This window comes from Pseudobutyrivibrio ruminis (assembly GCF_015057245.1).
GTDB classification, from domain to species: domain Bacteria; phylum Bacillota; class Clostridia; order Lachnospirales; family Lachnospiraceae; genus Pseudobutyrivibrio; species Pseudobutyrivibrio ruminis_E.
Window position 1 is genome coordinate 288357 of sequence record NZ_SVET01000001.1, and the last position, 115343, is coordinate 403699.

The 115343-nt window shown below is 39.6% G+C and carries 100 protein-coding genes, 3 tRNA genes, 1 pseudogene and 2 riboswitches (2 of these 106 cut by a window edge); of the genes and pseudogenes, 15 read left to right on the forward strand and 89 right to left on the reverse strand.

The window, feature by feature from the left end:
* The 6 genes from E7274_RS01440 to E7274_RS01465 form a co-directional block, all read right to left on the reverse strand.
* A protein-coding gene (locus tag E7274_RS01440; protein WP_304173108.1) for a GGDEF domain-containing protein crosses the window boundary here: on the reverse strand, positions 1-283 show its 5' portion. The gene continues 1397 nt to the left of window position 1, outside the view; the window shows 283 of its 1680 coding nt (coding positions 1-283); the start codon lies at positions 281-283; the stop codon falls past the left edge of the window.
* The gene (locus tag E7274_RS01445; protein ID WP_304173110.1) at positions 276-1991 is read right to left on the reverse strand and encodes a GGDEF domain-containing protein; all 1716 of its coding nucleotides are present in this window, start codon (positions 1989-1991) and stop codon (positions 276-278) included. The genes E7274_RS01440 and E7274_RS01445 overlap by 8 nt, the downstream gene beginning before the upstream one ends.
* A gap of 52 nt (positions 1992-2043) precedes the next feature.
* Positions 2044-4047 (reverse strand): NAD-dependent DNA ligase LigA, encoded by a 2004-nt coding sequence (gene ligA / locus E7274_RS01450; RefSeq protein WP_304173112.1) that lies wholly within the window; start codon positions 4045-4047, stop codon positions 2044-2046.
* Between the two features lie 18 nt (positions 4048-4065).
* Positions 4066-4800: a pseudouridine synthase gene (locus tag E7274_RS01455; protein WP_304173302.1), complete on the reverse strand. Its 735-nt coding sequence runs from the start codon at positions 4798-4800 to the stop codon at positions 4066-4068.
* A gap of 62 nt (positions 4801-4862) precedes the next feature.
* On the reverse strand, positions 4863-6128 hold the full coding sequence (locus E7274_RS01460) for an SH3 domain-containing protein (RefSeq protein ID WP_304173114.1): 1266 nt from the start codon (positions 6126-6128) through the stop codon (positions 4863-4865).
* A gap of 35 nt (positions 6129-6163) precedes the next feature.
* Positions 6164-6237 (reverse strand) — tRNA-Arg (locus E7274_RS01465).
* A gap of 128 nt (positions 6238-6365) precedes the next feature.
* Between E7274_RS01465 and E7274_RS01470 the strand changes: the two genes are divergently transcribed.
* Both E7274_RS01470 and E7274_RS01475 read left to right on the forward strand, forming a co-directional pair.
* Positions 6366-7220, forward strand: a complete 855-nt coding sequence (locus E7274_RS01470) for a shikimate dehydrogenase (RefSeq protein ID WP_304173116.1) — start codon at positions 6366-6368, stop codon at positions 7218-7220.
* Between the two features lie 24 nt (positions 7221-7244).
* Positions 7245-8276, forward strand: a complete 1032-nt coding sequence (locus E7274_RS01475) for a 3-deoxy-7-phosphoheptulonate synthase (RefSeq protein WP_044937738.1) — start codon at positions 7245-7247, stop codon at positions 8274-8276.
* A 41-nt stretch (positions 8277-8317) separates the two neighbouring features.
* Here the strand turns inward: E7274_RS01475 and E7274_RS01480 are convergent, their stop codons facing one another.
* The 17 genes from E7274_RS01480 to E7274_RS01560 form a co-directional block, all read right to left on the reverse strand.
* Complete coding sequence (locus E7274_RS01480; RefSeq protein ID WP_304173118.1) at positions 8318-10447, reverse strand: DUF2339 domain-containing protein; 2130 nt, start codon at positions 10445-10447, stop codon at positions 8318-8320.
* A gap of 232 nt (positions 10448-10679) precedes the next feature.
* The gene (locus tag E7274_RS01485) at positions 10680-11735 is read right to left on the reverse strand and encodes a cell envelope integrity protein TolA (protein ID WP_304173120.1); all 1056 of its coding nucleotides are present in this window, start codon (positions 11733-11735) and stop codon (positions 10680-10682) included.
* A 56-nt stretch (positions 11736-11791) separates the two neighbouring features.
* Complete coding sequence (locus tag E7274_RS01490; RefSeq protein ID WP_090393752.1) at positions 11792-12331, reverse strand: NUDIX hydrolase; 540 nt, start codon at positions 12329-12331, stop codon at positions 11792-11794.
* Positions 12332-12479: 148 nt separating this feature from the next.
* Entirely contained in the window at positions 12480-14018 is a 1539-nt protein-coding gene (rny, locus tag E7274_RS01495) for a ribonuclease Y (protein WP_044937730.1), read from the reverse strand.
* A 160-nt stretch (positions 14019-14178) separates the two neighbouring features.
* Positions 14179-14772 carry a regulatory protein RecX gene (locus E7274_RS01500; protein ID WP_304173122.1) on the reverse strand — a complete coding sequence of 198 codons (594 nt, stop codon included), beginning with the start codon at positions 14770-14772 and terminating at the stop codon, positions 14179-14181.
* A 2-nt stretch (positions 14773-14774) separates the two neighbouring features.
* Positions 14775-15833, reverse strand: coding sequence for a recombinase RecA (gene recA / locus E7274_RS01505; RefSeq protein ID WP_044937726.1), 1059 nt, complete (start codon positions 15831-15833; stop codon positions 14775-14777).
* A gap of 167 nt (positions 15834-16000) precedes the next feature.
* On the reverse strand, positions 16001-17059 hold the full coding sequence (locus tag E7274_RS01510) for an acyltransferase family protein (RefSeq protein ID WP_304173124.1): 1059 nt from the start codon (positions 17057-17059) through the stop codon (positions 16001-16003).
* Complete coding sequence (locus tag E7274_RS01515) at positions 17059-18648, reverse strand: peptide chain release factor 3 (protein ID WP_304173126.1); 1590 nt, start codon at positions 18646-18648, stop codon at positions 17059-17061. Before E7274_RS01515 ends, E7274_RS01510 begins: the two co-directional genes overlap by 1 nt.
* Before the next feature lie 100 nt (positions 18649-18748).
* Positions 18749-18922, reverse strand: a complete 174-nt coding sequence (rpsU, locus tag E7274_RS01520; RefSeq protein WP_028236498.1) for a 30S ribosomal protein S21 — start codon at positions 18920-18922, stop codon at positions 18749-18751.
* 80 nt (positions 18923-19002) lie between these two features.
* Positions 19003-21087, reverse strand: a complete 2085-nt coding sequence (locus E7274_RS01525) for a methyl-accepting chemotaxis protein (protein ID WP_304173128.1) — start codon at positions 21085-21087, stop codon at positions 19003-19005.
* Positions 21088-21235: 148 nt separating this feature from the next.
* Complete coding sequence (gene alaS / locus E7274_RS01530; RefSeq protein WP_330598798.1) at positions 21236-23890, reverse strand: alanine--tRNA ligase; 2655 nt, start codon at positions 23888-23890, stop codon at positions 21236-21238.
* A gap of 19 nt (positions 23891-23909) precedes the next feature.
* Positions 23910-24071 (reverse strand): hypothetical protein, encoded by a 162-nt coding sequence (locus E7274_RS01535; protein ID WP_177175544.1) that lies wholly within the window; start codon positions 24069-24071, stop codon positions 23910-23912.
* 98 nt (positions 24072-24169) lie between these two features.
* Positions 24170-25099, reverse strand: coding sequence for a cobalamin biosynthesis protein CobD/CbiB (locus tag E7274_RS01540; RefSeq protein WP_304173129.1), 930 nt, complete (start codon positions 25097-25099; stop codon positions 24170-24172).
* A gap of 3 nt (positions 25100-25102) precedes the next feature.
* Positions 25103-25939 (reverse strand): DNA-3-methyladenine glycosylase 2, encoded by an 837-nt coding sequence (locus E7274_RS01545; RefSeq protein ID WP_304173131.1) that lies wholly within the window; start codon positions 25937-25939, stop codon positions 25103-25105.
* A gap of 1 nt (position 25940) precedes the next feature.
* Positions 25941-26702: an MBL fold metallo-hydrolase gene (locus E7274_RS01550; protein WP_074789227.1), complete on the reverse strand. Its 762-nt coding sequence runs from the start codon at positions 26700-26702 to the stop codon at positions 25941-25943.
* Positions 26703-26852: 150 nt separating this feature from the next.
* Positions 26853-27965, reverse strand: a complete 1113-nt coding sequence (locus E7274_RS01555) for a DUF5692 family protein (RefSeq protein ID WP_304173133.1) — start codon at positions 27963-27965, stop codon at positions 26853-26855.
* Between the two features lie 140 nt (positions 27966-28105).
* Complete coding sequence (locus E7274_RS01560) at positions 28106-29047, reverse strand: diacylglycerol/lipid kinase family protein (protein WP_304173135.1); 942 nt, start codon at positions 29045-29047, stop codon at positions 28106-28108.
* A 104-nt stretch (positions 29048-29151) separates the two neighbouring features.
* Between E7274_RS01560 and E7274_RS01565 the strand changes: the two genes are divergently transcribed.
* Both E7274_RS01565 and E7274_RS01570 read left to right on the forward strand, forming a co-directional pair.
* On the forward strand, positions 29152-30429 hold the full coding sequence (locus tag E7274_RS01565) for a chloride channel protein (RefSeq protein ID WP_304173137.1): 1278 nt from the start codon (positions 29152-29154) through the stop codon (positions 30427-30429).
* A gap of 138 nt (positions 30430-30567) precedes the next feature.
* A riboswitch (cyclic di-GMP riboswitch) is annotated at positions 30568-30643 on the forward strand.
* Positions 30644-30744: 101 nt separating this feature from the next.
* On the forward strand, positions 30745-32484 hold the full coding sequence (locus tag E7274_RS01570; protein WP_304173139.1) for a methyl-accepting chemotaxis protein: 1740 nt from the start codon (positions 30745-30747) through the stop codon (positions 32482-32484).
* 46 nt (positions 32485-32530) lie between these two features.
* Here E7274_RS01570 and E7274_RS01575 read toward each other — a convergent pair whose 3' ends face one another.
* The 6 genes and pseudogenes from E7274_RS01575 to E7274_RS01595 form a co-directional block, all read right to left on the reverse strand.
* Positions 32531-34870 (reverse strand): alpha-galactosidase, encoded by a 2340-nt coding sequence (locus tag E7274_RS01575; protein WP_304173142.1) that lies wholly within the window; start codon positions 34868-34870, stop codon positions 32531-32533.
* A 53-nt stretch (positions 34871-34923) separates the two neighbouring features.
* Positions 34924-36264, reverse strand: a complete 1341-nt coding sequence (locus E7274_RS01580) for an MFS transporter (protein ID WP_442960409.1) — start codon at positions 36262-36264, stop codon at positions 34924-34926.
* Positions 36244-36771, reverse strand: a pseudogene (locus E7274_RS14400) (MFS transporter); the annotation flags it as partial. The pseudogene E7274_RS14400 and the gene E7274_RS01580, both read right to left, overlap by 21 nt.
* A 16-nt stretch (positions 36772-36787) precedes the next feature.
* Entirely contained in the window at positions 36788-38254 is a 1467-nt protein-coding gene (locus E7274_RS01585) for a DUF6937 domain-containing protein (RefSeq protein ID WP_304173146.1), read from the reverse strand.
* Positions 38255-38265: 11 nt separating this feature from the next.
* Positions 38266-40725: a glycoside hydrolase family 2 protein gene (locus E7274_RS01590; protein WP_304173148.1), complete on the reverse strand. Its 2460-nt coding sequence runs from the start codon at positions 40723-40725 to the stop codon at positions 38266-38268.
* Positions 40726-40728: 3 nt separating this feature from the next.
* Positions 40729-41289 carry a TetR/AcrR family transcriptional regulator gene (locus tag E7274_RS01595; protein ID WP_304173150.1) on the reverse strand — a complete coding sequence of 187 codons (561 nt, stop codon included), beginning with the start codon at positions 41287-41289 and terminating at the stop codon, positions 40729-40731.
* Between the two features lie 199 nt (positions 41290-41488).
* On the opposite strand from E7274_RS01595, the gene E7274_RS01600 reads away from it, so the two are divergent.
* A complete protein-coding gene (locus tag E7274_RS01600) occupies positions 41489-41617 on the forward strand; it encodes a hypothetical protein (RefSeq protein WP_256377539.1) in 129 nt (42 codons plus the stop codon).
* A gap of 758 nt (positions 41618-42375) precedes the next feature.
* Here E7274_RS01600 and gltA read toward each other — a convergent pair.
* The 6 genes from gltA to E7274_RS01630 form a co-directional block, all read right to left on the reverse strand.
* Positions 42376-43761 (reverse strand): NADPH-dependent glutamate synthase, encoded by a 1386-nt coding sequence (gene gltA / locus E7274_RS01605; protein ID WP_304173152.1) that lies wholly within the window; start codon positions 43759-43761, stop codon positions 42376-42378.
* On the reverse strand, positions 43761-44651 hold the full coding sequence (locus E7274_RS01610) for a sulfide/dihydroorotate dehydrogenase-like FAD/NAD-binding protein (RefSeq protein WP_304173154.1): 891 nt from the start codon (positions 44649-44651) through the stop codon (positions 43761-43763). The genes gltA and E7274_RS01610 overlap by 1 nt, the downstream gene beginning before the upstream one ends.
* Positions 44652-44848: 197 nt before the next feature.
* Positions 44849-45805 carry a TIGR03943 family putative permease subunit gene (locus E7274_RS01615; RefSeq protein ID WP_304173156.1) on the reverse strand — a complete coding sequence of 319 codons (957 nt, stop codon included), beginning with the start codon at positions 45803-45805 and terminating at the stop codon, positions 44849-44851.
* 36 nt (positions 45806-45841) lie between these two features.
* Positions 45842-46969 (reverse strand): CobW family GTP-binding protein, encoded by a 1128-nt coding sequence (locus E7274_RS01620; RefSeq protein WP_304173158.1) that lies wholly within the window; start codon positions 46967-46969, stop codon positions 45842-45844.
* 175 nt (positions 46970-47144) lie between these two features.
* Positions 47145-47978, reverse strand: coding sequence for a PRD domain-containing protein (locus E7274_RS01625; protein WP_304173160.1), 834 nt, complete (start codon positions 47976-47978; stop codon positions 47145-47147).
* Positions 47979-47996: 18 nt separating this feature from the next.
* Positions 47997-50117 carry a PTS transporter subunit IIABC gene (locus E7274_RS01630; RefSeq protein ID WP_304173162.1) on the reverse strand — a complete coding sequence of 707 codons (2121 nt, stop codon included), beginning with the start codon at positions 50115-50117 and terminating at the stop codon, positions 47997-47999.
* Between the two features lie 316 nt (positions 50118-50433).
* Here E7274_RS01630 and E7274_RS01635 point away from each other — a divergent pair, with 316 nt between their 5' ends.
* On the forward strand, positions 50434-51342 hold the full coding sequence (locus E7274_RS01635; RefSeq protein ID WP_304173164.1) for a TIGR01212 family radical SAM protein: 909 nt from the start codon (positions 50434-50436) through the stop codon (positions 51340-51342).
* Here the strand turns inward: E7274_RS01635 and E7274_RS01640 are convergent.
* From E7274_RS01640 to argS, 24 genes are all read right to left on the reverse strand, one after another.
* A complete protein-coding gene (locus E7274_RS01640; protein ID WP_304173166.1) occupies positions 51339-52379 on the reverse strand; it encodes a pyridoxal phosphate-dependent aminotransferase in 1041 nt (346 codons plus the stop codon). The two genes, E7274_RS01635 and E7274_RS01640, sit on opposite strands and share 4 nt — an antisense overlap.
* Before the next feature lie 12 nt (positions 52380-52391).
* Entirely contained in the window at positions 52392-53354 is a 963-nt protein-coding gene (cbiB, locus tag E7274_RS01645; protein ID WP_304173168.1) for an adenosylcobinamide-phosphate synthase CbiB, read from the reverse strand.
* Positions 53296-53871 carry a histidine phosphatase family protein gene (locus tag E7274_RS01650; protein WP_304173170.1) on the reverse strand — a complete coding sequence of 192 codons (576 nt, stop codon included), beginning with the start codon at positions 53869-53871 and terminating at the stop codon, positions 53296-53298. The genes cbiB and E7274_RS01650 overlap by 59 nt, the downstream gene beginning before the upstream one ends.
* A complete protein-coding gene (locus tag E7274_RS01655) occupies positions 53871-54203 on the reverse strand; it encodes a bifunctional adenosylcobinamide kinase/adenosylcobinamide-phosphate guanylyltransferase (RefSeq protein ID WP_304173173.1) in 333 nt (110 codons plus the stop codon). Before E7274_RS01655 ends, E7274_RS01650 begins: the two co-directional genes overlap by 1 nt.
* Before the next feature lie 4 nt (positions 54204-54207).
* Positions 54208-54969 (reverse strand): adenosylcobinamide-GDP ribazoletransferase, encoded by a 762-nt coding sequence (locus E7274_RS01660; RefSeq protein WP_304173175.1) that lies wholly within the window; start codon positions 54967-54969, stop codon positions 54208-54210.
* The gene (locus tag E7274_RS01665; protein WP_304173177.1) at positions 54966-55526 is read right to left on the reverse strand and encodes a bifunctional adenosylcobinamide kinase/adenosylcobinamide-phosphate guanylyltransferase; all 561 of its coding nucleotides are present in this window, start codon (positions 55524-55526) and stop codon (positions 54966-54968) included. Before E7274_RS01665 ends, E7274_RS01660 begins: the two co-directional genes overlap by 4 nt.
* A complete protein-coding gene (locus E7274_RS01670; protein ID WP_304173178.1) occupies positions 55523-56608 on the reverse strand; it encodes a nicotinate-nucleotide--dimethylbenzimidazole phosphoribosyltransferase in 1086 nt (361 codons plus the stop codon). The genes E7274_RS01665 and E7274_RS01670 overlap by 4 nt, the downstream gene beginning before the upstream one ends.
* Positions 56595-57944: a cobyrinate a,c-diamide synthase gene (locus E7274_RS01675; RefSeq protein ID WP_304173180.1), complete on the reverse strand. Its 1350-nt coding sequence runs from the start codon at positions 57942-57944 to the stop codon at positions 56595-56597. Before E7274_RS01675 ends, E7274_RS01670 begins: the two co-directional genes overlap by 14 nt.
* A 14-nt stretch (positions 57945-57958) precedes the next feature.
* Complete coding sequence (cobK, locus tag E7274_RS01680) at positions 57959-60001, reverse strand: precorrin-6A reductase (RefSeq protein WP_304173182.1); 2043 nt, start codon at positions 59999-60001, stop codon at positions 57959-57961.
* Positions 60001-60750 carry a precorrin-3B C(17)-methyltransferase gene (cobJ, locus tag E7274_RS01685; RefSeq protein WP_304173184.1) on the reverse strand — a complete coding sequence of 250 codons (750 nt, stop codon included), beginning with the start codon at positions 60748-60750 and terminating at the stop codon, positions 60001-60003. The genes cobK and cobJ overlap by 1 nt, the downstream gene beginning before the upstream one ends.
* A 12-nt stretch (positions 60751-60762) precedes the next feature.
* Positions 60763-61767 carry a cobalt-precorrin 5A hydrolase gene (locus E7274_RS01690; RefSeq protein ID WP_304173186.1) on the reverse strand — a complete coding sequence of 335 codons (1005 nt, stop codon included), beginning with the start codon at positions 61765-61767 and terminating at the stop codon, positions 60763-60765.
* A 1-nt stretch (position 61768) separates the two neighbouring features.
* Positions 61769-62527, reverse strand: a complete 759-nt coding sequence (gene cobM / locus E7274_RS01695) for a precorrin-4 C(11)-methyltransferase (protein ID WP_074789285.1) — start codon at positions 62525-62527, stop codon at positions 61769-61771.
* Positions 62524-63642 (reverse strand): cobalt-precorrin-5B (C(1))-methyltransferase CbiD, encoded by a 1119-nt coding sequence (gene cbiD / locus E7274_RS01700; RefSeq protein WP_304173188.1) that lies wholly within the window; start codon positions 63640-63642, stop codon positions 62524-62526. The genes cobM and cbiD overlap by 4 nt, the downstream gene beginning before the upstream one ends.
* A 16-nt stretch (positions 63643-63658) precedes the next feature.
* Entirely contained in the window at positions 63659-64291 is a 633-nt protein-coding gene (locus E7274_RS01705; protein WP_304173190.1) for a precorrin-8X methylmutase, read from the reverse strand.
* 13 nt (positions 64292-64304) lie between these two features.
* Positions 64305-65846 (reverse strand): cobyric acid synthase, encoded by a 1542-nt coding sequence (locus tag E7274_RS01710; RefSeq protein ID WP_304173192.1) that lies wholly within the window; start codon positions 65844-65846, stop codon positions 64305-64307.
* Complete coding sequence (locus E7274_RS01715; RefSeq protein ID WP_304173194.1) at positions 65834-66637, reverse strand: ABC transporter ATP-binding protein; 804 nt, start codon at positions 66635-66637, stop codon at positions 65834-65836. Before E7274_RS01715 ends, E7274_RS01710 begins: the two co-directional genes overlap by 13 nt.
* Complete coding sequence (locus E7274_RS01720; protein WP_304173196.1) at positions 66630-67646, reverse strand: FecCD family ABC transporter permease; 1017 nt, start codon at positions 67644-67646, stop codon at positions 66630-66632. The genes E7274_RS01715 and E7274_RS01720 overlap by 8 nt, the downstream gene beginning before the upstream one ends.
* Before the next feature lie 2 nt (positions 67647-67648).
* Positions 67649-69181 carry an ABC transporter substrate-binding protein gene (locus E7274_RS01725; protein WP_304173198.1) on the reverse strand — a complete coding sequence of 511 codons (1533 nt, stop codon included), beginning with the start codon at positions 69179-69181 and terminating at the stop codon, positions 67649-67651.
* A 6-nt stretch (positions 69182-69187) separates the two neighbouring features.
* Positions 69188-70783 carry a sirohydrochlorin cobaltochelatase gene (locus E7274_RS01730; RefSeq protein WP_330598800.1) on the reverse strand — a complete coding sequence of 532 codons (1596 nt, stop codon included), beginning with the start codon at positions 70781-70783 and terminating at the stop codon, positions 69188-69190.
* 156 nt (positions 70784-70939) lie between these two features.
* Positions 70940-71125: riboswitch (cobalamin riboswitch) on the reverse strand.
* A gap of 50 nt (positions 71126-71175) precedes the next feature.
* On the reverse strand, positions 71176-73335 hold the full coding sequence (locus E7274_RS01735; RefSeq protein WP_304173200.1) for an EAL domain-containing protein: 2160 nt from the start codon (positions 73333-73335) through the stop codon (positions 71176-71178).
* A 111-nt stretch (positions 73336-73446) separates the two neighbouring features.
* Entirely contained in the window at positions 73447-76011 is a 2565-nt protein-coding gene (locus E7274_RS01740) for a translation factor GTPase family protein (protein WP_304173202.1), read from the reverse strand.
* Positions 76011-76877, reverse strand: a complete 867-nt coding sequence (locus tag E7274_RS01745) for a YitT family protein (protein ID WP_074789312.1) — start codon at positions 76875-76877, stop codon at positions 76011-76013. Before E7274_RS01745 ends, E7274_RS01740 begins: the two co-directional genes overlap by 1 nt.
* Positions 76867-78201: an RsmB/NOP family class I SAM-dependent RNA methyltransferase gene (locus E7274_RS01750; RefSeq protein ID WP_304173204.1), complete on the reverse strand. Its 1335-nt coding sequence runs from the start codon at positions 78199-78201 to the stop codon at positions 76867-76869. The genes E7274_RS01745 and E7274_RS01750 overlap by 11 nt, the downstream gene beginning before the upstream one ends.
* The gene (argS, locus tag E7274_RS01755) at positions 78201-79961 is read right to left on the reverse strand and encodes an arginine--tRNA ligase (protein WP_304173206.1); all 1761 of its coding nucleotides are present in this window, start codon (positions 79959-79961) and stop codon (positions 78201-78203) included. The genes E7274_RS01750 and argS overlap by 1 nt, the downstream gene beginning before the upstream one ends.
* A gap of 207 nt (positions 79962-80168) precedes the next feature.
* Between argS and E7274_RS01760 the strand changes: the two genes are divergently transcribed.
* The 5 genes from E7274_RS01760 to E7274_RS01780 all read left to right on the forward strand — a co-directional run bounded on the left by E7274_RS01760 (position 80169) and on the right by E7274_RS01780 (position 85154).
* Positions 80169-81227, forward strand: a complete 1059-nt coding sequence (locus E7274_RS01760; protein WP_304173208.1) for an iron-siderophore ABC transporter substrate-binding protein — start codon at positions 80169-80171, stop codon at positions 81225-81227.
* Positions 81220-82218, forward strand: a complete 999-nt coding sequence (locus tag E7274_RS01765) for a FecCD family ABC transporter permease (protein ID WP_304173210.1) — start codon at positions 81220-81222, stop codon at positions 82216-82218. The genes E7274_RS01760 and E7274_RS01765 overlap by 8 nt, the downstream gene beginning before the upstream one ends.
* Positions 82215-83207: a FecCD family ABC transporter permease gene (locus E7274_RS01770; protein ID WP_304173212.1), complete on the forward strand. Its 993-nt coding sequence runs from the start codon at positions 82215-82217 to the stop codon at positions 83205-83207. The genes E7274_RS01765 and E7274_RS01770 overlap by 4 nt, the downstream gene beginning before the upstream one ends.
* Positions 83207-84013, forward strand: coding sequence for an ABC transporter ATP-binding protein (locus tag E7274_RS01775; RefSeq protein WP_304173215.1), 807 nt, complete (start codon positions 83207-83209; stop codon positions 84011-84013). Before E7274_RS01770 ends, E7274_RS01775 begins: the two co-directional genes overlap by 1 nt.
* A gap of 763 nt (positions 84014-84776) precedes the next feature.
* Positions 84777-85154, forward strand: a complete 378-nt coding sequence (locus tag E7274_RS01780; RefSeq protein WP_033154376.1) for a thioesterase family protein — start codon at positions 84777-84779, stop codon at positions 85152-85154.
* A 34-nt stretch (positions 85155-85188) separates the two neighbouring features.
* Here E7274_RS01780 and E7274_RS01785 read toward each other — a convergent pair whose 3' ends face one another.
* The 13 genes from E7274_RS01785 to E7274_RS01845 all read right to left on the reverse strand — a co-directional run bounded on the left by E7274_RS01785 (position 85189) and on the right by E7274_RS01845 (position 95866).
* Complete coding sequence (locus E7274_RS01785; protein ID WP_167541227.1) at positions 85189-85356, reverse strand: hypothetical protein; 168 nt, start codon at positions 85354-85356, stop codon at positions 85189-85191.
* A 53-nt stretch (positions 85357-85409) separates the two neighbouring features.
* Positions 85410-86165 carry an exodeoxyribonuclease III gene (locus E7274_RS01790; protein WP_304173217.1) on the reverse strand — a complete coding sequence of 252 codons (756 nt, stop codon included), beginning with the start codon at positions 86163-86165 and terminating at the stop codon, positions 85410-85412.
* A gap of 17 nt (positions 86166-86182) precedes the next feature.
* Positions 86183-87436: an ABC transporter permease gene (locus E7274_RS01795; protein ID WP_304173219.1), complete on the reverse strand. Its 1254-nt coding sequence runs from the start codon at positions 87434-87436 to the stop codon at positions 86183-86185.
* Between the two features lie 10 nt (positions 87437-87446).
* Positions 87447-88958: an HlyD family efflux transporter periplasmic adaptor subunit gene (locus tag E7274_RS01800; RefSeq protein WP_304173221.1), complete on the reverse strand. Its 1512-nt coding sequence runs from the start codon at positions 88956-88958 to the stop codon at positions 87447-87449.
* Complete coding sequence (locus E7274_RS01805) at positions 88955-89647, reverse strand: ABC transporter ATP-binding protein (RefSeq protein ID WP_304173223.1); 693 nt, start codon at positions 89645-89647, stop codon at positions 88955-88957. Before E7274_RS01805 ends, E7274_RS01800 begins: the two co-directional genes overlap by 4 nt.
* A 2-nt stretch (positions 89648-89649) precedes the next feature.
* Positions 89650-90846: an efflux RND transporter periplasmic adaptor subunit gene (locus tag E7274_RS01810; protein ID WP_304173225.1), complete on the reverse strand. Its 1197-nt coding sequence runs from the start codon at positions 90844-90846 to the stop codon at positions 89650-89652.
* Positions 90847-90967: 121 nt separating this feature from the next.
* Positions 90968-91426 (reverse strand): HD family phosphohydrolase, encoded by a 459-nt coding sequence (locus E7274_RS01815; protein ID WP_304173227.1) that lies wholly within the window; start codon positions 91424-91426, stop codon positions 90968-90970.
* Between the two features lie 99 nt (positions 91427-91525).
* On the reverse strand, positions 91526-92440 hold the full coding sequence (locus E7274_RS01820; protein ID WP_304173229.1) for a hypothetical protein: 915 nt from the start codon (positions 92438-92440) through the stop codon (positions 91526-91528).
* Positions 92441-92457: 17 nt separating this feature from the next.
* Positions 92458-93111 (reverse strand): PilZ domain-containing protein, encoded by a 654-nt coding sequence (locus E7274_RS01825; RefSeq protein WP_304173231.1) that lies wholly within the window; start codon positions 93109-93111, stop codon positions 92458-92460.
* A gap of 84 nt (positions 93112-93195) precedes the next feature.
* The gene (locus tag E7274_RS01830) at positions 93196-94050 is read right to left on the reverse strand and encodes a bifunctional 5,10-methylenetetrahydrofolate dehydrogenase/5,10-methenyltetrahydrofolate cyclohydrolase (RefSeq protein ID WP_304173233.1); all 855 of its coding nucleotides are present in this window, start codon (positions 94048-94050) and stop codon (positions 93196-93198) included.
* A gap of 12 nt (positions 94051-94062) precedes the next feature.
* Positions 94063-94677: a cyclodeaminase/cyclohydrolase family protein gene (locus E7274_RS01835; RefSeq protein ID WP_304173235.1), complete on the reverse strand. Its 615-nt coding sequence runs from the start codon at positions 94675-94677 to the stop codon at positions 94063-94065.
* A gap of 49 nt (positions 94678-94726) precedes the next feature.
* On the reverse strand, positions 94727-94900 hold the full coding sequence (locus E7274_RS01840; RefSeq protein ID WP_155952487.1) for a hypothetical protein: 174 nt from the start codon (positions 94898-94900) through the stop codon (positions 94727-94729).
* Positions 94901-94945: 45 nt separating this feature from the next.
* The gene (locus E7274_RS01845; RefSeq protein WP_304173236.1) at positions 94946-95866 is read right to left on the reverse strand and encodes a carbohydrate kinase family protein; all 921 of its coding nucleotides are present in this window, start codon (positions 95864-95866) and stop codon (positions 94946-94948) included.
* Positions 95867-96000: 134 nt separating this feature from the next.
* Here E7274_RS01845 and E7274_RS01850 point away from each other — a divergent pair, with 134 nt between their 5' ends.
* A complete protein-coding gene (locus E7274_RS01850; protein ID WP_304173239.1) occupies positions 96001-96939 on the forward strand; it encodes a CobW family GTP-binding protein in 939 nt (312 codons plus the stop codon).
* On the opposite strand, the gene E7274_RS01855 is transcribed toward E7274_RS01850, so the two are convergent.
* From E7274_RS01855 to E7274_RS01870, 4 genes are all read right to left on the reverse strand, one after another.
* Positions 96936-98177: a 3-isopropylmalate dehydratase large subunit gene (locus E7274_RS01855; RefSeq protein WP_304173306.1), complete on the reverse strand. Its 1242-nt coding sequence runs from the start codon at positions 98175-98177 to the stop codon at positions 96936-96938. The two genes, E7274_RS01850 and E7274_RS01855, sit on opposite strands and share 4 nt — an antisense overlap.
* Before the next feature lie 10 nt (positions 98178-98187).
* Entirely contained in the window at positions 98188-98682 is a 495-nt protein-coding gene (locus E7274_RS01860; protein ID WP_090395500.1) for a LeuD/DmdB family oxidoreductase small subunit, read from the reverse strand.
* Positions 98683-98796: 114 nt separating this feature from the next.
* Positions 98797-100044 (reverse strand): 3-isopropylmalate dehydratase large subunit, encoded by a 1248-nt coding sequence (locus E7274_RS01865; RefSeq protein ID WP_090395499.1) that lies wholly within the window; start codon positions 100042-100044, stop codon positions 98797-98799.
* Positions 100045-100046: 2 nt separating this feature from the next.
* Positions 100047-100520, reverse strand: coding sequence for a LeuD/DmdB family oxidoreductase small subunit (locus tag E7274_RS01870; RefSeq protein WP_044937629.1), 474 nt, complete (start codon positions 100518-100520; stop codon positions 100047-100049).
* 142 nt (positions 100521-100662) lie between these two features.
* Between E7274_RS01870 and E7274_RS01875 the strand changes: the two genes are divergently transcribed.
* A complete protein-coding gene (locus E7274_RS01875; protein ID WP_304173241.1) occupies positions 100663-101175 on the forward strand; it encodes a YgjV family protein in 513 nt (170 codons plus the stop codon).
* A 12-nt stretch (positions 101176-101187) separates the two neighbouring features.
* Here the strand turns inward: E7274_RS01875 and E7274_RS01880 are convergent, their stop codons facing one another.
* The 7 genes from E7274_RS01880 to E7274_RS01910 form a co-directional block, all read right to left on the reverse strand.
* Entirely contained in the window at positions 101188-102378 is a 1191-nt protein-coding gene (locus E7274_RS01880; protein WP_304173243.1) for an EAL domain-containing protein, read from the reverse strand.
* Between the two features lie 14 nt (positions 102379-102392).
* Complete coding sequence (gene alr, locus E7274_RS01885) at positions 102393-103562, reverse strand: alanine racemase (protein ID WP_044937626.1); 1170 nt, start codon at positions 103560-103562, stop codon at positions 102393-102395.
* A gap of 60 nt (positions 103563-103622) precedes the next feature.
* The gene (locus E7274_RS01890; protein ID WP_304173245.1) at positions 103623-104357 is read right to left on the reverse strand and encodes an amino acid ABC transporter ATP-binding protein; all 735 of its coding nucleotides are present in this window, start codon (positions 104355-104357) and stop codon (positions 103623-103625) included.
* 11 nt (positions 104358-104368) lie between these two features.
* Entirely contained in the window at positions 104369-105874 is a 1506-nt protein-coding gene (locus E7274_RS01895; protein ID WP_304173247.1) for an ABC transporter substrate-binding protein/permease, read from the reverse strand.
* A 162-nt stretch (positions 105875-106036) separates the two neighbouring features.
* Positions 106037-107293 carry an ABC transporter permease gene (locus tag E7274_RS01900; protein ID WP_304173249.1) on the reverse strand — a complete coding sequence of 419 codons (1257 nt, stop codon included), beginning with the start codon at positions 107291-107293 and terminating at the stop codon, positions 106037-106039.
* A 20-nt stretch (positions 107294-107313) separates the two neighbouring features.
* Positions 107314-108027 (reverse strand): ABC transporter ATP-binding protein, encoded by a 714-nt coding sequence (locus E7274_RS01905; protein ID WP_044937620.1) that lies wholly within the window; start codon positions 108025-108027, stop codon positions 107314-107316.
* Positions 108005-109669, reverse strand: coding sequence for an efflux RND transporter periplasmic adaptor subunit (locus E7274_RS01910; protein WP_304173251.1), 1665 nt, complete (start codon positions 109667-109669; stop codon positions 108005-108007). Before E7274_RS01910 ends, E7274_RS01905 begins: the two co-directional genes overlap by 23 nt.
* A 170-nt stretch (positions 109670-109839) precedes the next feature.
* Between E7274_RS01910 and E7274_RS01915 the strand changes: the two genes are divergently transcribed.
* Together E7274_RS01915 and E7274_RS01920 are read left to right on the forward strand one after the other, a co-directional pair.
* Complete coding sequence (locus E7274_RS01915) at positions 109840-110550, forward strand: response regulator transcription factor (RefSeq protein ID WP_304173255.1); 711 nt, start codon at positions 109840-109842, stop codon at positions 110548-110550.
* On the forward strand, positions 110547-111908 hold the full coding sequence (locus tag E7274_RS01920; protein WP_304173257.1) for a HAMP domain-containing sensor histidine kinase: 1362 nt from the start codon (positions 110547-110549) through the stop codon (positions 111906-111908). Before E7274_RS01915 ends, E7274_RS01920 begins: the two co-directional genes overlap by 4 nt.
* Here E7274_RS01920 and E7274_RS01925 read toward each other — a convergent pair.
* The 6 genes from E7274_RS01925 to E7274_RS01950 form a co-directional block, all read right to left on the reverse strand.
* On the reverse strand, positions 111889-112542 hold the full coding sequence (locus E7274_RS01925; protein WP_304173259.1) for a sce7726 family protein: 654 nt from the start codon (positions 112540-112542) through the stop codon (positions 111889-111891). The two genes, E7274_RS01920 and E7274_RS01925, sit on opposite strands and share 20 nt — an antisense overlap.
* Positions 112542-113366: a hypothetical protein gene (locus tag E7274_RS01930; protein WP_304173261.1), complete on the reverse strand. Its 825-nt coding sequence runs from the start codon at positions 113364-113366 to the stop codon at positions 112542-112544. The genes E7274_RS01925 and E7274_RS01930 overlap by 1 nt, the downstream gene beginning before the upstream one ends.
* Positions 113367-113628: 262 nt before the next feature.
* Positions 113629-113702: transfer RNA gene (locus E7274_RS01935), tRNA-Met, on the reverse strand.
* Positions 113703-113719: 17 nt separating this feature from the next.
* Positions 113720-113792: transfer RNA gene (locus E7274_RS01940), tRNA-Val, on the reverse strand.
* A gap of 168 nt (positions 113793-113960) precedes the next feature.
* A complete protein-coding gene (locus E7274_RS01945) occupies positions 113961-114395 on the reverse strand; it encodes a hypothetical protein (protein ID WP_090395489.1) in 435 nt (144 codons plus the stop codon).
* A 68-nt stretch (positions 114396-114463) separates the two neighbouring features.
* Positions 114464-115343: the 3' portion of a homocysteine S-methyltransferase family protein gene (locus E7274_RS01950; RefSeq protein WP_304173263.1), read on the reverse strand. Its footprint extends 1553 nt past the window's final position; only the last 880 of its 2433 coding nucleotides appear in the window; the start codon falls outside the window, past its right edge; the stop codon is at positions 114464-114466.

Here is a 115343-nt window from a genome sequence, read left to right on the forward strand (position 1 = left end):
ATCGGGATTCAAACATAATGGTAGGTGTCTCAAAGTCATTCGCCTCCACGCTAGGATGCACCATATGTATCACATCCCCTTTGTGAGCCCCGTCACCAATTATTTTTCTTAAATCTGACAATGCCACATTTTCATATACGGTGTCATTGTAGTAAACTCTCCACCCCTCATCCAGCACAACGACGCTGTCGTAATTATGAGGCTTCAAGAAGAAATGGCCCACCGTCATCAACATCAAAAATGTTGCCATGGCTATGCTTAGACATAAAATCTTTTTACCCATGGTGAGCCTCCTTCATCTTATACATGCGCTGGTCTGCAAGATAAAATACATCCTGATATCTGCCACTCTTCACCTCGTGATTAAATGCAAATCCTGCTGATGCCGAAAGTGTGAATTCATCATTTGCACTATTAAACTCAGCCATCTCCCGATTCATTTCATCTATGCACTTTTTGCATAACAGCTCATTAGAGCTTTGGAATACAACGAGGAATTCATCACCGCCAGTTCTGGCTATTATGCCTGCAGGCTTGAAGGATTTTTTCAGGATATTGGCAAATGTTTTAAGCATCCTATCACCAGCCACATGGCCCATATTGTCATTAACGTACTTTAGTCGATCCAAATCGATACTTACTATTCCATAGTTTCCTCGCAGAGTGCTATAAAACTCACTTAGGGCCGCTCTATTCATCAGTCCTGTAAGAGCATCTGTATAGGCCAAGCCTTCCAATTGTCTCTTGATGCGATTTGCACTGATGTGATTAACGCTGTTCATGAAGTAGTAGATAAAATGACACATGATGAAAAACAGCATGCCCAGCTCAAGGAAATTAATAGTAGTAAATAGTCCTGTATGGGAAATATACACACTTTCATTGACCTTAACGCTAGGCTTAGTTCCGATTTCAATAAGTGACATTACCATCATTATTATGAAACCGATAAACAGATATATTTCAGCGTCCATTCCTACGCTTATATCACTATCCGCGTGTTTTCTTCTGTAAACTACCAGGTTTTTAATAAGAGATGGCAGAATTATAAACATTTCGATAATATCAAGTACACCCACAAAATTTAAAAAATGGTTAACATGTACAATGTTAGTGATATGCAAAATCCATATAACAATAGGGAAAATTATATTAACAGCAGCAATTACACGTATCTTATTTTGAATATTATGACTATGAATAGAATAAATCAGCATACTGAATCCCAAAGGAATCAAGTAAAAGGAAGTATACTCTACCATAGAGAAAAACATCGCTCGATTGCCTATAAAACAAAAGATGTCATTTCTGGCAAATATATATACCCCTAGCAAATTTGCAAAAATTGCTCCTACCAGAATTTCGATATCATTCTTTCTTGTGAGCAGCAAATAAACCCACAATGCAAAAATAATGCAGGAATACATCACAAGAAAGGCCCCAATGAAAATAGATATTCTGTGGTGACTGTAAAATGTTTTTATTAAATCGCTCTTTTGACCGTAAAAAACAGGCATAAGCCTTCTGATAGAATTATTCTCGGTGAAGGTATACACCATAATAAGCTTATGAACTCCTGGTCTTGTATTAAGAGTCACAATATTATACTTCTTTGGCACAAAGCTTCCTGTTTTCAAATACTCTCTGCCGTATGTATAAATCAGTTCGTCATCTAAATACACATCCACTGTGTTTAGCTTGCTGAGAAACATAAGGGTTGTCCCTGTGTTTTCAACTGTAATTTCGTTTGAAGTAATTATTGTTTCACCTTGTTTACTATCGCCTATGAAGTAATCGCCTAAGTTTATATCACGCTGAACTTCAACCCCACGAAAAACAGACCAGCCTTCATCGATAGGACTGATCTTAGATTCTGAATTCACTGTGAATCTAGAGCTTCCAAATACTAAAAGCACTACTGTTACGAATGCTATTAGAAGTGGAAGCACCAGGTATTTTTTCAAATCATTAATACGGGATAAATCAAACATACACACATTATAATATCCACATGTGTCTAATTTATAGAAAAATGGTTACCATTTAACTATTTAACATGGAAAGTAATTCTTCCTCACTTATAACATTTACCCCCAAAGCATTGGCTTTATCAAGCTTGCTGCCTGCGGCCTCGCCTGCCAATACATAATTAGTCTTTTTAGAAACAGAGCCAGAGCACTTTCCTCCGTTGAGTTCGATAAGCTCCTGAGCTTCTTTTCTGCCCATAGTAGGCAAAGTACCAGTGATAACAAATGTAAGCCCTGCAAACTTATCACTTGCACCTTCCTTTTCCTCTTCTACCATGTTTACACCGGCTGCCTTCAAGCGATTAATAATATCGATATTCACATCATCGTGAAGATAATCATAGATAGAATTAGCGCTAATTTCACCGATATCGTTAACCTGAATAAGCTCCTCTACTGTAAGGCTCATAATCTTTTCAATGTCCTTAAACTGGGAAAGAAGGGCCTTTGCGGCTGCCTTTCCAACATTAGGAATTCCAAAGCCTGTAAACAGTCTGTATGCATCATTGCTCTTTGCAGCCTCGATTGCACCAAGAAGCTTATCTGTGTTCTTTTCCTTGCCGATGATTCCCTTTTCAATAAGCTCTTCTCTCTTCTCCTTTAGAGAGAATACATCTGCAATATCCTTTATATATTCCTGGCTGACAAGGTCCTCAATATAAATCTCGCCAAATCCCTTGATATCCATAGCATCTCTTGATACGAAATTGATGATGTGGCGAACCAACTGAGCTGGGCAGCTTGGGTTCAAACACTTCATATCAGCTGTATCCGCATCCCTTGAAACAGGACCACCGCATACAGGGCACACATTAGGAATCTTGTAAGTAACTGTGCCTTCTGGACGCTTAGAATGAACCACTTCCTTTATCTTTGGAATGATTTCACCGGATTTGTAAACTACTATCGTATCTCCGATACCGATATCCAAATCATCGATGAAGTCCTGATTGTGAAGAGTGGCACGGCTAACTGTTGTACCGCATAAACGAATAGGTTCAAAAATAGCTGTAGGGTTAACACGGCCTGTTCTACCAACTGAAAGCTCTACATCTAGAAGCTTTGTCTCCTTTTCCTCTGGTGGGTACTTGTAGGCGATATGGCCGTTAGTGTATTTAGCACTAGTAGAGAAATCATTACGGTAAGAAACCTGATCAATCTTTACAACTGCACCATCAATATCGAATGGAAACTGTCCTCTCAGCTCACCAATTTCATCAATTACAGCAAGAACTTCCTCTGCTGTTTCGCACTTCTTATGGAAGACAGTGGCAACACCTGCCTTTTCAAGTATATCCATGCCTTCACAATGGCTCTTTGTAAGCTCCTCTGGGCCCTGCTGTACGTTGAATACAAACATCTTTAATCCACGTTCCTTGGTGATGTTTGCATCAAGCTGACGAAGTGTACCAGCAGCCAAATTACGTGGGTTAGCTGCAAGTTTTCCACCATTAAGCTCCTGAGTGGCATTGAATCTGTCAAAATCCTCATGAGACATATAAACCTCGCCGCGAAGCTGAAGGCTATCATATGGCAAATCAAGATACTGATTAACATCCGGGATAACTAACGCATTTGCGGTAACATCCTCACCGATAAGTCCATCACCACGAGTTTCACCCATCTTGAGCTTTAGCTTGCCCTTTGAATCCTTTTCATAGCGAAGTGTCATGCTAAGGCCGTCGATTTTAGCCTCAACACTAAACTTAGCATCAGGATGAACAGCCTTTACCTTTGCAATCCAGGCAGTAACATCAGCCTTGTCAAAAACATCCTCAATAGAAAGCATTGGCACATCGTGAGTAACCTTTACGCCTGCTTCACGCATGGCAACGCCACCAATCTTCTGAGAAGGTGAATCAGGTGTCACCCACTCAGGATGCTCTGCCTCTGCCGCCTTTAGCTTTTGCATCAGCTGATCATAATCATAATCGCTGATTTCTGGCTCGTTCTGATTGTAGTATCTATCCATGTGATAATCGATTTCGTCGATTAGTTTCTTGTATTCATTTAATTCCATTATTCTACCCCTTTTACCTTAGTTTCTAGAGCCCTCAAGCATTTTATAGAGAACCTTTAGCTCTGCCTCTGTCACATCCCTGTAGGTGTCCTCCTGCAGATTCTTTAGCTCGATATTCATAATGCGGACTCTTTTCAGGCTTCGTACTCTAAAGCCAAGCATCTGACACATACGGCGAATCTGACGATTCAATCCCTGAGTCAAAACAATTTTAAATGTCCTTTTGGAAAGCTTTTCAACATGGCACTTTCTGGTGGTCACCTCAAGCTCATCCAAATATACGCCAGCAGACATTTTATTAATAAAATCACTGTCTATGTCTTTATCAACAGTGACAATATATTCCTTTTCATGAGCATTAGCCGCTCGCATAATTTTGTTAACCAAATCACCCTGATTAGTAAGCAGAATCAGGCCATTGCTATCCTTGTCCAATCGACCAATAGGATAAATGCGCTCTGGATAGTTGATATGGTCGATGATGTTGTTCTTCTCTCGCTTTTCCGCTGTACATACAATCCCTACAGGCTTGTTGTAAGCGATAAGAACCGGCCTTTTATCAGCATTTGAAACCGGCTTGCCATCGAACAGCACTTCATCGCTCTGGCTCACTCGCATGCCCATTTCAGCAGGCTTGCCATTTACCAAAACACGGCCTTCCTCTATGGCCTTGTCTGCGGCTCTTCTACTACAAACTCCGGCATCGCTTAAATATTTATTTAATCTAATACTCTCTTCCAAGTATGCCTCCATAATACAATGGAGACCAAAAAACTTGGTCTCCATTAAAATTAATCATTAAACATTAATCTGAATTACTCTTGTAAAAGGTCTGTTCTGATGTAGCCTTCCTTGTTGCCGTACTTAACCTTTGTCCAGCCCTCGGCATAACTCATAACAACCTCAACTTCTTCTCCTGAATAAGCAACTGCAACCTTTGATGCAGATGAATCCATTGCTGAACGGATATTTACTGTAGAAGTAAGAGTGATTGTATCACCAGCTGTAAGTGCTGCAGCGGTTGTTGTCTCTTCCTCTTCTGTGTCTTCTGTAGATTCTTCCTCTGTAGAATCACCAACATTAACTGCATCCTTTGTGATGTATGCCTTTGTTCCGTTGTAATCAAACTGGTAGAAGTCTCCCTCTTCACCGTAGATAGTGATTTCAGTACCACTTTCAAGAGAACCAAGCTTGTCGCTGCTAGCATCTGCTGCTGAGCGAACGTTTGCCTTTGCATTTGTAGTGCCTGTGTAAGAGTTTGCTTCCTCCTCAGCTTCTGCTGCTGCCTGTTCCTCAGCCTCTGCAGCTGCTGCCGCTTCTTCCTCTGCCTTTGTAGCTTCCTCAGCTGCTGCCGCTACCTCAGCATTGTAATCTGTGTTCCACTGGATGATAGCTGCTGGCAATGTATCTGACATAAGTGCTGAAAGATTTTCATCACTTTCAAGTGCTGACTCGTATGCCTCATCAACCTCTGCCTTTAAATCAAGCAAATCCTGCTGACGAATGTAAACTGCAATAAGATCAGAGATTTCTGTATCCATCTCGTAAATGTTGTTGTTCTGGTTGAATGAGCCGTAAATGTTGTTGATGTAAAGCTTTCCATCTTCGTTTGTTTCAACATAGAAGAAATCAAGGCCAGGAGCTGCTGTATCGATGTCGTTGTACTTGAGCTCAACCTCTGTAGTTACGAGATAAGAATTATCTGTGAGGCCTGGCTTTGTGTAAATCTGAATATCGTTGAAGCTCTCGATGTACTGGCTATAGAAAGCAATGTAGCTGATTTCCTGATCACTAACAGGTGTTGCAAGAGTGGTAAGTGTGTCTGTATCGCCCTCTGCGTATGCTGTGTAGTAATTATTAATAAGAGTAGTCAGCTCTGAATTGTTATTCTTTTTGAAGCTCTTATAAACTCCCGATGTGGATTTGCTATCACCACCGCTGCTGCTAGTTCCAAGGAAAAGAACAAGCGCCATGACGATGAAAATTCCACCTGCTAAAAAGTATCTTTTATAATTAATGATAAAATCCTTTGAAATCTCAATTATATTTTTAAGTTTTGTTTTTAAATCTTGTAAGTTCATGTGCCCTCCATGCTGCAAATAGTTTGCCGAACAACTGTAGACGGCCGGATTCGAACCGGCGGTCTTCGGAGTCGGAGTCCGATGCGTTATCCAGCTACGCTACGCCTACGTATTTACTTGCCGATTTATTTTAACACAACTTACAAACTAAATACACCTTTCGACAAAAATTTATGTACTTTAGTTAATAAAAGTGATAAAGTATATGAAAAATCTTACACAAGGAGGTAACTGTATATGAATCCTACAGGTTCAACTAATTTAATTTGTTTACTCGGCAGTCCAGTTTCACACAGCATCTCACCGGCGATGCATAATACAGCCTTTGATGCTTTAGGGCTTGATTTTTCATATATGGCCTTTGATGTAAGTAAGGAAGATTTACCTACAGCTGTTGAAGGTTTGAAAAAAATCAACTGCTGTAATTTCAATCTGACAATGCCTTTAAAAACTGCTATCATCCCACTTTTGGATGAAATCGATGAGGCAGCTGAACTTGCTCAATCAGTAAACACCTGCGTTTGTCAGGATGGCAAATTAGTAGGCTACACCACAGATGGCATTGGCTTTCTTCAATCTATGAAGGATTGTGGAATCAAATACAGCGGTACTACTATCACGATTCTTGGTGCCGGGGGCGCTGCCACTTCTATCATCACACAGGCAGCCATGGAAGGTGTGGAAAAGATTAATATCTTCAAAAGAAAAAACGCATCTTTCCAGAAGGTTGTAGATTTTGCTGATAGACTTACAAAATCTACTAACTGCGATCTTTTTGTTTACGACATGGAAGACATGGATATTCTCAACTTTTCTCTTCAAGAAAGTGATATCCTTATAAATAGTACAAATGTTGGTATGGGCGACGACGACCGTTCCCTTGTTCCAAAGGAGTTTTTACATCCTAGCCTTACAGTTTGCGATGTAATTTATCATCCAGCTGAAACCAGACTTTTAAAGGATGCAAAAGCCTGCGGCTGCAAGACAATGAACGGCAAATACATGCTTCTATATCAAGGGGCTGCTGCCTTTAAGCTTTGGACTGGCAAGGATATGCCAATCGACTTAATTAAAGAGACATGTTTTGACTAAAATCTATAGAAGTGAGGGAAAATAATGAGTTTCAATTATCTTAAGAAAATGCCTACTCCAGAGGAAATCAAGGAGATGCTTCCTGTTCCACCAAAGGTTCAGGAAATCAAGAAGCAGCGTGACAAAGAAGTGGCCGACATCATCACTGGAAAAGACGACCGTTTTCTCTGCATAATTGGTCCATGCTCTGCTGACAATGAGGATGCAGTTTGTGAATACATCGAAAAGCTTGCACGAGTTGCTGAGGATATTAAAGATAGGGTTTTGGTAGTTCCTAGAATCTACACCAACAAGCCACGTACCACAGGCAGCGGCTACAAGGGAATCGCTTCTCAGCCTGACCCAAATGAAGCTCCTGATATGGTGGCCGGCCTTATCGCCATGAGAAAGATGCATATCCGTGCCATGACAGAATCAGAGCTCACTCCTGCTGATGAGATGCTCTACCCTGAAAACTGGGGCTATGTAGATGACCTTCTATCCTACGTAGCAATCGGCGCCCGCTCAGTTGAGGATCAGCATCATCGTCTTACTGTTTCAGGCTTCGACGTAGCATCAGGTATGAAAAATCCTACATCTGGTGATTTCTCTGTAATGCTTAATTCCGTATATGCGGCCCAGCATCCACATCACTTCACATTCTCAGGATACGAAGTAACCACCACAGGAAATCCACTGGCCCACACCATCCTTCGCGGTGCCGTATCAAAGCACGGCAATAGCGTGCAGAACTATCACTACGAAGACCTAATCAGACTTCACAACATGTACGAAAAGATGGATCTTGTTAATCCTGCATGTATCATCGATGCCAACCACTCAAATTCAAACAAGCAGTACAAAGAGCAGATTCGTATCGTGAAGGAAGTAATGCACAATCGAAATCATTCGGAAGATATCAAGAATCTTGTTAAGGGTGTCATGATAGAAAGCTACCTCATCGAAGGTTGCCAGCCTATCTCCGACCACCAGACATACGGCCAGTCAATCACAGACCCTTGCCTTGGTTGGGAAGACACACGTCATCTTCTTTATACAATTGCAGAACGTAACTAAAACAAAAAACTCAAGTCAGATTAATCCGACTTGAGTTTTCTTTATTGAATCTCTTGCTTATCTAGTCTGTTGTAAATATAACTGATTCCAAAGCAAAGGAATCCGCAAATCAAAAATCCTACTGCTCTAAGCAACAAATCCTCATAGTTCACATCAATCAACACAAGCTTCACAATACTTGCAATTGAAAGCACCAGGCCGTACAGTCTCATGGACTTGTACTTCATCCTAAATCCCAGGATAATCGATGCCAGCGCTATCACAAGGAATGCCACGCTTAGCATGATGCCATATGATTCATATGCAATCAAAAACATCAGGCATACATAGGTATACTTGAAAGCAACATATGCTCCTGCCCATGTGTAATTTTCCAGCAGGCTCTTTACATTGATTGATACCAATGCAGTAATCAATAAACCGTAGAGAATTGCAAATGGCGATTTTGTAAATATCATCATTTCGGTTGTGTAGAATACAACCAGGAAGACATTAACAATATAGAACATGATATTGCAAGTCTTTTCATATGACACTTTAATAGCTGCAAATTTCTTTTTGTAGGCAAATATCTGCAGCGCTGTCATGATAATGCAGAACAATTCAAATGATCCAGAGATTTTATGAATATCATTGATTAAATGGATTGTATATGCAAGCATTCCTATAATCCACAGGTAAAGCACATTATCATAAACCACATTAACATGCTCTTCTTTCTCGGTAATTCTCTCTGCTACTGCAAATGCAAGCATTGTAACAACCAATATCAGTCCAAATATCGAATTATCAAAATCAGCCGCAATAATCAATATAATCATTGTTAGGCTGTAGAATCTGGCAACCAAATTGCGCTTGAATCTAGAGTAAACACATGCTCCTATCTCTATCAATACTGCAAGAATTCCGCCTATTACAGATATGGATTCATGATCACAAACCACCATGTTGAAGTTTGCAATAAAAATAAATAATGCAAAAATAATTTCCGCTGTGTATGTAGCAATCTTTGCAGCTTCAAGCTTAACGAATCTATCAACAACAAAAAAATCGATAAGCGCAATTGTAAGTATTAATAAATCTCCAATCCTTTCAGATTCAAGATTGCCAATGTATCCATTTAATGAATAGATCAACAAAAATTCCATTGGGAATAGTGTAAGGATTGTCTGAACTACAAAGGTAATGGTATGCTTTTCGTTTTCCAAAAATAAAATCTGCACCAGTGATGAATACATAATTACCACAAGTGTGAATACTAGTATTATTATGTCCACTGTGTTTACTTCATTGCCACCAAATCCATAGACACCTGCCAGATATTTGATTGTAACTAACGTAAAAGCGATAATCGTTCCGCACCATGTGGAGAATGAACTCCAGTAGTTCTTAACCAATAGGTCATTTATAAAAAATGACACTTCCGCAAGAACAAGCATCACTAGCACTACCAGGCATTCATCCAAGGTGTGCATCTGAATTGCGCTAAATACTGCAGCTACAAATATTCCTGTCTGGCCGATTATGGTAAATACGAATGACTTCTTTCTACCAAGGAAACACAACGCTGCCGCCCATAATACAAGCAGCACATATAGTGCAACGATGTTAATTGCTTCAAAGTAACCATAGGTCACAAACAGTGAAACAAAAACAGCACCTGTTCCACATCCTGTCAGAGACGTATTCCACTTGTTTACGCCCTTCTTTTTAGCATTCAGCTCTCCCGCTACTATAAAGGCTCCGCTGAAAATAAACATTGCCGCGATCTTCACAGCATCTCCCAACACTGGAATAATCCAAACAGCAAACATAACTATGGCTATGAATATAAGCAGCGATGCGCCAATAGCCATACCATATTTTCCAATAAATGACTCCATGCTCTGCTTGCTGACCTGTGACCTTGCCTGTGTCCTTGCCTGCTGTGGCTGATAGTACTGCTGTGCTGGCTGTGGGGCCGGCTGTGAGTATTGCTGCTGCGCATACTGTGGGGCCGACTGTACTGGCGGAATGTACTGATTGTAGTACTGGCCTGGGTGGCTGTCCCGCATGATTGGCTGAGGTTGTGGCTGTGGCTTTACTGCTACAGTACTCTTCAGCTCCTTCACTTCAGCTTCAAGCCTCTGGACTCTGTCTTCCAGCTCCTGAATTCTTTGTAAATCTTCCATTTTGCTCCCTCTTAAAATTATATTTTTATTCTTGCATTTAATTATCTGATATAGTAATATTTTTTCAGACAATGGTGTCAAAATAGAGTCCCTAAGCGGGGATTCTATTTTGGCACCATTTTTTCATATTCTGATTTGCTTGCCCACTTCAGAAATGAAAATGGCGTATACCTATTTGCTTGCCCACTTAGGTATGCGCCAGTTTTTTTATATAAACATCTCCCCTAAGAAGCTATCCTACTGCTTTCACATATGCTTTATAATAAAGCTTTCTTACACTTACAGGCATGGCTTTGCTGTTAATTGGCAGCAATTCTACCAAGCTATCAAACTCATAGCCACCCATCATGCCCATCACCTTGTCATTAATATCTTCTGAATCGATAACTTGTCTAAACTTATTGCTGTATTCACCTATAGCTGCATATATTGCAATAGAGTTTATGAGCTTGCCAAACACAGAATGCGCAAGCACGCCTTCAATCGACGCTGCCTCTTCTATTCGAACCCACTTTAGTCTAAAGACATAAAGCTTATCCTGGTAGCTTACAATATAACTAGTCTTTAGACGAGCCAGAGTTCCTATTGCTCCAAAGAACATAAGAAGCCCTGTCCAAAAGAAAACAACCATCAAAAACAGCATAAAATAGAACATACCACTGTATGTTGAGCCAGCATAGCTGGTGTATTCAACACCAAACACCACTGTTCCAACCATAAGCGCAAATCCAAAGATAATCCTAAGATAATACCAAAGATACATTTTTCTTGTAGAGAATAGTTCCAACTTATCGCTATAGTGCTTTGCCACATAATTTGTAAACTCAGGCTTCTTGCCACGCTGGGCATTCTTCTTTTCGATTTCTGCTTCCTTGTGAAGTTTTTCCTGATACTTAGTAGCACGTTCTTCTGCAAGAATAGCTCGTTTCTCACGATTCCTAGCATCAATTTCATGCTGCTTTTCTAAGGCTTTTTTCTCCCTGGCTTCTCTAATGTCAGCAATCTTTTCTGATTTTTCCAGATTTCTTTCAATATCAATTTCATTAGGAAGTAGCTTAATACGCAGCTTGAATGCACACCAGATTGTAATCAATCCTATGACTGATATTACGCTATAAATACCTATCGTAAATGCGAAGTAATTGTTATTCCAAAGTCCCCATTTTACATATAAATAAGTCAGCACAGTATTGTAAACTCCGAATAAAACAATTCCCACTCCAAGCAATCCTACTAAAAATATAACAACTCGGTGAACTCCAGCTTTATTCTCATCTCTTTCATCCATATAGTTTCTCCCATGTAAAACTTAAGAAAGCAAATGTGCTTCCTTAAATATAATATCTAGTTCATTTTCGCTGCGTAGGCCATGATAGCTGCAACAGTCTTTGCATCCTGGAGCTTGCCTGAATAGCACATAACAAGAAGGTCTTCCAAATCATAAAGCTCTATTTCAATATCTTCTGCTTCATCCAAATGCTGCTCTCCAATTTCTTTCAAATCTGTAGCCAAATAAACATCAATAAATTCATCGCAGAATGCTACTGTAGATTTAAGTGATAAGAGCTTTTCAAGCTTTCCTGCTCTGAATCCTGTCTCCTCCTCAAGCTCTCTGGCTGCGCAAATGCTGGTATCTTCATCTACTGAATCACGCTTTCCAGCTGGCACCTCAAGTGTGAATCTATCAAGTGCGTTTCTGTACTGGCGCACCATGATGATTTTGCCGCTAGGATGAACAGCCAATACGCAAGCTGCTCCCATTCTGTGGCTGACAAAATCCCATTTTTCTTCCTTTCCATTAGGAAGCCTAACAGTATCCTCGTAAATATCCAGGATTGCCCCCTTATGTACTAGCTCTCTCTTTACTCTTTCAATTTTCTCCATAATCATTCTCCTTGTATTCTATTCTCCCTTTCGCATTTCAGCATAGTAGTATTTTAATACTTTATATAGATTAAATCAACCCCCTAATTTAATGATTTTTCTAAAAATGGGTTCAAAAAAAGCGGGTGGATATCCACCCGCTAAGTTTTTACTTTGCGTAGTCTGTAACTCGTGATTCACGAATTACGTTAACCTTAATCTGTCCAGGATATTCGAGCTGTGATTCAATCTGCTTTGAAATATCCCTCGCCATGATGACCATATCGGCATCTGTAACCTGTTCAGGAACCACCATGATACGAATCTCTCTACCTGCTTGAATAGCAAAAGACTTTTCAACACCCTTAAAGCTGTTAGAAATTTCTTCAAGTTCTTTTAATCTGTTTGTGTATGTCTCCATAGCCTCGCGTCTTGCACCTGGACGAGCTGCACTAATTGTATCAGCTGCCTGTACAATACAAGCTATAAGAGTTTCTGGCTCTACATCGCCATGATGTGCCTCAACAGCATTGATAACTGTCTGAGACTCTTTGTACTTGCGGCAAAGATCTGCACCGAGCTGTACGTGAGTACCCTCCTGCTCTCTATCTACTGCCTTTCCAATATCATGCAACAAACCTGCACGCTTTGCCACTCTAACATCAAGACCAAGCTCTGCAGCAAGTAATCCTGATAACTGAGCAACCTCAATTGAATGCTTTAATACATTCTGACCGTAGCTGGTTCTAAATTTCATCTTTCCAAGAAGTCTAAGAAGCTCTGGGTGAATACCCTGAACACCAACCTCAAGTGCAGCTGCATCGCCTTCCTCGCGGATTTGCTGTTCTACTTCTTTCTTAGCCTTTTCTACTGTCTCCTCAATTCTAGCTGGATGAATACGTCCGTCTACAATGAGCTTCTCCAAAGCAATACGTGCAATCTCACGTCTTACTGGATCAAATGCAGATAAGATAACTGCTTCTGGTGTATCATCAATAATTAACTCTACGCCAGTCATAGTTTCAAGAGTACGAATGTTTCGACCCTCTCTACCAATGATTCTTCCCTTCATCTCATCATTAGGAAGCTGTACTACTGAAATAGTAGTCTCTGCAACATGATCTGCTGAGCACTTCTGAATAGCACTAACTACTATCTCACGTGCCTTTTTATCAGCCTCATCCTTTGCCTGAGCTAAGCTTTCCTTAATAAGTTTTGCTGCGTCTAATTTGACATCTTCTTCTACAGATTTTAAAAGTTGTTCTTTTGCTTGTTCGGAGGTAAGTCCTGAGATTCTCTCTAGTTCCTGCACACGCTGCTGATTAAGCTTTGCAACTTCCTCACGCTGCTTGTTAAGCTGTTGTTCCTGACGAGCAAATTCAGCTTCACGTTTTTCAACTGCATCGAGCTTTTTATCAAGGTTATCTTCTTTCTGAGATAATCTGTGCTCACTTCTCTGAATTTCTGCTCGGCGCTCACGGATTTCTTTATCGAGATCGTTCTTCTGTCTCATGGCATCTTCCTTTGCCTCGAGCATAGCCTCTCTCTTTTTAGCCTCCGCATTCTTAACTGCCTCATCAATGATTTCACGAGCCTTCTCCTCTGCAGAACCAATCTTGTTTCTGCCCTGTGTCTCATGAATCTTGTTTGAAACAGCAAGAGTGATAACAACTGCAACAACGGCAACGACAAGTGCAACAATAATCATCGTTACTGCGTTCACAGGAGCACCTCCTTATTTAATTTTCTAATTGGAATATAAAATAAAAGCTATAATGCCCTCATTTATAAACATCAACACATTTAGTTTAACTGTATAAATGGTCTATGTCAAGCATGTGTATACCATATATAGTGGAGCCTAGGGACTATTTTAGTACCCTGTTGATAGCATCTGACGAGAAACCTCTGCCCATTAAAAAGCGATAGATTTTGGCTCTGTCTTCGTACGTGGCATTTTTCTTATCGTAATGCTTTTTCTCAAGGAGACGCTCTATAAGAGCTGACTCATCCCCGGTGTATTCCTCTTCCAAGACTCTGTCGATAACATCGCTGGCGATTCCTTTGCCAATTAAGTCCTGCTTGAGCCTTTGCTTGCTGCGGGAATCCTGATAGAAACGGATGTGGCTGGCAGCCATTCTGGCGTCGTCCAGATAGCCGTATTCGTTGATGTAGTCGATAGCGATGTCAATTACATCCGAAGAGTATCCACCTTCACGAAGCTTATCCCTGAGATTTTTCTCGGAACGGTCCTGCTTTTCCAGTAGGTGAAGGGCACGCTTCTTGCAACGAGGAATAATGATTTCAGTAATGATTTCCTGGTATTTATCCTCCGATAAATCCGCCCCTTCTTCGATACCGTAGCTTTCGTATTCTTTTTTATATAGAACAAAATCTGCCCCGCCAGCGAGACAGATTTTTGCTCTTCCCTTTGTTAATTTAACAAGAGATAATACTTCCATGATTATTCAATAACCTCTGTAGGAATATCAGATTCTTTTTCACCACCAACAAGACCAACTTCGCTCTCGTCAGTTTCTGCATAGTGCTCGCGAATTGCCTCTGCAATCTCCTCGCGAACCTCTGGATTCTGCTTTAAGTACATCTTGGCATTCTCACGGCCCTGACCAATCTTCTCGCCAAGGTATGCATACCAAGCACCAGACTTCTGAATGATGTCGAGGTTTGTACCAACATCAAGGATATCACCCTCACGAGAGATTCCCTCGCCAAACATGATATCGAACTCTGCCTCACGGAATGGAGGTGCTACCTTGTTCTTAACGATTTTGGCACGTGTTCTGTTTCCGATTACCTCGCCGTTCTGCTTTAATGCTTCGATACGACGTACATCGATACGAACTGATGCATAGAACTTAAGAGCACGACCACCAGTAGTAGTCTCTGGGTTACCGAACATAACACCAACCTTTTCACGAAGCTGGTTGATAAAGATAACTACGCAGTTTGTCTTTGCAACAATACCTGTGAGCTTTCTCATAGCCTGTGACATAAGACGTGCGTGAAGACCTACGTGAGAATCACCCATATCTCCGTCGATTTCTGCCTTTGGTACAAGGGCTGCAACTGAATCCACAACGATAATGTCCATAGCTCCTGAACGAACCATAGTCTCTGTGATTTCAAGTGCCTGCTCACCGTTATCAGGCTGTGAAATATATAAATCATCGATGTTTACACCGATTGCTTTTGCGTATTTAGGATCGAGAGCATGCTCTGCATCGATGAAGCCTGCGATACCACCCTGCTTCTGAACCTCAGCAACTGCGTGAAGTGCAAGTGTAGTCTTACCAGATGATTCTGGACCGTAGATTTCGATGATACGTCCCTTAGGAAAACCACCCTGTCCAAGTGCAATATCAAGGCTGACTGAGCCAGTAGGAACTGTTTCTACCTGGATGTTAGCTCCCTCTCCCAGCTTCATAACTGAGCCCTTTCCGTATTGCTTTTCTATCTGCGAAATCGCAGCATCTAATGCTTTAAGCTTATCTTCGTTTGCCATTTTATAAAACCTCCGTTCGGAACAACTGTTCGTTTCTTTAATATAATAATAGTGAACCTGTTTATAAATGTCAACAAAAAATGGGATAAAAAAATTCGAAAAAATAAAAGACAGTGACATAAGTCACTGCCCAATAATATACACGGTATGAAAAACATCGTCAAGCTTTATTTTAGCCTCAAACAAGGCTTTTCGATGCAATGCCAGCTTATCCAAGCCAGCGGTATAACGATTAGTAATGTGTACAACATATTTAAATAAGGATCCATAGACATGGTGTTATATATCTCGGTAGGTGTGCCGATGCACTCCACTAATGTCTGCTGAATTGGGAACGCCATGATATATATTCCGTAGGACAAATCTCCTACTTTATCGTACCAGGTGGCAACAAAACGCTTTTGGAATGCAAGATAAAAAATAATGTAAGATCCAAAAATGCAAAATGTGATAATAAAATCTGCAAAGATAATTCCAAGCACAAGCCCTGCAATAGCAACCAGTGCTATCTTCCAGGAAATCTTGATATTATCACCGAACAGATAATAGCACATTCCCATTGCAAAGAACATACCAAGCTTAGAAAAATTCAGCATGAAGCTTGCTGTAAGTGGACCGATGTCCCCAGGGCTGTTGTATGTGTAAAGAATATAGATGCCACCTAAAGCCACAACCATAAGTATTCCAGATGCCTTGAATCGCTTCCATAGGGGCGAAATGACGGCCACAATGACATACCACATAACTTCGTACATCAAAGTCCATAAAGAGCCGTTTAAGCTGTGATTATAGTGGTAATTGTACACACCTGGCAAAGTGGTAGTGTCGTGAATAAAGAAAATGTTCTTTAGGAAGCCAAGAATATCACCCTGCATATACTGCTCAAAGCTATATTCCGATAGAATTGGCCCAAGCACAAAAGCCATAATCATCACGACCACAAAAAGCAGTGGCCAAATACGAAGAAAACGAGCCTTGAAATACTTCACTACGCTCTTCGTTCTGTCGAAACTTCTGCAAATTAAAAAGCCACTAATGATGAAAAAAATGTACACCGCAATTCCACCAGCCAAAGCCTTGTGGTTGGTAAGTGTGTAAAACACATCCTTTGACTGATCTGCAATGCAAATCGCAAAGGCATGCATATACACAACCATAAGACTGGCAATAAGTCGAATTATGTTAAGGTTATTTTTTCTATCAATAGCAGCTTCGTTTATAGTCATTAATTTGTACCGAATTCAGATAAAACTAATCCTTCATTTCTATCCTGAACCATTCCAACAGACCAAGAATTTACAAATAAAAGAAGTGGTCTGTCCTTTAAGTCCTTGATTTTCTTCATATCAGATGTACCAGAAATCTTATCTAAATCGTAGTCTCCTTCAATCCATCTTATATGCTCATAAGGTAAGTTTTCAAGAGCAATCTCAACGTTGTATTCGTTGTTCAATCTATATTTTAATACATCAAACTGAAGAACACCAACTACACCTACGATGATTTCCTCCATACCTGTATTAAACTCCTGGAAAATCTGGATTGCACCTTCCTGGGCAATCTGTGTGATTCCCTTCATGAACTGCTTACGCTTCATTGTATCAATCTGACGTACGCGGGCAAAATGCTCTGGAGCGAATGTTGGGATACCCTCGAACTTAAATGGCTTTTTAGCAGATGTGAATGTATCACCAATGCTGTAAAGACCTGGATCGAACACACCAATAATATCGCCAGCATAAGCCTTATCAACGATTTTACGCTCATCAGCCATCATCTGCTGAGGTGCTGAAAGCTTAGCCTTTCTGCCACCCTGAACGTGTAAATATTCCTTTGTAGCATCGAATGTACCTGAGCAAACACGAAGGAATGCTACTCTATCACGATGAGCCTTGTTCATATTAGCCTGAATCTTAAATACGAAAGCTGAGAAATCCTCAGAGAATGGGCTAATCTCACCAGCATCACTCTTTCTAGGAAGTGGGCTGTATGTCATCTTAAGGAAGTGCTCAAGGAATGTCTCAACACCAAAGTTTGTAAGAGCAGATCCAAAGAATACAGGTGAAAGCTCACCCTTTGTAACAAGCTCCTGGTCAAACTCAGCACCAGCTCCATCGATAAGCTCAAGCTCTTCCATAAGCTGATCGTACTTTTCCTGTCCGATTTCATCCTTAAGAGCAGGATCATCTATAGAAAGAATACGCTCCTCACCCTGCTTTGTACCCTTTTGTGTGTCAGAGAACATACGCACAGTGCGCTCATTTCTATCGTAAACACCCTTGAATCCCTTACCTGAGCCGATTGGCCAGTTTATAGGAACTGTAGCGATTCCAAGCTCGTTTTCAATATCGTCAAGAAGCTCGAAAGTGTCGTTTGCATCACGGTCCATCTTATTAATAAATGTAAAAATAGGGATGTGTCTCATAACACAAACCTTAAAAAGCTTTCTAGTCTGTGCCTCAACCCCCTTTGATGCATCAATAACCATGACTGCAGAATCGGCAGCCATAAGTGTTCTATATGTATCCTCGGAGAAATCCTGGTGTCCAGGTGTATCAAGGATATTAATGCAATAACCATCGTACTCAAACTGCAAAACAGAAGAAGTAACAGAAATACCTCTCTCCTTCTCGATTTCCATCCAGTCCGATACTGCATGTCTTGCTGTAGCTTTTCCCTTTACTGAACCAGCTAAATTTATCTGTCCTCCGTATAGAAGGAATTTTTCTGTAAGGGTAGTCTTACCTGCATCGGGATGGGAAATAATTGCAAAAGTACGACGTCTCTTAATCTCTTCTTCAACTGAACGTGCCATATAACCTCCAAAATAATATATTGTACGTAAACCGAAAAATAGCCTGTACCCAAAACTGGTACAGGCCATGATTTCATAAATTCTTAAACATAAATTTTAATTAAAATTTACGCTTTCTAGCAGCCTCAGACTTCTTCTTACGCTTTACTGAAGGCTTCTCATAGTGCTCACGCTTACGAATCTCCTGCTGGATACCAGCCTTAGCACAGTTTCTCTTAAATCTGCGAAGAGCGCTGTCTAATGATTCGTTTTCTTTAACTGTAACATATGACATAGTCTATTCCTAACCTCCCTCCATCTGGGGACTTGTACTTAATACTCTAAAGCACTAACAAGCATTGTAACATAAAACAATTATTTGTCAATAGATTTTTCTTTTAAACGTTGAGCTGTATCAATTGTAAAATGAACCAGGTTATTATTAATAGTATCCACAGCATCAGAAACACTATTTGCTGCCTGTGCAACCTTTTCACTTGAATCGGCAACTCCCTTTGATGCCTCAGTAACTTTTTCTACATTAGCTGCAATTTCTTGAGTTGCAGCGGACTGTTCTTCTGATACAGATGCCATGTTAGTTGCTACATCATTAACCTTTCTCATCTGCTCTGCCATGTCATTGAGAGTTTCTGTTGCAGAATTTAACTCATTTGTAATTTCAAGGAATGTTACGGCTGCTGTGTTAATTGATTCTGCACTGTTATTAATAAGCTCAGAATTTGCCTTGGACTTTTCTGAAAGATCCTTTACTCTATCAGACATTTCCCTAATAATATCCACTATTTGATTTGTAGCTTCTGCTGAATTATTTGCAAGTGCTCCAATTTCTGTAGCAACAACTGCAAAGCCCTTGCCTGCCTCGCCAGCCCTTGCAGCCTCAATGGATGCATTTAATGATAGTAAATTTGTCTGAGATGATATTGAATTAATCATATCAACTATCTTGGTAATCTGCTGAGCCGCATCATCCACACTATTTACTGCCTCAGACATTTCGTTCATGGATTCAACTATATGATCCATTCCCTCTGCTACAGCCTTCATATCCTTTTGACCATCATCTGCTTTTTCAACCAGAGCATTCATAGTGCTTTCAATCTGTTCTTCCTCGGTTGTAACATCAGATATTGTCTGGGCAAGTGTTGTGGCATTTTCAGCAACCTCTGTAACAGCATCTGCCATATCATCAATATTGCTTCTAATCTGATCCATTGATACAGATTGTTCATTTGCTGCAACCTCAAGATTCTCCGCCGTATCCTTTGAAACCTGAGCGTCGCCAATCAGCCTGTGGCTCACAGTTTTAATCTCGCTTAAGCTGTCACGCATGCCACTGATGAATTTTCCCATTGCTGAGTTCATGAAAGCAATCTCATCATTGCCCTTTGATGAAATTTCCACAGTAAAATCTCCATTGGCAATTTTTTCAATGTTATCAGTAAGTGCTGTAACTGGTTTCTTAATCATTCGTGAAAGCACTCTAATCATCGTAAATACAATCAATAGAACTGCTAAGATAGTAACAATAGCAAGTACTATAATAATGCTATATAAGGTAGCTAGTACTTCCTTTTGCTTTGCATAAATTATTACTTTCCAATCTGTACCATCAACAGCTGCAGACACCATATAGTAGCGTGTACCTCCTGCCTTTACAGAGGTAACAACATTATTCTCTGAAGCCAAAAATGAACTTACGGCATTCAAAAACTTATCTGAGCTGTTATCATTTATGTTAGTTCCGCAGATAGATGTATCCTTGTATGACAAAATCTGTCCAGCGCCAGTTACCATTATACATCCACCAGTTTTATACAATGATATTTCATTTAACTGCTGTTGCAATGAGGTAAGGGTTAAATCTGATGCAAAAACCCCCTCTCTACCATCCTGTAAATGAATATGACGAACTACTGTCGCGCACAAATCTCCTGTTGCTGCATCAAAATATGGCTCGCCAGCATAATAAAACCAGCTGTTGTCATTTTTCATTCCTTCGATATACCATTCTTTTTCAGCCACAACATAATCACCATCTGGCACCCATCCAGAGGCATCCAAAAACTGTCCATCAGTAGTACCAATATATGTTCCAAGTGGTATCAGATCATAACGAGCCACTGTCTGAGACATGAAATCAATTAATGCCGCATCATCCTCAAAGTGTTGCTTTTCAACAGAATCTGCCATACCATTTAAATAATAGAAAATAGCATTCAATTCTCTATTTACATTACCTGCTTCTGCTGTCACCTGATTGTTCAATGAAGAATCTATCAAATCCTTCACCATACCATAGCCAAGTCCAACAATTATTCCTTCTGCCAACAAGGTATTTGCCACTAAAAGTAGAGCAAAAAAAAGTGTCAGCTTTTTACTTATTGCTTTAGGTGCTGTTCCTTTTTTAATTCTGTTTTTTGTGTTCTGCTCCTTATTCATACTACACCTCCATCTAAACCCAAATTATACATCTAGATTATGGTAAAAATGTGATTCAAAGCCTTATATTATGTTCTTCTTTTTAATTTAACATTTTTTTTCATCAAAAAACTCCGTGGCACAAAGTCACGGAGCTTTCTTTGATTTATTAATTAAGCATACCTTCAAGTACTGCCTTTGCCTCTGCAAGGGCATCTGCAATGCCTGCTGGATTCTTTCCACCAGCCTGAGCCATGTTTGGACGACCACCGCCGCCACCGCCAACCTTAGGTGCAATGGCCTTTACAAGGTTACCAGCGTGTGCGCCCTTAGCCTGAGCCTCATCTGTTGCCATAACAACAAGGTTTACCTTGCCATCGCAATCAGATGCAAGAACGATAACGCCCTCGCCAAGCTTTGTCTTAAGGTCGTCGCCAAGATCACGAAGTCCGTTCATATCAACTCCAGCAACTGAAGTAGCAAGAAGCTTAACTCCATTAACCTCTTCAACCGAATCCATAACATCACCAACAGCAGCCTGTGCAGCCTTTGCCTTCATAGACTCAAGCTCTGAGTTTGCCTCCTTGAGCTGCTTCTGAAGATGTGCAATCTTTTCCTCAACATCTGCAGGCTGGCACTTGAGAGCAGCAGCTGCAGCATTAAGCTTAGCTTCGATGTCTGCATAGTATTCGAATACAGCAGCACCTGTGATAGCCTCGATACGACGTGTACCTGCAGCAACACCTGACTCTGAAAGAATCTTGAATGCTGAGATTTCTGATGTGTTTGCAACGTGTGTACCACCGCAAAGCTCAGTAGAGAAATCTCCCATCTTTACTACGCGAACTTCGTCGCCATATTTCTCACCAAAGAGAGCCATAGCACCGCTCTTCTTTGCTTCGTCAATTGACATGATAGCTGTTGTAACCTCAAGGCCTTCAGCAATCTTGTCATTTACCATCTTTTCAACCTTTGCGATTTCCTCATCTGTCATTGCTGAGAAGTGAGAAAAATCGAAACGTGTTCTGTCAGCATCCTGGTAAGAACCCTTTTGTTCTACGTGTGTACCAAGTACCTCACGAAGTGCCTTCTGAAGAAGGTGAGTAGCTGAGTGGTTCTTGCAAATACGTGCACGACGTGCAGCATCTACCTTAAGTGTAACCTTATCGCCAACTTTAATGATGCCTGACTTCATCTCTCCAACGTGACCAATTTTGCCACCCTTGAGCTTGATTGTGTCCTTAACTTCAAACTCACCGTTTGGTGTAGAGATGATACCTGTGTCACCAACCTGACCACCCATTGTAGCGTAGAATGGTGTTTCAGGAACGATGATTGTACCAACTGTACCTTCTGCGATTGTATCTACGATTTCTGTCTCTGTTGTAAGAACTGTAACTGTAGATTCTGATGTAGTCTTGTCATAGCCTACAAACTCAGAAGTAACATTTAAGTCGATATCATCATAAACAGATGCGTCAGCACCCATGTAGTTTGTCTCTTTACGAGCAGCACGAGCTTTCTGTCTCTGCTCTTCCATGCAAGCTTCGAATCCAGCAGCATCGTAGCTGAATCCCTTTTCCTCAAGGATTTCTGCTGTAAGATCTACAGGGAATCCGTAAGTATCGTAAAGCTTGAATGTATCCTCGCCTGAAAGTTCCTTTGAACCAGAAGCAACAAGCTTCTCTTCCATACCAGCAAGAATCTCAAGACCCTTGTCGATAGTTTTATTGAACTGGTCTTCCTCAGCTGTAAGAGTCTTGAAGATGTACTCTCTCTTCTCCCAAAGCTCTGGATAACCATCCTTACATTCATTGATAACTGTCTCTGCAAGCTTAGCCATGAATGTGCCCTGGATTCCAAGTGCGCGACCATGCTTTGCTGCACGACGGATAAGACGACGAAGTACGTATCCTCTACCCTCGTTTGAAGGTGTAACACCATCAGATACAAGGAATGTAGATGAACGGATATGATCTGTGATAAGACGAATTGAAACATCGTCAAGAGCATCTACCTGATACTTCTTTCCTGACATCTCGCAGATCTTGTCACGGATTGCCTTCATGGTATCGATATCGAAAACAGAATCAACATCCTGCATAACTACAGCAAGTCTCTCAAGACCCATACCTGTATCGATGTTCTTCTGCTCCAATTCTTCGTAGCCGCCATGGCCATCGCCATTAAACTGAGTAAATACGTTGTTCCATACCTCCATGTAGCGGTCGCAATCGCAACCAACCTTACAATCTGGCTTGCCGCATCCGTATTTTTCTCCACGATCATAGTAAATCTCTGAGCAAGGACCGCAAGGGCCAGCACCATGCTCCCAGAAATTGTCGCATTCGCCTGTCTCTGGATCACGATAGAAACGAGTGATGCGCTCTGGAGCTACACCGATTTCCTTTGTCCAGATTTCGAAGGCTTCCTCATCCTCTCCGTAGATAGAAGGATAAAGTCTGTCTTTGTCTAGTTTGAGAACCTCTGTAAGGAATTCCCATGACCAGGCAATTGCCTCATGCTTGAAATAATCACCAAATGAGAAATTACCAAGCATCTCAAAAAAAGTAAGATGGCGAGCCGTCTTACCTACATTGTCAATGTCTCCTGTTCTAACACATTTCTGACATGTTGTAACGCGTCTACGAGGTGGAATCTCCTGTCCAGTAAAGTATGGCTTAAGTGGTGCCATACCAGCATTGATAAGCAATAAGCTGTTATCATTATGTGGTACAAGAGAAAAACTATTGAGGCAAAGGTGACCCTTGCTCTCAAAAAACTCCAAGTAGGCGCGTCGTAAATCATTAACACCGGTATTCAAAACAATAGTCCTCCAAATATTATTCTTCGGAAGAAGCCTCTGTTACTTGCTCAGAAACACCCTTCTTCCTGTCGCTAGACTGGCGGAGCTTAATTCCAATAAAACCGCCACAAACACCTATAGCAACTAGTATGATCATTTTAATCAGATAACTTGCAAAACTAGATAAAAATGCAGACATAGCAATTCCTCCTAATCACAATATTTATAGCCAATTAAACCTATATTACATACTTGGTTAAATTATAATCCAAAGTATTTTTAAATTCCACCCGTAATTCAGAAAAATAACAATAAAATCACGAAAAATGCCTGGCATACCATAAAACTATTTTTCAGTAGATTTACTGCTTTATTTATATCTGATACCTGGATTGGCTTATCAAAATCTCCTATCTTGCCATCATCCAACCCGATTTCCAAAGCTCCTGCAAATGCAGAAATAGCTTTTTTTCTATCTCGCAGATGAATGAATCTGGCGTTTTTGCCGTTGAATCCGCCGAAAGTATGTCTTGCGCAAAACACTACAAGCGCCCCGCTAAATCTTGATGGCAAATAATCAATTATTGAATTAAGCTTTACAATAGGCTGACCAAAATAATCGTATCTAGCGTTGTATGTGCCTGTTTCGAAGGTGCCAATCTGGCCTTCTATAATATCAAGGGCTCTGTAGATAAATCCGCCAACAGGGCCAAACAAAAACATTACAAACAACGGTGACAGCACGCTATCCGACGCTTCGTTTGCAATGTAGGTAATAGTATCGGATGTTATGCCTTCTTCTGTGTCAACTTCCACCTGACGTCCAATCAAAATGCTGGCAGCGTGCTTCATTGCTGATACACCGTTTCCATAATAATCCGCAGCAACTCCAAATCCACCATAGTATAATCTGTTGAAATTCAAACAAAAGTAGCTGGCCAAGGCCTCAAAAAGCACACCAAACCATGGGTGAATTTCATATGTAAGCATTGTAAAAAAGGTAATGCCGGCAAATACTGGAAATACAACGAGAATAATCAACCAAGCCCCAAGGCTGCGCTGCTTTGACTTCTCCAGAAGGATAATCTCATCTCCCAGCAAGGCTCTGTCCAAAAACTTTACCCAATCTTTAATTGTGTCGAAAGGATTCCACATGCAATATATATTTCCAAATACATAATCCAATATGGTTCCTAATAAAAGTGCAAAAATATGATATTTAAACATTACTCAGCCTTTTCTCTTATGATAAAACTGTAATTGTTGAACATACCCCTGAAAACCTGGATACTCACTGTTGATGTAATCCAAATAAGCATCCTTCGTATAGTCCTTATAGTCTTCTGATATAATCTTCTTCATCCAAGTGTCAATTGGATAGCTTTCCATAAAATGGAATCCGTAAAGCATAATGCAATTTGCCACCTTAGGCCCTACGCCCTTGATTTTAAGTAGGGCATCCATAGCCTCCTGGTAAGGCAGCTTGCTAATAGCTTCAATATCAAGCATTCCCGCTGCTACTCTTTCCGATATTCCTTTTATGTAATCTGCGCGATATCCCAGGGCAGTGCCATCCATCAGCTCTGCTTCTGGAATAAACGCCAGCACATCAGCCTTTGGAAAATGAATTCCATCTGAATATCTATCACACAGAATCTGGATAGATTTCTTTATCTTAGGAATGTTGTTATTCTGGGAAATCACATAGGATATGAAAACCTCCCACAAATCCTGCCTAAGGATACGCATACCAAAAGCATCCTTCAAAGAATCCTTTAAGAACTTATCATTACTCTTTCGTATAATGTTGTTGTAGGAAGTATAATCTGTGTCGAAATCAAAATATCTGCACCAGAATTCCCACTGGCTTTCTTCACAGGCAAAATCCCAGGTATCTTTTTCTTTATTCAAATAGAAATAAACATCATTATCTCCTGAACAGGCGCTATATGTATCAGGCATACCGTCTGCACCGGCAGTCTCCTTCTTCATTCTAAAAACCTGTCCAGAATTCATGATAATCTCTGGATTAAATTCTTCCGCTGTAAGACTCTTGCTAAAAACCATTCTAGTCCTCTATCTCAAAAATCATATTTTCCCTGTCTATATCCACAACTCTCTCCCTAAGATTTGCAATATCCGGACGACTTTTGAATCTTTCAATCCATTTGTAATCTCCCCACATATGCATCGGGAAGATATTGTCGCAGTCGATGTTTTTGATGAAGTAATCCAAGCCAAGGAAATATCCATCCTCCCCCATTCGAGAATCCAATGGGACAAATCCTATATCAAAATGCTTGTTTAAAATAGATTTCAAAGCTCGCTTGTACTCGCGACCATATACTTCGCCGTATAGCTCCCCTCGACCTTCAGCATTCCACCAGTTTAAATCCCCAGCATGATAAATGTTCATGCCCTTTACGCTGATCACGAATGCCACTCCCGCATCTGTAGAACGAAGGGTTTCTATGGTCATATCATCCACCTGATACTTCTTCATGGATGTTACAAACTGAATCTTGTCTTTTATGGATAAATCAAAGCCATTTCTAATAAGATAGTTGCGGCCTAATCTAATGTCCTTCGACAAAATAAACTTGATATTGTCTCTTGAATCAGCAAGACGAAGATTTTCAAGCCACCAATGATCCTTATGGCTATGACTTGCAAAAACATAAAGATATTTATCAGGATCAAGCTCTGGCAGGCAACCATGAAACTGAACAGTATCTGCCACCACCGACTTATCAAAATAATCGAATAACAAATATCTATCATCAAGCTCCACCAGGAAGCTACTATGCATTATATAGTATACTTTATACATTATTCTCTCCCAACAGGCTGCTCACTCGCAGTCTTTCATATTCTTGTGAATATTATACCTATATTTAGATGAATTTAAAATACCATTCACTAAATATTGATGAACACAAAAAAGGCACCCGCCTAAGCGGATGCCTTAAAGTCTCATGAATTATTTTGCTGCACGAGCCATAGCCTCGTCGAAGTCCTTTGTTCCTTCGAATACGCAGTTTGAATATGGGTTTCCACCGATTCTGATTGCGTTTCTGATGATAACAGAGATACATACAACGTTAACTGCAAGTGCCATCATAGCTACGAATCCCTGCATTGAAGGATCAGCTGTGATACCCATTGCTGCGATAGCATCGTTAGCTGCTGCTGTCTTGCCCTGGCCTGCCTGGTAAAGAGCGATAGCCTTCTCATAAAGATCCATTGTTGTAACACCAGCTTCTGTAGCGCCACCGTATACACGTGGAAGTACAGCTGCGAATGTACCCTTTAACTGGAAGAGAGGTACTACCTGAGCCCACATACACCAGATTGCAAGTGTGTTAGCACGGTTCTGGATCCATGCACCCTTGTTCCAAAGTGCGTTAGCAAATGTAGGAGCAAGAAGAAGTGCAACACCACAGTACCATGTATGTGTAGGAAGGTTAAGATATGTGTACTCAAAGTTCCATACATCATATGCGATGATGAACCAGATTGTCATATCTGGCCAGATCATATCTGCCTGATTCTTGTCGTTTGATGTGTAAAGCTTTACACAACCTGTCATACAGAAGATGTTGATCATACCTGCGAGAGCGTTAACAACGTTCCACCATCCACCGTAGATGAATACACCTTCGTTAGAGCACCACCAAGCACCTGAAAGGTCGCCTGTGATTGAGTATGCTGCAAGAGCAGACTCCATATCTGAAACATTAGCAATCATGATGTTTGCTGCTACGATGAACCATGGCCACCAAGCAAACCATTTTTCTTTACCAATGCCCCACTTATACTTAATCATCATGAAGCCGACGCATCCGATATCTGCTGCGTAGAGCTTGAAGTAGTGGAACCAACCATCCATATAAGCAACAGTTGGGTTTGCTGCACCGCCGAATAAACCAACGTGTGCAAGAATGAAATATACTGTAAGAATACATGGGATGATTACAAAGATAATCATTCCGCCGACCTTTGTACGACGGCCGAGTTCGTTCATGAGAATTAATCCTGCAAATACAAGGCACCAGCCAAGGATCTGCCAAAGATTAGTGATTTGGAAAAACATATCCATCCTCCTTAATAATTATTAGAAATTAAAAGAGAAACTTCTTCTCTTTCCCTCGGTTTCTATTATACTTGGTCGTCAAGAAAATAACAATGATTTACTTAATAAAAATTTAATACATTTTTAAGAATTTGTATTCCTTAAAAACCCCTAATTTTCAACTTTGAGGGCAAACATTCAAAGGTAATTTTTTTATAAAATCCAACATGTTCTCCATCTGCGTGTACACACATTTGGTCATTCATAGATATCTCCAATTTATTAAATTTTAATAAATCAAATCCCTTCTTCCCCTCATGCTTACCTGCAACCAAAAATGGTAGCAAACCGAAGCATTTTATTCTGCTTATGTCATGAGCAATAAAAGCTGTAAGATATCCGGAGTCAACTGTGGCCTTTGGAGCCATAGGAATGCCACCGCCCTCCGCCGGGCAATTCATAGCTGCCGCAAAGATGGTGCTTTTAATATTTCGCTCCTCTTTTTCTCCATCAAAATAGGTAGTAACAACTGCATCTGAAAATGGCATTGTAAAAATGTCACCAACAGTAAGAAGGCCGTATGTAGCTGAGCCAAGGCCAAATTTATTCAAGAAAGTCTTAAGCTTACTAGTGAGCGCCTGCAAACAAACATAGGCATCCACCCCTATACCAGAGCTAACACCAAAGAGTCTGCTTTGCTCTTCTCCATCTTTATTATAAGTAACCTTTCCTATATCAATGCTTTTGAAACCATCATCCTTAAGGGCTCGTTTTAAAATATCAAGGGTGCTTCCTTCCAATCCGATGCCCTTAACAAAATCATTGGCAGAGCCTGATGGCAGCGGTGTATATAAGGTATGTTCAAAATCTGCTATTCCGTTAAGTGCTTCATTTAAAGTGCCATCTCCACCCATGACAAATAAATGAACATCCTCTCCTGAGGATGTGGCATTCTTTGCAAATTCAGTTGCATCATAAGCCTTGGCTGTAAAGTGAACCTCGTAATCTACGCCTTCACTTTTAAGATATTCTTCTATCTTATCCCAAACACCTTCAGCTTTTCCTGTTCTACTTGCCTTGTTTACAATAAATACGTTTTCCATATTTTCTCCCAAATAATATTTCTACAATAATTTTGTATATTTTATCAGCCAAAGTCAATGTATTTGTGTTAGCATACAATATATATAATTAAAAGAGGGAAAATATGGATAATAGAGAATTTAAAGAAACGTTATTTCACAAAATCGATCACAATGGTCATCGAGCAATGTCTGTTTTCAGCTGGACAATCGCATCCATCGTAATAGGTGTTCTAGTAGGATTATTTGCTACCGCCTTTGGACTTAGCATGCGAAAAGTCATATCTGTCCGCGAATCCAATCCATGGCTTATATATTTTTTGCCAGTTGGCGCAGTTATAATCACATTTATATATAAGAAGATTCTTAAGGTAAAAGACAGCGGAACAAACACTGTTATTGCTGCTATTCAGTCAGATGAGCGTCTTCCATTTAGACTTGCTCCACTTATTTTTATAGCTACATTAATTACTCACTTGGTAGGTGGTTCTGCAGGTCGTGAGGGAGCCGCTTTACAGATGGGCGGTGCCATCGGAAATGGTATTGGACGTGTCCTTCACCTTAGTGATACCAACAAAAAGACAATGATTATGTGCGGTATGAGCGCAGCATTTTCTGCTTTATTCGGCACACCAATGGCAGCTGCTATTTTCTCCATGGAGGTTATTTCAGTTGGAATCATGCACTACGCTGCACTTGTTCCATGCGTTATTTCTTCCCTTGTAGCAAGATACATCGCTGCATACTTTGGACTTGGCGCTGAGATTTACCCAATTGAAGTTATTCCAAAGTTTACAATCAAGACAGCCATTATCATTTGCATTTTTGCAATAATATGCGGATTAGCTTCTATATTATTCTGCACTATGCTTCACAAATACGAAGAATTCCTTAGCGGCAAAATCATTAATCCATATATTAAAGCAATAATCGGTGGTACTTCAGTTTTGGTTCTTACATTATTGGTTGGAAATCAAACATACAACAGCACAGGCTCTTCTATAATAATGTCCTGCTTCACAGGTGCATCCATTGGGTTAGGAGCATTCCTTTTAAAAATGATATTTACCACCCTTACATTGTCCTGCGGATACAAAGGTGGTGAAATTGTTCCTACTCTTTTCATCGGTGCCACACTTGGCGCAGCAATCGGAGGATTAATAGGATTTCCTCCAGCTCTAATGGCAGCTGTAGGAATGGGCGCTCTGTTTTGTGGTGTTACCAACTGCCCTATCTCCAGCCTTTTGATTTGCTTCGAGCTCTTTGGTTACGAGCCAATGCCTTACTTCTTATTGGCCGTAGCATTCAGCTATTGGGTATCAGGCTACACTGGCTTATACAAATCTCAAAAGATTGTATATAGCAAGTACAGAAGCAATTATATTGATAAGCATGTACAATAAAATTATTCTATAAACCAATTCAATTATGCAAAACTGTCAAAAATGATAAACAATTAACAAAAGTAGTTGCCAATCTAAAAATCAGCATATATAATTGTGACTGTTTTCAAGCAAATTGTGAAATATTTGTGAACAAACACTTTATATGGGCAAAACAAGCGAAAGCTTGCGACGCAAAACTATAGGGACTTTAAAATGTCAGCCAGTTGCAACTACTTAAAATATACACTCGAATTCTAAGCATGGTGTCATATTATATGTCCCATGCTTATTTTATTGTCGAGTTTGATTGTATTGCAATCAGAAAGGTTTATCATGAAAAAAAATAAGAAATTAGTGCGCCAGGTATTATTATTAGCATCTGCATTAGCATTGCTTATGGCCACAACAATAGCTATTATCGGAATCTCTTTCGTTAAGAAAGCATATTATGACTCTTTCGAGGAAGAGCTTCATGCATCTGCAGTATTCCTTATTGATGCAATGGACCACGAATGGAATGGTGATTGGTCAGTTGCTTCAAACGGAACTATTCTAAAGGCAAATTTTGCTGTTCACGATGATTTTCAGGAGCAGCTTGATAGCTTGCACGAGAAGACCGGAATGGATTTTACAGTCTTCTACGGAGATACCCGTTATATCACTTCTCTTGTTGATTCTGAGACTGGTGAGCGTATGGAAGGCACAAAGGCTTCAGCTACTGTTATAGAAAAGGTTCTTACTAACGGCGAAGAATATCTTGCAACAAACTTTACTATAGATGGCATCGAAGGAAAATGGTACGCATACTACATACCTCTTACTAATTCTGACGGTTCAATTGTAGGTATGGTATTTGCTGGTAGAGATACAACTTCAGTAGAAGCTGCTTTGTGGCATGCTCGCTTAATCATCATGGGAGTTTATGTCTTCTTCTTCTTCCTTAACCTTTCTATCGGTCACTGGATGGTAAACAAGTCTACAAAGGCTATTCAGGACATTGTTGATGGTTTAAAGAAATTAGAAGACGGTGAGCTTTCATTCTACATAAACAACCAGACATTTGACAGAACTGATGAAATCGGTGTTATCGCTGAAAGCTCAGCTGAGCTCCGCGATAAGCTTACAGATGTTATCCAGACAACTCTTGATCTTTCAGAAGAAGTTACAAAGTCTGGTGAAAACCTTGCAACATCAGCTGATACCGCTCTTCATGTAGCAGATCAGGTTGCTAACGCTGTAGAAGATATTAGCAAGGGCGCCGTTGCTCAGGCTGAAAACGTTGAAAACTCATTATCAAACACTACAGAAATGGGCGAAAGCATTGATGATATCACTTCAAGTGTTAAGGAGCTTTCAAAGGCTGCAACAGAAATGCTTGAAGATGCAAACCACACTGTTGATGCAATCAACGAGCTTATGCTTCAGAACGAACAGGTTATGGTAGCCATGACAGAGATTCACAGCCAGATTCAGGCTACAAACGATGCTGTTAAAAATATCGCTGATGCTTCAAGTGCTATCACATCTATTTCAGAGCAGACTAATCTTCTCTCTCTTAACGCTTCTATCGAGGCTGCTAGAGCTGGAGAATACGGTAGAGGATTTGCCGTTGTTGCTTCTGAAATTGGTTCCCTGGCTATCCAGTCAAAGGATGCAGCTGTTTCAATTAATGGAATTGTAGATAAGCTTGTAGAAGAATCACAGATGAGTGTTGATACAATTGAAAAGCTTAACGTAGCATTCAACAAGCAAAACGCTCAGCTTAACAGCACAAAGACAGATATGGACGGTGTTGTTAGCAACGTAAACAGCGTTGATATTAGTACAAAGACAATTGCTGATAAGGTTGAACTTCTTAACAACCTTAAGGCAAGCTTCAATGATATTATTTCAGAGCTCTCTGCTATTTCTCAGCAGAATGCAGCATCTTCACAGGAGACAACTGCTTCTATGGAAGAGCTCAACACAACATTCGCTATGATAAATGAGGCCGCAGCCGAGCTCAAGGACCTTGCCGTAAGCCTAAACGATAAGATGAACTACTTCAGTATCGAAAGTACTGTAACAGAGTAAAATTAAAAAGAACCAGTAACTAACTGGTTCTTTTTTTGTATTTATGCTATTCAGCTTTCTCTACGAAATACAGGCGTGCTCCGAAGTCTGGGAAGTAGCGAACTTCTTCATTGAAGCCGGTACCTACGAAGCTTTGTACAAGCTTAACTCCGTTAGAATTAAGTGTGTTTCCATAAGCCACGTAATCTTCTATTTCACCAGGCATCTTTACAAACTTTGCAACAAGATTATGTACAAGTGAATCCTGCTTAATATGAATTGGAGAAACTGTATTTACCAAATCTCCAAATCCCTTTACGTTATATTCAAGCTTGCGTCCAAAGAAGTGGTACTTTGTCTGTGAATCAAGGCCAGCCATCTCAAGCTTCAAGTACTGGTCTCCTGCTACGATTTCTCGCTGCATAAGCATTGAAACAGATGTAGATTTATCCTTATCAACGATGCTCCACTGATAAATGTTGTCCGCTCTGTGGCGATAGAAATCGCCAAACTGCAATGTCTTACGATACTGCTTGTAAAGCTCGATTTGTGCCTTAACAGCTGCAATATCTTCTGACTTCATATCGTTAAGATTGAGCTCATATCCAAGTACCCCAAAGCTTGCTACGGCAAAGCGTGATTCAAGTGGTGTAACACGAAGTGTCTGATGGTTTGGACATGCAGAAACATGTGCTGTGTATGTAGACTGTGGATATCCATATGAGTATCCATCCTGAATTGCAAGTCTGCTGACAGCATCTGTATTGTCACTTGCCCAAATCTGTGGATAGTAGCAAAGCACACCAAGGTCAAATCTGTTTCCACCTGAAGCGCAGCCTTCCATCAGAATCTCTGGGAAGCGCTCAGCCAATGTCTTTAACAATCTGTAGAAGCCAAGAACATATCTATGGCTAACCTCAAGCTGCTTATCAGCTGGGAGATACTTTGAATAGTAATCTGAGAAGTTTCTATTCATATCCCACTTGATGTATGAAATACCAGGTGTAGAGAATACCTCGCTCATTCTGTCAATCATGTAATCTACAACCTCTGGGTTGCAAAGGTCAAGCAATCGCTGGAAACGTCCCTCTGAATGATCCATGTTTGGAATATCGATAGCCCAATCTGGATGCTTTCTGTAAAGCTCACTATCAACGTTAATCATCTCTGGCTCAACCCAAAGACCAAACATAAGACCAAGGTCGTTTACCTTCTTTGAAAGACCTTCCAAGCCACCTGGAAGCTTCTTTTTATTAACAATATCCCAATCGCCAAGGGCTCTGTGGTCATCATTTCTATCGCCGAACCAACCATCATCCATAACGAACAATTCTGCGCCGGCATTCTTAGCTGTCTTTGCAAGCTTTAAAAGTGAACCCTCTGTAAAATCGAAATAAGAAGCCTCCCAGCTATTGATAAGAACTGGGCGTTCCTTCTTTTTCCATGGGCCACGTGTAATATGCTCACGAACGAAATCATGCATATTAAGGCTCATCTGTCTAAAGCCAGCTGCTGAATATGTAAGAACTGCTTCCGGTGCCTCAAATTCCTCTCCTGCTGCTAAATCCCATGCAAAGTTCTGAGGATTGATTCCATATACAACTCTTGTCTTCTTAAATGAAGAAACCTCTGTAGCTGAGTAATGGTTGCCAGAGTAAAGTAAGTTGAATCCCCAAACATCTCCAGACTCTTCACATGAATCTGGCTCAGAAATCATAAATAAAGGATTGCATCTGTTTGAGCTAGTGCCTGTAAATGATGCATTAACAAACTTACCTGCTGGAAGAACAATATCACTCTTATTCATCTCACGTGTCCAGCCACCGTGGAATGATGTAATTTTCATGCCTGGATGATCGTAATCCATAAGCATAGAAAGCATACGTGTAAGGCGAACGCTTTCATCTGAAGTATTTATAAACTTGGCAGAGCGAGTAATTACATCGCACTCTTCAAACACTGAATATGAAAGAATCAAAGTGAATCCGTGATTCTTATCCTTCATGGTTACGTTGAGAGTTTCTACCTTGCCTGATTCGTCGTATGAGCTTGGCAAAGTCTTGAACTCAGGCTTTCCTGAAATAACTTCATATGAATCATAAACGAAGTCCAATGATGTGCTTCCATCAGCACAAACTACTTCTAGCATAGGCTCTCTTAAATCGCCCTTACCAATTGCAGAAAGCTCAAGTCTAACATCCTCTAATGTTAAATCCTGGTGTGCATCATCATATGTAATAGTATTGCCTGGAGCAAATGCACGCTTTTCTTTAAGCACAGATGGCTCATCACAATTGATGAGCCTTCCGTAATACATATGTTCCAGCTGACCTGTTTCCATTACGCGAAATGCGTATGTTGTTGACTTGGTATTTAAGAAAAATACCTTTCCATCAGCTTTAATCATCTAAAAACCTCCAACTCCTGTAAAGTAATACAAGATTCATATTAACATATTATTTATTTACGAGCATTTAATTCTTCTGAGATTTCAGCAAGTTTTTCATCAGTCAAAATGTATTTTGCTCTAAAGAATAAGAATGCAATAACAAGAACGATTGTTGGTCCAACTGTCATAATCATTCTAAGTCCGATTACTGAATTTGCATCAATAGACTCAAGAAGTCCACTGTTTGCAACCTTTGCCTGAAGACCAGCCACATCAAGTGTTGCTGCACTATCCTTCTGGATATTGAAAATAGCAAGGCAAACTGATGCAACAAGAGCTGCAATACCAGATGCAAGCTTAACTACGAATGTCTGCATAGAGAAAATAACTGATTCGTCTCTACGATAGTTCTTGAGCTCACCGTAATCTACTGTGTTTGCCAGGAATACTGTGACTACAACGTTAAGGATTCCTGCACCAGACATAATAAGGAAGCCTGGTAAGAAGAAAATAAATACACTTGTAACTCCGCTAAGTGCCATTACAAGAAGTACGATGTATCCTACTATTTCTGCTGCTACGCAAATATAGAAAATACGAAGTGTTGTAAAGGCTTTTCTAAGAAGAGGGAATAAAATCATCATTGCAAGAATCTGCATACCACCTGCAAATGTGTTGAACAATGTGTAATTCCCCTGCCAATTGCTTCCTGCTAAATCATATTTGAAGAAGTAAATCAAAAGGTTTGATGTAATATAAAGTGCAGTGTTTACAAGAACGATTGTTATAACAATTGTCATAGCCTGATCATTCTGGATAAGAGCCTTAAACATCTGACCAATTGATGCTGTCTGCATATCTACTGTAGACTTTTCCTTTATGCATGCACATGTGATCCCAATAAAGAGAATAAATAACGCACCGATGATGATTGAGAAGTACTTGAAACCAAGACGCTCAACTTCCATTGTAGAAGTCATATCAATTGTCATTTTGCTAAGATCAACTTCACCATTCATAAGCTGGTTGAATGCATCGCTAGGAACATAAATTGCAATAGCAACAACTCCTGAATCAACACTATCCATAGCAACGTTAATGTCGCAATCATCTCCCTCTACATAAGTAGTATCACCATATGTAAAGCTGTAGTTTGTGTTGTCACCATTTAAAGATACAACGCCGTTGTAGCCGTTTTCTTCATCTACAACACCGTCAAATACCTTCTGGATACCTGTTACATTAAGAACAATATCATTTCCAATAACTGTGCTTGTGTTTGATGTAGGATTTCCGTCTGCATCACGCTCAACAACATAAACACTGAAGTTAGTGTTGCTAGAATCAAATGTCTTTAAAATATTGTCTGTGCTGTTTGCTGCTGCTTTTGAACCAAGAGCTGCAACAGCCATAACTGTAACGATAGTAACAAGTGCGGAACCAACACCAGCGCATGAACGAGCAAGTGCTGATAAACCTTCACGCTCCTTACCGCTATCTGTAAAAGCTGGAACCATTGACCAGTAAGGGATATCCATCATAGTGTATGTAACGCCCCACATAATGTAAGTAACAGCTGCGTAAGCAACAAGTCCCTTAGCTGTAGCTGCTGGTGGTGCAGAAAACATTAAAATCAAAAGAACTGTGTTTGTAATAGTTCCAATTAAAAGCCAAGGACGGAACTTTCCCCAACGAGTCTTTGTCTTTGCAACAATTACACCCATGATTGGATCATTGAATGCATCAAATACACGGGCAACCAAAAGGATAATACCCATCGCAATTGCATTGACTCCCATGATGTCCTGGAAATAGTAAAGTACGTATGAAGCTGAAAGCATGTAAACCATGTCCTTTCCAACAGCTCCTATACCATAGGCAAATTTTTCAACTCCCGATAAACTTCTTTTTTCTGCCATTATACTCTCCTCCTAATTAGTTCTTATTCTTAAGCCCCATGGCAAGCTCAACGACCTTATAAGCACCATCATAAACCCCAATAGTCTTGTTAACCTTGATGCTTTCACACATATCTGTAAGAAGTCTGTCGTCCTGCATAAATAAATCTATCATCTGAAGTGTATGAGGAATGTCTCTACACTCAAGTGTTCCGTCACCCATTTCTGCTGAGTGAATAGCGCCCCACATCTCGTGCTTTCCTACTCGCTTAATGAAAAGCTTAGGTACTGGATAGAAGGCAAGCTCTGATGGCTTTGTAACAAGCACATCGCAGCTACGCATAAGTAAGTTTGTGCAGTAAACTGCTTCAAAAATGTTTTCATGATAGAATCCGTGGATGCCCTCAACATCACCTGTCAAAGCTTCCTCTGCGAACTTTGTTGTAGCATCAAACTCATTGAAGTGCTCTGTAACTACATCCTTCATCTGTGGGATTTCTGCCATCAAATCATCCCAAACATTCTTGTAATCGCCAACATTTACATATAAAGCTGCACGATGTGATTTAATCTCTGGCAATAAATACTTGATGATTGCTGCAAAGATTTCTTTCTGTGCTCCTGCGCCACCGATTGTAAGAAGGAAACGCATTGGCTTGCCATTCTTCTTTCTATCAAGACGAGCCTGGCAATCTGTTTCAATGTTTGAAACAAGCTCGTGGTCAATATAGTGACCTGTGTATACTAAAGAATCATTTGGCATTGGCTTGCAAACTACATCTCCTGCCATACCATTGCAGATTCTGTATCCCATATATGCATTCTTACACTGAATAGCATGAACTGCGCCCTCGGCAAAATGAAGGGCCATTGGCCAGTTATCTGGAATAGCATTTACAACATACTTCATTCCTGCATGTACAGCAGCCTGAGCTGGCCATGCATGTGTTCCGATAACAGGAATCTCCTTTGGAACATTCTTGTAAACTGTAGCCATAAGCTCAGCATTCTTTTGGTCTGAAGAGTTGTAAGAAAGCTTTCTAAACCACTCGTAGTTTGCTGGCTCCCAAATAAACTTGTTAAAAAGCTTGTTCTTTGAAAGTCTTGAACCAAGTGAATACAAATCATTCTGAGCGCTGATAACCTTTGTGCAGGTAGTCTGTGGATAGCCATTTAAATCCATCCAATATGGTGTGTAGCCCATAGACTTTGCAGCTGATGCCATAGCCATGGAAATACGATAATGACCAAATCCCATACGAATATTACCAACGATAACACCCTTCTCAGTATCAAATGCTTCCTTAGATTCGCCGTCCTTTAAGAGAACGTCATATACACCAAGAGAATCTCCAATGTGATCATTCTTCGCAATTACGATATTGTAATCCACGTTTGAATCATCACCATATTTCTTGATGTTCTTTTCTTTTGTTTTGCACGCTTTTTTGTAATCCTTATCTGAGATTACGTTTCCAAAAATTACTTTACTTTTGTCTTGCATCTTTTTACCCCTTAATTAATTAAACATTCTGCAGATATACCGATTTCAACTGGCTCCAATCCATCACATGAAATTGTAAGCTTTCCGTCTCCATCTTCACCTATAGATTTGATATATACTCCTGTGGAACCACCCATTGGTGATACCACCTTTGGTCCGATAATCTCAAAAGGCCCCTCAACCTCAAAAGAAACCGGCTGACCAAAGAAATATAGCTGATTGTCATTTTGATCAGCTATAGTGATGCGAACCTGAGCCACATCATATGTGTGAAGCTCTGTTAAAAGTGTATGGCTTATTTTGGCATTGATATGAGCCTTTGTAACAGCAGCCTTTTTAACAGTCTTAACTACCTGACCATCCTTTATAGCTTCGAATTTGTATTCTCTAGATTCTCCGCCCCAGTCACCAATAAACTTGTTGTAAAGTGGAACCGCTTTGCTTGGGCTTACATGATGGAAAACAACTAATCTAAATGCTGTCCAAGCAAGTGATGGTGTAATCTTGAATCCCCCAAGTGTAACATCATTTAAAGCCTTTTTAATAAGCTTTGCCTGACCCTTTGTGAATTCTCCATCCTGCTCTACTGCATCACCAACAAAGTCATCAATGAGGATTGGACCATGCTTGAGATTTTCGTATTTGCTATCTGATGGGAAGTACTCCTTAATAAGTACATCATTCTTGTACATCTTTACAGAATCTGCATTTGTAATGATGTATGACTTTCCTCTGTTGCAAGCTGGATGCTCACCAATATCAAAGCTTGTAGTGACATCCAATACTGTCTCCATATCAGAAAAAGCTGAGTACACTGAAGCTGCAAGCTTTGGATTTCTGAACATATCCATTACGCCGTGATAACAGATTCTATCTCCAGAGCCAAAGTCCTTATGTGTGTTGTAATCGAACATGCACCATCCGAATGAACCTGCAATATCAGGCTCTCCTGCAATTGCATCAAGAACATTTGCATGTCTCATTGCATGCTCCTGTCTGTGCTCCTCAGCATCGAAAGTCTTTGTTGGGTACATATGACCATTGTACTCACTAACCAAATAAGGCTTTTCATCATTTGATGTGATATCTGATTTCTTCGAGCAGCCCTTGTTAGCGCCTGAATGAACGAAATCATTGTATGTGTAGACATCTTCTAGCAATGAGCTCTTTGCATGGGCTCTAACGCCGCCTGTAGGGCGTGTAGGGTCATATTTGTGAGCCACCTCGTTTGTTCTAGTGTAAAATTCATCGTCATCCTGAGATTCGTTTATACGTACACCCCAAAGGATGATTGAAGGATGATGGCGATATTGGATAACCATATCCTTTGTATTTTCTACAGCGATGTTTTTCCAATCAGAATCACCAATGTGCTGCCATCCTGGAATCTCTGTAAATACAAGCAATCCTAATTTGTCACATTCATCAATGAAATAATGCGACTGAGGATAATGTGAAGTACGAACAGCATTAAGTGCCAATTCTTCTTTTAGAATCTTTGCATCCAAACGCTGCATAGACTCTGGCATTGCATATCCAACATAAGGATATGACTGATGTCTGTTTAATCCTCTAAGCTTTAGCTTTCTACCGTTTAAGTAATAGCCATTCTTTCTGAATTCTGAGCTTCTGAAACCGATAGTTTCAACATGCTCATCTACAACATTGTCATCAATAACAAGCTGTGTCTTAATCTGATATAGATGTGGGCTTTCAACATCCCAAAGCTTAACAGTGGTTGGGGCTGTTGTAAGATTTAAAAGATATCCATCCTCCACCTTTTCAAGGCCACCAACAGGCTGAGATATCAACAAATCCTCATCCAAATACTGCTTAATAAAAACATGCTCATCAACAGCAAGCTCATAAATGTTTTCAGAAAGGATACATTCAGTTTTAAGAATACCCTGGACCTTCATCATTTTGATTTGCTTCGGAGTTCTCTTGCTTGTAGAAACTCGCTCAAGCAGTGAAGGCTGAACAAACAGGCTCTTAAAATGGGTTTGTTCTTTAACTTCGAAATAAACATCTCTATAGATGCCGCCATAAGTCATATAGTCAACTACATAGCCAAATGGAGGCTGGTTAAGACTTTCTCTGGAATCAACCTTTACAGTGATAAGGTTCTCTTCACCAAAATTAAGAACATCTGATACATCGATTGAAAATGCTGTGTAGCCGCACTCATGATGCTTCATGTGACGACCATTGATATAGACATCACAGCAATGTCCAACTGCTTCAAATGTAAGAATAAGAAGTTTGTCAGCCCACTGAGCAGGAGCAAAAATGCTCTTTTGGTAAGCTGAAACCATTTGATAAATACCTTCATCAAAATATGAAAAAGGTGTCTCTTTTACAGTATGAGGAATATTGATAAGCGTGCTTTCCTTCATAGGCTGGCTTATCATTTCCTCATCAAATTTTTCATTAAATCTCCACTTTCTGTCTAAATAAACTCTTTGTGCCATTTATTATTTTCCCTTTACAATTATACCGTCTACCATTACATCCACAACTTCCGCTAAAGCTGTAGGATAATCTTTAGCACTTTCCTGAAGGAAGTCTCCCATTAAAAGTTGCTCTACACATGCTTCATACATAAGCTTGAAGATATTAAGGTCAATCTCTCTGATTTCGCCTTCAGCAATGCCGCCCTTTAAAAGGTCGATTGTCTTGTCCCAGCCGCTATCCAATCTCTCCTGCATAATCTCGTATGCCTTAGGATACTTTGTAGCCAACTGGTGCATCGCTGTATATTCAAAGCCATAGTAAGACTCAGGTAAAACAGACAAAATACTACGAATCTTCTCTATTCTAGTAAGACTATTATCGTAATAAATCTTATCCTCTGATTCCTTAATAAGGTCAAAAGCAAAATTCATCATCTCACACATAAGCTCATTCTTATCTGTGAAAATCGTATAAATGGTTTTCTTGCTCATTTTCATTTCTGAAGCAATATCATCCATTGTAAATTTCGGACCTTTTTCTCTGAAAACCTTTAAGGCTCCCTCTAATATTCGTTCGTTCATCATAAACTCCCAAAAACTATAATTTATATATTCAGTTTCCTATAGCTAAATTATACTAAAGTCTGGAAACTATCTCAATACAATTCCGTTTATACAATTTTCACAATATCTTCAAATTGTTTTTGTTGACAAATGACAAATATGGGTTTAATATATCTGCTGTAACAAAGATAAAGAGAGATTTTAGGAGGAAATTAGAATGTTCGAAGAAGTATCATTCCAAATGTACAGCGTGTATGCTGATTACGAAAAATACTGCGCAAGAAAGAAGCAGGAAGGCGTTGAACCAGTTTCATTTTTCAAGTACGCCTTTGGACAGTTCGACTAAGAACTGTTTTCACTACAAAAACAACAGGGACTCCCAATCGGGAGTCCCTTTCTTATTGTCCCCACAATTCCCATGCCCCTCTCTCATCTTCAGGGCATTTTGCACCCCGCCACCACAAAACTACGCCAGCCCCAGCCCTAAGAAGGTACCTGCCACCGAAATCCCTGCACGATTTTGCGAAGATTATTGATTTTCTTAGTGGGCAAAGGGAGCTTTTAGCAGGTGTCCTTTCACTGGTTTTGCAATGCGAAGCTAATGTATGTAGAGGGCAGACATGTTTAAACACATTATTATCTCCACACAAATTTAGGATAATTGAGCTCATACTCCGTTTGCCAAGAAAATTTAGAAAGGGGATTTTGGATGTTTATGCGCCGCCCTTTAACTCAGTCCGTTTCGTTGTCGGGCTCTCGGCGCCGTCCATGGCGCCTCACGCATAATCATCTCAAAATACCCCTTTCTAATTTTCTAGTCTCACTCCAAATGTCGCTGCAATTATTCCTAAATTTGCTGTGGAGATATAACTTGAGAAGATAGTATGTCTGCCCTCAGCATACATCGGCGTTAGCAGTGCAAAGAATTGAAAGAACACCTGCATATAAAAAAAGCGACACTGCCCACTTAGAAAATCATAATCTGAATGCAATGTGCAGGGATTTGGTGGTAGGGACCGCCTTAGGGGCCGGGGCTGGCGATAAATATACTATGGCGGGGTGCAAAAATGCCCCTGGGGTTACCAGGGGCATGGGAATTTGAGTTTATTTTGACTGGAAGTACTTGTCGATGGCAGCTGCGGCTGTTTTGCCGGCTCCCATGGCGAGGATTACTGTTGCAGCACCAGTTACGGCATCACCACCAGCGTAAACGCCAGTCTTTGTGGTTGCACCATCTTCTGTTGCAATTAAGCATCCTTTCTTGTTTGTCTCAAGTCCAGCTGTTGTGCTAGAGATAAGTGGGTTTGGTGAAGTACCAAGAGACATGATAACTGTGTCACATTCGATTTCGTACTCACTGCCAGGGATTTCTACTGGTCTACGACGACCTGAAGCGTCTGGCTCACCAAGTTCCATCTTGATAATCTTGCATCCGCGAACTGCACCTTCCTCGTTGACAAGGATTTCTACAGGATTCTGAAGAAGATCAAAGATTACGCCTTCTTCCTTTGCGTGATGTACTTCTTCTGCTCTTGCTGGAAGCTCTGCTTCGCTACGACGGTATACAACGTGTACCTCAGCTCCAAGACGAAGTGCTGTACGAGCTGCATCCATAGCTACGTTACCGCCACCAACAACAACTACTTTCTTACCGCGAGCGATTGGAGTGTCATAGCCTTCCTTGAATGCCTTCATAAGATTGTTTCTTGTAAGGAATTCGTTTGCAGAGAATACTCCGTTTGCCTGCTCGCCAGGAATATGCATAAACATTGGAAGACCTGCTCCTGAGCCGATAAATACAGCTTCAAAGCCTTCCTGTTCAATAAGCTCATCAATTGTAATAGAACGACCAATGATTACGTTCTTTTCGAATTTAACGCCAAGAGCCTTTACGTTCTCAACTTCAGCCTTAACAACCTTGTCCTTTGGAAGACGGAACTCAGGAATACCGTATACTAATACACCACCCATTTCGTGAAGTGCTTCAAATACAGTAACATCGTATCCAGCCTTTGCAAGATCTCCAGCAGCTGTAAGACCTGAAGGGCCTGAACCGATAACTGCAACCTTGTGACCGTTTGGAGTAGATGTGTTCTTTGGCTTGATTCCGTTTTCTCTAGCCCAGTCAGCAACGAAACGCTCAAGCTTACCGATTGCAACGGCTTCGCCCTTGATTCCACGAACACACTGACCTTCGCACTGTGATTCCTGAGGACATACACGACCGCAAACTGCAGGAAGTGCTGAAGACTCAGAAATGATTTCGTAAGCTCTCTCGAAGTTACGATTCTTAACCTGCTCGATAAATGCAGGAATATTGATAGATACAGGACATCCGCCTACGCATTTAGGATTCTTGCAGTTTAAGCAACGGCTTGCTTCTGCAACTGCCTCTTCCTCTGTATATCCAAGACATACTTCATCGAAGTTTGTAGCACGAACCTTTGGATCCTGCTCAGAAATAGGTACTCTAACCATCATATCTGCCATTATTTGTCACCTCCACAATTTCCACATCCACCGTGATGAGTGTCACCTTCCTGAAGCTTAAGAAGTGCTCTTCCTTCTTCAGTCTTGTACTGCTTAGCACGAGCCATAGCCTGATCAAAGTCAACTAAGTGACCATCAAACTCAGGCCCGTCTACACATGCGAATTTAACTTCATCACCAACTACAAGTCGACAAGCACCACACATACCTGTACCATCAACCATGATTGGGTTCATAGATACAACTGTAGGGATGCCAAGCTCCTTTGTAAGGAGGCAAACAAATTTCATCATAATCATAGGACCGATTGCAACACAGTGGTCGAAGCTCTTTCCTGCATCAATAAGAGCCTGAAGCTGCTGGCAACCATTTCCATGGAATCCATAGCTTCCATCATCTGTAGCAAGATAAAGCTCTGTAGCTACTGCTCTCATTTCATCCTCATAGAAAAGGATATCCTTTGTACGAGCACCGATAATAACTGTTGAATCAACACCGTGCTCCTTGAGCCATTTAACCTGTGGATAAACTGGTGCAGTTCCAACACCACCTGCGATGAATACGATTTTCTTTTTCTTTGTCTCTTCAAGGTTCTCCTCGATGCAAAGCTCTGAAGGCTGACCTAAAGGACCAACGAAATCATCAAATGCATCTCCTTCGTTAAGTAAAGCCATGCGCTCAGTTGAAGCACCAACTGTCTGGAATACAATAGTAACTGTGCCTTCGTTTCTATCGTAGTCACATATAGTAAGAGGAATTCTTTCTCCTTCTTCATCAATTTTAACAATGATAAACTGACCTGGTAGACATCCTGAAGCAACTCTAGGGGCTTTTACTACCATAAGGTAAATCTTATCTGAAAGCATTTCCTTCTTTAAGATTTGATACATAAAATAGACTCCTTCCCTTTTCACATTTCTATATAATGTATATCATTTCTTTAGCTTTGTAAAGTACTAAAGCGATTTTATGTCCATAAAAGTTTAAATATTTAAAATTATAATTATGCAAAAGATTACCCCACACACCATAGATAATTGTCCACTATTATGAATGTTGTGTGGGGTTACATTTGATGTAACTTTATTTAACTAAAATAAACCAATTCATCTTCTGGCTTTTCTGTAGGCTCTACCGATACTGGATAGAGAACAGGGCCTTTTCCTTTGTATTCTTTTGCGAATTCTACTTTAATAGTAGCTGTAATATCAATCCAGCTTCTGTGGCCTAAAGTAGATGCCTTATCCCACTTGCATTTCATGCCGAGGAACTGAATATCCTCAACACAACATGTCATTGCAAATCTACCTGGAATAAATACATCTCTTCTAAGCTTTCCATCATTTGGATTGTAAACTAAACCAGTGAAGTGGATTGTTTTGCCATCGTATTTCTTTGGCGAATCCATACAATCCATAAACCATAAAGCATAATCAGCATCAGAAATCTCGATGATATCTGCATTTATATCAAATGGAAGCTCCTCTGGTGAATCATCAATTGATCCATCTGCACGCTCATAAACGATCTGTGCTGGTCTATTCATTGATTTGATTTGTCCACGGAACTTTGACTTTGGAGTGGCATCAGTACATCTGTTGAAGATAACTACTTCTGCCTTAAAGAGCTGCTCCATCATCATGGTACGCATGTTGTTAAGGTAGTTTTCAAATGTAGTAGCATCAACAGTAGCCAGTGACTGTGCTGGTACCCATCCTTCTGGAAGTGGCTCGTCATAAATATGATCCACACCCCATGTACCGTTATACTCAAGGAAAACTACATCTGGATTATATTCATTTGAAATCTTTGTAAGATTTTCAAGATTGAACTCATCCTCTGATTCGATTGTAGCAACCTTTGCATTGATTGTCTTAAGCTTTTCGATGTCGTATTCAACATCGCCATCCTCACAAGACAAAATGAGGATTCTATCGTCTCCACCCTGAGTGAAGTCATTTTCGAACAATGTCTCCTGGATAAGGGTAGTTTTTCCACTATCCATAAATCCAGTGAAGACATAAACTGGTATATCTTTTGCCATATTAACCTCTATTAACTAAATCTAACGAACTACGGATTAAAGACCGAAAAGCTCCTCGAGCTTGTGCTCATCAACATCTGCACCGATTACAACAAGACGTCCTGTGTAGTCTGGCTCGCCAGTTCTAAGCTCGTATTCACCGTCAACGAAGTCGAAGTAAATCCAACCGCCGTTAACATCCTCAACCATACCCTTTGAACGGATGATGGTGCCGTAATCTGTTGTGTCAGCAAATGCCTTCAAAGCCTTTTCGATTGTAGACTTTTCGAACTTGTGAGGAGTCTCAATTCCCCATGTATCGAATACTTCATCAGCATGGTGATGATGGTGATCATGGCAACCACATGTGCAGTTCTCATCATGCTCATGATGGTGATGCTCATGTTCCTCGTGATCATGGTCGTGATCGTGATGATGCTCATGCTCCTCGTGATCGTGGTCATGGTCATGATGATGCTCGTGCTCCTCATGATCGTGGTCGTGATCGTGATGATGCTCATGCTCATGTTCTTCCTCTTCATGCTCGTGAGCTTCTTCTGCAAGATGCTTCATATCTGAAGCAAGGTTGTCCTGTCCTTCCATAACTGAAAGAAGCTTTTCTCCTGAGATTTCATCCCATGGAGTTGTAATGATAGCAGCCTTTGGATTAAGCTTCTGAATCTGCTTTACACAGAACTCAAGCTGATCCTCTGTAGCTGTCTGTGAACGTGAAAGTACAACTGTTGTAGCGAACTCGATCTGGTTGTTGAAGAACTCACCAAAGGCCTTCATCTGCTTTGAAGCCTTAAGTGCATTAACAACTGTAACAAGACCAGTAAGCTTAACATCTGCTGTCTCCTCAAGCTTGATAACAGATGTCATAACATCTGAAAGCTTACCAACGCCTGATGGCTCGATAAGGATTCTGTCTGGAGAGAATTTTTCAAGAACTTCGTGTAAGTTCTTATCGAAGTCTCCAACAAGTGAACAGCAAATACATCCTGAGTTCATTTCTGAAATAGTGATACCAGCGTCCTTAAGGAAGCCACCATCGATACCTACTTCACCAAACTCATTTTCAATAAGAACTACTTTCTCACCCTTGTATGCTTCTTCAAGCATTTTCTTGATGTAAGTAGTCTTTCCTGCACCTAAAAATCCTGAAATTATATCAATCTTTGTCATATTAAAAACCTCTCTTTTCCAAAGAATATATTATAAACCCACTAACGAAATATAATAGCACAGAATTGTGAAAAGTTCTATAGTTATCATTGTATTAATTGTGTGCAATTTATTTATATTTTTTGGAAAAGGGATACAAAAAAAGGTTGCCTATTTCTAGGCAACCTAAAAGTATCTAGTTCATTTCATCAAGAGCGACTCTTTCGATATGCATTGCTAAGTACCCGATTTCAGCCTGGTGAATTTCTTTTCCCAAGCTCACTCCTAGCTCTTTACATATCTTCTGAGACATCTTAAATGAATTAGCAGCAGAGGCGTTGATATAATCGTTCATATCAAGTTTAATCACCTCGCCGTTCAAAGTTCGGGCAATCATGTATCTTATATGATTCAACAACCTATTATAGGACAATGAAGTTGTGTCTATCTTTTTTCCCGTTTCTTTCTCTACCATGGTGACACATTCTCGGACAGCCTCAGCCATTTGCATAGCAGACGAAACTGCCTGATCCATAATAGATGAATGTATATGCAAAGCTATATATCCGATTTCGTCGTCGGTAAGCTCTACGTCAAGACGTTCCTTCAAAAGACCTTTAGCGTTTTCTGCCACTTTAAATTCAGCGTGGAACAAAACTCTAATGTCGTCCGTTAAGGGGTTTCTAAGTTGCTCATTGTTTTTGCTACGTTTAACGGCAAATTCAATGTGGTCAGCCAAAGGCAACATAACGTCTCTGTCGATTGTTTTGAATGCTGCCTCTGCTCTGTCCAGAATCTCATTCGCGATTTCAAGATATACAGGGTCAATTGTTGTAGCTAATTCCTTTTTTCCACCTCGCTCGGTAGATTCTTTTAAGGAATAAACCTTATGTTCTTCTGATACTTCTATCGTTTCACTAACATGCTTGCCGAAGCCAATTCCCTTGCCCATAATAAGGTACTCTTGGGTTGTATTATCCAAGATGCCAATCAGCGCATTGTGATTTAGAACTTTTTCAACTCTATACATCTGATCTCCTAAATACATTTACTCATAAAAGTCTACTGCGAGTAAATCCTCTCCTGCTTTAATTGAACCATCGCCGATACGACGAAGCTTCTGATTACTCTTAAGCTCTGTGCAAAGAACTGGAGTAGCGATTGAAGGTGCGTTCTTAGAGATGAAATCTAAATCAGCTTCCATCAATACATCACCCTTCTTAACCTGCTGTCCAGCCTTAACAAGTACGTTAAAGCCTTCGCCCTTAAGCTTAACTGTATCAATACCAAAGTGAAGTAGCATAGCTACATCATCATCTGTCTTGAATCCGATTGCGTGATTTGTATCGAATACGAATACAACTGTACCATCAGCTGGAGCGTAAACCTTTCCATCTGCTGGTGTAATAACAGCGCCATCACCCATCATCTTCTGTGCAAAAACCTCATCTGGAGTCTCTGATAAATCAGCTGCTATACCAGTAAGTGGGCTGCCAAGAACTACTGTCTTAACAAGCTTTCCTGTTGGCTCAGCTGTCTCTTCTGCCTTAGCCTCTTCAGCTACTGCCTCGTTAGCCCCATTATATTCTTCATTTGGAGCAGTCTCAAGATAATCTTCAAGATTTGACTTGATAACTGTAACGTGTGGTCCATAAATAATCTGAACGCCGTTACCCTTGTGAACTACACCTGAAGCACCTGTGCTCTTAAGTAAAGCATCGTTTACAAGCTCTGGCTTGAAAACTGTACAACGAAGTCTTGTAGCGCAGCAGTCAACATCAGAGATGTTCTTCTTGCCGCCGAGACCGTTTGTGATCTTTGCAGAAGTCTCATCAGAAACTGACTCTTTCTTTGCATTGTAATCACTACGTCTGTAAAGCTTAACTTCCTCTTCTGCGTCTCTACCTGGTGTCTTAAGATCAAACTTCTTAATAAGGAAGCTAAATAAGAAATAATATACTACAAAATAACCTACTCCGACAATAGGTACCCAAATCCAGCTTGTTCTAGCATTGCCTGGAAGAATACCGAAAAGTGTTAAGTCGATAAGACCACCTGAGAATGTCATACCAACACCAACACCGCACATATGCATAAGCATGTATGCTGCACCTGCAAATACACAGTGGATACCGTAAAGAGCTGGAGCTACGAATAAGAATGTAAACTCGATTGGCTCAGTGATACCTGTAAGCATAGATGTAAGTGCTGCTGAAAGAAGAAGTCCACCAACTTCCTTTCTCTTCTCTGGAAGAGCTGTACGATACATAGCAAGAGCTGCTCCAGGAAGACCAAAAATCATAAGTGGGAACTTTCCTGACATAAATCTTGTTGCAGATACTGCGAAGTGCTCAACTGTAGGATCAGCAAGCTGCGCAAAGAAGATGTTCTGTGCACCTTCGATTACCTGTCCACCAACTTCTAATGTTCCACCAACAGCTGTCTGCCAGAATGGAAGGTAGAATACGTGGTGAAGACCAAATGGGATGAGAAGTCTCTCCATGAGACCGTATACCCATGTTCCAGCATAACCTGAATCAAGAACAACAGCGCCTACTGCGTAGATACCCTGCTGTACGAATGGCCATACGAAGAACATTACGATACCAACTAATGTGTATACCAAACCTGAAACGATAGGTACGAATCTTGTACCACCGAAGAATGATAATACCTGTGGAAGCTGAATCTTATAGTACTTGTTGTGAAGTGAAGCAACACCAAGTCCTACGATCATACCACCGAAAACACCCATCTGTAATGATGTGATACCACAAACTGAAGCTGTTGCACCCTCAAGAAGTGCCTCTGGGCCGCCGTGAATTGTGATCATAGCGCCGATTGAAGCATGCATGATAAGGAATGCAATTGCTGCTGCTAAAGCTGCTACTTCCTTCTCCTTCTTTGCCATACCGATAGCAACACCGATAGCAAAGATGATTGGTAAGTTAGCAAATACGATATTACCTGCATCAGACATAACTGTAAGAATAGCGTTTCCAACTGTTCCTGGGCCTAATGCCTTTGTAAGGTGGTAAGTCTCAAGCATTGTCTCGTTTGTGAATGAACCACCGATTCCAAGTAACAAACCTGCTACTGGAAGGATTGCGATTGGCAACATGAATGATCTACCAACACGCTGCAATACTGCAAAAATTTTGTCTTTCATTTAAAGTACTCCTTTTCACTATACATTTTCCCGTATCTATGTGAATGAGCCTTTTAATGAATCTCATATTGCCTTTTGGCAACATTTGAGGATTTATGGGCATAGAAAAAGGCACGAACCCACATAAATACAATAAGTTTATGCATAGTTCGTGCCTTGATTGGTTACAAGTTACACACTACAAGACAGTAAGATAGCATGCAATTGTTTCGCTGTCAATAGTTTCGTAAAATTTTCGTAAACGTTTAAGTTATTATTTTTTCGCTCTTCTTTACTTTTTGTTGAAAGATTATACTTAACTTTATAAAATCAGTGTATGGAATATATAAGTTTATCTGATTATCTAAAGGAAAAATACAATACAAAGGTATATAAGCTATCACTTTCATCTGGCTGCTCCTGCCCTAACAGGGACGGTAAAATAAGCACAGGCGGATGTATCTTCTGTTCTGAAGGAGGCTCCGGTGATTTTGCCAGCGCTTTTAATACAGACATAACACAACAGATTGTCCAGGCTAAATCCCGTGTAGATCAAAAGATTTCAAATAAAATCCCAGAATCAGAGCGAAAATATATAGGGTATTTTCAGTCCTTCACCAATACCTATGGTGATGAGGAACGCTTAATGAAGCTTTTTCAGGAGACAATCAGCTTTCCTAATATCGTAGGCATATCTATTGGAACTAGACCTGACTGCCTTTCTGATGAAATGATTGCCTTTTTAAGTAAACTGAATCAAGAAAAAGAAGTTTGGGTAGAACTTGGACTGCAAACAATCCATGAAGAAACAGCCCGCTTCATTAACAGAGGCTATGAATTGAGTGTGTTTGAAGATGCCTACAAGCATCTTACAGATGCTGGACTTAAAGTGGTAGTTCATGTGATTTTAGGCCTTCCAGGTGAATCTACAGATGACATGATTGAATCCGTAAAATACTTGGGCCAACTCTCTCCTACTTTATTTGGAATAAAGCTACAGCTTCTTCATATTTTGACTGGAACCAAGCTTGCTGAAATCTATAATGAAAATCCATTTCATGTTTTTACCCTGGAGGAATATTGCCAGGTTGTAGGTGAATGTTTAAAGGCTCTTCCAAAGGAAACTGTTATTCATAGACTCACCGGAGACGGACCAAAAAAGCTCCTTATCGCACCCCTTTGGAGTGGCAATAAGAAGCTTGTCATGAACACTATGAGAAAAAACATTAAGGAACTGGATAGTTAACCCTTAACGATACTTTCTATTGCTGAAAGCAGCCCTTCGTTTTCGTTGTGCTGCTTTATGGCAACTCTGTAAAATCCCCTAGTAAGTCCTTTAAAATCAGAGCAATCTCTAATTAAAATGTTGTATTCCAAGAGTTTTTCTTTTAAATCTGTTAAATCACACTTAAAAAGAATGAAATTGGAATCTGATGGATAAACTTTGAATCCTAACTCTCTTAATCCTGCTGATAAGTAGGTTCTTCCATCATTTATTATTCTAACTGATTCTAAAATGTAATCCTGATGTTTTAAACACTCAGCCCCTGCCATTTGAGCGAATATAGATAAATTCCACTCAGGCAAATGCGTCTTAATAGCATCAGCTAATGATTGTCTGCAAATTGCATATCCTATTCTTACACCTGGGATTGCAAATGTTTTTGTGAAAGCCCTTAGTACAATAACGTTTTTATAGTTTCGGATATTGTACGCCAATGACAATTCCTTTTCTCTTCCTGTAAGTGTTAGGAAGCATTCATCCACTACCACTACTGTCCCCTGCTTTTCACATAGAGAAATGATTTCATCCAGCAATGTCTTTTCTATAAGCAAGCCATTAGGATTATTCGGTGTGGTCAGAAATAGGATGTTCGGCTTTTCATCCCTTATTTTATCTAGTAAATCTTCCTTTACTGCAAAATCATCCTCTTCTCTGAGGTAATGATAAATAATATTACAATCCGGTGCTGCTCCTGTAATACAATGCTCGTAGCCTGAAAAGCTAGGAGCTAAAAGCATAGCCTTTTTAGGTGTAAATGTATGGCATATAGCCATTATCAATTCGGATGCACCATTTCCAAAAACAACTTCGTTTTCTAATAAATCAAATATAGCAGCTGTATCTTTTGTCAATTGCTCATGTAAAATATCAGGATATTTATTAGCATGTAATGCCGCCTCAGTTAATACCCATTGTACTTCTGAAGGAACTCCAAGAGGGTTTATATTAACTGAAAAGTCGAAGTGTATGTTGTTTCTGTAGATGTCTCCTCCATGCATGTCAAAATCTCCTTACAACAATAAAACTAAAATAACAACACATAATAATTCGCAAACCACCGATGTAGCAAGCATCAGCTTATTCGCTCTTTTAATATCTTCAAGCTCTACAGCTCTAAGTCCATCTCCAATAAATGGCTTCTCTACAATTTTTCCAAAATAGCTTGCTGGGCCAGCCAGCTTAATTCCAAGAGCTCCTGCACAAGCACTTTCTGTTTGTGCTGAATTTGGACTGGTGTGATTGTATCTATCCCTTTTGAAAATCCTAAATGCATTTGACATGCTATAGCCTGGCCCCAAAAACAGGCAGGATAAAATCATCAAAAGTGCACTGATTCTAGCAGGAATATAATTTACAATGTCATCCAGCTTTGCAGCGTATTTTCCAAAGTCGTAGAATCTGTCATTTTTGTAGCCTATCATGGAATCCATGGTGTTGATGGACTTGTAAGCCATGCCAAGAATCGGTCCGCCAATAGCTAAATAAATCATAGGTGCAATCACACCGTCAGATGTGTTTTCTGCCACAGTTTCCACTGCCGCCTTTGTGACACCCGTTTCATCCAAAGAAGCTGTGTCTCGACCAACTATCATAGACACTGCTTCTCGTCCTGCTTCAAGTCCTCTTTCCTTTAAAGCATGATATACTTTCATACTTTCAGTATAGAGGCTCTTGGAAGCAAGACACTGATAGCTCATTACAGATTCTATTATAATTCCAAAATATGAATTAATCGTGTAAGAAACCGCTAAAATAGCCCCTGAAATCAATACCGTAGCAAGAATTACAAGAATAACCAGAATCAAACCATTTCTATTTTTCTTTTTAGATGTGTACTCCTGTTTTAGGAGTTTGTTTGTCAGGTAATCAATCAGCTTTCCAATCCATCTTACAGGATGTGGCAAGCAATAAGGATCACCTATTAAAAGATCTAGTACAAAGCCCACTATAAAGGCCGTCATATGATAAATCAAATGTGTATCCCTCGCCGTTTTCTACGTGATATGAATAATAATCTCCCCCAAATATATTGCTTAAAATGGCCATGATTGTGCCACCGTGAGCAACAACCGAAATGTTTTCATAATCCTGGCTTTGTGCTAAAAGCTTTTCAAAACCCTTCAAAGCTCTTGATGAAGCCTGGCTTCTGCTTTCTCCACCAGGAAAAGGAGCTTCTCCATTAGATTCAATCCAGGATTGATATTCCTTATCTCCTGAAAGCTCCTGATAATTCTTTCCCTCAAATCTGCCAAAATCCGTCTCTCTAAGCTCATGGATCACTATTGGCTCCTGGTCAGGATAAATGATTTTTGCTGTTTGAATGCATCGAATCATAGGACTAGAAAAGACAATATCTGCCTTAGGATAAGCCCTTGCTTTTATATCAAGTTCGCTTTCTAAATCCAGGGTCTCGTCAATAATCCCAACATATCTCTTCTCACGATTTCCTGGTGTACAGCCATGTCTTATAAGAGTAATTGTTCTATCCATCATTTAATCCTTTGACCAATACCAAGCACTACCCTGTGGACCTCTTCGGCTTCCTTTGCAAGCTCGATTAGAATGCGTCCGGAAACCTCTCGCCATTCATTATCCTTTTCATCCATTGGAACAACGCCGTTTCCCAGTTCATCTGCTATAAGAACCCAGTCGCCTTCTGAAATAGCTTCATGGATTTCCTTCAAAATATCTTCCTGTCCTAAGCCTTCATCCATTCTTTTTTTTATAAAAAGATGAAGCTGATTAAAGAATCTACAATCAGGAAAATTGCTTGTGGCATATTCTGTTTTCCCCTGATAGCTACCGCCTACTATTAAAACCATATAATCACCAATTAATACTTGTTAATCCAAGAACAACAGCTATTAACAATTCTGCATTTACAACAAACCAGCCCATAACATCCCCAGTTATTCCGCCGAGAAGTCTTGTTGCTTTTCTCATATCAAGGATTGTTGTAGCAATTCCCATTATTGCCATAAAAATACCGTAGATAGGATTTAAATATATGCTAAACAAAATAACTAATATAAGCTGGATAAGTAATGCTACAAAAACAACCTTATCACTTGCAGTTTTAGCTTCTGTGTGTAGCAATCCATCTTCTTTTGCCTTTTTGCAACGAACAACACAGATGCCACTTAACGCTCTTGAAACAAAAAAACTAAAACACCAAATTGTAAATGCTTGTTTTGACATCAATAGAACCATTGCAAAAAAAAGTATTCCTACCGTAATTACGTTAATTACTGAGAAGGCTCCGATATGAGGATCCTTAAGAATCTCCAAACGTTTTTCTCTTGTTTGCCATGAGCTCATAGCATCTTCCATATCCATAAAGCCGTCTAAATGGAAGCCACCTGTCACCATCAAAGGAATAGCAATCGCAAGTAATGCCATCACAAGGCTTGGAATCTGATATGTCTCATAGCAAATATAAAGTAAATACTCAAGTCCACCTATTACAGCACCTACCCAAGGGAAAAATATCAGATGATATTTCATATCCTCCGAGTCCCAGTTAAACCTGGGCATAGGTATTCTTGAATACATGGAAAACGCCACGATAATCGATTTTACAATTTTCATAATTTTATTCCTATTCCTACAACAACTTCGTATGCTTCATCTGCCACTGCAGCAAGCTTTCGATTAATAGCTCCCAATGCTCTTAGATACTCTTTTGTACCAACATCATAGGATACGCCATCTTCAAATACATTGTTTGTAACAATCACAAGGGAAGAAACGTTTTCTTCAAGCTCCTTCACATCAGAAAGTATCTTTGCTACACAATCATCTGCCGAATTAATCTCGCCATCTCTAAACATTTCATTAGCCACCAGATTAGACATACATTCCAGTAGAACTATTTCTCCATCTAAGTCAGCCTTGTTTGTAGAGAAATCTCCCGAGTCAATATTGTCGATTTCAGATATGGCATTTACGATATCCACATCATGCTCTAGCGTTACAAAGCCTTTGCCTTGCCTGAGATTTCTGTGACGCATGATTCTATCCTTAGCATCATCACTGTGCTTCATAGTCGCAAGGTAATATTTATTTTTATATCCTGTGGAGCAAACAAGGTTTTCTGCATATTCAGATTTACCACTACTGCTTCCACCATAAACTAATGTAATCATTTTGCCTCTGAAAAGTTTTCGTATTGTTCAACTCCGGAATCACCGAATTTAAGTGCATCGTGAAAAGCTACATCTGCAAGACGAAGACTTGGCACTACCATCACTGCACCTGCCCCTTCGCCAACTGCCATCTTTGCATCGATGACTGGCTCCAAAGAAAGCTTAGATGCAAGCTTCATTGCAACTGGCTCTTTGCTGATATGAGAAGGAATCATGTAATCCTTTGTGTTATCAAGAAGTCTGTCTGCCACTAAAGCAGAAACCATGCTCAGCATTCCATCCAATATAACCGGGATTTTATAGAGGGCGCCGCCTAAAATCATACCTGTCATTGCAGCCAGCTCCAATCCGCCGAAGTTACTACAGATTTCTACTGGTGATAATCCACTGTACATTGAAAGCGCCATAGAAACTACTGCACGCTTCTTGCTGAAGGCTTCATCATCAAGACCTGCCCCGCGACCGGTGACAGCCTCTGCATTTAAATCAAGCAAATACCCTGCCATTACAGCAGCCGATGTGGTATTGCCAATTCCCATTTCTCCCACAAGAAGACATGTAAATCCTTGTTCCTTGCTTTCCTTGGCAAGGTCCATACCAACCTGAACAGCTCTGCAAAATTCTTCCACTGACATTGCCGGATGCTTTAGGAAATTACATGTTCCATATTTAACTCGTCTATTTAATGTGTAGGGAACTTCCTTTGGACTATTTATTCCCACATCAACAGATACAACATCTATACCAAGAGATTTTGCCATTGTGCCAGCAGTTGTAAGACCTTTGCCTATATTAGTTGCACAGATACGTGTAACATCTTGGCTTGTCTGGCTAACGCCTTCCTCAACAACACCATGATCTCCGCAGAACACAACAAGACGCATATGGTATAAATCTGGACTTTCAAAGCCTTGAATTGCAGCAATTTTTGAATGGATATTTTCAAAAGCTCCAAAGCTATCAATTGGCTTTGAAACTCTGTCCCATTCCTTTTTCATTTTTGCAAAAGCATCTTTGTTGACTGGTTCTAGCTTAATTTTGTTTTCAAGAATGTCGTCAATTAAAAATCTAGTTTCTCCCATAATTTTTCATAGCCTCCACAAAATTTGATACGAACTTAGGATTTGATGGATAGTACAAATGAGCAAAGCCCATGTAACTTCCATTTTTGTGATGAATGCATGCCCAAGACCTGCTTCCGGTAGGCTTTGTAGCAACGCAATCCTCACCATTATTATCTGTATCATAATAGTGAAATTCATGCCCCTTTATTTCCATACCACTATTATCATCGATTGTAACATAGCCAAATCGAACCAGCTTGCCAGTCCAATAAGCCTTCCCCTTTAATGCGCCAACCATTTGAAAGCTTGCGCCTTCCTTATCCTGTATTTCATCTAACAAATACATGAATCCGCCACACTCTGCCAGCGTTGGTATTCCAGAATCTATGTCAGCCTTTATAGCCGACTTCATTTTAGAATTTGCCGAAAGCTCATTAAGATAGTTTTCCGGATATCCGCCTCCCAGCAATAGTCCAGAAATATTTTCTGGAAGAGCTTTATCTTTAAGAGGTGAAAACTCTACCAATTCAACGCCATTTTTTTGAAGCATCCTGAGGTTTTCTCTGTAGTAAAAACAAAAAGCTTCATCTCTTGCCACAGCCAGTCTAATAGGATTCGTATTTACGTTATATTCTATTTCACCATGGCTATCCTTTTCAACCAATTCATTAGCATCACCAGCTATTTTCAAAAGCTCATCCATAGAAATGTTTTCCGCCAAAAGCTCAGCCACTTTGTTTTGCTGTTCTTTTAAGTCGGATATTTCTTCTGGAAGAACTAATCCTAAATGCCTGCTTGAAACAAGAATCTGACTGTCATTAGGCATCACTCCAAGACATGTTATTCCAAGCTCCTCCTCTATGAGAGGCTTTAGAATATTTCCAAAACCTTGCGATGTTTTATTCAGGATTACTGCCTTTATCAGATTGTATTTATCATAATCTAAAAAGCCCTTTATCTGAGCCAGCACTGATCTGCCTGCTCCTCGGGCATCAACCACAAGAACAATTGGACATTCTAGGGCATTAGCAACATCGTAGCTGGAGCCCATTTCCTGTATGCCACCAACTCCATCGAATAACCCCATTACTCCTTCAATAACAGCGATGTCGCCTTCGGCCTCCTCAGAAAAAATAGAAACCGTCTTATGCTTATCCGTAAAGAAGGTGTCTAAATTGCCAGCCGAAATGCCAAGGACCTGCCTGTGATACATAGGATCAATGTAGTCAGGACCGCACTTAAATGAGCAGGGATTCTTCCCTGCATTTTTCAGAGCTTGTAGCAATCCACATGTAATTGTAGTTTTGCCGGAGCCGCTATTTGGCGCAGCAATCATTATTCTTGGAATTGTCATTTTGTCTCCAATATCTATAGTGTAAATGTAGCAATGTAAACAGGATTCTGACCCTGTAATATGTTGTAGTCTCCTGCTTTTTTAGCTTTACTTACTGCAATCTGTACTACATCAACATCATTAAAATTATACTTCTTAATCACAGAATTAATCTCTGCAATAGTCTCGATTGTAACGGAATTAATGACTACCTTAATTGGCTTTTCATACTTCATCAATACCTGCAAAATATCCTCAAGTCTGCCTCCGCTTCCGCCAATAAAAACATGGGTTGGTGCTGGCAAATCATGAAGTGAATCTGGTGCGATACCAGAAATCAAATGAACATTTTTCAAACCGAACTTATCAATATTCTTTTGAATAAGCTGACATGCTTCTGGCTTGAATTCTACTGCGTAAACCTGAATCGATGAATCTAATAATCCCATTTCAACAGCAACAGAACCGCTTCCACTTCCAATGTCGTAGCAAACAGCATTTTTTGTAATCTGCAATTTGCAAATTGAAAGAGCTCTAATCTCTTCCTTGGACATAGGAACTTTATCTCTATCAAAAACTACATCCAAAAGTCCTGGAGTAAGAACCTTTGCTTCCGGTTTGTTATTTTTAATAAATACAGTGGAAAGTCCATCTTCATTGAAGTTGCCACACTTATCTATTGAAAGTCTTTGAACCTTTTCATCAGCATAAAGATTTGTTCCAACAAGTATTGAAAATCTTGGAGTTCCAGCTGTATCAAGATTCTTTAGGATTTCACCTATTGCCCTAACATCCTTACTGCCTGATGTTATGACAAACACTTTTTCATTGTGTTTTATTTGCTCAGTAAGTAGAGGCATCCACAATTGTTCTTCAACACCATGGGTGCTTAGAAGCTTTGCATCCTGCCACGACTCACCAATTCTGGCAGCCAAGGCACTAATTGATGATATTCCAGGTAGAATGTTTGCTTTGAGAAGTGGCTCTTTATCAAGTGCCTCCTTTAGCTTTTTAGCTCCGCTGTAGAAGCCTGTGTCTCCTGAGAATAATACAACTGCTTTTTTCGTACCAAACTTTATATCAGCAGCTAGCTCACTTAGCTTAGGTATAATATCTTTGGCTAGATAATATGGGAATTTCTTGCTATCGGTTTCTATACCTACAAGCATTCTAGGAGCGCCAAAAATATAATCTGCTTCAAGGATAGCCTGTTCTACTTCTGCTGTAATTGAACCAAATCCCATGCCAAAGCCTGCTAAGGTAACATAGATTTTGGTATCAACTCCCTCTACTACACCATATTCAGTTGATTTGATTCCAAAAAGCTGAAGTACTTTATCTCTCGTCTCAAAAAGTGAATACCCTTTCACCTTTTCTTCCGGCCTTCTGATGATGTAGGTAGGAATCTGAGCTTTGTTTGCAGCAACAATACGAGCTGCCTCCCCGCTTGCCTTTCCTCCCTCTTTCATTACAAGTACTTTCGCTTCACTTTCCCGTAGAAATGAAAGATTCATTCCAGCCGAAAATGGCCCCTGCATTGCAATAATCTGACTTCCCTTCAGCCCATTTTCACTGCAGATGCGAATACTCTCTTCACTAGGAATCACTCTTGCTATGATTCGTTCTCTTATTGATTCATTTTTGCAAAATACAGCCAGCTCCTTGCTACCTGTTGTAAGGAAAATTTTTCCATTTATTTTTTCTAAAGCAGCGGCGCATTCTTCTGTGGTATCAAAAAATGTACAGTTGCTGTAATCTACATTTTCTTCATCCCTAACAACTCTGAAAAAAGGTACATCCTTGTATGCGAAAATCGCCGATTCGATTTCCTGCTTAACTACCTCTGCAAAGGGATGTGTGGCATCTATAATGGCATCTGGATTTACCTCAGAAAACAGCTTTGCCATTTCCTTGAAATCCATTCTTCCGCATCTAACCTGGATGTATTCAGAAGACTCAAGCTGTTGCTTGCCATATTCAGTGGCAACGCAATAAACCGAACCAATTTGCTCGTGAGCTAATGATTCAGCAAGAATTCTTCCCTCTGTTGTTCCACCAAAAATGATTACCTTTTTCATTAGATTTCATACCCTCTTTTTGTAACTAACTTCCCCTGAATAATTTCACTTTTACTGTTTCCAACAAACACAGTAGTGAACATATTCACCTGAGCATTCTTAAGCTCCTCAAGAGTGCAGACAACAGTTTTTGTGCCTTCTCTACCAATATTTTCAACATAGCCGCAGGCTCTGTTTTTATCTGCTCCCGCATCCAGCATGATTTGACATGCCTTTTCTAAATAGTCATGTCGCTTTTTGCTTGAAGGATTATAAATTGCCATTGCAAAATCCCCCTGAATTGCAGCTATAAGTCTGCGTTCGATGGTCTCCCATGGTGTAAGTAAATCACTGAGACTAATTACGCAAAAATCATGATTAATTGGTGCCCCAAGCTGGGCTGCACCTGAGATTGCAGCTGTCACTCCTGGAATAACAGTAATGTCATCTGCGGTGATATTCTGGGACTCATATTCAGGTAATAGCTCGTACATTGGTGCGGCCATACCGTAGACTCCTGCATCTCCACTGCAAATAAAAGCAACTATCTTCCCGTCCTTTGCAAAATCATAGCAGGCTTTACATCTTTCAACTTCCTGTCTCATAGGTGTAGTGAAAAACTCCTTATCAGGGAAATGTTCCTTTACCAAATCAATATATACTGTATATCCAACAATCACATCAGCATTTTTCATAGCCTGATATGCTTCGTCTGTCATCATTTCTTTGTATCCTGGCCCCATGCCAATGATATAAATATGTCCTGTCATTAATCCTCCTGATTAAAACTTTAAGTCTATTGTCTTTCTAGTTGCTGCTGCAAGAGTAATACCATTGTCAGCTTTCTTTTCAAGTACTAAGTCTCTACTTGTCAGCCCTGCCCCAAGCACTGCTGCACGCTCACAAACATTTGAAACCCCAACAGTATCTTTTACAAATTCTGAGTCTGGGAAATCTCCATTTATCTGTTCAAGCTCCTTTGATGTGTATGTTAAAAACTTAGCTCCAAAAAACTGAGCAAGCTTTATCAAACCAATTTCATTTTCCTTTACATCGATGGTGGAAATGGCATAGAGATTTTCTCTGAGATATTCGATTGAATACTCGCAGGTCACATATGTCAGAAGCTCTTTAAAGCTCTTCCCCTTTTTGCATCCCATGCCAAGAACCAATCGCTTTGGTATCAATGTAAAGCCAGCAGTTGCCTCATCTGAGATAACCACATCAGCCTTTCCCTTTTCTATTATTTCTACCTCTTTAGGAACCTGGCCTACAATATTGTTGTCTATCTTTGTTTTGATGGATATCTTTCCACCGTTTAAAACCTTTTTAGAGATATCCTTTATTCCATCTTTATTTATTATCTTTAATCCATTGTCTCTAGCAAATACATCTACTGCAAACAGATTGTTGATATCTGTAGCCGTTGTAATAATAAGCCCAGCATCAAGTGCTGCTGCAATGGTAGCTGCTATATCATTTGCCATGCCAAAATGACCCGACAAAATAGGAATAACATTTCTTCCAAGCTCATCAATAACAATTACCGGACTGTCGGAAAGCTTGTTTGTAACATATGAAGCAATTGTTCTAACTGCTATACCTGTTGCACATATAAAAACGAGAGGTGTATGGCACTCGAAGGCTTCCTTTGTCCATACTGATAAATCCATATCATCTGGCTTTTCTTCAATGATTAAATCCTTGCAGCCAGCCTTAAGCTTTTCAAAAGTACTTTTTCCGTTTTTTGTAAAATAGGTAACCCCAACAATAAGCTTAATACTCATCCTAACTCCTTGCTTTTCTAAACCCTGTCTCGAAGTCTGCTGAATACAATTTTGATAACGCATATCCGGATTTAGAAATAACATCCCCTACTAAAACTACTGCTAAATTTTTGATACCATTTGCATCTGCTGTTTCAGCTAAAGTACCTACTGTACAAATGAATTTCTTTTCATCTGGCCAAGATGCCTTGTACACTATGGCAGCAGGTGTATCCTTTGAGTACCCTCCCTCTATAAGACGCTTTGAAAGCTCATCCATCATTCCACTGCTAAGATAGATGGCCATTGATGCGCCATGTGCCGCAAAGCTTTCGATTGATTCCTTTTTAGGAACTGGAGTCCTACCTTCCATTCTTGTAATAATAAGAGACTGACTAATCTCTGGAAGTGTATATTCAAGATTCAAACTAGCTGCTGCACCAAAGCATGCACTAACACCTGGGCAGCTCTCATAGGCAAGTCCTCTCTCATCCAGCACATGCATCTGCTCCTGAACGGCACCATAGATGCTTGGCTCTCCAGTGTGAAGCCGAACTACGTTTTTACCTTCCTCTGTGGCCTTTACCATCACATCCATAACTTCATCTAATGTCATGGTGGCACTATTAAATATTTGGCAGTCCTCACTAGCGTAATCCAGTAACTGTGGATTAACAAGTGATCCCGCATATACGATAACATCAGCACTCTTTAAAAGGTTCATACCTCTTACAGTAATTAAGTCTGCTGCACCGCATCCTGCTCCAACAAAATAAATCATCTAATCTCCTCTAATATAGCTTTGGCCCTTTCTGATTCTGCCAATAAGCCAAACTCATTTGAATATAAAATACATTGGATTTTTATACGACCTTGTGCTCTAAAGTTCAGATAGAACAAAATCTTCTCAAGTACAATATCCATGGTCTCCTTCAAAAGACCTGCATTCTCTATTACATGTAATGCCTCTTCTGTATTAAGGCAATCTAATATCTTGATAGCTACTGCTGCATCCGCGCCTGCTCGTATAGCACAGCTGGCAAGAATTTCCATTCGCGAATCTGCCTCATGGGAATGGGTATTCATTATTCCCCCTGCAACCTTTACAAGCTTACCTATGTGTCCTGTAATAAGCATTGTTTCAAATCCCAGGTCACAAACCATATCAACAGTCTCACCAATAAAATTGGAACACTTTACACTTTTATCAAGATCATACCCATAATTATCGGCCATAAACTTTAGACCATAGTTGCCTGGGGTTACAATTGCATCTTTCATACCAAGAGCCTTCTTTTGATTGAGCTCTACCTTAATAGTATCTATCAATGCCTTTGAACTCATAGGCTCTACTATGCCGGTTGTACCAAGTATGGATATTCCACCAACAATACCAAGCCTTGGGTTGAAGGTCTTGCTTGCCAGCTCTTCTCCTTCTGGAACCGATATTATTATCTTTAAACATCCATTGAAGTCTAGAAGCTTACATACCTCTGATACTTCTTTTATTATCATTTCCCTTGGGACATGGTTGATTGCTGCATTGCCTACCGGTTGGTCCAGCCCTGGTAAGGTAACTCTTCCTACCCCCACGCCTCCATCAATAATGATAGAGAGGCTGGAATCAGTACTGCATTCCGTTCCCTTATCCTCAATAGATACTGCTGCAACCACATGACTACCTGTTGTAACATCGGGATCATCTCCACCATCCTTTACAACACTGCAGCTCACCTGATTCTCATTTAAAGTAATGTCTACTATATCTGCATCAAACATTATCTTTGCGGGAGTCTCTATACTGATTTTTTCTTTTTTAGTTCCTGTTAAAAGCATATATGTAGCTGCCTTTGCTGCTGCAGCTGCACAGCTTCCTGTGGTAAAGCCTTTTTTCATTCTTCACCTCAATTTGTTATTTATCTAAATTATACAGTATGGCATTTACGATAGCAGCCGCTATGTTGCTGCCGCCCTTTCTGCCTTCGTTGATAATGTATGGCACATCTGAATTTAAGAATAGCTCTTTGGCTGCAACCACATTAACGAACCCTACTGGCACTCCTATTACAAACTCTGGAGTGAATTTGCCTTCGGTCATTTGCTCATACAAAGATATTAATGCTGTAGGTGCATTGCCTATTGCAAATATTACCGGTACATTTAAACTGGCAGCTCGTTCCATAGATACAGTGGCACGGGTAACCTGACGTTCCTTTGCTTCCTTTGCCACATCCTCATCTGCCATAAAGCAATGAATTAGCCCGCCATATTCTGCCAAACGTTTTTTATTAATACCTGACAAAGCCATATTGGTGTCTGTAACTATATGAGCACCATTTCGTATTAGCTCTTTTGCTTTTTCTATAGCGCCCTCTGAGTAGCGCATAGTATTGGCATAATCAAAGTCTGCACTAGTATGTATCACTCTTTTTGTGATAGGTTCCTGCTCCTTATCTAAGGTGATACCCATAGCCTGCAACTCTTTACCTATTATTTCAAAACTGCGTTTTTCTATTTCCGTTGGTAAAACGTATTCTATCTCCATTTATTTACCTGCTTTACTTAATAAGACTATATATAAAATCCATGTCCAAATTATTTCTTACAACATCTGCAAGCTTATCGTACTCAGCTTCCTTTATTGCATTAAAATCATAATCCTGAGCCTTAATCGCAACTCCCTTTTTTGACGCAAGCGCCTCTACCAGCCTGTATGCCAAATCTCCATTATCGAAAATACCATGTACGTAGGTTCCAAGGATGTTGCCATTTTGTACAAGGATGATATTCCCCTCATCATCTCGCTCTACCAAATCAGGAGACTCTTCCTTAGAAAAAGTATCTTCTATAGCATCATAATCTATGTTTGTTATACCATTGTGAATCTCATAGCCTATGAACTCCTCACCTGATAATGATTCATAGATGCCTGTAAGGTCATCGAAGCAATCCTCTGTTTGACTGCGATGCTTAGATGACTGTAATGTTGTTATCAGTGGAAGTAGACCTAATCCTCTGATAGAAGAAAGAGCAAGTCCATCCTCTGATTCGTTCTCCACGCCCTCTGGATCCAATATGGTATTTCCCATCATTTGGAAGCCACCGCATATTCCAACAACTGGACCATTTACAGAGAATTGATTAATTGCAGCTTCCATTCCCGATTCTCTCATCCACTTCATATCAGAAATGGTATTCTTGCTACCAGGGATAATAACTAAATCCGCCCCTTCTATCTCTCTAGGATTATTTACAAACCTAACCTTTACACCATTAATACTTTCAAATGGAGCTACATCTGTGAAATTTGAAATTCTAGGAAGTCGAATAACCGCTATGTCTATTAAAGACTCCGAGCTGCTATCCCATTTATTATCAAGCCTCTCGCTAAGGCTATCCTCATCATCTATCATAAGATGAACATATGGAACTGTACCTACTACCGGCACTTTTCCCATATCTTCTATCATAGTGATTCCTGAATCCAGTAGACTCTTGTCCCCTCTAAACTTATTTATTACAAGGCCCTTTACTCTGGCCCTTTCATCCTCTTCCAAAAGCTCTAGTGTGCCAAGGAGCTGCGCAAATACACCACCTCTATCTATATCCCCAACAAGGATAACTGGTGCATCCACAAGCTTTGCCATGCCCATATTCACAATATCATCTGATTTCAGATTTATTTCTGCTGGGCTACCTGCCCCTTCTATTACAATAACATCTGCCCATTCTTGAAGCTTATTGTAGGCAGTCATAATATCTGGCACTAACTGCTTTTTATATGCAAAGTAGTCTCTGGCACTCATATTGCCAACTACCTCACCATTTACAATGACCTGTGAGCCTACATCATTTGTTGGCTTGAGCAGTATAGGGTTCATATATACGCTATGAGCAACCCCTGCACATTCTGCCTGCATAGCCTGGGCTCTGCCAAGCTCCAACCCATCAGCTGTAACAAAAGAATTGAGAGCCATGTTCTGGGATTTAAAAGGAGCAACCTTCAATCCGTCCTGTGCAAAGACTCTACATAGTCCTCCTACTAACAAGCTTTTACCTACATTTGACATAGTCCCCTGGACCATTATTACTTTTGACATATCAACCTCTCAAGGGCCTGGGCATACTGCCACAAGCCTTCTGCCATAATCTTTCCTTCGCCTGATGCCATATGATACATAACTTCAAGATTTTCTCCTGTGAGAATCTCCTTAGGCGAACCTATTTTATAAACACTATTATCGTATATACCAATTACCGCATCTGCTATTGCCGGTACAAATTCCAGTTCATGGATGGACATTACGACTGCTTTATTCTGCTCCTTAGCAAGCCTTCTAATAATAGATAGAATATCGAGCTTAAACTGAATATCCAAAAAGGATGTAGGCTCATCTAGAATCATAATATCCGTATCCTGACATATTGCTCTTGCAAGCATTACTCGCTGTCGTTGACCATCACTGACTTTAGAAAAATCTTCATTTACTATGGTACCAGCACCAACTAAATCTATGGCATATGCGATAGCTTCTCTATCATCGTCACTGAGAATTCCCAGTCTACCTGTATATGGATAGCGACCTGTAGCCACCACATCGTAGCAGGTCATAAGCTCTGGATGAATTCGTTCTGTCGTAACCATAGAAACCTTTTTTGCCATAGCTTCCTCGTTAATCTCAGAATCATCCATATCGCAAATGCGAATATTTCCATCAAGCTTATTAAGCTGTCTTGTGATTGTTTTTAGTATTGTTGATTTGCCTGCTCCGTTTGCTCCAACTACCGCTATTATCTCCCCAGCCTTTACATCAAAAGAAACCTGCTTTACAACAGGCTGTCCTTTTTTATATCCCACTTCAAGGGCTATCGTACTAAGTTTTTTATCCACGGCTTAGAGCCCTCCTGGCAACCAACATATAAATAACAATTGGAGCAAGAAATACGGCTGTCACTGCACTGATACTTACCTCAGTAGGTGCAAAAGCAGTACGTGCTATACAATCGCAAAGTAAAGTAATTATGGCTCCTCCCATAAAGCATGCAGGAATCATAATTAAAGGCTTTGCTGTCTTCATTGCCCCTCTCATAATATGAGGCACTGCTATACCCACAAATGAAATAGGTCCAGCAAATGCTGTTACGGTTGCAGATAAAATACTAGAAAGTAAAATCAATACAACTCTAAGGTATTTGATATTAACGCCCATATTTCTGGCGTAGGCTTCACCAAGCTGATATGCCCCAATTGGCTTTGACATAACAAATGAAAGCACTAAAGTCACTGTAACAATGATTGCAGATATAATTACATGTTCCCAGCTTATACCTGAAAAGCTACCAAGTGACCAGTTGTGCAGATTGACGATGTTGGAATCATTTGCAAATGTAATGATAAACTCTGTTATCGCAGAGCAAATATATCCAATCATTACTCCACATACCACTAACAGTGACATGTTTCTAACCTTGCCTGCCAACAGCATTACTATTCCCATTGCAATGATAGAGCCTACGAATGCAGCAACCACCATAATAAGGGAGCTTATATAAACTCCCTGTCCAACCAAAACAACCATACAAATGGCAACAAATAACTTTGCTCCTGATGAAATTCCAAGTACATATGGACCGGCAATAGGATTGCCAAAGAAAATCTGAAGTAAATATCCAGATACTGAAAGTGCACCCCCTAGAATTAATGCAGCAATAATTCTAGGAAGTCTTATTGATATGATAATTTTTCCAAACTGAACATCGCCTGGAGATATCAGGGATTTGATAATCTCACTAACGGTAATATCCGCACTGCCAACTCCAAGACTAAAAATAAAGCAAATTAATAATAGTAATGCCATTGAAATAAAAAGGCATGTAAATCTCTTTTTCTCTGAGTTCATAGCTACTCCTTCAGTTTGTAAAAACATTCTCCCGATTTGTAGGAATCTGTAAGTATTAAATGCAGTTCCTCTATAAATTCTGCCACACTTGTGGTCTTTTGGAAATAGCCTTCTCTTAAACAATAAACATTTTTATTCTTCACAGCTTTAAAATCTGCCAGGGATGGTGCGGATACAACTAAATCCTCTACACTTTCAAGCTCCCCTTCAATAGTGCTGTTATAAATAAGAACATCAGCGTCTACTGCTCCAATATAAAAATCTTCCATTGAAATCTTCATTGTAGATAAGGCGTCTTCTGAATTAGAAAGATTCTCCGGTACATAAGTAGCCCCTGCCATATCTATCATAGAAGAAATATAGTCACCATTTTTTCTAACTGTAATCTGACCATTGGAATTTACAGAAAAGAATGCAACTGTAAGTCCAGACTCTTCCATATCCATAACAGCTTTTGTTCTAGCTACCTGAGCATCGAATACTTCTGTTGCAACATCAAGCTTGCCATACAGCACGCCATAAAGCTTAATCCACTCAAGTCTTCCCAATGGTGATGTCTCATAGCTTGAAGTCTCAACCATAACTGGTATTCCAAGGCTTTCAAGCTTTTCCTTCACTTCCGGATTGTGGTATATCATGGTGTTTTCTATAGCAAAATTGCATCCATCTGATACAAGCAACTCATAATCAGGAGCGGAATACTTTCCTGCATATAAAATATCACCTGCTTTAATAGCAGACGCAGCCTCATCTATGCACCAATCCTTTGAATCAGTGCCAGAATACTTAATGCTACCAAGGCTATCTGTATTAACTATCAAATCCATTACTGATGTGGAAACAAGATATGTTTTATCAATATCAGAAAGAACCTGGATGTTATCCGATAATCCTGTAATCTCAGCTTCAGAATCCTGTAATGGTCTTAGGAAATACTGATTAACACTTGCCCCTGTAATTGTTATGAATGCATACTCTCCATTGTTATCATCGATATAATAATCAACTGTAAAATCCTTGGCGTAATCAAGATCCAATGATTCTTTATATTTTAGGTTGCCCAAACTATAAGTATCATCTGAATCTGCTTTTGTATCTGTAGATTCTTTGGCTTCGTCGTCCCCATTTTCGCCAGGAGCATATACCGTCAGCTCATACTCTATCTCATGAGGAGTGCTCATAGCTGTAGTGTCACCAATTACAATAAAAGGCTCATCAAATTCCGAAAATGGTATCGTAAATACGGAGTTCTCATCTACCGCTGCCTCATTATCGTATTTGACATCATCAACCACCATGTAATCATAGTGAGAGCTTGACCATACAAGCTTAACAGTCTTTTCCTCTCCCTCCACCACAACTGTGGCTGGTGATTCTACTGTAGCCTTTCCGCTACCACCTGTAAGAGTAACATTACAGCTATACTCACCATCTGTAATCTCATCTGTTGTATTTTCTATTTCGTTACTATTAAAAAAGCTGCAGGCTGTTAAATTAATAGCCAGCGCTGCAGCAAAAATGAATTTCTTTTTCATAAATTACTATTCTGCTAATTCAGGATTTGAAACTGAAACCTTATGGTCATACCAGCTTCCACTTTCTCCTAATAATGCTAAATCAAATTCCTTATCTAATGCTTCAACAGGAATGTCAAAGCCATATACAGTTTCTGTTGTTCCATCTGAGTATGTTACCTCATCCTCTGTTGGCTGAAGCCAGTTAGCTTCGTCATTTTCTGCATCTGCAGCTGTTCCAAGATAAAGGTTAACAATTTTCTTTGAAACTAATGATACGTGAATAGACCTCTTACCATTCTTAACTGTAAGCTCGCCCTTGCCGTTTTCAGCTTCATTTACATGAAACATGCTGCTGTCTGTTGTAAAGTCAGCAAGATATGTCTCGCCTTCCTTAAGCTCGTCTGTATGTGCAGACTCTACTGGCTCTACGCCTGTTGCATCAGATGTGTGCTGAACGTAGATAGCCTGAACATCTGCAATTTCACCAAGGCCTGCAATCTGGCACTCTACAGATTCAAATGAACCATCTGCCTCAAACATTGACTTCCATGAATCTTCTTCATCACCAGCCATATCGTTGTTTGCATGGTCACCTGCAACAACCATAAGTGGACGAAGAACAACCTTTGTATAACCAGCTTCCTTAACTGCAGCGATGATATTCTCGCAAGAAGTCTCTTCTGGCTCACCCTCTACAGTACCGATAAATACGTTATCATAACCAAGCTCATCCATCTGTGTCTGCATCTGACTGTAAGTAACCTTTGCAGTGTGGCTTGTACCGTGTCCCATGAATACAAATGCAACACCATCTTCAGCTGCTGCTTCTCTGCTTTCGAAACCACCATCAGCAACTGCCTCTGCTGTAATAGCCTTTGCAACTGTTTCCTTATCAGCATTTACTTCTGTAGCATCTGCTCCTACTTCACCAAGAAGTGGCTCAGCAATCTTTACAGATTCAAACTTATCAGCATATTCTTCAACTGCTGCTGTCAATTCATCATACTCAGCGCCGTGCATCAAATGTGTTGGTTGAACAACAAGGTTCTTAACACCATTTGCAACTGCTCTATCAAGAGCCTGTTCTACATTATCAATCTTTTCATTATCACGAGCCTGAATGTGGTTGATAATAATCTGTGCTGTAAATGCACGTCTTACTGACCAATCAGGATATGCTGCCGCAATTGCCTTTTCAACTCCGCCAATGTCAGCAACACGACTATCGTTAAATGAAGTACCGAAACTTACAACAAGGATTTCATTCTCACCAATATCATCCTGGTTTAAAGGATCATCCTTAGAAGCATCACCTGTATCTCTTCCGAAATAATCTGGATCTGCATATTCACCTTCTACAAGCTCCTTCTGAGCATCTGTAAGAGCATCCCATGCTTCCTTTGCAGCTGTACACTGAGCATCTGTCTCATCTGTTCTCTCCTGAACATAGATTGCATCAATAAGTGCTGCTACATTATCTGCTGCCACCTGATCATCAATCTCCTCTGTCTCTACACTTTCCTCTGTAGTCTCAGTCACATCTGCAGACTTACCGCAAGCAGCAAATACAAATGCTGCTGACATGAAAAGTGCTAAAATCTGTAAACTTCTCTTTTTCATGATTTCCTCCTATAAAATCGTTCAAATTAAAAATTTGCAAAAGAATTCACGAAAAGAAAAAGACTGCCAAAGGCAGTCTCTAATCAATCAAAACACAAAAACATGAGGCAATTAGCCTCCAAGATTCATGCGAATAATGATTCGAGTCCCGCAAATCATAATTACAAGAAATAGGCAGGTCTCCTGACTTCGATCATCGCACGCTTTCTCTTCCCAAGAATACTCAGTGATATGAAAGCGAGCTCCCTAACACAGTGACGGCTTCGCTCTGGATTCTCACCAGATTCCCTTTTCACCCATACATACATAAATACTATGGGCACCTAAATCCTATGAACGATATAAATTTCTTAAAGAAAATACCACATTTATAATGAAGTGTCAAACCACTATCAATCCTCTGCAATTGATAAAATAGCCACTTCGTAGGCCTTATATCCATGAATTGGGTTAACAGCTATTTTCCTAATAAAGAAGCTAGTGTAATAATCCTGTTCCTGCATATTCTCTACGTGAACCCACTTGTCGATATCATTACATTTATCCACCGCTTCCATGAATTCCTTTATAGGCTCCTTTTTCTGTTGAATCATGGCATTTCCCAAATCTACTTCATCCAGATATCCCATCTTCATAAGGAACTTTGCGAAATTACGATTGTATCTAAGAATGTATGAGCTATCATCCCGAATTTCTAAAACACCAGTAGGAATCTGTCCAAAGAATTCATTAGCATCCCAATTATAATCATTATTTACTATTGGTTCTATAATATTGATTTTGCCAACGGTTGTATAATATTCGCTTTCTTCTAAAGCCTCTATAACATTACCAACTTTGGCACCATAAATTGTATACCATTCATCAAGTGGGATAGGCTTTGCAAAGTAAAATCCCTGCATTTTGCTACACCCAACTTCTCGCAAAAATTTAACCTGCTCTATTGTCTCGACACCTTCTACAATTGTATCAATTCCCAGCTTTGTAATCATTTGTATAAGCTCTTTTACTATGATATGATTTTTCTTGGACATACCAAACTCACGCATAAAGCGCATATCTAGCTTGATTAAATCAAAATCAAATTTTTGCAAAATATTTAAGGATGAATATCCGCTACCGAAATCATCCATCCAAACCTTAAAGCCTGCATCGTGAAATCTTCTAATCTGTTCAGAAACGAATTCCTCGTCCAATGTAGAGACGCTCTCTGTAATTTCTATGGTAATCATCTCAGAAGAGATTGTTGAGGCCTCTACTCGCTTTTTTATTTCCTCTACAATATCGCATAATTCGAAATCGTATTTCGAAAGATTGATAGAAACAGGAACAATCTGAAATCCCTTCTTAACCACTTCTTCCAAATCTCGTAATACGCATTCCAATATATATAAATCAAGTTTATGAATAAGCTTTGCATCTTCCAGAACATAAATAAAATGATTAGGTGGAATAATTCCTCTTGCTGGATCAATCCAGCGTGCCAATGCTTCCTCATCACAGACTCTGCCATTTACAGATCTCATAATCTGCTGATAGTAAGGCTGAATCCAACCTTCTCTGATTGCTTTTTCAAATGTATTAATTACATATTCATAGTGAGTAGCAACAACATGTGTATTCTCATCGTAAAAAGCATACTTGGAAAGGTAAGCGCCCTTTTCCTTGTCACTAACAATCTTTGCTCTATCGCAGGCACTGCTGGCTGGAACATCCTCAAATGCCATGGAGTATACACCTACATGAATCGGCAAAGTTTTACCATCATTTGCGCGCTTCATATCTTTGAAAATGTTCTGAAGTGTAGCTTCAATTTCTTCCATCTGTGTAAACACAGCAAAATGGTCAGACCCCATTCTTCCACAATTTTCATTTGAAAAATACTTTCTTAAAATATCTCCAAATGCAATAAGTAGATTGTCCCCTTCCTTGAGGCCAAATTTTTCATTGAAGTATTTCATACCGGTGAAGTCAAAGAAAACTATACCAGGAGTTTTACCCTCATCATATATCGCCTGCTTACCTGCATCTGCCAAAGCAAGAAAATATGACATGTTTGGTAAGCCTGTAAGAGTATCATAAAAATTATCTCTTATCAGACTTTCCTTTGACATCATGTCTCTGAAATTAGAAGCCAGTTTTTCTGTAAGGGGATTATCAAAATCTTCGCCCATGCCTTCCACCATATATATGGTACTGGAAAGCATAGTCCCATCCTCTGTAATGAAATGTTCACCATGAGAATGTATAATTACATAGTCATTAATGATATGTGAAAGTGTTCTGTAAACACAATCGAAATTATCTCCGCCTAAAGCGAATTTCAATGCGGCATCTGCAACCCTTGCCTTATCATCTGGATGTGTATCCCGATACATATCTTCGTCGAATAACTTGGCAATATTTTCTCGGGAATCTCCCATAAGCTTACACATTCCATCTGTAACAAGAATAGTTACAACTCTTTTATCTATAAGCTGGTAGATTACAAGAGGAATATTAAGTTTCTCAAGTGCATTTCTCTCTGTATCCTGAAACTGATATCTAGTCATTTTTCACCCTCCAACTGATAGTATGGTTACTTATGCCTCATCAATACATCGATTATAAATAATTAATATGAATTAATTGTTAAAAATTCATTATTTTCCTCTTGTAAACTATTATTTTATGTTGTAGTTTTCTCGAAGTTCTTTGGCCTTTCTCTCCACCTCTTCTATAAACTCTCTAGAAGATATCAACCTTGCCCCGGCTCCTCTGATAATCACCTGCTCTAAGCCATCTGAAGTTACAACGGTGATATCGTATTTTTTACCATGCTCGTGGGTGAATCGCTCTATGTATGCATCGGCAGTCTGGGCCTCTGCTGTAAACACCTGATGTATATTTAAATAATCAGATGCTGTGACCTCATGGCCTTTCACTCTATATGCATCAAAAACAGCAATCACATTGTAGTCTGTCATGGCTTTATAATTGCTAAGAATATCTAGTAGCTTTCCTCTGGCACCATCCAGATTTTCTTCCAGAACTTCCTTTAATTCAGGCCAAGCGTAGATAAGATTATATCCATCCACAAGTAGATATTTATCCTTTGCCTTTACCTCCTTTGGAGCTTTATATACATAGTCAGAATCTACTCTTCTTGGTCTTATGCTTTCTCCATAATGCCATCCCTTTTTAGGATTTTTTCCTTGATTACTATGTGTAGCAAGCTGAAGGATTTTGTCTATCTCATCTGGATCAAGCCATTCATCTTCGCTGTGATTCATACGCTTGGCATTAATAGGAATATCATTATCCATGGCTGTATTTGATTTATCCTGTCTGCAAGGCACATGACACCTATCCTTAACCTGGTACCATGGAACAACTTCCGCTGCACCATGGGAACAAAATACAGAAGAAGCAGGATTATCAATATCAGCATCTGGATCATATCCGTAAGCTTCCATTACCTCATCTGGATTTTTGCATTCTGAATAACCAGCAAATGTAAGGTTAATTTGGCCTTGGCCTTTTGTAAATGTCACAAGAACAGACTGATAATTTCTGATTGCAGCTGCAGGAGCATATCCTCTGATAATGCTAAGGCCTCCATTATCCTCCGGCACTTCAAAGGAACCCTTCATATTTTCCACATCAGTCATCACTCTTCCGATTTGTTCTGAAGGAACGGAAATTTCGAAATTGAAATATGGCTCCAGGATTGTTGTCCCTACCTCCATTAGTCCTTGTCTGATAGCTCGATAGGTAGCCTCTCTGAAATCTCCACCTTCAGTATGTTTGATATGGGCTCTTCCGCCAATAACAGTAAACTTTATATCTGTAAGAGGCGCACCAATGGCAACTCCAAGGTGCTCCTTTTCAAGAATATGTGTAGTTATAAGTCTTTGCCAATTAAGAGCCAAATCATCAGTAGAAACATCAGTGTCCACCTGTATACCACTACCTGGCTCTAAAGGCTCCATCAAAATATGAGCCTCTGCATAATGACGAAGTGGCTCGAAATGTCCTACACCTTCAACCTTGTCTGCAATAGTCTCTTTGTATAAAACGCCTGATTCTACAAACTCTGCTTTTATTCCTAGCTCGTTTTCAATTCGATTAAGTATTATTTCCGTTTGAACTTCACCCATCAAATTGAAGGTTATTTCCTCAAGCTTATCATTCCAGCTAACATTGAGAGATGGGTCCTCATCGTTAAATGCACTAAGCTTTGGATATGCAAGACGAGGCACAGTATCGTCTTTAAAATTAAGAGTATATTTTAGAACAGGATTTAAAGTTAGCTCTGGCCTGTTATTCTCCACTCCCATACCTTCACCGGCAAATGTAGCTTTAGGACCGATTAGTGCAACAACATCACCGGCCTTTGCCTCATCTATTTGAGTATATTTAGCTCCAGAATAAAGTCTTATCTGATCTACTTTCTCGCCATTTGGAAGTGTATCCTTTACCTTTAAGCTACCTGCGGTAATCTTTGTAAAGGTAAGTCTTGAATCTCGTGCCAGACTTTCGATTTTATAAATTCTTGCACCAAACTCAGTTCCCTTTTCTTTCTTCTTACCGGAATAGTTGCTTAACTTTTTCATAGAGTCGAGAAGCTCTTTCACGCCTGAATCCTTAAGGGCTGATCCAGTTAATACAGGAAAGATTTTCCTTGAAATAATCATATCGTAAATACGATAATCGGAAAGCTTACCTGTCTCAAAAAACTCCTCCATTGCCTCTTCATCTTCTGCAGCAATATCCTCGTGATTTGAAAGAAGAACGCAGTTGCCACTAAGCTTTTCTTTGAGATTAGGAAGTAGAGAATCTGCCGCCACAGAAGGCATATCCATCTTATTAATAAAAATGATAGTTGGTACTTTGTTTTTAGAAAGCAAGTCAAAAAGAGTCTTTGTATGTGCCTGAACACCATCGGTGCCGCTTACAAGAAGAATTGCAAAATCCAGAGCCCAAATAGCACGCTCAGTTTCAGTTGCAAAATCCACGTGACCTGGAGTATCAAGAAGTGTAATACTTCCCCCTTCCACGTCAAAAACAGCAGGCTTCGAAAAGATAGTTATCCCTCTATTCTTCTCCTGCTGATCAGTATCTAAAAAGGCGTCCCCCTTGTCTACTCGACCGGTGGACGCCAAAACTCCTGCGTTGTAAAGAACCGCCTCCGATAATGTTGTCTTACCTGCATCAACATGTGCAAGTATTCCCCATGTTGTATTCATTAGTTATACCCTCTAAAGCCTTTACCTATAATCTCGCTACTATTTGTAATTGCAATAAATGCACCAGGATGATTTCTTCTAATGTAGTTCTTAAGATCAACAGCCTGCTGTCTTTTAAGAATAGTTAGAATGATAGTCTTTTCCTGATGGCCATAAGCGCCCTCCGCCTTGTAAATGGTAGCGCCCTTTCCTAGCTCCTCTGTAATGTATTTTACAATTGGATCTGGATTTGAACAAATGATTGTAAAGTATTTTACCAGGTTAATATTTTCGATTGTTTCATCAACAACTAAAGACTTAGCTAATAAACCTACACATGAAAATAAACCTGTTTGAATATTAAATACGAAACAAGCACAAATAACAATAAATACATCTGATAAGAACAATGCCGTGCCTATATTAATACTTGTATATTTTTTAAGAATCATTGCAACAATATCTGTTCCACCAGAAGATGCACCTAAATTAAAGAAAATTGCAGATGCAAAGGCAGGCAAAGCAATTGCAAACATAAGCTCCAATACTGGCTCGTCAGTAAGTGGGCCATCCATTGGATGAATCTTTTCAAGAAGGCTTGGTCCTATAGAAACAAGCAAAGTGATGTATGTTGTTTTGATTCCAAATTCTTTTCCGAAAACAAAGAATCCAAGCACTAACAAAAAGATATTAATAACCAGGTTGATATTTCCTGGAGTATGTGGCAATAGTGCAGCCAGCACAATAGAAATACCGCTGACACCACCAAATGAAAAATGATTTGGGAATTTAAAAAAGTAAATTCCAATAACCATAACAGCAGCTGCTATTGTAAACATTACATACTCATAAATATCCTGTTTGTGCATGTATATTTTATGTATCATACCTACGAAGTCCTTTCGGATAATGATTTTTGATTTGGCCTTTTACAGCCTTTCCCCACCCAATTGAATATCCATCAACTGTAATAAGAGTCCATCCATCCTTTACATCACATCTGATAGATTGACCTGTAAGATATGCATCAATTTCGGCACTATCTGATGATAAGTTATGACTGTTAGTCACCTCTGATGGCTTAAGTGCCAAAGCCAGAGCATGGCTTGGCTCGAAGCGGTTCTTTTTTAATGTACCTAAGAACAAGCCTCCTCTTAATACATGAAGACCATCAAAATCCGGACAGTCCTCAGGCAACATATAAAGCAAGTCGTTAAGTAATAGCAGGTTGCCTCTCCACTCCTTTGGATTTGTCATAGTCTCTTTAATGAATATTAAATAGTCATTTAATATTTTATCATTAATTTTCTTTAAGGAATAGGTTTCTCTGTTATCTTTACATTCTTCATATCGATTATCAGCATCTGCCTTTTCAAGTAAGGCTGCATAATGCCCCTCTCCCTTTACCTGATGTGGCCACAAACGCTGTTCCTTGATTAGCTTCATATCTGAATGTCTTGAAATGAAAGCCGCAACAGCTTCTTCATCCTCTAATCTGGCAAAAGTACATGTGCTATAGCACATCCTTCCACCAGGGATAAGCATCTCGTACGCTCTATCTAGAATCTCTGCCTGTCTTGCAGCACACATTTCAACAGACTCAAGCGACCATTCGCTACAAGCATCATGATTCTTTCTAAACATGCCCTCTCCGGAACAAGGCGCATCCACCATAATCTTGTCGAAGTATTCCACAAAACGCTCTGCCAGCTTGTCTGGATATTCCGATGTTACAATGCAATTTTTAATGCCGAGACGCTCAACGTTTTCTGAAAGAATCTTTGCACGATTTTTCATAGGCTCGTTGGAAACAAGAATCCCCTGTCCGTCGAGATATCCTGCAATCTGGGTAGATTTACCACCAGGCGCAGCACACAAATCCAGGCAGAAATCCCCTGGATTTGGCGAAAGCATCTCTACTGGAAGCTGTGCAGAAGCATCCTGAATATAGTAAACTCCAGCACTATGATAAGGATGAAGACCTGGTCTTTGATCCTCATCGTAATAGTATCCATTCGGGCTCCAATCTACTGAGCCTGTCAGCATATGACTAATTGTAGTCTTTGCTGCATCGTCTGCCTTTATTGGATTAAATCTAAGGGCTGATATTTTGTTCTCATCATAAGAACGTAAAAACGCATGGAAGTCAGGACCTAAGTCCTGCTCCATGCGATTAACGAAATCAATTGGTAAAAATGTTTGATCAGACATTACATACGCTCCGGTGCTTTGAAGCCAAGAAGATCGATTGACTTCTCAAGAACTCCTCTTGTAAGCATGAGAAGCTTGAGATAGCTAGCCTTAACAGCTGCATCCTCCTCAGCTAAAATCTTTGTATCGTGATAGAATCTATTGAATGCATTAGCTAAATCATAGATGTATGCACAAATCTTGTGTGGTGCCATGTCCTCATAAGCAGATGTAAGAGCCGCCATGAACTTTGTAAGCTCAAGCTGTAATCCTCTTTCTGACTCTGAGTGTGCTGGCAAGATATCGCCATCAACGCTGTCTACTCCAGCCTTAGCAAGAATAGACTTGCAACGAACGATTGTGTAAAGGATATATGGGCCTGTGTTACCCTCAGCAGATGTGAATCTGTCTATATCAAAGATGTAATCCTTTGAAGCCTGGTTTGAAAGGTCACCATATTTAACAGCAGAAAGTGCAACAACTGATGCTGTCTTTGCTGCCTGTTCATCATCCATTGTACCATTCTCTTTGATCTTCTCAAGCATCTTATCTTCTACTTCCTGAAGGAGATACTCAAGTCTCATAACTCCACCCTGACGTGTCTTAAATGGCTTACCGTCCTTGCCATTCATTGTACCAAAACCTACGAAATATAAGTTTTTATCAGCTGGAACAATGCCTGTCTTCTTTGCGCAACGGAATACCTGTGTGAAGTAGAGCTCCTGACGCTTATCTACTACATAGATGATTGAATCTGGATTGTAGTCCTTCATACGCCATACCATTGTTGCAAGGTCTGTTGTATTGTAGAGAGATGCACCATCTGATTTAAGAATCATACATGGTGGAACCTCTTTTGTATCTGTTTCTTCTTTGACGTCTACTACTAATGCGCCTTCAGAAATGTATGCAAAACCATCATCCTTCATCTTCTGAACCATATCTGGGATGTATGGCTGTGCATCGCTTTCGCCCTTCCAAAGGTCAAATGTAACATCGAGCTTTTCGTAGTTTCTCTTAAGGTCTGTAACTGAAACATTAAGAATATGAGAAAGAAGTGCCTGATAGCCTCTTCTTCCGTGCTGAAGCTCGTATGTAGCTGTCATAGCAGCTTCCTTATAAGCAGGATCTTCCTTTGACTTTCCAGATGCACATGGATAAATCTCCTCAAGCTCTGAAATAGTGAAAGGAGCTTCTGTTGGGTATTCTCCCTCAAAGCTTTCATCAAAGTATACAAGCTCTGGCTTACGAAGCTTTAATTCTGTAATGATAAGTCCCATCTGAAGACCCCAGTCTCCAAGATGAACATCACCGTAAACTTCATCGCCCATGAAACGAGCTGTACGCTTAATAGACTCACCGATGATTGCTGAACGAAGATGACCAACGTGAAGTGGCTTAGCAACGTTTGGTCCGCCGTAATCAATCATAACCTTCTTTGGTGTAGCTACCTTATCAACACCAAAACGCTCTGTATCTGATGCCATGCCACTAACAAATGCAGCAATAAACTCATCAGAAAGGTTCATATTTATAAATCCTGGAGGACATGCCTCGCACTTAGAAAACATTGCATTGTCAGCTAACTTCTCAACTACTTCATTAGCGATTGCAATAGGAGCTTTTTTGTACTCCTTAGCTGCTGCCATTGCACCATTACACTGAAACTGGCAAAGGTCAGGTCTGTTTGAAAGTGTTACCATTGCATATTTTTCATCGTAACCAGCTGCTTTAAAGCCAGCGATGACGACTTCTTTTATTTGTCCAAGAATCTCTTTCATCTCGTCCTCCGTATATAATCTTAATCTTGCGGTGTTCAATTATACCACAAACTATTTACGCATACAATTAAATGAGAAATTAGTATCAACTGATAAATATTATCAACATCAAATTATAGTTTGACGCAACTAATTCAAGCATGATATAGTAGTGCGCAGTTAGCTTTTGCTAACCTTTCTCAATTTACAACAGGAGGATTTTTTATTATGAGAAAAAAATTATTATCAATTATAGCAGCTGTTTCTGTATTTAGCACTGCTCTAGTAGGATGTAGCAGCGCCGATACAGCTACAACTTCAGATACAGGTTCTGCTGACTCAGCAAACACTGAAGTTACTGGGGACGATTCAGCATTTCCAATCACAATTGAGCATGCATTCGGAGAAACTACTATCGAATCAAAGCCAGAAAGAGTCGTTACACTTTCTTGGGCTAATCAGGATGCAATTCTAGCTCTCGGGGTTGTTCCAGTTGGTGTTTCTGCAGCGAACTACGGTCTTATGACAGACAACAAGCTTCACCTTTGGACAGACGAGGCATTCGCTGAATTAGGTGAAACAAATCCTAACGTATTTGATGATGAAACAGGCTGGGATTATGAAGCTATTGCAGCTGCAGAGCCAGATGTAATCATTGCTTCTTACTCAGGCTTTACTGAGGAGGAATACAATCTTCTTTCTGAGATTGCCCCTGTAGTTCCTTATATTGAAACTGCATGGAAAACAAACTGGAGAGATCAGACTATCGTAAATGCAACAGCTATCGGTATGAAGGCTGAAGGCGAAAAGCTTGTAGAAGAAACTGATGCATTAATCTCTGAAAAGCTTCAGCAGTATCCAGAGCTCGAAGGCAAAACAGCAGGTTTCTTCTGGGTTTCACAGGATGACATGAGCACATTCTACGCTTATCTTCCAAATGATCCTAGAGCCTCTTATCTTAATGACTTGGGCTTTGAAACTCCTGAAAGTATTCTTTCTCTTGCAGAGACAAGCGAGGATTTTTCAGTAACTATCTCTCGTGAGAACTGTGATTTATTAAACGATGTAGACATCATGATTGTTTACGGTGATGAAGGTCTTCTTGAGGCAATGCAGGCTGACGCTCTTATGAGTCAGATTCCAGCAGTAAAAAATGGAGCTGTTGTATTACTTGATTCAAACAGTGCTCTTGCAGCAGCAACTACTCCATCAATCCTTTCTATCCCTTATGCAATTGATGACTATCTTTCATTATTAAGTGAGGCTGCAAATAATATTAATGAATAAAAATAAAGCTATATCAATAACTATTTTAGGTATTGTAATCCTATTTATTGCAATAGCACTTTCTATAACCTACGGCACTAAGTCCGTAGGTTTATCCCATGTTTTGGATGCAATGATAGGACGCAATACCGATGTGTACGAAGTAAATATTGTTCAAACAAGGATTCCTAGAACTATATTTGGAATTATTGCCGGAGCTTCTTTAAGCATTTCTGGTGTTCTAATGCAATCTATTACAAGAAATCCTATAGCAGACCCTAGTATTTTAGGCGTAAATGCAGGTGCTTCTTTATTTATAGTTGCAGGCATCGCCTTTTTTAACATCCAGTCAAAGATTTCCTATATCGGTCTTTCCTTTGCTGGCGCAATGCTTACAGCCCTTATAGTTTACAAGCTTGCTTCTGTAGGCTATGGCGGACCAACCCCTATAAAGCTTGCAATATCCGGCTCAGCTACTAGCATCGCTCTATCATCCATCATAAGTTTGATAGTTATGCCAGATTCCAGCGTTATGACTACATACAGATTTTGGCAAATCGGAAGTATAGGTGGAACAAATTACGACGACATCAAGCTGATTCTACCTATTACTATTCTTGCAATAGTTGTTAGCTTGTGTATATCAGGAAATCTAAATACTCTTCTTTTATCAGAGGAAACAGCTATCGCTCTAGGTCTGAATGTAAATCGAACAAGAGCCATTGCTGCTATTTGCGGTGTCCTTTTATGCGCAACCACCACAGCATTAGCAGGTCCAATAAGCTTCATTGGTTTAATGGTTCCTCATTTTATTCGTATGGTGGTAGGCAGCAATCATATCCCACTAATTATATGCAGTGGCATTTACGGAAGCTCTGTTCTTATCATTTCAGATGTGCTTGGCAGAATCCTAGGTCGCCCAGGAGAACTAGAATCAGGAATTATGACTGCATTAATTGGAGCCCCTGTTTTCATCTTTATAATCAGAAAGGCTAAGGTACAAAGTCTATGATAAAGCGACGAAGAAAATACATATTTATCCTTTGTATTCTATTTGCCATTACATTGGTACTAGCCTTTTGTAATCTATCCATTGGTGAAAAGAATTATTCTATAGATCAGGTAATAAAAACTATCCTTGGACTCAGTGATGAAGGTTCATATATTATTGCAAAACTGAGATTACCTAGAACAATTACCGCTATACTTTGCGGAATTGCTTTTGGCGTTGCAGGGAATATATTCCAAACTCTATTAAACAATCCATTGGCAAGCCCAGATATCATCGGAGTTTCATCAGGTTCCACAGCCGCCGCAGTATACTGCATTCTTTTCCTTAATTTAAATAGAAATATCGTTTCTATCATTTCAGTATTTGCGGGAATATTAGTGGCCATATTGATTTACAAAATCTCTTATGTAGGAAGCTTTTCAACTAGCAGACTTGTTCTTGTAGGAATAGGATTTCAAGCCTTTTTTACAGCCATAGTTAATTGGATGGTAATGAAAGCTGCCGAATACGATGTACCAACAGCAATGAGATGGATGACAGGAAATCTCAACGGAATAGTAACGGACTCTCTTCCACTATTATTTATAGTAGTTGTAGTTTGTCTTCTATCAATAATAGCTCTTCGCCACGGCATGCAGTCACTGGCGTTAGGTGACCAAGTAGCAATTATCCTCGGTGTACGTATCAATTTAGTGCGCACAACATTAATAATATGTTCCGTACTATTAATTGCTTTTGCCACATCCATTTCTGGTCCTATCGCCTCAATTGCATTTTTGTCAGGACCTATAGCAGCAAAAGTATGTGGTAGAAACCAGTCTAATATTCTGTCCTCAGGACTTATAGGCGCAATACTGGTACTAGGCGGTGATTTTATAGGACAAAACATGCTAAACACGCGATATCCCGTTGGTGTAATCACCGGCATTCTAGGTGCACCATACCTAATATATTTACTTATTTCTCAGAATAGGAAAGGAAATATTTAATGGAACACAACACATTAAAAGCCAACAATATAAAGGTTGGATATGGAAATGGCAACATTCTAAACGATGTCAGCATCCATATTCCAGAAAACAAAATAAGCGTTATCCTCGGATCAAACGGCAGCGGAAAATCAACTCTTTTAAAGACTTTCTGTAGACTCTTAATACCAAACAGTGGAAGTGTCACATTAAACGATACCTCTCTTCTGTGCATAAAAACCAAAGACATAGCCAAAACAATCGGACTCCTCCCTCAGTCTCTTATAGCCCCAGAAGGCATTAAGGTTGCAGAGCTTGTATCAAGAGGTCGCTATCCTCATCGCAAGTTCATGGCACCACTTACATGCGAAGACTACGAAGCTATCGACGAAGCCATGGCTGCCATGAAAATCACAGAGCTTGCAGACCGTACTGTAGACGAGCTTTCCGGAGGTCAGCGCCAGCGCGTATTTATCGCCCTTGCCCTAGCCCAGCAAACCGACATTCTATTTCTAGACGAACCTACCACATACCTGGATATCGCCTACCAAATAGAAATCCTGGACCTCCTAAAGGACCTTAACCGCACAAAGAAAACCACCATCGTAATGGTTCTCCACGACATAAACCTTTCCTCAAAATACGCCGACTACATTTTCGCAATGAAAAACGGAAAGCTATTAGCCGAGGGCACCCCAAACGAAATCATCACCACCGATTCCGTCAAACAAATATACGGTATCGACAGCGTGATAATCGAAGACCCAATGTCCCTAAGCCCCTTCGTAATCCCAATAAGCGCCCACGACAACCTACAGAGATTCTAAACCTACTATTTACACATTTACCGTACATAGTAGTAGGGTCTGCCCCTCTAAGCTACCCCTGTCCCGGCCCGCCCCGCCCGCAGCGCTGCTGCCATCACTACAGGGGTACGTCACAGATTTTGGATTATCTAAATGTGTAGTCGCCCATATTTATTAGTAGGTGTTCTTACAAAGTTTTACAATTCTATCGGTAATGTATGGGTGGAGACGGACAAACACTACACTAAGTAATCATCAGTCTTAATCTAGCTTTGTATTAATTACTATTTGCCTTGGAGCGAGCTTAGAAAAAGGAAAACAGGTTTTGTAATAGATAAGCATGAGGCGCCATGGACGGCGCCGAAAGCCCGACAACGAAATGGACTGAGTTTAAGGGCGGTGCTTATATATACAAAACCTGTTTTTTATTTTTTCTTAGTGAGCGGAGTGGCAAAAGTAATAATACAAAGTCTAGTTAAGACTAGATGATTATATAAACTACATTGTCCGTCCCACCCATACATTACCTTCGAATAGTAAAAGCTTCGTAAGTACACCTACATATGGGCGACTTTACACATTAAGGTAATCCAAAAATCTGCTCCAATGATACCCCTGTAGTGATGGCAGCAGCGCTGAGGGCGGGGCGGGCCAGGGCAAATCTAAAGGGGGCAGACCCTACACAAAAACTATAAAAATGTGTAAATAGTAGGTTTGCGGGGCGTGATGTGTGGTATTATAGTGGAGGTCGCGAAATTATATTTGTTGGGAAAGGACTTATACTATGTTGGAAATTGGGATGAAGAATACCGCTGAGACGGTTGTGACCATTGATAATACTGCGAAGGCTTTTACTAGCGGGGCTCTTGAGGTGTTTGCGACACCTGCGATGATTGCTCTTATGGAGGAGACTTGCTGGAAAATGGTTCAGCCAGAGCTTGAGGAAGGCCTGGGTACTGTAGGAACAAAGGTAGATGTTAGCCATATGGCTCCTTCAGCTATTGGAAAAACTATTATTTGTGAGGCTACTCTTATTGAAATAGACGGCCGTAAGCTTTCTTTTGAAGTTGTTTGTTCTGATGAAAGCGGTGTTGTGGGTATGGGTACTCATGAGAGATTTATCATTAATAACGAAAAGTTCCTTGCAAAGGCAAATAAATAATAAAAACGGCTAGCCAGATGGCTAGCCATTAGTTTTATTCTTCGTCTGCATTTAAAGCAGCATCAATGATTGACATTAATTCCATGGCACTGCGGAAGCTAAGCTTTTCGTCCCGGTCAGCCCATGTGACCTGGCCCTGCCATGTGTCGTTTTCGCATTTATTAACATGTACTACAAATGTACCTTCTTTTTTATCTGCCATAATAAGCACCTCCCACTGATATACTCTATGATAGCATATTGCCCGCCTAATGCCTATTCAAAATCTAATTCTATTGGACAATGATCTGATCCCATAACTTCTGTATGTATCTTGGCATCCTTCATTCTGTCTTTTATATCCTCTGAAACTATGAAATAGTCTATGCGCCAACCTGCATTCTTCTCTCTTGCATGGAATCGATATGACCACCATGAATAGATTTCGGCCTGGTCTGGATAAAAGTATCTGAAGCTGTCTACAAATCCAGCATCCAATAGCTCTGTCATCTTGCCACGCTCCTCGTCAGTGAAGCCTGCATTACGACGATTTGTCTTAGGATTCTTGATATCAATTTCCTCATGGGCAACATTTAAATCTCCACAAAGGATTACGCCCTTTTTCTTGTTAAGCTCGCACATGTAAGCTCTGAAATCGTCTTCCCATGTCATTCTGTAGTCAAGACGCTTAAGCTCATTCTGAGAATTTGGTGTGTAGCATGTAATAAAGTAATAGTCCTCGAACTCGAGAGTTATTACTCTTCCTTCGTGGTCATGCTCTTCTATTCCGATACCGTAGCTTACAGAAATAGGCTCTTTCTTAGTAAAAATAGCTGTGCCTGAATAGCCTTTCTTTTCTGCATAATTCCAGTAGACGTGATATCCTTCTTTTTCGGAATCAAACTGTCCCTCGGAGAGCTTGATTTCCTGAAGACAAAAGATATCTGCATCTACCTCATCAAAATACTCCCAAAAGCCTTTTCCTACTACTGCTCTAAGGCCGTTTACATTCCATGAAATAAATTTACTCATATAACCTCCAGCTCAAATTAATTAGTGCGTAGTGCATCAATAGGATTGAGATTAGCAGCCTGATGGCTAGGTAATATTCCAAATACAATACCGATTACCATTGAGAATACTACAGCTATAAAAGCCGCTGGCCATGATATTGCAACAGGTGTGCCACTCATAATGGATATTATTTGAGCAAGTCCAATACCACTAGCAACTCCAAGTACACCTCCCATGGATGTAAGTACGGCAGCTTCTGTAAGAAACTGTCCCATGATTTTCCCTTTTCTAGCTCCAATAGCTTTCTTTAGACCAATCTCTGCTGTACGCTCTGTAACAGATACCAGCATGATGTTCATTACACCGATACCACCAACTAAAAGTGAGATTGCGGCAATCCAAATAAGCATTGAATTTGTTGATGATGAAAGCTGCTGAAGCTGCTGTGCCTGTTCCAACAAATCCTTTGACTGATACTTGATTGTATCATCAGTTGGGCTGATGTATGAGTTCATAATATCTGCAGTCTTCTTTCCTGCCGCAGTCATATCATCAGTAGAATTTGCTCTGACAAGGACATTTTCCGGCTCATCATACTTGTAGCTTATAGGCCAGGTTGAAAGCGGAATATAAACTGTTCCAGATTCATCCTGCATGTATGTTTCATAATCGGAAATTGAGTTGATTGTAGGCTCAAATGTTGATCGTGATGCAACAACTCCGATTATAACATATGAATCCCCTTGAATCTCAAGGATTTTTCCTATTGGCTCATCGTTGTGAAGCAGCTCCTCTACCACACCGTCATCTATGATGCAGACTTTTTTGTAGTTTTTAAGCTCCTCTTCAGTAAAGAGTCTACCGTCTTTAACTGTAAGGTTGGCTGTTGAAAAATAATCAGTTTCAACACCCTTTACATAGCCACCGTTCATGGAATTATTCAAATAATAGACTCCATCATAAACCTGTCTGTTGGCGTATTTGCTTGCAGATTTGACCTCATCCAAGTCTCTGATTTCAGATAAAGCATCATCGCTTACCTGAGGAACTCCAAATGGTGCTTCGCTATAGCTTAAATCAAGTGGCCAATCATTTTGATAAAGCTGAATATCCACTGTGTTGGAACCTGAACCAATAAGATTTTCTTTAATCTGCTGGTTGGTTCCCTCGATAGTAGATACTATGGCGATAATAGCCGCAATACCAATTATGATACCCAGCATTGTCAAAAAGGATCTAAGCTTATGTGTCCATATGCCTCTAAAGGCTAATCGTAAATTTTCTAACATAAGTCCTCCCTTAATACGCAAAAGAATCTACTATTTTGCAATTCATACCTTCCACTGCCCCATTTCCATAAGGGAATGCAAGATAATCATCCATAGTAACACCGCTTTTAACTTCAATCATTGAACCCCAAAGGCTCTTGCCGACTTTTACATAAACCTTTTCAAGTTTATTGTCAGCATTCATTTTCATAACATAATTGCCACCAGCATCCTTACGTACAAAGTATGTTGAGATGTAAAGACCGGTATCTTCCTGGCCAGCTGGTGTGATTGTAATATCTACTGCGGAGCCAATTTCAATACCGCTGCTTCTATCGAAGCTTGCCTTAAACTCATAGTTGCTGCTGTTTGTGTTTCCATCTCCAGAATAGAAATTGTTGTTATCTGTGTTTGGAGTATCACTGATATAAGTAATTACTGCATCTGCTGTAAGACCTGTATCCCAAGAAGAAATAGTGACAGTATCTCCAACATTTACGCTATCCAGATAGAACTCTCCGATACTGCCGGAAATATAGTATTCATCAGTAGCTGTAACTATCATGAATGGCTGGGTGTTGTTGTAATTGTCCTTATTTTGAACCTTCGATACTGTACCTGAAACCTTTGCTAGAATCTCACCATTGTCATTGGTGTTTTTCATAACATCAAGCTCATTTTCCTTTTTTCTAAGATCAAGGTCATGCTTTTTTAGGGTGTTTTCAACCTCTTCTATCTTATCCTTGAGCTGTGTAGGTGTGTAACCTTCAGGAGCATTGTAGCGCTCTACAACATTTCCCTCTCCATCAACACCTTCATGACCAATCATCTCTCCTGTTTCTGCATTGTAATAGAATGTACCTACAGTAACTTCTGTTGTTTCATAATTTTCGTAGCATTCGAAAAGAGAATGATCCGCATTTACGATAGCATTGATTTTGTCAGTATCCTCAGATTCATCCAGGGAACTTCCCTTTTCATCATAATAGAGAGTGGATGTAATATTTCCAGACTGATCATAGAATTCTTCGTAAACAACATGGTCTTCCTTGTATTCTCCGAAGGTAGATCCGGTTTTTAATCTGTATTCCTTACTAACTAGAAACTCTCTTGTTCTGGTATCTGGTGAGCTTGAAATGTATTCAGGAATAGGTGTTGTATTCTGAAGTCTTTCAAGTGTAACTGTATCAGCAATATACGCTTGTCTAGCTTTTTCTACTTCAAGCTCCTTGCCTTTAATGTCCTGTGTTTCTTTTTTAACTGTCATCAGAACATCGCCTTCGTTAACATGATCACCAGGCTGAACATTGACTGATAAAATCTCTGTTCCTGATGAAAGGTAAGTAGTCTGAGACTTGTCTGATGTAACATCTCCATAACTGTTGATAGAATCGCCCCAGTAGCCATCCATGGCATACATACTAACAGCCACAACCTCGGCAGTCTTTTTGCTTTGACTGTATCTGTAGCCACCGTACAAGCCACCAACGACCAAGGCTAGAATTATAACTATTATGAGGACAGGTTTAATTATCTTTTTCATTCCTTATCCTCCTCTAATCCATGGTAAAGCTTACCATCCACAATTCTGTATGTCTTTTTTGCATGGCTAGCAATATTAGCATCGTGAGTAATCATTATAATAGTTGTGCCTTCATCATTGAGCTTTTGAAAAAGGTCCATGATAGCTGCACCTGATTTTTGATCCAAAGCACCTGTAGGCTCATCTGCCAAAAGTACCTTTGGATTATTAACAATAGCTCTAGCTATAGCAACTCTTTGCTTCTGGCCTCCGGAAAGCTGATCTGGACGGAATTTTACTCTGTCAGCAAGGCCTACTCTTGTAAGTGCCTCAATTGCTCGTCTTTCTCTTTCTTTTTTAGGTACTCCTGCATATGAAAGAGGTAGCGCTACATTTTCAATTGCGTTTTCCTCATTCATAAGATAAAAGCTTTGGAAAACGAATCCGATAGAGTGAAGTCTCAAATCAGACATCTGTCTATCCTTAAGCTTTAATACGTCCTTATCTTCAAAGTAATAAACACCGGATGTAGGTTTATCCAGGCAACCAATAACATTCATCAGGGTACTCTTTCCAGAACCTGATGGCCCCATGATTGCCACATATTCACCTTCGTTTACAGTAAGTGACACATCGTTTAATGCTGGAACCGAGGTCTCTGTGCCAGATTCACCGTAAACCTTGTAAATGTTTTCAAGTTTTACAATCATTCTTATTCTCCCTCGTATTCGCTAACAGTCTTCATTCCCTCAGTGTAATCTTCCATTGGGAAAGCGATTAATGTGTCATTATCAATACCAGAAACAGAATATACCATCTGCTCCTCATAATAATCTCCAAGCTCGATAGGAACCTTTGTTAAACGTCCCTTGTTGTCTGCCCATACAAATGGATTGCCCTCTTCATCATAGGCAATATAGTAATCATATAAATATGTGCCATCTGTAAAGTCCATCTCTGGAGCATCTGTCTGTCCAAGTTCGATGTATAGATGCTGCCCCATCATTAGGCCCTCACTATCCTCAAGTGTGATGTAAAAAGGATATTTTGTGGAACTAGAATCAGAAGAACCACCACCATAATATGACGAATCATTGTTTTCCTGCTTTGATTCAGTATCAATCTTGGTAATTGTTCCTTTCCATGTCTGACTACTGTCCACACGAGAACGAAGTGTTACAGGCTCATCCACATTGATTGCCCATACGTTTTGCTCGTTGATTTGTCCCTTAACTCTCATCTCCTTAGATGCAAGAATTGTGATAAAAGAACCGTCTGTTGTGTATGGGTTTGTATCATCTGCAATCTTTGTAATTGTGCCATCAACTGTAGAAGTTACAGTAGAATTTGCTATTTTATTGTTGTTAGCTTCAATCTTTGCATTAACCATTTCAATATTGTTTTGGGCAATAGCAATGTCTGTATTTAATGAATTAATTTGATTGGTAAGCTCTTCCTTTTTAGTTTTATCCTCATCTGTATTGCCCTTGATTTTATCAAGCTCTGCCTGAGTCTTGGTAATATCGTTGTTGTAATCAGCAATACTAAGGTTATAGCCTTCAATTTCAAAGCCATACTGAGTATTCTCTGATACCAGAGAATCTGTTTTATACGAAAAAAGAGGTGTTCCAACTGTAACAGTGTCGCCCTCAGATACAAAAAGCTGATCTAACTCTCTGTCAGAACTTTTTGTGATACCTGTAGACTCCTGACCTTCCACAACGCCCATAAAGACATTAGTAGAATATCCACTGTTAGTTCCCATGATATCAGACAAAGACATAACGTATACCTCCGCTGAATCATCAGAACCAGTTGCACCTCCTGATATAATTCCTGATTTCCACACGAAAATTCCTGCAGCCACAATTATCGCTGCAAGCACAATAGCTATAACCTTTTTTTTCATATCATTCGTCCTTTCGATGAACATTAACTGTTCTATTTCCCTTAATACAGTTATAGCATTAATATAGGGCCATTGCAAGCAAATACAATGGCCCTAGTATAATATATTCTTAATTTAATTTTTATCTACAAAGCAGTGTTTCTCGGGTTGATACGCATTTGTCAGCGATGCATACAATCCATGCTGCTCTGCTTTTAGGAATCTTTGTGATATTGAGTGGCCACATATGGCTTTCAATAACATCCTGGGTTCTTTTCCCTATTCCAAAATCATTAATAGCATTTTCTTTTGCTGTGTTTGAATGAGAAAAACCATGAAGTCCATGTCCCTCATCAGTAACATGCCAATCGTACAAATAGTAATCGTGTAAAAAAGCTCCTATTGTAAGAACTCTATCATCTGCTCCTATATGAAGTCGTTTATTGATCCAGAAGCTAAGTCTAGTGACGCTTTCTACATGATCGAATGTTGTTATTCTCCCATGTTGGAAATAATTCTTCATTTTCTGAACTCTTAAATCACTTCTAATTGGCGCCAAGATATTATTTAATCTTGCCTCTTCATCTGGTCTAAGTCTCATAACACCTCCGAGATAACCATATTCACTACAAATCGCAGTTGAAATATTATCAAAGAATTATGTCTAGGCTGTGAATGTAGTATGTAGAATATGATAATTCTATCTGAATTTGTAGAAGGAATCTGTACGTCGTCCGTCATTAAATGAACCTTCTATCAAGATAGAACCTGCATGGTTAACCTCGGCAATCCCCACCTTTCCTGTATTCTCCTCTAAATATGAAATATAGAAAACATAAACATCTTCCTTGAAGAAATAATCGTATCTCTCCTCATCGGATAGACTTTCTTCTATTTCCAAGCAACAGTCTCCAGGATTAAGCAAAAACCTTCCCACATAATCAGCATCCTCTCTGGAAAATGCAACTGTATATCCTTCCTCCTCTGGGAAATCCAAAAGCAGCTGAGCATAAGCATCATCTGCCGATTCCACCGGAACCATCTGATTTGAGGAAACCCTAGCTTCCTCGGTTGGATTATAATCTTGAATACTAAGCCATAATCCCAGAATCCAAATCTGAATAAATAAAATCAAAGTTAAACAAACAATTAAAACTCCCTGTACATAGCGTTTTACTTTGCCAACACTAATCTTGCTAGGAGCCTTTTCTTTAACTGTTTCTTTGCCCTCTTCTTTTTTCTCTTTCTTTATAGTAATAGATTTTATTTTATCTATTATCTTTCTGAAGTCAGGAAGCTTAAGCTTTTTATCATTTTCTTTAGTCTTGATTTTATTTTTAGCATATTCGCTATCACCAATAGTTGAGAGACAGTGTTGGCATATTACTTTATTATCAGCGTGCTGCCCGCAAATAACACATGTCTCATCCACAGCCTGTCCAGCTGCTATATCAAAAATCCTTGTTTTAAATCTCTTACCAAAAACAGAACCTAGAATTTGTCTTTCATTTTCTAGCCTCAGTATACCTTCAACAACCTCCATACGACTAAAATCGTATTTAGAAGTAAGTCGAACCATATATAGTAGCTCTTGTCGTAACTTATCGTCTGCCATATAATTCGTCCCTATCGCTATCTATCTAACTTTTCATCCATGCCTTTAAAGCATAGATACGCTAAAAGCTTATTATCTCTCTCTAAAATTTTACCAGCATACAATATGCCATTGTTTTCAGCTTCAGCTCTATTTACACGAGCCTTTACAGCCAAGCTAAAATCTGAATTATGAGCATTATCAGCAAAGTTAACCTCTACAACGTCACCTATTGTGACTCTATTAGCATTACCAATAAAGGAAACTCCACTGTCGCTAATATCCAAAACTGAGATGGAGAAACGTCGACCATCTTCCATAAGAGCAGAGCCTGGCTTTTTCACATGCACTCTAACATCCTCACGTCGTTCACTGGATGCTGCGATTTTACCAAAAGCCTTGGCATCTACGGCATAGTAATCCACACCTCTGAATTTGATAACGTTAACAGCTACATTTTTCCACACAACTCTACCACCAGTGTGTGGATCTATGCAATGGAGTGAGAATGTCATGCTCTGTGGAGATCCATTTGTAAAATCCACAACCTGTCCGTTATACACGTATGGCTTAACCAATGCTCCTGTTTCAGCATTAGTTCCAACCACCTCTGTCTTCAATTCAAATGATGAGCCACCAATAAGTACTTCTAGTGTGACCTCCTGTCCTGCCCTTAGCTGCTCAATAATCATAATTCGTCTCCCTTAACCCCTTATAACAACTATTCTACATAATTAATCGGAGTTTTTGTATAAAAAATTCATACATTTTGAAAATTAAACAGTCTTTTTTGCTGCTGCCTCTACAACATGCTTTACAAGTATGCTTGTTGTAACACCTCCAACACCACCTGGCACTGGAGTAATAGCATCTACAATTGGTTCAGCTTCGTCAAACTTAACATCGCCACAAAGCTTGCCTTTTTCATCATTCCAGCTAATACCAACATCAATTACAGTCTGGCCTTCTCTCAAATATTCCTTTCCAATGCTTTCCATTTGACCAGAAGCTACCACTACAATATCTGCATCTTTTGTAATAGAAGGAATATCAACTGTTCTTGTATGGCAAATTGTAACAGTTGCGTTTTCGTGCATAAGCATCATTGCAACTGGTCTACCAATAACAAGTGAGCGACCAATGACCGCAACCTTCTTGCCAGAAAGTGCAATATCATAATGCTTTAAGATTTCCATTGCTGCCTCAGCTGTACATGGTGCAAAACCAAGATTTGTGTTTGTAAATACACCGGCAAGAGATAAATCAGTGCATCCATCCACATCCTTTTCAGCCTTCAGCATATTTCTGGCTTTCTCACCATCGATATGCTTTGGAAGTGGTCTAAACATAAGAATTCCATGAACAGAGTCATCCTCGTTTAACTCATTAAGCTTCTCAAAAAATCCTTCTTCAGAAACACCCTCCTCAAGAGCCTCAACCTGTACTTCCACTCCAACCTGCTGGCAGCGCTTTATTGCTCCTCTTTCATAGGAAAGATCATCTGCTCTCTCCCCAACTCTAAGGATAGCAAGTGTAGGATTAACTCCCTTTGCTTTGAGCGCTTCCACCTGATTAGCCATTTTTATATTTAATGCATCAACTACTTCTTTACCTTTTAATAACTTTGCCATGATACCTCCAGTTTATAATCTTTCCATAACGCTTTTGTATATTTCATCAGCTTTGCTTACATACTCATCAACTAATGCTTCCACTTTAGAATCTAAATCTGAAGCATACTCTCTATCCTTCATAGATTTGGTGTTTATCTTTACATTGACAGCTGCCCCTTTAATTGCGCCCTGTAGCATTGCGACTCCAGTTGCAGCATCGCTAATCATAAGTACTGAACCAATTTCTGCAAATTCTCTTTGCAAATCCACAGCTTCACATGCCAGCTGAAGAATCTGAAATGGCACCTGTGCAGCATCCTTCAAGCATTTTTCCATTATCTCATCTCTAGAAGGGTCTTCCTTTGGGATTGAGTAAGCCTTAGAAAGAGGTTCAAAGGCAATAGCATCATCATCAATGCCTTTTAAAAGTTTAACTCTAATATCCTGAGCCTTTTCCATTAGCTCTTTTATTTCTGTCTCTACGTCTGCATATTTCTTTTTCCCAACAGTGAACTCGCCAACCATATCCCCAAGAGCGATTCCAATGCTAGCAACCATTGCGCTAGCTCCGCCACCTCCTGGTACTGATGTCTTTGAAGCAAGCTTCTCTGTAAATTCCTGCAGTGTTGAATTAGTTAAACTCATAGCATTTCTCCTTTTATATAATGCAAAAAAGACCTTGGCAATCCAAGGTCTAATCAGTAATAAAGTCAAAAATAGTCATCTGGTCAGAATCAGCTACTAAATTGTCGTAGTTTTCCTGCTCCTCTGGTGTTAATTCTCTGTGGTAAACGTATGTCTCTTGCTTGATAACACCGTCCATATCAAAATACATCTGTCTGTATTTTAGATTATCATTTTCTAACATTACTCTAGCCCAATCAATTATCCTAAATTATTCATGACTATTCTATCATACTTCTAAGCCGAACTCACTAGGTAAAAATCGTGGGCATACATTATCTGAAGTTACAATTACAGATGCTGCAAGTGTAGATCCAATTTCACAAGCCTCTTCAATTGTTTTGCCGTATGTAAGACCAATTGTTACGCCAGCGAAAAATGAATCTCCAGCTCCTGTTGTATCCTTTACATCTACCTTTCTAGCAGGTACGAATCCTGTGTTGCCATCAATATCTGCATAAACAGCACCCTGGCCACCAAGAGTTACAATCATCTTTTTGATCTGCGCACCCTGGATTTTCTTTGCAAGGATTTCTTCCATCTCCTCAGGTGTTTTCTCTGAATAATCATCCATGAAAAGGATGCCTGCTTCCTGCTGATTGCAAACGAAGCACTCTACATTCTTTAAGAAATCTCTGCGTTCAACAGCGATACTCATGTTTGATACAGCTGCATAAACCTTTAGATTATACTTTTCTGCATATTTGAATACTCTTTTGATGGAATCCTTTTCCATATCAATCTCAAGAGCAATACTATCTGCGTCTTTGAAAATCTCATCACCCTGTTCATCAAGAATATCGTTGATTACAGAAAGATCAGGACGCTTTGAAATAGATGCAACAACGTCTCCATGATTATCAAAAACTGCAAGCCACTTTCCCATTCCATCAGGAGTGCGGCGAACAAATCTTGTATCTACCTTGTGATTGTTAAGCTTTTCAAGTACGCCTGTACCGATACCGCTTTCATCTACAAGACTGACAAATGTAGGACGAAGCTCAACATTTGCAATATCCTCTACAACGTTTCGGCTAACGCCACCGTGTACTTCCTCTACAGTACCAACATTTCTACCTGCTGGAATATAGCTTGCTGTAGAGTGACCTTTAATATCAATAAAAACTGCTCCTAGTACTACAATTCCCATTATTAATTACTCCTTTTTAAACAATGTATAAATACTATCACATGCTTTTAGAATTTTAAACAATAATTTACTACCAATGTGTTGTCCTTTATAATATACCTAAATTGTTACATAACTATGATACGAGGTATACCATGATTAAAGTAGACTTAATTACAGGATTCTTAGGTAGCGGCAAAACTACCTTTCTAAAAAAATATGCAAATCACTTCATTTCCCAGGGCAAACGCATTGGAATATTGGAAAACGACTACGGCGCAGTAAATGTTGATATGCTTCTTCTTAATGATTTGCGCGGGGACAATTGCGAGCTTGAAATGGTTGCCGGTGGATGTGACGCCGATTGCCACAAGCGCCGTTTTAAAACAAAGCTTATCGCCATGGCAATGAGCGGTTATGATAGAGTTATCATTGAGCCATCTGGTATTTTTGATGTGGATGAGTTTTTTGATGTTCTCAGAGATGAACCACTTGATAGATGGTATGAAATAGGTACAGTTTTAACTATTGTTGATGCTAGACTAGAGGATAATCTTTCCGATGATTCTGATTTCTTCTTGGCAAGCCAGATAGCAAACGCTGGGCGCATCATTCTCAGCAGGACTCAACTTACAGACTTGGAGCATATTGAAAACACCAAGTCTCATTTAAAATCTGCGGCAGAAAAAGCAAACCTTAATATCAATATTGATTCTATTGTCTTTGATAAAAATTGGGATGATTTAGATGATAATGATTTTGAATTAATCTCAAACAGCAGCTATGCTTCAAGATCATACATAAAAAAAATAACCACTGATGACAGTGGTTATAAAACAGTTTATTTTCTTGAGCTCCCATTAAAAAAGGAATGCCTAAAAGAAAAAATCGATACTCTTATGACTGATTCTTCATTTGGCGAAATCCTTCGTGCAAAGGGCTTCTTTAATGAAGACGATACTTGGTATCAGTTCAATGTCACAAAAAATGAATTTGAACTAACACCAATGTCTGTAGGTCAGCAAGTCTTCATTGTTATTGGTGAAAACCTTAATGAAAGCAAAATCCGTGAATTTATGGAAGCCGATAATTAAGCTTCTGTTATCTTGCCTGCAATTGCTGTTGCTGCAGCTGTTGCAGGGCTTGCAAGATAAATCTGAACCTTGCTAGTTCCCATTCTTCCAAGGAAATTTCTATTGTTAGTGGCAACCACCACTTCATTATCTGAAAGGATTCCGCCTCCTCTTCCACAGCACAAACCACAGCCTGGAGTAGTGATAATCGCACCGGCATCTGAAAGAATTTCAAGTGTACCGTCAGCTAAGGCCTCTCTATAAATCTTGCGACTTGCAGGAGTAACAATCATTTTCACAAATGGCGCAACATGCTTTCCCTTTAAAATTGTTGCCGCTGTTCTAAGATCCTCTAATCTTCCATTTGTGCATGAGCCAAGGAATACCTGATCAACCTTTGTCCCCTTAAGCTCTGAAACTGGATGAATGTTATCCACCAAAGATGGACAAGCCAACACAGGAACCATATCCTCTGCTCTATATCTGAGAATTCTTGAATACTTTGCATCATTATCTGGCTTGAGAGCCTTAATGCTTTCGTCATATTCTATCTTGCAATAGTCGCATGTCTTATCATCAGGAACAAACAATCCGCACTTTGCTCCAGCTTCCACAGCCATATTAGACATAGTCATTCGGCTAGCCACGCTCATGGCATCTACTGTACTTCCTGTAAATTCGATAGCCTGATAGGTAGCTCCTGATGCAGTCAAATCCCCGATTATTCTAAGAATGATATCCTTTGATGTAACATTTCCTGGCAAAGTACCATCTATTTCTATTTTGATAGTCTCTGGAACCTTTATCCAAAGTTGACCTGTTCCAAGGATGCCAGCCATTTCCGTATATCCGATACCTGTTGAGAAGGCACCAACGCAGCCATATGTAACTGTATGGCTATCCGTTCCAAATGCAATGTCTCCTGGCTTTACATATCCAGCTTCTGTCATAAGCTGGTGGCAAATACCATCTGTTCTATGAACATTTTTGATGCCATATTTCTTGGCAAATTCATCTCCCTCTCTGAAATGACGTGTGTCATCTACCTGAGTTGCAGGAAGGAAATGATCATATATAAGAACAACGCTGTCAGGATTTTTTACCTTTGAAAAGCCCATCTCTTCAAACTTCTGAACAGCAAAAGGAACCATGATGTCATCAATCATGCACCAATCAACATCTACTGTGACAATATCTCCAGGTTTTACATCATGCCCTACTTTATTTCCAATTATTTTCTCTACTAGTGTCTTTCCCATTTTTCCACCATTAATCCAATCCATTACGCTTTCTCATAGCTTTTACCAAGCCGCCTGCTTCGAGTATTTCCAGAAGATTATCTGGAAGTGAGGCTATTTCGTAGGATTTACCATTTACCACAATTTCCTTGCCTGGTGTAACCTCAGCAATATCTCCCTCTTTAACCTCATCATACAAATCCTGATTTTCAATTAATAGCAGACCATTGTTAATGGCATTTCTGAAAAAGATTCTTGCATAAGATTTTGCAACAACACAGGATACCCCAAGGGCCTTTACAACCTCTGGAGCCTGTTCTCTTGAAGAGCCGCAGCCAAAATTGTTGCCAGCTACAATCATATCTCCTGGCTGAATCTGTGATGCCAAATCAGGCCTAAGTGGACTAAAGGCGTAAGGCTTCATTTCCTCCACCGTCTTAAACGCCAAATACTCTGTAGGTAAGATTATATCTGTATCTATGTCATCCCCAAGGACCCAAATTTTCGCAGTAAATTTATCACTCATAAATTCTCTCCAATCTAGTCTATGCACATAATCTTACATTAACAATCATTAACTCTCTTCCTTCGACTACATGTCTCATACAGAGAGCAAATAGATTGTTAATTAGATTATGATCTATAGTTTATCTGCAGTAGTTATAAATCCTTCTACCGCGGATGCAGTTACAGTTGCCGCTGATGCAAGATATACAAATGAATCCTTGTGACCTGCACGTCCTTTGAAGTTACGAGTGCCTGTAGAGATTAGAGTTTCACCTTCACCGATTACTCCCTGGCAGGCGCCCCAGCATACTGAACAATTAGGATTCATAACCATTGCTCCAGCTGCCATAAATATATCAAGTAGCCCTTCCTTAAGAGCCTGCTTGTACACTTCTCGACTGGCAGGTACCACTAAAAATCTAACTCCCTCTGCAACATGCTTACCTTTGATTACTTCTGCACCAACTCTTAAATCCTCGATACGTCCATTGTTGCAGCTACCAAGAAATGCCTCGTTAATCTTTGTACCTTCACATTCCGATGCTGGTACAACGCTATCTACAAAATGAGGCTTTGCAACTATTGGCTGAATCTCAGATAAATCAATATCAAAAACTTTCGCAAACACTGCATCTTCATCTGATGAGAACAGTGCTTTAGGCTCACGTCCATGGGCCTTTAAATACTCCATCGCAACATCATCAACCTCCATAAGAGCAGTCTTTGCACCTGCCTCAACACACAGATTGCAGATTGAAATTCTGTCAGCAATTGAAAGGTCATGTAAGCCTTCTCCTGCAAATTCCATTGCTTTATAGTTGGCTCCATTAGCAGAGATTCTACCAATGATGGTAAGAATTAAATCCCTTGCGTATACCCCCTTATTAAGCTTTCCATGAAGATTAAAGCGAATTGTCTCTGGAACCAATAACCATGATGTTCCAGTAACCATAGCGTACAAATAATCTGTACAACCAACGCCCGTACCAAAAGCCCCTAACGCACCGTAAGCACATGTATGGGAATCTGCGCCAAAAATCAACTCTCCTGGACGTACGTGTTTTTCCATCATAACCTGATGGCACACTCCTTCTCCCTCATAAAAAGTAATTCCATGCTCTCTGGCAAAGTCTCTCATCTTTTTATGACTTGCTGCTGTTTTAGGGCTATCAGCAGGAATATTGTGATCAATAACCCACACAAGCTTATCCACATCCGCAATACGTGGATGCTTAAGGTTGTTATACATGTCTATTGTCAAATGAGTAGTTCCATCATTACTCATCAATCTATCAAGTGTAACTGTCTCGATATCACCAGCCTTACAGCTCTCCTTGCCAGCTGCTGCGGCGATAATCTTTTCTGCCATTGTCATTCCCATATCTAATCCTCCTTATCCAAAGATGCTATAAGCCCGCCTTGATCCAAAATTTCCTGCATCTTTTCAGGTAGCTTAGTACAAGAATATTCTTTTCCATTTGCTTTGATGATGCCAGCATTCAAATCCAGTTCCATTTCATCTCCGTCTTTTACTACATCATAAAGCTCTTTACTGACAATAACCGGCATGCCAATGTTTATAGAGTTTCTATAAAAAATACGAGCGAATGATTTAGCTATAACTGCTTTCACACCTAGTGCTTTTAGTACGCTTGGCGCCTGCTCTCTTGATGAACCACAACCAAAGTTTTCATCAGCCACAACAAAATCACCAGGCTTAACCTGAGATGCAAAATCGCCATTTAGGGACTCAAATGTATGCACTTTCATTTCGTCTATTGTGGGAAAAAGTAGATACTGAGAAGCGATAATCTGATCTGTATCTACATCTTTGTGAAATCTAAATACCTTGCCCATATTTCCTCCTTTTACATGTTGTCACATTTTCTAGTTAATCTATTCTACCTTAATTCTTTAGCGATTTAAAGAGGTAAAAACTTTAAAAAATCATAAGATTGTTTTATTATATGTAAATATGATTTTTGATAGGAGTTAATAAATGAATTTAGTTTTAGTTGGACGAATCTTTTCAATTTTGGCTTGTATCCTTATGGTGTTAATCGGATACCTTAAGCACAAAAAAACAATCCTATGGGCACAGAACCTACAGTTTGTTCTTTTTTCTATATCCTACGCTTGCCTTGGTGGTATTGCAGCAGTTGTAGGAAACATGGTTAGCTTGCTTAGAAACCTTATCTGTCTTAAATGGAATCTTACTGTTCCGCTTCAGATTTTCTTCATTGGCTTTCAGGGTGTTTTCACTTTCATAACCACTCAAAACAGATGGATTGATTGGCTTCCTTTTGCCGCAGCTACTATGATTACACTTTCACTTAGATCTAAAAAGGATTTAATGATAAAGCTTGGATGCATCGGCAGTATTCTTTGTTTTGGAACTTATGATTTCTTCCTTAAGAACTGGGTTGTATTTGCATTCGATGTTTTCTCACTTATCACAAGTTTAATTGGTGTATATAGAATTCTATTTGATAAAGAAAAAGAGGCCTTTTAAAAGGCCTCTTTCTTATTCTTCAACTTTTCTTGAAAAACCTATCATCAATACATCTTCCTTGTGTGGATGTTTCATAAGATGAATTATAGTTCTAAACTTTTGTGGAACACCTGCCGCATTATGTTCTACAACAACCTCTACCCTTGTTTTTCCTTTATTATAAGCTTTTAAAAGAGCAGGTCGTGTGAGATTTTCCTCATAGACTTTATATGACTCTCCTACACATATTGCTAATGCATTGTGAGTCATATCGTCAATAACACCTGCTGTAGGCGCATCAAAGAAAATCTCTGGGTTCTGGTACATCATATAATAGCTATTCTTATACAGATTTCCGAACATTATCATGTCATATTCTGTCTTCATAGCTCTTAAAAGCAGGCTGTGAGTGCTGAATGTTCCCTGCTTCTTAAGGAAATCATCATCATCAACCATCGGAGCATTGTCTATCATTGCAAGCACAAGGAAATCCTCTTTTTTGAGTGGTCTAGAGAATAAATACCCCTGAACTCTATCACAATCCATATTCTGCAAAAACTTAAGCTGCTCCATAGTCTCTACGCCTTCAGCTATAGTCTTTAAGCTAAGACGTCTTGCAAAGAAAAATACAGTTTCAAGGGTACCACGTCCCCTATCATCCTGACAATTATCTTCCAAGAAAGCTTTATCAACTTTCAAAAAACTAACTGGCATATTCTTTACAAATTGTAATGATGTAAAACCTGCACCGAAATCATCGATAGCAATTTTAACGCCTGTATCTGCGATGTTTGTAGCCCACTCCTCTATGGATTTTAAATCCTCCACAGCAAGGGCTGACTCTGTAATTTCTACCTCAAACATCTCTGGCTTTACTTTATATGTTGTAAGAATGGCCTGTAACTTGCGATAGAAATCTTTTTCTTTTATATGCCATCTAGAAAAATTGACAGCAATTGGAACTGCCTTATCTCCCATTTCATGGATAGTTCGACAGGCTTCCTCTGCCATATACCAATCTAAAATATTAATATCATCTGTCTTTTCAAGTCTCGGTATGAATTTGTCTGGGCTAATTATTTCGCCATTAGGCTTCACCCATCTAACAAGTGCTTCAGCACTAACAATTTTACCAGTACTGGCATCGTACTGTGGTTGATAATATGCTTTGATTTCACGATTCTCAATAGCATTTACTACTTTATCCAAGAAAGAAGTACTCATAAAATCCTCAATTACTACATCCTAAGCATTAACTCACGATCAATAACTTCCCCATTTCGATAATAAACACGAGGAACACGCTTGCTAACTGCACAAGTTAATTCGTAAGGAATAGTACCTGCACAAGCAGCTAAGTCATCAATACTGTTCTTCTCCCCAAATATTTCAACTTCACTTCCTACATCTACAGTAGGCATATCTGTAATATCAATCATACACATGTCCATGCAAATTTTACCCCTAAGCTTTGCTGGACCTTCCTTTGTGTAAAGTGAACATTTATTAGAAAGACTTCTAAGAAATCCATCTGCATAACCATATGGTAAAACACCAATACGTGTTGGCTTGTCTGTAACAAACATTCCGCCGTAGCTGACAGCAGTTCCTTCTGGATAAATCTTGATTGTGCTGACAGTTGTTTTCATGGTCATGGCTGGACGAAGTCCCATCTGATGAGCGAACTCACCATAACCATATAATAACAGGCCTGGACGCACCATGTCTAGATAAGTTTCTGGGAAACGAGCAACTGCTCCTGTGTTTGCGCAATGTCTAATTTTAAACTTGTGATTAAGCTGCTCTTCAACTGCAGAAATGACTCTGGTGAATAACTCAAACTGATGCTTTGTATAATCATCATTGGCCTGACCAAACTCATCTGCCTCAGCAAAATGAGTAAAGATTCCTTCTGCCTCAAGACCTGGCATCTGGCATGCTTCTACAATGCCGCTAACGCCTGTATCAAAATAACCGTTGTCGCAAAGGTATCCTAAACGAGACATTCCTGTATCCACTTTGATGTGAACTTTTAAAACGCCTCCTGCCTTTACTGCTTCTGCACTATACTCATCAGCCTTTGCCTTACAAGTGATGGCCTGTGTGATTCCATATTCAATAAGACGTGGAACCTGCTCCTTTGGAGTATGCCCCAAAATAAGAATAGGCATCTTGATGCCATTTACGCGTAGCTCTAATGCCTCATCTGCACTGCTGACAGCAAGATAATCAGCTCCCAATTCCTCAAGGAGCTGACTAACTTGAATACTTCCATGTCCATATGCATCGGCTTTTACTACGCCAAGAAACTTGACATCACTGCCTATTTTTTCACGAATCTTTTTGTAATTATATGCGATGGCGTCGAGATTTACCTCGGCCCATGTACGTCTAAGTGTTGATTCCATAATCGTATTGCTCCATTATCATTTAATGTTCAATACTATTATAGTCATTTATCTTAAAAACTAAAGTACTTTTGACAAGAAGTCCTGTAATCTCTGAGACTTTGGAGAATCGAAAATTTCTGCTGGAGTTCCCTCTTCTTTGATTCCCATTTCGTCGAAGAAAAGTACTCTATCTGCCACTTCTCTTGCAAATCCCATTTCGTGTGTAACAACTACCATTGTCATACCATCATCAGCAAGCTCTTTCATAAGATTGAGAACCTCACCAACCATCTCTGGATCTAGTGCAGATGTAGGCTCATCAAACAAAATAACCTCTGGATTCATAGCAAGTGTACGTGCAATTGCAATACGCTGCTTTTGTCCACCTGAAAGACTATCTGGATAAGCAGATGCCTTATCTGCGAGACCAACTCTTTCAAGAAGCTCTGCTGCTTTCTTGTTTGCCTCTTCCTCGCTCATAAGTCCAAGCTTTACTGGAGCAAGTGTAAGGTTCTTTTGGATTGTAAGATGAGGGAAAAGGTTGAAGTGCTGGAACACCATTCCCACACGACGTCTTACATCATTTATATCTACTCCCTTTGCAGTGATATCCTCACCATCAAGATAAATCTTTCCGTCTGTAAGATTCTCAAGCTGATTTAATGTACGAATGAATGTAGATTTACCACAGCCTGATGGTCCGATGATAGCAATAACCTCACCCTTTTCAATCTGCATATTTACATTTTTAAGAACTTCATTCTTTCCAAATGATTTTGATAAGTTTTCTACTTTTATTAATACTTCACTCATGCTATCTCTCCTTAATCAGCCTTTCTTTCTGTTTTGCGTAAGCTCTTTTCCCATTTACCAACAAGCACTGTAAGCAACTCTACGATAATAAGGTAAACGAATGCTACAGCAACAAGTGGAATGAAAGCTTCGTATGTCTGGCTTCGAATGATATCTCCACCACGAGTTAAATCTGTAAGACCGATGTATCCACAAATTGATGTCTCTTTAATGAGCATAATGAACTCGTTTGCCAAAGCTGGAAGTACATTCTTGATAGCCTGTGGAAGGATGATAGCTGTCATTGTCTGCTTATGTGAAAGACCAAGGCTTCGTCCTGCTTCCATCTGACCATTGTCGATGGACATGATACCACCACGCATAATCTCTGCTACATAAGCACCTGAGTTAATAGCAAAAGCAATAATTGCAACAAGTACCTTTGAAACATTAACTGACTTAAATACAACATAGTAAATAATCAAAAGCTGTACCATCATTGGTGTTCCACGAATGATAGTAAGATATACTTTACAAATTCCGTTAAGAATTACATGTGCTCCTGTTTTATCATATGAAACACGGATAATTGCTACAAAGAAACCTATAAGCACACCGATGATAACCGCACAAAGAGCAATCACAAGTGTATTTCTAAGACCTGTTAAAAGATACTGATATCTTCCATCCTTTACAAAGTTTGCATAAAGCTTCTCTGTAAATGTCTGTCCGTCAGCTACTGCATTAGCATCCTTAACAATCATAACCTGCTTTGATGTTATATATGATGTAGAGAAGTTAATTGATTTCGCACGCTCTTCTGTCATTGTCATTCCAGCAATACCAACATCGGCTTTATGTGAGCTAACTGCGTTGATAATTGAATCGAACTCCATATCTTCGATTTCGATGCTCATACCAAGCTTATCACCAATGGCATGCATAATATCCATATCGATACCTACAACTTCACCACTCTCATAGTATTCGTATGGCTTAAAAGTAGCATTAGTTGCAATTACGATTTTGCCATTGTCATATGTAACTCCCTCAGGTGACTCATATGGGAACTTACCTTTTGTATCATCTCCAATGTAGTTAGAAATGATTTCATCCAATGTGCCCTCTTCCTGAAGCTCAGCAATAGCGCCATTAACCTGCTCTAAAAGCTCGTCATTATCCTTTGCAATACAGATTGCATATTCTTCCAATGCAAATGGCTCATCCAAAATAACTAGTGAACCTTCGTTTTCAACACTTGCAATTGCAGGCTGCTCATCAGCAATAACACAATCAATTTTGCCTTGCTTTAAAGCCTGAACCGCATCAGTAATTTTATTGTAACGCTCAACTGTTGTTCCAGCCTCGTCTCCTTCGTAATCACTGGCATAAATATCACCAGTTGTTCCAAGTTGAACACCGATTTTTGATCCTTCTAAATCATCGATAGATGAAATAGTTTTTGTGTTGTCAGCACTTCCACAGCCAATGAAAAGTGCGGCAAGCATACATGCAAGAATTGTAGCTTTCTTTTTCATATAATCCGTCTCTCTTTCGTATAATTATTCTTCAATAATGTATTTTTATACTAAAACATAATACCACATAATTATAAAAAATAAAGAGGAAATTAAATAAATATATAAAAAAAATAGCCTCGATATTCATCGAAGCTATTAATAATATGCATAATATTCATTTTATTCGTATCTTAATGCATCAATCGGATTCATGTTTGCTGCATGCTTTGCTGGTGAATATCCAAAGAATACTCCTATAGCCATAGAGAATCCAACCGACATGTATATACTTGCAATTGAAACCTCAGGTGTATAACCCATAAAGTGAGCAGCTATATTTCCAAGTAATAATCCTACCACTATTCCAATCAAGCCACCTATCAGACAAATAATAATGGCTTCGCTTATAAACTGAAGCATTATCATTCCATCAGGGGCACCTAAAGCTTTTCTTGTACCGATTTCTTTGGTTCGCTCAGTGATTGAAACTGTCATAATATTCATTACACCAATACCACCTACAATAAGGGCAATTGCCGCTATCATAGAGATAGCCAGTGTCATCTGATTCATAGTCTTTGTATTCTCCTGAATCATAGTTTGATTACTATATGCATCCACATAAAACTTATCACCTAATGTGTTTGCCATAACATCTGTTAAATATGATTTAATCTCTGTAGACAAAGCTACCGGATCCTGACCTTCTGCTGCAACCACCGTGGCATCAAAGATTGTTTCGTCATGAGAATAATTCCATGCAGTCTTAAGTGGAATATATACACTGGTGCTGATATTTTTATTGCTACCACGCATCATACTGCCTGACTGCTGATACTCATACACTCCTATTACTGTAATATTCATGTATTCATCATTTATATTCACCTCAAACTCTTTTCCAAGCACATCATCCAATGAATAATTAGCTCCAAAAAGCTGCTCTGCAAATTTGTCTGCCACAATAGCAGTATTCTTTCCCTGCTCATATGCAAACTCGTTAAATAGATTGCCGCCTTTAAGCTTTATGTTATTAGCTTTAAAATAACCAGCACTGACTCCTGTAATATCTACATTGGCCTTGTTTGCATCCTTGATGACTGTCCCCGAGCCTGCACTAGCCTCAACAGAGATTGCACTTATCTTGCCCTTAAACTGATTGGCAAGTTTATGAAGTGTTTCCGGAGTGATTTTCATAGTTTGATAATCTGCCTCTGAAAGCTCCTGGTTATAATCAATTGGATTAACGTATATGGTAATGTTTTGAACACCATAGCTTTCCAGCTGTTTTTGTACACCCTTTGTCATCGAATTGCCCACTGTCATAATAGCAATAACTGCTGCAACACCAATGATGATACCAAGCATTGTAAGAAAAGCTCTCATTTTGTTAGCTTTTATACTAAGCAAAGCAAGCTTACAGTTTTCTTTAATCATATCTATTCCTTTCAGGCCACTTAGGCCATCTTTTTCTCAGCAATAATATTTCCGTCGCTAATAGTTACAATTCTCGGAGTCTCTGCTGCAAGTTCATTTGAATGAGTAATGAGCACAATAGTCTTTCCCTGTTTTTCATGAAGCTCGTGGAATATATCCATTACCAGTCTACCTGTTCCCGAATCGAGGGCACCTGTTGGCTCATCTGCCAAAATAATATCAGGGTCATTCGCCATAGCTCTTGCTATAGCTACACGCTGCTTCTGTCCACCTGATAGCTCGTCAGGAGTATGGTGCATACGCTCTTCCATTCCTACCATTTTCAAAAGCTCAATGGCTCTTTTTCTGCGTTGCTTTTCTGGAACACCTGCATAAAGCATTGGCATCTCCACATTTGCAATAGCATCTGTTCTAGCTATTAAATTATATGTCTGAAAAACAAATCCTATATGCTTGTTTCTAAGGGCAGATAAGGCCTTGTTTGGAGCCTTTGAAATATCAATCCCATCAAGAATATATTCTCCCGAAGTCTGTCTATCCAAAATACCTAGAATATTCATCAGAGTACTTTTACCAGAACCTGATTGGCCAACAATGGAAACAAACTCTCCTTTGTGAATATCCAAATCTATTCCATGCAAAATCTCCAGCTCATTTGGAGTTCCAATATAATAGCTTTTTCTTATATTTTTTGCAGATAATAAAATATCATTACTCAAAATATATTCCTCCATCAGTTCCCATTGACTCTAATGTTGCATCGGCGCTGTTTTCATCCATATCAGACTCAACTATCATTTCACCTTCCTTAAGGTCGCCACCTGTAATCTCTGTATAGAAGTCATCTGAAATTCCTGTTGTCACTGTAACGTTCTTTGTGCTTCCGTCTTTTGTCTGAATCACCACATACTTGCTTCCATCATCTGAAGTCTTAATATCTGATGATGGTACAGCAATTGCATTTTCTGAAGATGCAGTAATAAATGTCATTTTGGCTGTCATACCAAGTCTTAGGTTTTCGTTGGAATCATCTATCTGTACGTCTACTCTGTATGTAGCTCTGCTCTTTGATACAGAAGCTGTAGTAGATGTGGTGTCTGTAGTTTTAGTGCTGTTCTTTGTTGCTGTAGGTGAAACAAATACAACTGTACCGTTTAATACCTCATCTCCTGTAGCATCTGTTTTTATCTGTACCTTCTGTCCCACCTGGATGCTTGGAATCTGAGCCTCATCAATATCAGCTGTTGCCTTTAAGCTTGTAACATTATCAATTACAACTGCATCTGTTCCACTGTATGTCTGGCCTTTTACTATATTTACATTAGTAACTGTTCCATCCTGTGATGCATATACTGTTGCCTTTGAAAGCTCTTCCTGAGATTTTTCTATCTCCTGCTTTGCAGATAAAGTATTTGACTGTGCTGATAATTCATTTGATTTAGCAGCTTGAGCCTGTGTATATACATTTGAGTTAGCAGACTCTGTTGTGTTATTTAAGCTAGACTGAGCAGATTCTACAGAGCGATTGGCTGATGCTACAGAATCTGATGCAGACTGAACTGACTGTCTTGCCGACTCTGTAGCTGATACTGCACTATCATATGCACTCTTTTTGCTATCATAATCACTTTGAGCTGTAGCAAGCTCTGTTTTTGCTGTCTCTAAATCTGTCTTTGCCTGAGTAAGCTGATTGTTTAATTCTGTTGGATCTTCTGCACTGGCAATCTGAGTCTCTAAATCAGTAATCTTTGCATTTAAGTCATCAACTTTCTTCTGTGCAGCTGCAAGTGTTGCACTTGCTGAATCCTTAGCTCTTTCTGCTTCATTTTCACTGTTACTTGCGGTTGTAAGATTATTATCTGCGTTCTTTTTATTTCTGTTTGCAGTGTTCTGGTCCTGCTGCGCAGATTCAAGATTTCTATTTGAATCATTAATCTGAGTCGCTCCATTTCGTTGAGCATCAGTTAATGCTTGATTTGCATTCTGCTGAGCAATTTCATTCTGCTGATTCTGAATATTGAGAGCCTGCTGCTGATATGAAAGTGTCTGTTCCATAGTTGTCATATCAAGCTTGTAAAGAGGATCACCTTTCTTTACAACATCTCCAACCTTTACATAAACCTCCTCTACAGGATATGAGCTTGTAGTTGTAGCAAACTGTCCGCTTTCCTCTGCAGAAATAATCGTTCCTGTAGCGCTAAGTGTCTTCTCTATGTTCTGCTTTGTCACCTCAATTGTAATTGGTTCGCTGTCTGTTTCCTTAGCATTAGCCTTTACATATTTAAATCCAGCTACTCCTGCAACAGATGAAATAACAAGGGCTGCAATTATCATGCAAGTTACAACCTTTTTATTAAGTATCTCTTTTAGTTTCAATTCTTTTCCCTCCATGTGATTTCTATCAACAGATGCTATTGTGCCATTTGATTCTTAAGAAATACCTTAAGTAAATCTAAAGAAATCTAAAGAAATTTCTTTTTACTATTTATTCACAGCTTTTGTGTTACTATACAAACAGATAAAGCTATCTTTTTATAGGAGTGAATATGGGAAATCAAAAGATACTGGTTGTTGATGACAACGAGGAAATAAGAAATATTCTACATATATTATTAGAAAGTGAAGGCTATCAGATTCTTGAAGCTTGCGATGGCGAAACTGCACTTTCTATGGTGGACGACTCTATTGATTTAATCATCCTTGATATTATGATGCCAGGCATTTCTGGTCTGGATGTGTGCAAGAAAATTCGAGAAACATATCAAATGCCAATACTCTTTCTTACAGCAAAGGGAACTGACTCTGATAAGTCTCTTGGCCTTCTTATAGGGGCCGATGATTATCTGTCAAAGCCTTTTTCACATAGTGAGCTTACTGCCCGTGTAAAATCCATGCTCCGCCGCTACTATGTATATCAGGGCAAAAAGGAAGCTGTCTCAGACAACTACTACACTTATAACATTTTTAAAGTGGCAAAGGACAGAAATGAAGTCTTTGTTATCAGCCCAGATGGACAGGAAACATCTATTGATTTATCTGAGTTGGAATATCAGATTTTCAAGCTTTTAATAGAAAGCCCGGGGCGTGTTTTTCCTGCCCAGCTTATATACGAAACTATATGGAATGAGCCATACTTCTACAGTTCAAATGCTACTATCATGGTTCACATCAGAAATCTTCGCACCAAAATCGAGGATGATCCATCAAATCCTGTTCATCTTCTTACAGTATGGGGAAAGGGATATAAACTACAATGAGAAAATTCAAAAAAATCATTTCTAAATCCTTATATCTTGAACTATGGCTATCCATAGTTGTTTCCTTGGTGATTGGTGGAATAACATTCTTTTTACTACAGCATGCCAACGACCTAATTTATTTTTCAAAGTGGGCAGATGATGTCTACATTCCTAGCAAATTAGAAGCGTCAATCGCAGATTTTCAAGAATATATAGATGAAAACCAGCTATCAAGTGAAGACAAATCAATGATTTATAAATGGTCGCAATCCCACCCTCTTATGTACTTTTATTTAGAGCGTGACGGAGTTATTATTTATAATTTCTATGTGGACTACTCTTACGACTCGGCCACTGAAATTTCGGAAGCTGATGCTGAGCTAATAGAGGAATCATATGAATATAATCCTTATGTATACGACTATACAATTACGCTGATTGATGGCGACTGTCAGATGCATGTATTCGAGGATTTCAAATATGATTTGTACTCTAAAATTCAGCTTGCAAACATCGTATTAAGTGCATTACTCATTATTATTCTAATCACTATACTTGTTCGTAAAAAAATCAAATACATTAATGAAGTTACTTCTGGAATTGAAATCCTGGCTGGAGGGGATTTAAGCTATCGTATACCTGTTAGAGGAAATGATGAGATTTCAAATGTGGCAGATAACATTAATTCAATGAGTATAGCTGTTGCAAACCAAATAGAAAATGAAAAGAAAGCAATACAGGCTAACAACAGCCTTGTCACAGCACTATCTCACGACTTGCGGACTCCTCTCACCACACAGATGGGCTATTTGGAAATATTAAAAGAACACCATTATCATTCAGGAGAAGAAATGGATAAGTATGTAAATACCGCATTGGATACTTGCTTTCAGATTAAAGAAATGTCAGATAGACTTTTCGAGTACTTCCTTGCATTTGATCCTCATCCTGAGCGTTCAAAGGAAACACTCTCCTGCTATGATGGAATTGATTTCCTGATGCAAATAATAAGTGAATTGTCACTACCACTAATAGAACAAGGTTTTACCTTTGAGTACGGCGAACCAACCGAAGCCTTTAAGATTAACGTAAATACGGATGATATCTTAAGAGTATTTAACAACGTATTTACGAACATAGATAAATATGCTGATGAAACTGAACCTGTTCATGTTGGTCTCAAATGTGACAAGGAATTTGCCACACTTTCAATTTCCAACAAAATTCGTTCAGTTCCAAGAAAAAATGAAAGTGCCAAAATCGGTCTTATCAGTATCAATAGCCTAATGAAAAGACAAGGTGGCTCTAGCGTAACTAAAACCACCTTGGATACCTTCACTATTGAATTGAAATTTCCTATTTACCAGCACGCCTAGTTCTTTTGATAGAGGTCCTTTTCTTAGGGCCTCTTCTTTTTGGAGAATGTGCTTTTCTAAAGGCTGCAATCTCAGCCAACAGCTTTTCATAATCTCTTTCAAATAAGAGCTCACTAATCTCATGACTAACATCTGCAGGGTCGACCTTTTTCGACTCTATAATCTTTTTGCGAACAGCCGGTTTACTCAACGATTTGTATTCTGGCATTCCCAGTCTTTGTAAAAGGATTCCTAATTCAGGCCTCCATAGTAATTCCAGCTTTCTATTAAGCTTTACCTTTTTATTGTATTCAGGCTTTCTCAAAAAATAGAAATCAGGCTTTTCATCTACTTCATCAACTGTGATGATTCCCCAATAATCTGGAACGTGCTCTTCCACATGCATTGCATGACTTGAGCCAACTACCACTATGTTGTAATCGAAGTATTTATCATAGTCTTTTATCTGACCTTCAAGCCTTGTATAGGTGTCCGCATCAGATTTTATTTCTATTCCTACAAGAGCATCGGTAATTATCATAATCACATCTGCCCTTGATTTTCCCATCATCTTTTCCTCGATGATTCGTGTTTTACCGTAGGATTCCTCTAAAAACTCGAATAGTGGCTCCCTTATATCTTTATCTTTTAACATTAAAGTGCCTCAATCTGTTCTAGTATTTGGGAGGCATCTGCATTAAACTCAGTGATTTCTTTACAAAATGAGGAATCATAGTATTTACCAAACAGCTCATCATATTCCTCCTGACTGGCCAATTCCTCTCCATTTATCTCCCAATAAGAAATTATCGCATTTCCGTTTTCATCAAAGCTATCCTCTGCCCATGGATCAAGTGGTCCCTGAGTACCATAAGCAATATTAATCCAATAACCATCCTTGATTGCCACCACACTGTTGTATGTATTGGCATCCACATGCTCTGTAGCTAATAACACATTGTCGCCTTCCACATATGAAACAGAATCAATCTGTCCACTGAAAAGATTTACTGTAGAACCGCTATATGTAGCTATTACTATATTTGTATCATTTACCTTATAAATAAGCTCTGGAACATCATCAGAATCTACATAAATCAGAGAAAAACTAACGCTATCCTCATCACTCAAATCTTCTACTAGAGTTTTATAGCCCTCTTTCCAAGATGCGAACTCACTTACTTCTGATGCTCCTGCAGCTATATAGTTAGCCCCTACTCTATCATCAAGCTCAAAGGCTGCATTGTATTCATCGGAGTAATTGTATCCCTCTACTACCTCTATAGTTGGAAGATTTTCAGATTCTCCACTTGCAGAATCATCTTTATTTTCAGTTGCTTCACTTTCAGATTTACTCTCCTCAAGGGCATCAGCCAACTCTTCTGGCTCAACCTCTCCCGAAACATTATCTTTTCCACAGGCAATCATGCTGGACGCAATTGTAAGGCACAACAATAATGCTAAATATCTTTTTTTCATGTCTCGACCCCACTTTCATGTTTATGGGATAATTATAACTCAGAGCATAGATGAAGTCGAATAAAGTAATTATAAAAAAATGATAAAGTATGAAAGGGGATTCGATTCTCGCCTGCCGGCTCGGTCGGCTCGCAACCATGTGGTCCACTGGACCACGCTCGCCCCTCGACATCGCGGGAACCCCACGGTTTGATTGAGTTGAATCCACATCGAGCTGAATAAAAATAAAAGCTAGACCATTTGGTCTAGCTTTTATTTTTAGTAGCGAGAGGGGGATTCGAACCCTCGACACCGCGGGTATGAACCGCGTGCTCTAGCCAACTGAGCTATCTCGCCATATTTATTAAATTAAATGGGACCTACAGGGCTCGAACCTGTGACCCTCTGCTTGTAAGGCAGATGCTCTCCCAGCTGAGCTAAGATCCCAGAGCTATTAGCGTTTAACGCTTCAAGCGACTTCATAAAGATAACAAAACAAGCCCCCAATGTCAACATAATTATTAATTTTCGCAATATTTTTACTATTTAGAGGAATTACCTGAAATATGTACATCCATAAAATAAGAAAAGCAGACCTAAAAGTCTGCTTTTGTTTTAGAAATATGACATTGTACCTTCCAAATCGATGTGCTTTGCCTGAAGGTCCTTTAATTCAAAAACAATGCCCTCACAGTATTTTTCATCATTGATTCTTGTGCGGCGGCCAATCATTCTGAAATGAGCAACTGGGAAAGATGTTTCGTAGCTCCAAGAGTAATCTGGATTTCCACCCTTTTCTCCCTTGCAAAGACCCTTCCAAAATGCCTTGATTGTATTTGGGCTTTCATAGTCCACATACATCATCTCGCTTTCTTCAGAGAGATCATCACCCTCTTCGTATGTAGCACCCTCAAACTGGATAACAGTATTTAAACTGCCATAGCCAATAACAAGGCCATTCACTCTTGCCTCTTCAATAAGAGATTCCTCTACATCTGAAAGACCATAGTGACATCCCTGAAGCTTCTCAGCTAATTCTTCTTTTGTCATAGTCAAACTCCCTCACTTTGATTTTCACATATCACTAATAATACATTACTAGATTTTAGTTAAAAAATCTATGCCCATTTCTCCATAATATTTTGAACCAACTTTACACATTCTGCTGCATCAGCCGAATATCCATCTGCACTAATCTCATCCTTGAAGGATTCGTTTATACATGCTCCGCCAATAATAATCTTAGCTCTACAGCCCTTTTCCTTAGCGAGCTTAACCACATCATCCATTCGCATCATTGTGGTGGTCATAAGGGCAGACAGACCAATTATATCTGCATCAACCTCTACTGCCTTATCAATGATTATGGCTGCTGGTACATCCTTGCCTAGATCAATTACGTTGAAGCCATAGTTTTTAAGCATAAGTGCAACCAAATTCTTTCCAATATCGTGAATATCACCCTCTACTGTGGCAATAACAACCGTCGCCTTTGCTTCAGTAGAATCGCTGGCAAGAAGTGGTTCTATGTGCTTCATTCCCACTTCCATCGCATTTGCTCCCGCTATTAGCTGTGGCAAGAAATACTTCTTTTTATCATATAAATCACCTACTACGTTTATTCCCTTAATAAGGTGATTTTCGATTATTTCCTGTGGCTCCATTCCAGCATCTAAAAGCTTTTGTATTTCAGAAACTATCTGGTCCTTTTTTCCTTTTATAACACACTCAGCCACTGGACTTTCTGAAGATGTAGTGCTGGTTTCCGGCTTTGCCCCAGCTGGGCTACCACTTGTGGCTCCTCCCGCTGTCATTGATAACACTGGCAGTGATGCATATTTTTCCAACGCCCCAGGCTTGTTCATAAGTGTATCTGCTGCTGCAGCCTGATACATAAGCATATCCTGGCTTGGATTTGCAATAGCCATAGTAAGGCCTTTGCTGACAGCTATGGTAAGATATGTGGCGTTTACAAACTGTCTATTAGGCATTCCAAAT

Bases quoted from the DNA above. Each gene is read 5' to 3' on its own strand.
- E7274_RS01445 (WP_304173110.1), bottom strand. From the start codon at position 1,991: ATGTTTGATTTATCCCGTATTAATGATTTGAAAAAATACCTGGTGCTT.
- ligA (WP_304173112.1), bottom strand. From the start codon at position 4,047: ATGGAATTAAATGAATACAAGAAACTAATCGACGAAATCGATTATCAC.
- E7274_RS01455 (WP_304173302.1), bottom strand. From the start codon at position 4,800: ATGGAGGCATACTTGGAAGAGAGTATTAGATTAAATAAATATTTAAGC.
- E7274_RS01460 (WP_304173114.1), bottom strand. From the start codon at position 6,128: ATGAACTTACAAGATTTAAAAACAAAACTTAAAAATATAATTGAGATT.
- E7274_RS01470 (WP_304173116.1), top strand. From the start codon at position 6,366: ATGAATCCTACAGGTTCAACTAATTTAATTTGTTTACTCGGCAGTCCA.
- E7274_RS01475 (WP_044937738.1), top strand. From the start codon at position 7,245: ATGAGTTTCAATTATCTTAAGAAAATGCCTACTCCAGAGGAAATCAAG.
- E7274_RS01480 (WP_304173118.1), bottom strand. From the start codon at position 10,447: ATGGAAGATTTACAAAGAATTCAGGAGCTGGAAGACAGAGTCCAGAGG.
- E7274_RS01485 (WP_304173120.1), bottom strand. From the start codon at position 11,735: ATGGATGAAAGAGATGAGAATAAAGCTGGAGTTCACCGAGTTGTTATA.
- E7274_RS01490 (WP_090393752.1), bottom strand. From the start codon at position 12,331: ATGGAGAAAATTGAAAGAGTAAAGAGAGAGCTAGTACATAAGGGGGCA.
- rny (WP_044937730.1), bottom strand. From the start codon at position 14,018: ATGATTATTGTTGCACTTGTCGTTGCCGTTGTTGCAGTTGTTATCACT.
- E7274_RS01500 (WP_304173122.1), bottom strand. From the start codon at position 14,772: ATGGAAGTATTATCTCTTGTTAAATTAACAAAGGGAAGAGCAAAAATC.
- recA (WP_044937726.1), bottom strand. From the start codon at position 15,833: ATGGCAAACGAAGATAAGCTTAAAGCATTAGATGCTGCGATTTCGCAG.
- E7274_RS01510 (WP_304173124.1), bottom strand. From the start codon at position 17,059: ATGACTATAAACGAAGCTGCTATTGATAGAAAAAATAACCTTAACATA.
- E7274_RS01515 (WP_304173126.1), bottom strand. From the start codon at position 18,648: ATGGCACGTTCAGTTGAAGAAGAGATTAAGAGACGTCGTACTTTTGCA.
- rpsU (WP_028236498.1), bottom strand. From the start codon at position 18,922: ATGTCATATGTTACAGTTAAAGAAAACGAATCATTAGACAGCGCTCTT.
- E7274_RS01525 (WP_304173128.1), bottom strand. From the start codon at position 21,087: ATGAATAAGGAGCAGAACACAAAAAACAGAATTAAAAAAGGAACAGCA.
- E7274_RS01535 (WP_177175544.1), bottom strand. From the start codon at position 24,071: ATGTCTGCATTTTTATCTAGTTTTGCAAGTTATCTGATTAAAATGATC.
- E7274_RS01540 (WP_304173129.1), bottom strand. From the start codon at position 25,099: ATGTTTAAATATCATATTTTTGCACTTTTATTAGGAACCATATTGGAT.
- E7274_RS01545 (WP_304173131.1), bottom strand. From the start codon at position 25,939: ATGGTTTTTAGCAAGAGTCTTACAGCGGAAGAATTTAATCCAGAGATT.
- E7274_RS01550 (WP_074789227.1), bottom strand. From the start codon at position 26,702: ATGTATAAAGTATACTATATAATGCATAGTAGCTTCCTGGTGGAGCTT.
- E7274_RS01555 (WP_304173133.1), bottom strand. From the start codon at position 27,965: ATGTTTTTCCAAATCACTAATCTTTGGCAGATCCTTGGCTGGTGCCTT.
- E7274_RS01560 (WP_304173135.1), bottom strand. From the start codon at position 29,047: ATGGAAAACGTATTTATTGTAAACAAGGCAAGTAGAACAGGAAAAGCT.
- E7274_RS01565 (WP_304173137.1), top strand. From the start codon at position 29,152: ATGGATAATAGAGAATTTAAAGAAACGTTATTTCACAAAATCGATCAC.
- E7274_RS01570 (WP_304173139.1), top strand. From the start codon at position 30,745: ATGAAAAAAAATAAGAAATTAGTGCGCCAGGTATTATTATTAGCATCT.
- E7274_RS01575 (WP_304173142.1), bottom strand. From the start codon at position 34,870: ATGATTAAAGCTGATGGAAAGGTATTTTTCTTAAATACCAAGTCAACA.
- E7274_RS01580 (WP_442960409.1), bottom strand. From the start codon at position 36,264: ATGGCTGTTGCAGCTCTTGGTTCAAAAGCAGCAGCAAACAGCACAGAC.
- E7274_RS01585 (WP_304173146.1), bottom strand. From the start codon at position 38,254: ATGCAAGACAAAAGTAAAGTAATTTTTGGAAACGTAATCTCAGATAAG.
- E7274_RS01590 (WP_304173148.1), bottom strand. From the start codon at position 40,725: ATGGCACAAAGAGTTTATTTAGACAGAAAGTGGAGATTTAATGAAAAA.
- E7274_RS01595 (WP_304173150.1), bottom strand. From the start codon at position 41,289: ATGAACGAACGAATATTAGAGGGAGCCTTAAAGGTTTTCAGAGAAAAA.
- E7274_RS01600 (WP_256377539.1), top strand. From the start codon at position 41,489: ATGTTCGAAGAAGTATCATTCCAAATGTACAGCGTGTATGCTGATTAC.
- gltA (WP_304173152.1), bottom strand. From the start codon at position 43,761: ATGGCAGATATGATGGTTAGAGTACCTATTTCTGAGCAGGATCCAAAG.
- E7274_RS01610 (WP_304173154.1), bottom strand. From the start codon at position 44,651: ATGTATCAAATCTTAAAGAAGGAAATGCTTTCAGATAAGATTTACCTT.
- E7274_RS01615 (WP_304173156.1), bottom strand. From the start codon at position 45,805: ATGGCAAAAGATATACCAGTTTATGTCTTCACTGGATTTATGGATAGT.
- E7274_RS01620 (WP_304173158.1), bottom strand. From the start codon at position 46,969: ATGACAAAGATTGATATAATTTCAGGATTTTTAGGTGCAGGAAAGACT.
- E7274_RS01625 (WP_304173160.1), bottom strand. From the start codon at position 47,978: ATGTATAGAGTTGAAAAAGTTCTAAATCACAATGCGCTGATTGGCATC.
- E7274_RS01630 (WP_304173162.1), bottom strand. From the start codon at position 50,117: ATGAAAGACAAAATTTTTGCAGTATTGCAGCGTGTTGGTAGATCATTC.
- E7274_RS01635 (WP_304173164.1), top strand. From the start codon at position 50,434: ATGGAATATATAAGTTTATCTGATTATCTAAAGGAAAAATACAATACA.
- E7274_RS01640 (WP_304173166.1), bottom strand. From the start codon at position 52,379: ATGCATGGAGGAGACATCTACAGAAACAACATACACTTCGACTTTTCA.
- E7274_RS01650 (WP_304173170.1), bottom strand. From the start codon at position 53,871: ATGGATAGAACAATTACTCTTATAAGACATGGCTGTACACCAGGAAAT.
- E7274_RS01655 (WP_304173173.1), bottom strand. From the start codon at position 54,203: ATGGTTTTAATAGTAGGCGGTAGCTATCAGGGGAAAACAGAATATGCC.
- E7274_RS01660 (WP_304173175.1), bottom strand. From the start codon at position 54,969: ATGAAAATTGTAAAATCGATTATCGTGGCGTTTTCCATGTATTCAAGA.
- E7274_RS01665 (WP_304173177.1), bottom strand. From the start codon at position 55,526: ATGATTACATTAGTTTATGGTGGAAGCAGTAGTGGTAAATCTGAATAT.
- E7274_RS01670 (WP_304173178.1), bottom strand. From the start codon at position 56,608: ATGGGAGAAACTAGATTTTTAATTGACGACATTCTTGAAAACAAAATT.
- E7274_RS01675 (WP_304173180.1), bottom strand. From the start codon at position 57,944: ATGACAATTCCAAGAATAATGATTGCTGCGCCAAATAGCGGCTCCGGC.
- cobK (WP_304173182.1), bottom strand. From the start codon at position 60,001: ATGAAAAAGGTAATCATTTTTGGTGGAACAACAGAGGGAAGAATTCTT.
- cobJ (WP_304173184.1), bottom strand. From the start codon at position 60,750: ATGACAGGACATATTTATATCATTGGCATGGGGCCAGGATACAAAGAA.
- E7274_RS01690 (WP_304173186.1), bottom strand. From the start codon at position 61,767: ATGAGTATTAAGCTTATTGTTGGGGTTACCTATTTTACAAAAAACGGA.
- cobM (WP_074789285.1), bottom strand. From the start codon at position 62,527: ATGATTTATTTTGTTGGAGCAGGATGCGGTGCAGCAGACTTAATTACT.
- cbiD (WP_304173188.1), bottom strand. From the start codon at position 63,642: ATGAAAAAAGGCTTTACCACAGGAAGCTGTGCAGCTGCAGCAGCAAAG.
- E7274_RS01705 (WP_304173190.1), bottom strand. From the start codon at position 64,291: ATGGAGATAGAATACGTTTTACCAACGGAAATAGAAAAACGCAGTTTT.
- E7274_RS01710 (WP_304173192.1), bottom strand. From the start codon at position 65,846: ATGTCAAAAGTAATAATGGTCCAGGGGACTATGTCAAATGTAGGTAAA.
- E7274_RS01720 (WP_304173196.1), bottom strand. From the start codon at position 67,646: ATGAACTCAGAGAAAAAGAGATTTACATGCCTTTTTATTTCAATGGCA.
- E7274_RS01725 (WP_304173198.1), bottom strand. From the start codon at position 69,181: ATGAAAAAGAAATTCATTTTTGCTGCAGCGCTGGCTATTAATTTAACA.
- E7274_RS01730 (WP_330598800.1), bottom strand. From the start codon at position 70,783: ATGAAAAAGAGAAGTTTACAGATTTTAGCACTTTTCATGTCAGCAGCA.
- E7274_RS01735 (WP_304173200.1), bottom strand. From the start codon at position 73,335: ATGACTAGATATCAGTTTCAGGATACAGAGAGAAATGCACTTGAGAAA.
- E7274_RS01740 (WP_304173202.1), bottom strand. From the start codon at position 76,011: ATGAATACAACATGGGGAATACTTGCACATGTTGATGCAGGTAAGACA.
- E7274_RS01745 (WP_074789312.1), bottom strand. From the start codon at position 76,877: ATGATACATAAAATATACATGCACAAACAGGATATTTATGAGTATGTA.
- E7274_RS01750 (WP_304173204.1), bottom strand. From the start codon at position 78,201: ATGTCTGATCAAACATTTTTACCAATTGATTTCGTTAATCGCATGGAG.
- argS (WP_304173206.1), bottom strand. From the start codon at position 79,961: ATGAAAGAGATTCTTGGACAAATAAAAGAAGTCGTCATCGCTGGCTTT.
- E7274_RS01760 (WP_304173208.1), top strand. From the start codon at position 80,169: ATGAGAAAAAAATTATTATCAATTATAGCAGCTGTTTCTGTATTTAGC.
- E7274_RS01765 (WP_304173210.1), top strand. From the start codon at position 81,220: ATGAATAAAAATAAAGCTATATCAATAACTATTTTAGGTATTGTAATC.
- E7274_RS01770 (WP_304173212.1), top strand. From the start codon at position 82,215: ATGATAAAGCGACGAAGAAAATACATATTTATCCTTTGTATTCTATTT.
- E7274_RS01775 (WP_304173215.1), top strand. From the start codon at position 83,207: ATGGAACACAACACATTAAAAGCCAACAATATAAAGGTTGGATATGGA.
- E7274_RS01780 (WP_033154376.1), top strand. From the start codon at position 84,777: ATGTTGGAAATTGGGATGAAGAATACCGCTGAGACGGTTGTGACCATT.
- E7274_RS01785 (WP_167541227.1), bottom strand. From the start codon at position 85,356: ATGGCAGATAAAAAAGAAGGTACATTTGTAGTACATGTTAATAAATGC.
- E7274_RS01790 (WP_304173217.1), bottom strand. From the start codon at position 86,165: ATGAGTAAATTTATTTCATGGAATGTAAACGGCCTTAGAGCAGTAGTA.
- E7274_RS01795 (WP_304173219.1), bottom strand. From the start codon at position 87,436: ATGTTAGAAAATTTACGATTAGCCTTTAGAGGCATATGGACACATAAG.
- E7274_RS01800 (WP_304173221.1), bottom strand. From the start codon at position 88,958: ATGAAAAAGATAATTAAACCTGTCCTCATAATAGTTATAATTCTAGCC.
- E7274_RS01805 (WP_304173223.1), bottom strand. From the start codon at position 89,647: ATGATTGTAAAACTTGAAAACATTTACAAGGTTTACGGTGAATCTGGC.
- E7274_RS01810 (WP_304173225.1), bottom strand. From the start codon at position 90,846: ATGAAAAAAAAGGTTATAGCTATTGTGCTTGCAGCGATAATTGTGGCT.
- E7274_RS01815 (WP_304173227.1), bottom strand. From the start codon at position 91,426: ATGAGACTTAGACCAGATGAAGAGGCAAGATTAAATAATATCTTGGCG.
- E7274_RS01820 (WP_304173229.1), bottom strand. From the start codon at position 92,440: ATGGCAGACGATAAGTTACGACAAGAGCTACTATATATGGTTCGACTT.
- E7274_RS01825 (WP_304173231.1), bottom strand. From the start codon at position 93,111: ATGATTATTGAGCAGCTAAGGGCAGGACAGGAGGTCACACTAGAAGTA.
- E7274_RS01830 (WP_304173233.1), bottom strand. From the start codon at position 94,050: ATGGCAAAGTTATTAAAAGGTAAAGAAGTAGTTGATGCATTAAATATA.
- E7274_RS01835 (WP_304173235.1), bottom strand. From the start codon at position 94,677: ATGAGTTTAACTAATTCAACACTGCAGGAATTTACAGAGAAGCTTGCT.
- E7274_RS01840 (WP_155952487.1), bottom strand. From the start codon at position 94,900: ATGTTAGAAAATGATAATCTAAAATACAGACAGATGTATTTTGATATG.
- E7274_RS01845 (WP_304173236.1), bottom strand. From the start codon at position 95,866: ATGGGAATTGTAGTACTAGGAGCAGTTTTTATTGATATTAAAGGTCAC.
- E7274_RS01850 (WP_304173239.1), top strand. From the start codon at position 96,001: ATGATTAAAGTAGACTTAATTACAGGATTCTTAGGTAGCGGCAAAACT.
- E7274_RS01855 (WP_304173306.1), bottom strand. From the start codon at position 98,177: ATGGGAAAGACACTAGTAGAGAAAATAATTGGAAATAAAGTAGGGCAT.
- E7274_RS01860 (WP_090395500.1), bottom strand. From the start codon at position 98,682: ATGAGTGATAAATTTACTGCGAAAATTTGGGTCCTTGGGGATGACATA.
- E7274_RS01865 (WP_090395499.1), bottom strand. From the start codon at position 100,044: ATGGGAATGACAATGGCAGAAAAGATTATCGCCGCAGCAGCTGGCAAG.
- E7274_RS01870 (WP_044937629.1), bottom strand. From the start codon at position 100,520: ATGGGCAAGGTATTTAGATTTCACAAAGATGTAGATACAGATCAGATT.
- E7274_RS01875 (WP_304173241.1), top strand. From the start codon at position 100,663: ATGAATTTAGTTTTAGTTGGACGAATCTTTTCAATTTTGGCTTGTATC.
- E7274_RS01880 (WP_304173243.1), bottom strand. From the start codon at position 102,378: ATGAGTACTTCTTTCTTGGATAAAGTAGTAAATGCTATTGAGAATCGT.
- alr (WP_044937626.1), bottom strand. From the start codon at position 103,562: ATGGAATCAACACTTAGACGTACATGGGCCGAGGTAAATCTCGACGCC.
- E7274_RS01890 (WP_304173245.1), bottom strand. From the start codon at position 104,357: ATGAGTGAAGTATTAATAAAAGTAGAAAACTTATCAAAATCATTTGGA.
- E7274_RS01895 (WP_304173247.1), bottom strand. From the start codon at position 105,874: ATGAAAAAGAAAGCTACAATTCTTGCATGTATGCTTGCCGCACTTTTC.
- E7274_RS01900 (WP_304173249.1), bottom strand. From the start codon at position 107,293: ATGATTAAAGAAAACTGTAAGCTTGCTTTGCTTAGTATAAAAGCTAAC.
- E7274_RS01905 (WP_044937620.1), bottom strand. From the start codon at position 108,027: ATGGAGGAATATATTTTGAGTAATGATATTTTATTATCTGCAAAAAAT.
- E7274_RS01915 (WP_304173255.1), top strand. From the start codon at position 109,840: ATGGGAAATCAAAAGATACTGGTTGTTGATGACAACGAGGAAATAAGA.
- E7274_RS01920 (WP_304173257.1), top strand. From the start codon at position 110,547: ATGAGAAAATTCAAAAAAATCATTTCTAAATCCTTATATCTTGAACTA.
- E7274_RS01925 (WP_304173259.1), bottom strand. From the start codon at position 112,542: ATGTTAAAAGATAAAGATATAAGGGAGCCACTATTCGAGTTTTTAGAG.
- E7274_RS01930 (WP_304173261.1), bottom strand. From the start codon at position 113,366: ATGAAAAAAAGATATTTAGCATTATTGTTGTGCCTTACAATTGCGTCC.
- E7274_RS01945 (WP_090395489.1), bottom strand. From the start codon at position 114,395: ATGACAAAAGAAGAATTAGCTGAGAAGCTTCAGGGATGTCACTATGGT.